This window comes from Microbulbifer maximicatervae (SeqCode), assembly GCF_052468155.1.
Genome location: NZ_CP174335.1, coordinates 1,579,216 through 1,694,558, shown reverse-complemented (window position 1 = coordinate 1,694,558; position 115,343 = coordinate 1,579,216). Strand labels below are relative to the sequence as shown.

The window sequence follows — 115,343 nt, the reverse complement described above, 5'->3', positions numbered from 1 at the left end:
TGGCTAATGTCATCAGCAAATTGCAATCCGCTAAGGGTATGGTGCGAACAAGTCATCCCCAAGGCTATCCCAAGCGGTAACTAGAGCGCCATTAAATTGCTCCAATTACCACTGGTCTAACCAATAGAATTATACAGCTGTACTCGGCAAGGGAGACCTGCTATCCATCCGACTACTGACTGCCACACGACGTTTACGTAACCAGATTAAAACTCCAGTCACACTCAACATCGCAATCACCACCCCCATAATTGAAATCAGTATGCGACCAGGGAGACCGAGGATCCTACCGGAATGCACTGGGAATTGCGCCTGTACAAATAAGTCTGCTGCCGTCCCTTCCCAGGGGATAAAGTCTCCGAGATATTCGCCGCTGTGGCCATCAAAAAATAGAGCCTTGTGACCAACCCCCCCGGCACCATGCCCTGCGCTGGCATCAAAAAATTCAGCTCGATATATCCCCCACTCCCGGGCATACCACAGGGAATTCAACGGTTGCTGCCAGCCAATCTGCGCAGCTTGGTTTTCTCCAATCGCGGCTATATCCCGAAAAGACAACGCCGGGGTAATTGGATTGCTGTGATCGTTAGGTGTGCGCTCTTCCAAGGGCGACGGAGTCACATCTGATACCAGCGACATCAGGGGAAAAAACACTTCTCGATAGAGATTCAGTGAGAAGGCCGTAAATGCAATTGTCAGCAGCAGCGCCCAGGTCCACAGACTGAACGCACGATGTAAATCAAATGTGAGCCTGGCACGCCCAGCGCCGGCCTTAATCATCCATGCGGGCTTCCAGCGCTGCCACCAAGTCCGAGATGGCTTTCGAGTGGATTTCTTGCGGCGAGGTAAAGTCACCGCTAGCCCCACAAAGCAATCGACTGTCCATACCAGTGCAATAACGCCCAGCAGCCAAATTCCCCAGTGGTCAGTGCCCCAAAATTCAGGAATATGAAAACTGTAATGCAGCTTGTACAAAAACGACATCAGTGTTTCAGTTGTTATCGGCCAGACACGTCCCCATTCGCGCTTACCAACAATTTCCCCACTGGTCGGATCGACAAATACCTGGTTGTAATCCACCGCAAAGAATTGACCGGTAGCGGGGTCAATTCGAGGCTCTACCCAGAAATACTGGGTATGCCCAGGCTCCTGTACTAATTCAAAATAGGATATTTGGACTTGCGGCAAGGACTCTTCAAGCCGTTCTGCCAACTCGATAGAGGCTAAGGGTTCGCCACTGGAAGTAGTTTTATATAAGTGGGGATTGAGCCACTCATCCAGTTCGTGATCCCAGGAGATAATAGCGCCGGTTAGCCCGGTGACTATCAGGAAGACCGCAGTAGCAAGCCCCAGGTAACGATGTAAAAGAACCAGGGTTTGACGCATAACATTTACCTAAAACTAAAAAACAGAAAACCCGGCACAAGTACCGGGTTAAACTGCAACGGAGTTAACTAGGCGCCTTAGTAGCGCCAGCTCACACTCAACTGTGCCTGACGCGGAGCGCCGTAATAGCCCTGGGTCCAATAGAGGCTGTTGATATATTTCTCGTTGGTCAGGTTATCAATATTGAGGCCAACCGTTAAAGCATCAGAAATATCGTACTTGGCAAAGGCGCTAAGCAACGCATAGCTATCCTGCTCTACACGAACACCCTCGACAGGCTCAATGTAAATATCATCCTGCCAATTGATACCGCCGCCGAACTTCAAGCCTTGAACTTGAGGTAAATCGTAAGCCACGGCCACCTTCAGGGTGTTGCGCGGAATATAAGTGCGGACATCCTCACCGTCATCACCCACCACTTCACTTAAATGAGTGAAACCAAAGCTGATATTGAAGTTCTCAGTAATAGAACCGATTAATTCCAGCTCAGCACCTTTAGTGGAGTAATCGAGCCCATTATAGGTATTTACACCATCAACAGTCCCAGCATACTCGCCAAGATTATTCAGGTTGGATTCGAACAGTCCAAAGCTGCCTGTTGCCTGTCCGCCTGCAAGTGAATATTTAACCCCGACTTCGGAACTATCTCCCTCTGCGACACCTAGCGGTGTAAATTCAGGGCTAACCCAAGACTGCGGAGTAAAGACTTCGGTAAAGCTACCATAGAGGGAGAAACTATCGTTCAGGTCAAAAGTGGCCCCCACATAAGGAACAGTTTCATCCGCCGAAGTGTCAGCATCAACGCCATAACTGTAGCCGGATTGTTCCACTTCCATTTTGCGCGCACCGGCCAACAGGGACAGGCTATCAGTAACGTTCAGGCGAGTAGCAAAGTATAAAGACTTGTGCTCTTGATCGTCGTAGTGGCCAGTGTAATAAGCATCGGTATCGACAAAGTCAGGCCGCGCCGTTGTGCCATTAGCCCAGTCACTGCCAAGAACCGGATAGCCGTCGGAGTAGCTGTAGAAAGATTGGCCGGTTAGTTCGATATCTGCATAGTTGGCACCCACCACCAATTCGTGATCGCGGCCAAACAAATTGTAGGTTCCTGACAGGAATACATCCGCAATCTTCTGCTTTTCATCCAACTTGTAGCCAAATGCATATCCATATAAACCCAGTTCAGTCTCTCTGTCTGGAGTACCGTAGACATACATCTCCTCGACATCCATATCGATTTCATTCTGGGTCAGTAATGCAGTGACGGACCAGTTTGCGGAAAGATCCTGCTTCAGTTCAACAAAAGTCTGGGTTCTGTCTACATTGCGGAAAGCCCAGTCTGGTGCCGTACTTGTGGAAACATCGTAATCGGTAGCGCTGCCATCGGTGTAGTAAAGTGGCAGGGCACCGGACATGCTGCCATCGGTTTCACTGCGATTTTGGCTGCGGCCTAAGGTCAGGGTGGTGGAGTCAGTCAAATCTGCTTCCACAATACCGTAGTAGACACTGCCGTCAGTTTCGTAGCGGTCAAGATAAGAGTCAGCCTGATCCTCTGCAACCACCAACCGGCCTCGGACGTTATCGCTGATAGAACCTGAGATATCTCCCTGGGTGCGCAAACGTCCCTCTTCACCGACAACCAGATCTACACCCGCCTTGAACTCTTCTGTTGGACGCTTGCGGATAAAGTTAACCGTCGCGGAGGGGTTAGCCAGACCTGTGGTCAGAGCTGCTGCGCCCTTCACCACTTCAACCTGATCAAATATCGCTGTGTCTTGATGCCCATGGGATAAACCAGAGGAAAAGGGAACACCGATACCATCGTATTGGAAGTTCACAATATCAAAGCCACGAGCGGTGTAATAAGTACGATCCGTCTCTACGTTCTCTACGGTTACCCCAGGGGTATATTTCAGCAGCTCATTAATATCCTGTAGGGCAAAGTCCTGGATTTGAGCTTGGGATATAGTTGTTACCGTTTGCGGAGTATCGTAAACAGAAAGGCTTAGGCGAGAGGCGGTACTGGTCTCCTCCTGCTCTCCGTAGACACTGACTTCTTCCATGGTTTCAGCAGTTTCGCTTTCAGCAGACCAAGCAGAACTTCCCAGCGGGGCGAGCACGGCGGCAGCAATCCAGGCTGACAGCGCTTTTTTCTTCATTAAGCCGTTAATTTTCATCGGCTAAAACCTCATTCCAAATCAGTGAACGGTGCAGGGGCACCATAAACGGAGCGGATGATATTTGAAGAAATATACGCCAGTCAATGAGAATGATTATTATTTAGTCAATATACCCACAAATAGTTTGGATGGGGAGGGAACATCATTGCTTGGCGAAAGATTAGGAGGGCCAGGGCGATCACAAGCAGCGAGTCACCCTGTATTTGATCAGAAGGCCTTCAGGGAAAATCAGGAATTAGCCACTGCCCGCCTGTAATGGCTCTTTATCTCGCACCACTTCCGACAGCACTTTAACTTCCTGTCCAGGCTGCAAGCGCTCAGCACCACGCACTATCACACGATCGCCCTTGGTGAGATCACCGCTTACCGACACCCATTCACCATCGCCACTGCCGATACGCACAGATAATCGCTCAGCCTTATCCTCCTCGCCCACTCGATATACGAAGGTATCGCCATTTCTTAAAACCAAGGCATCCCTTGGCACAGACATGGTGGCCTGCGCCTGCGCAATGGGCACAGAGACCTGTACCGGCATACCGACAATCCAGTCCCACTGCTCCGGCGCACTCTGTGGCAAAGTTACCATCAGCTTAACTCGCCGGGAGCGATCGCTTGCCACAGGCACAAATTGACGTACCCGGCCGCTAAATAATTGATCATCCACCCGTGCCTCTCCCGGCAGAGAGACAGAATCACTGCGTAGCGCCACTGTGTCACCGATGCGAATCAGCGGCAGAGCCGTCAAGGGAATATCCGCCTCCACTTCCATCTGTGACATATCCAGGGCTCGCAGTAATTCCGAACCGGTGCGCACATATTCTCCCGCCTGTAATTCGCGGCTCACCACTAAAGTATCAAAGGGTGCATCAATGGCTGTTTTAGATAATTCATAGGCCCGTCGGTCGCGCTCAATTTGAGCTGCAATCAGGTCCTGAGCCATTGCCTCGCGCTCAGCCTGCTGCTCTTCCAGTGCAGCTCGGGAGGTACTATTGGTTGCCGCCAACTTACTCAGTCGATTTAACTGAGCATCCATATAAGTCAACCGCGCACGCAATTGTGCGATACGACTGTCACTGTTGCGCAGCTGTAATCGCCAATGAGTACTGTCCAACTCGGCCAGGCGCTCACCCTTTTTAATAAAGCTGCCGGGTTCAGCGACAAATTCCAACACACCATCCAGTTCAGAAGAAACCAGGATATCTCGTCGGCTAACCACCTCACCGGCAGACCACTGGCTCGGAGCAATTTCCCGAACTTGGGCCCGATCCACCAATACCGCAATAGGATCGCCCTGCGCCCATACGCCATTGGCACCCAGAGATAAAACGATTCCTGCGAGCAATTTCTTCATTGTGAACTCCTCAGGGCAAACCTTTCGCGCATAGCCGTAAATTTGGGTAGTGGCAGGCTGCCGGTTTGCAGTAATGCCGGCAATAAAACCAGGGTAAAGAGCGTGCTCACTGCCATGCCGCCCACAATCACTGCGGCCAGGCCGCGGTAAATAACACTGCCCTCACCGGGAGCAACCAACAGTGGCAACATGCCAAATACACTGGTCAGGGTACTCATAAAAATAGGGCGCAAACGCAGGCGCAAGGCCTGCTCTACAGCGTCGACCCGAGTGCTACCCGCCATTTCTGCCGCTCGCGTCTGGTGTACCAGCAAAATAGCATTATTCACCACCAGTCCTAGCAGTATCACAAAGCCAATCATGGTGAGCAGATCCAGTGGTTGGAAATCGATCAAGTTTAAAATTTGTAGCGCCAACACGCCGCCCACTGTCGCCAAGGGCACGGTGAGCAGTACCAGAGAGGCATCCCGCAAGGAGCGGAACAGTGCGCTCATCAGCAGGAATAAAATTAGCAGCGCTAACAGGAAATTCTTGGAAAGCGAGGCCAACGCCTTATCCAGGTCACTGGCATTTCCTCCCACCAAAATACTCCCGTCAGCGGGCAGAGCTTCGCGAATCTTCGGCAATACATCCGCCTCCAGCTGTGCGCGCACCTCTTCGAGGGACACATCTTCCGGCGGTACTATATTCAGTGTAATGGTGCGCCGACCATCGACCCGGCGCAAACTGCCCGGCCCCACAGTCCGCTCCACACTGGCCAGCTGACTGAGCGGCACCACTTCCCCACGGGGCGTTACCAACGGCGTATTTTGCAGTTGTTCGGGAGTACTCCAGGGCTGCGCTTTAAAAATAATATCCAGGCGCTTTTCACCGTCAAAATACTCGCCGACATAGAGACCATTGCCCAGCGTTCGAACCAGTCCGCCCATATCCTGGCGATTCCAACCCTGCTCCAGCATTGCGCGATCATTGGGGCGCACTGTCAATTCAGGTTCTGATAAAGATAAGCCTGGGTTGGTCTGCACCGGCGTTCCCGGCATCACCTCTTCAACAACCTCAACCCCAAGGGCAGCCGCACGCATCAATGCTTCGGCATCACGGGATTGCAGATGTAAAGCAATGTTTCGGTCACCACCGAATTGGCCAAACAGATTACCCCGCGCAGCGAATCCCTGGAAATCAGGAATATCCACCAGGATTTCTTCCCGCAGGATTCTCTCCATCTCCTTGGCTTGATCCATATCCTTAACCCGCACTCCCATAGTGCCGCCATTGGGCCAAGTGATCACGTAGTAGTTCTTCAGGGCTGGTTCGCGCTCACCACTCATGTAGGGTGCCATGCGCTTATCCAACTCGTTGACGATTTCTGTTTCTAAAGTTTTGGTATTAGTGGATGCGGGGAAATTCATCCACACATCAACTGCATCTCTTTTTACCGGCGGTAAATAATCCAGGTTTGGTAAGAATAAATAAGTCGCAACCATGGGCATTAATAAAAGCCCCCCGATCACCTGCCAACGGCGGGTCCTGGTACTCGTCAAAGCCATTACCCGCGAAGTTATTTTTTCCCACACTCGGGAGAGACGGTCTTCAGTAGAGATAGTGGGTAGCCACAGACGCGCAGCCAGGGGAACCACAGCCACCGCAACCAACAGGGAAAACACCACAGCCACAGCAATAGTCAGTGCCAGGTCACCGAAGACCTGCCCTTCGACACTGTTAAGGAAAAATACAGGAAGGAATATCGCAACGGTTGTCGCAGTACTGGCCAACAGTGCACCCCACACCTGGCCTGCACCCTGCTCCGCAGCCTCCTCTGCCCCCCGACCTTTCTCTCTCAGGCGCACAATATTTTCCAACACTACTATCGCAGCATCGAGCACCATACCGGTAGCAAAGGCCAGTCCCGCCAGAGAAATTACATTCACACTGCGGCCTGCGGCCGACAGCACCACAAAGGTCGAAAGTAATGAAATTGGAATCGCTGCGGCAACGATCAAGGTCGCACGCATGCGTCGCATAAACCACCAGAGCACTCCGACAGCTAATACGATACCTAAAATCATATTACCGCCGAGCAGATTTAAAGCCCGATAAACAAATACTGATGCATCAAATGATTGCACCAGTACAAGCTGCTCAGCTTTCAATTTAGTTTCATTCAGCTCAGCGACTTTTTGCTTAACCCGCTCCAAAGTAGCCAGCATATTGGCATTGTTGGTGCGGTTAATACGGAGGGAAACTGCTGAGTTGCCATTTTGCGTAGTGACACCGCGGGATTCGGAAGGCCCCACCTTGACCTCAGCAATATCGCCCAGGCGCACCGGCTGTCCATTGCGCCATTCCAACACTAATTCGGATAAGTCTTTGGGTTCATACTCGCCGACAAAGCGCAGGGTATAGCGACGCCGCCCCACGTCGGTAAATCCGCCGGAGACATCCCTGGCCGACGCCAGCTGCCGACTCACTGTAGGCAGCTCTACTCCCAGTTCAGCTGCTTTCCAGGGATCAAAAATAATCTGCAACTCTTCCTGTGCCGCACTCCCAGACTGGGCCTGGACACTGGCAACCCCGGGCACCGACTCCAACTCCGGGCGCAGTACATCTTCGATCAGGCCAGCGTAGTCATCCAGGTTATTCTGGTTATCAGGTAATTTTTGCAGAAAGAAATAGGTCAGCGCTGTGGCATCGCCACCCCAGCCACCCAGCATTACTCGGGGTGGCTCCGCATCCCGGGGCAATGGCGGCAGACTGCTCATACGACTGATAACATCAATCAGCACCTTGTTCATATCGGTGCCCATGGCAAATTCCAGATTTGCCCAGGCGCCACCGCGACCGGCGTTGACTTGCATCATTTCCAGACCGGTGAGGCCCTGTAATACGGATTCGATCGGCTCGACAATTTCCGCCTCCACCTCTTTCGGTGCGGCCGCTCTCCAGCCCGCCTGGATAGCAATGCGAGGATTGTCGATATCGGGGAAAAGTTGAACCGGCAGCTGGCTGGCGAGGAAAGCTCCAAGCAGAACAGCCATAACCACAGCGACCCCCGCAGCAGCGGGATTTTTTAACGCGGCGCGTGTTAATGCCATTACTTCAGCCCCAGTTTTTTATTGGGATTGAAGGCTAGCGGAATATGAATTCCTTACAAGGCAGTTGCGACTAGTTGCCAGGAAAATTCGATCAGGCCATGAAGAGCCCGTTTATTCGCCGGAAAGAAAATAAAAATTCACAAAATGAAATCCATGCCTTAAGAGGCAGCGTTACAGTGGAAAACCCATCTGCTTTGCTGCCTCACCTGAGAGCCATAAAAAATTTATAGATCAGAGGAAGTGCTGGACTTTATTTTTATAGCTGCGGCTCATTTTTAAACACTCGCCGCTATCTAATACCAGATGGTATTCGCCATTAATATGGGCACGTATTTCCCTTACCCGGCTTAAATTGACGATAGTCGAACGATGTATGCGCTGGAAAAGTTTCGGGTCCAACTGCTGCTCCAGTTCTTTCATGGTGATACGCATCACATGGGTCTCACCCCGAGCGTGCACACACATATAATCACCGGCAGCATCGATCCAGTCGATTTCACTGGAGGGCACCAAAGTTATTTTGCCCGCATCTTTCACTGCAATTTTGTCCGGATAGGCACTGCCGGCAAATTGCCCGCTAACCAGCTTCTGCTCCAGCACATCAGGGGATTCCTTGGTCAAATCGGCAACAGCTTCGAGTAATTGCTCTCGTTGGTTAGCGATATCAGCGTTGGCTCTCTGTTCCCTGACTCGGGTAAGAGCCAACTCCAAGCGCTCTTCTTCGATGGGTTTTAATACGTAGTCCACCGCATTGATTTCAAAAGCCTCTACCGCATACTGGTCGTAGGCCGTGACAAAAACTACATGAGGTAGAGAGTCCACCGGAATCAACTGAACCAGTTGCAAACCGTTTACGCCGGGCATCTGGATATCCACAAATGCTACATCGGGCTTCAGCTCCAGTATTTTCTCCAGCGCATCGCGACCATTGCCGCTCTCTGCAACTACCTCGATATCAGCCATCTGCTCCAGGCGCAGCCGCAATCCGCGACGAGCCAGGGGTTCATCATCGACAACGATCGCCCTCAGGGTCTCTACTCCACTCATCTCTTTATTCCTGTTCAAAGGGAATACGAATATTTACCGACAAGCCCCCTTCTGGGCGGTTGCGGAAACGCACTCTCTGGTCATCGCCATAAAGGGCCTTAAGGCGCTCACAGGTATTGCGAATACCCACTCCGTAGCCTTTGCCAATCAGGCGCAGCTCCTCTTCCGACATGCCGGGACCGTTATCGCTGACCTCCAACAACAATTCGCCGGCGAAAACCCGTGACTTGATGCCAATCTCACCGCCCCACTCCAGCTGTGAAATCCCATATTTGATCGCGTTTTCAACCAGCGGTTGCAACAGAAGGCTCGGCACCAAGGCCTGGGGGGACTCTCCCTGCAAATCCAAATTCACCCCTAAGCGATCGGCGAAGCGCACCTTTTCAATGTCCAGGTACAACATCAGCGCCTCAACTTCCTTCGCCAGGGTGACCTTCTGCATAGGATCATTATCCAGGGAGTGGCGCAAGAATTGGGACAGGCGCGTCACCATATTGTTGGCCGTGCGCCCGTCATTATCGAGGATCAAAGTAGAAATTGCGTTGAGCGTATTAAACAGGAAGTGCGGGTTTAACTGGTAGCGCAGCATTTTTAATTGAGCCTGGTGCGCCATTGATTCCGCCCGCAGCGCCTTCTCCTGCTGGGCCTGAGAGGAGCGGTAATACTTGATGCCGTAATAGAGCGCCGCCCAGGTCATCAGAATCAGAAATGAATAGGTGAACCAGTAGATAGCCAGGAGTGCCGGGTGCTCATCACCATCGTGACCATAAAGCCACAGGGAGCCGGTGAATTTTATTGCTGCCCAAATCACCGCCGCCATGACCACCAGCAGTAAAGAGCCTAGCAATCGCATTGCTGGAGGCTTGCTCCACAGGCGGTGAAAACCCAAACGCATGCTCTCGCTGAGAATAACCCCCGCAGTAGTGGCAACTATGATGTAGCCAGAGTGAACCCAGTGGTCATTCACCCAGAAAAAACTGCCTACAAAGGTCAACAGCGTATATCCCCCCCAACCAGAGAGCTGCAGGGCCCAGTACTGTGAACGACGACTGGCCAGCTTCTGTGAGAGCCACTGAAGTGTTTTGCTTCCCATAATCTCCCGCTTATTGGGTAAAAATCTATGCGCCGATTTGACACTAATCGGCAGCTTCATACTAAATGGCGTCGAAAGCCGGCGAAACACCAACCGGCGCAGCAAAGAGACAAACTGCCGCATGACCTACTGGTTATTTAAATCTGAGCCCGATGAATACAGCCTCCAGGACCTCGCTGCCGAATCCAGCGGTTGCGGTCGCTGGGATGGTATCCGCAATTACCAGGCACGCAATTTTTTGCGCGATAAGGTGAAGGAAGGAGATGGCGTGCTGTTTTATCACAGTGCCTGTAAGGTGCCGGCAGTTGTGGGCACCGCTGAAGTGGTTCGCTCTGCCTACCCCGATCCGGCCCAGTTCGACTCGGAAAGCAAGTACTTTGACCCCAAGGCCAGCGAGGATAAACCGCGCTGGTACTGCGTCGATATTCGCTGGCGAAGTGAGTTCCAACGGCCGGTGCCCCTCGCAGAAATCAAAGGCATCCCCCAATTGGCTGAGATGGTGCTGGTAAAACAGGGGCGCCTGTCTATCCAGCCAGTTTCCGGTGATGAATGGCAGCTACTCCAGCACTTGGGAAGCTCCACGCCGCGCTAAACGATACCTTTTGTCTGGGCGATATACAGGCTCAGCAACGATAGCAAGGTCAATAACGCTAACAAGCCGAGTAACAGTACCCAGGGGCGGAAAGGCTTGCGTTCGACACTGTTGATGCCGGACTGCAGGTATTTATCGACCTTGGCTTGGTCTTCATCGGAGAGTTTCTTTTCGGAGGGATCTAACATGGGCACTTTCGCTCGTTATTTTTGTGCCCTGAGTTTAGGAGAAAGCTTTCTACAGCTCCACAAAAAAGCCCCGCGATGCGGGGCTTTTTAACACTTTCTTTGGGGGCTGTTAGAACAGCTCTTCCTCCAAGTCCATCAAGCTAGCGCTGCCTGCATTGACACTGCCGGCCAATGCCTGGGTGCGCGGCAACAGGCGAGCGAAGTAGAAGCGCGCTGTCTTTATCTGGCCGTTGTAGAAGCTATCCGCTTCCGCTTTCGGCAGCGCCGCAGACACAATTTTCGCCCACATAAAGGCGTAAGCGACGTAGCCGAACAGGTGCAGGTACTCTACAGAAGCCGCACCCGGTGCGTGGGGGTCTTGCTGAGTGGCGGCAACCATATTCTCAGTTGCTTCACGCAGGCGTTGCATCTCAGCGATAAGCGGCTGGATAAACTCGGCCATTTCCTCGCGATCAATCTGGGCATCGATAAAGCCCTGTACATCTGCAGCAAACAACTCGAACAGAGCACCGCCGGTAGCTACAGTCTTGCGACCCACCAGATCCAGAGCCTGGATACCATTGGTTCCTTCATAGATCTGGGTAATACGCACATCGCGCACCAACTGTTCCTGGCCCCATTCGCGGATATAACCGTGGCCACCGAAGACCTGCTGACCGAGGATGGTGCAATCCAATCCCATATCGGTAGTAAAGGCTTTGGCTACCGGGGTCAGCAAGGCAACCATATTCTCCGCGTTCTTTTTCTCTTCACCCTCGCCGAACTTGGAAATATCCAACCACTTGGCCACGTATGTGGACAGAGCGCGGCCGCCGTTCACCAAAGCTTTTTGGGTGAGCAGCATACGGCGCACATCCGGGTGCACAATGATGGGGTCTGCGGCTTTCTCCGGCTGCTTGGCGCCCGCTGGAGAACGGCTTTGGATACGGTCGCGAGCGTATTCAACAGCATTTTGATAGGAGCGATCTGAGGCGCCGAGGCCCTGGATACCAACACCCAGGCGCTCGTAGTTCATCATGGTAAACATGGCCGCGAGTCCTTTGTTCTCCTCGCCGACCAGCCAGCCTTGGGCGCCGTCGAAGTTCATCGCACAGGTAGCGGAGGCCTTGATACCCATTTTGTGCTCGATCGAGCCACAGTTCACATCGTTGTGCTCGCCGATGCTGTTGTCTTCGTTCACCTTGTATTTGGGCACCAGGAACAGCGAAATGCCTCTCGGCCCCTTGGGCGCGTCCGGCAATTTTGCCAATACCAGGTGGATAATATTTTCGGATAGATCCTGGTCACCGCCGGTAATAAAGATCTTGCTGCCGCTGATGCTAAAGCTGCCATCGCCACGGGGCTCAGCCTTGGTGCGGATAATACCCAGGTCTGTACCGGCGTGAGGCTCGGTAAGGCCCATGGCACCAGCCCAGGTGCCTTCATACATCTTGGGCAGGTATTTTTCTTTCAGCTCATCACTGGCGTGGGCATCAATTGCCAAGCAGGCGCCGTTAGTCAGAACCGGGTAGAGTGCAAAAGAGATATTTGAAGCATTGATCATCTCCTCAACCTGAGCGCCCAGCATTTTCGGCATACCCATGCCGCCGTATTCCGGATTGCCCAGCAGTCCACCCCAACCACCTTCACAGAAGGTGGCATAGGCTTCTTTAAAGCCTTTCGGCGTGGTCACCACACCATCATTCCACTGGCAGCCCTCTTCGTCGCCAGTGCGATTGATCGGATCCAGGGTGTTGGCAGCCAGCTTGGCCATCTCTTCGAGAATCGCATCTGCGGTCTCACGATCTACCGCTCCAGCCAACCCGGGCAATTCCGCCCAGAGTTTTTCCGCAGCAAATACCTCGTGAAGTAGGAAGTTCATCTCCCTTAGTGGCGCCTTATAGTCGGCCATGCTCCCGGTCCTCATTCAAGTGTTTCAAACGCTCGTTTGAATCTAGGGCCGAAGCGTCCCAATGTCAACAGTCTCGGGCCTCGAGGAACCTGACAAGCACTCAGTTCTAAAGAGTGGGAACAATCTGTTAAATGGGTGCAGTACCGCTCACTGGAGCCGGCTGAAAAAACTGCTGCTAGTCTACATTGGCGCTCCTTCGCAGTAGAACGCTGACGAGTTCGGCTAACTTATCCTCAGCTAATAGTGGAATCTCATCACTGGGTACAAATGAATAGGGCTCATCTGCATATCGCGGGATGATTTGCACATGCATGTGATCTTCAGACTGGCCTGCGGACACTCCGGAATTGCAGAATGTATGAATACCATCTGGCTGAAATGCCTCTCGCAGAATATCAACACCCGTTAGGATCAAATTGCTGACATCTGATAAAACTACCGAGTCACAAGCGGTAAAATGATTCGTGTGCAAAGAAGGGATTACTAACAATGCGCCTTTACTGCGCTGCCTCGGATTTACCGCCAGGCAAGCGTGCTTCATCTCCTTTACCAGCGGAACACTCGAATGCATCAGTGTACATAGCGGGCACGGCCTTCGAACTCGAAACGTATAAGGCACAGCAAACTCAATACAAGTTATGATCGTTTTATAATAGGGGTTATTTCGAGAAATTGAGAGCACCGCGTAGACGTGCAGCTTCCTTCGCCCTCTCCGGCGAACTCCATTGCGGACACGAAAAAATATCCGTATAGCGATATTTTCTACCCGCTTTCCTGTCACTCCTGGGGACAATCTCCCAAACTAAGTGAAGATAGGATCGCCCCGTAATTCCCCCCCAATCACACCAGACATTGGTACCATCCGGATCATAGAGGTTTTCTACTGCAAAAGTAGACTCCCTGACACACTTAAATAGATCGCGGAACTCACTCTGATTGAATGTGGAAAAATCCGTATGATAGGCGTGAGGCACCACCACCACATTCCCCCTAATTCTCGGACGTATCGGTATTAGTGCGGTCGCAACATCATTTTGACAGACAATAAATTGCGACCTCTCCCCCGGGGTACTCAAGCAATAACCGCATGGGCATCCCTGTTTTGACAAAAGTAAGTTAGACAATTGTGATACGAGCCTCACTACCTTTCATTACACAAACATTAGCCAAAACGCCGATTGGTAAAGTCAACATGGGATCTGTATGCCCAAAGCTTAGATTCGCCACTATTGGAAAGTCGAAATCTGCACAAGCCTCAAGAACCGTATCTTTTAGCGTGACGCCGGCAATATCAGTGCAATATGGAGATCGTCCAATAAGCATACCTCTAACGTGAGAGAGTATCCCTGATTGACGCAGATGGGTAAGAGCACGACGAACCCTCTCTAGTCGCGCTTCTTCAGCATGGGCCTCCCAGAAAAAAATAATATCTGAGGGGATATTAAGATATGGCGTACCCACAAGCATATTTAGCGTCTCTATATTCCCTCCAAACAATATCCCCTCACCCAGCCCTTCTCGATAAACTATTCGGTGACTGTCTTTTCCCATCAAACGGCGCCGTCGCGGACTTTCACCCCAGTCCGTAAATTCACGAGTCCATGCAGCAGGATCTCTTAGCTCTGTCAAGGTCTCATTATTACCAATGGCAGAAAAAAGGTTCTCGATCGTAAAAGCAAAAGGCTGAGGGTATTCGCCAAACTGAGGTAACAGCGTGGGGCCAAAATAAGTAGTCCATCCACTCAAACTAAAAATACCTAAAATCAAGGCTGTCGCATCGCTGTTGCCAATTAACACTTTGGGGTATCGGCAAACAATATCTCGATTCAAGTGTTCTAATATTTCAGCTGAGTTGAATCCTCCAATTGAACACATGATTCCCGCAATCGATTGATCAAGTAATAAACTCTCAAACGCCTGAGCCCGCTCCAATGCAGCCCCTGCCGTAAACCCTCTTGAAAAGCACACCTGCTCCGGCAGTACAACCTTTGTATTCAAGGTTCGCTCCAAGGCTTTGACGCTCCGAATTAATCGGTCAGGATATTTACTTGCTACATTTGAAGAGGGTGAATATATTGCTATCGCCTTTCCCGGTATTAACTTAGGATAAAACCTGTTATTCATATTGATAGCGTGAACTTTTCATTTCGAACATTGTTTCTCTGGGCTTATGCCCAGAGCGCCCAAAGTTTACCGACATTGCATCATTATTCAGGCCAGTCAATGGTTAGCCCCTGCCGTCGTAACACATCAATAAGCTGATTATATTTTTGCTCCTCTAGTAACAAATCAGACTTTCCTATTTCATTAACCGCCCGCAGGAAAATTTGATGAAGGCTAGCTTGACTCAAATAAAGATCCTCAGGCTTCAAAGTACGAGGGTGAGTGTTATGAAGTTGTTCTACCCAGTCGGTCGGCAATCGCTGCTCTAATCGCCGATCCCCCTGTAATTTAACACCTGTAGCCTGTTGAATAAGTGGGATAATGGCATGTTTACGTGTAAAGGCGAGAGAGTCACAAGCAGCCAAACTCTCACCTCTTTTAATTTTTGCAAATGTATACCAAAGCCATCCACAATAACGAGGAATAATCTCCTGCACTGACATTGGTTTCGTATCAGGCATGGTGTTTTGGTTGATAGGAATATCTTTACGCAAGACGATGAATGGTTCTTGGATACAGCAGGGAGGATCTGCACAATACAAAAAACTTATATCTAACTTTACAATCCAGTCATCTTGTCGAGTATAGAAAACAAGTAAATTTGGGATTCCCGCATGCACAGCAGAGAATGTCACGCAAATATTAAAATACCGGGTGAACATCTGCTCAAATTCAGCTCTGGCCCTATTGAGTGGATTAGTCGACTCATAGACTGCCGTGATATCCAAATCACTAAAAGCATCGGCTTCACCAGATGCGATGCTTCCACCTATAGTTATAGTCACTGGTGCATCTTGTTGATTTGCCCATGAATTGATAAATGAAAGTATGGGGTGTAAGTGCTGAGGTACTCTATCTTCAGCTAATCCCAGTGAGCTAATTCTTACCTGATTAGAAATATTGTAACTTGAAGGGTCCCTATCGAAAGAACTCATGGTGACAATTCAAATCCATTTCTACGAGGTAATATCTGGAGATCCCGAATATCATCGTGTTGGAGCACCCACATCAAAAATCGCTCAACACCCATGCCAAATCCAGCCGTTCTCAATGGGTAAACCCGCTTCATATTCGTATACCACTTATAGGATTCTGGATTTACCCCATGTACCTTCATAGCTGTGAGAACGGCCAGATCGTCAACATGTCTCTCACCACAACCAACCACTTCGCCACATCCAAATAAGAGATCACTATTTAATGCGCTATAGCCGTTTTTATCCATGGCTTGATAAAAAGGAACAATTCCATGGTCCCACTTGGTAACCCAAACAAAGGGGCCAATAGTTCTGATAAGCTCTCGCTCTCCCGCTCTAGTAAGATTTCGCCCGTAATCCGTTTTATCGATAAACTCCGGCTTGTCCTGAAGAAGCTTGGCGGCTTCATCAAAAGTAACAGAATTAAAAGTTAAATCTCCGTTTGCCACTGACTCTAAGTGACTTAAGCTGCCGATTGCTCGTGTAATTGACTCAGCTTGCTCCCTAAGTATCGCTTCGCAAAGCACACGGATATATCCTTCAGCCAAAGACATAGCCTCATCCAAGTCGCCACTAATTTCTACCTCGCTGTGCATAAACTGACAGAGATGTGTAGCGTCCCAGTCCTCCCCACGAAATGACGGCATTAGATAATAAGCGCCCCGAGGCTTCATTCGACAACACAACTCAAGCTGAAACTGCATGGAGTCGGCTAGATATGTTTCCTGACCATTTAATTGAATACTCACAGGAATTGAATCACTGCCCAGCCCAACTGGGCTCGAAATACTACCAGTCGTAACAGGTAAGTGAACGGTTCCAATTCCCTGGCCTCGCCAGAACATTGCTGTCTCTCGAGTAAGTATGTCTTGCAAATCTACCAGCAAGTTAAACCAAGAATTATTTGCTAGTTTCAAGTATCTGCTGGGATCTTCAAGAATCGGTGGTTGCCAGCCATTTGTATGCTCATTCGTAGTCAATTTCCCAACCCCAATCAAAGAGATATCCCCATAAGAATATATCCATCTACTTTTTACTGCTGGACGATACAAATTTTTGGTGCGCGTTTTGTTTCCCCCTTTAATAAATCAATAACGCAAATCCAATAACTGCAATAACCGAGTTAGGAAATAATGAAAAATTAGAGAAAATCACGCCAGCTTTATCCGAATAACTACATAGACTATAAATTAAACATTGTCATGAATATTCTTGCAAAAAGCTTCTCAATTAACGATGAAGAATCAAACCTGTATCCTTTTGGTTGATCTCGAATGTACTTGTGATAACGAGCCGCCCCTCCCTCCAGAAGAAGCCGAAACCATAGAGTTGGGTGCGATAGTGGGAAGTTTGACACAAAAAGCTTTTGTTCAATTAGATGAAAGGCAGCTATACGTAAAACCCTTTCTTCACAGGAAATTGACACTATTTTGTACCGAATTAACGGGTATTACTCAGGAGCAGGTTGATAAGGCCTCGTTGTTACCCGGGGTACTGGATAAATTCAAAGATTGGCTTTCCAACTATGAATTAGCCGCATGGGGCAGCTGGGGAAATTTTGATGCATGGCAATTGCGCATGGAAACAGGCAGAAAGGAAATAGCAAACCCCTTACAGTACCTGCCTCACATTAATGTGAAGCAAATATTCGCTGACAATAAAGGACACCGCGTCAACCTAGCCAAGGCTATTAAACTATCGGGGCTTACATTTAGTGGGCGACTGCATTCCGGTATCGATGACACACGAAATATCGCCCAACTTCTGGAAAATGATATCGCCCTACGAACTAGCTTTTTAAATCAGATATAATCAGGCCTAGTAATATCACCTTGTAAGGACAGCATTTTGCGCCTTCTCCTTATCCTACCGCCCCATCAGTGATCGGCTTGGGCAATTAACCCATCGATATCCAGGTACTGGGCAGCATTGCGATAGTTCGCGGCGCTATCGAATGGAAGAGAGCCTAGAAGAGGAGCCGGCAGTAGAGCCTTAAGGGTATGCAGATTCTCCTCTGCGCGAGCCATACCCTCACCACGTACAAAGTTGGCTACCCAACCCACTAACGGAAGCCCATCACGGCGGATTGCCTCTACTGAGAGTAATGCATGGTTGATACAGCCAAGTTGCATGCCCACCACGAGTATGACCGGTAGGTTTAGTTCCCGGGGCAACTGGGACAGAAAGCTTCTTGGGCCCAACGGGGTGCGCCAGCCACCAGCACCTTCGATCAAAACCAGGTCGGCCCCTGCAGACATCACTCCCCGACAGACGCCAGCCATCCGCGCAACATTTAACTGCTTACCCACCTCTGCGGCCGCTATATGCGGAGCAATAGCGGGCTCCAGGGCAAAGGGGTTTACTTGCTGGTAAGGCAGCTTCAGAGTCATCGCTTCCTGGAGCAAAAGGGCATCTTCATTGCGCAGGCCATCATCCGTGTGCTCACATCCAGATGCCACAGGCTTCACTGCCGCCGTTTGCAAGCCTGCCTCCGCCGCTGCCGATAGCAGTGCGGCGCTCACATATGTCTTGCCGACCTCGGTGTCAGTACCGGCGATAAAATAGGTTTTTGCCAAGGCCTAACCCCCTCCTCCAATAAAAGTTAACTTTTTTCATAACGTGACTTTTCACGCCACTCAGATGGTGATAAATTAACCCGGTAGCGCAAATTTTGAACAAATCAGGCCGTACATCGATAAGAAGGCACGGGGTTGCGCTCACACAATAACCCCCTTTTAAAGGGGACAGACAGCAGGGATGCGGTGTCATTGCGAAATAACCGACAACTACCCGAACTGCTTAAAGACCATGCGATACCTGACCTTTGCCCTGCTCCTGCTGGTGCCAATCTTTGCTTCAGCGAAAGTTGATCCCGTTGACCACGTCGTAGTTTATAAGTCCAAGAAACTCATGCAGCTGATACGGGACGGCCGTGTCGTGAAAAGCTATACCGTGTCTTTTGGCGATAACCCCAGGGGACACAAGGTTCGCCAGGGGGACGAGCGCACCCCTGAAGGCCGCTACACACTGGACTGGAAGAATCCCAACAGCCGTTTTTACCGTTCAATCCACGTGTCCTATCCCAACAAGCAGGACCGTGCACGGGCAGCCAAAATGGGGGTCAGTCCCGGCGGTGACATTATGATCCACGGTATCAAGCCCCAGTGGTCCTATATGGAAAAACACCTGCGCCGCACCAACTGGACCGATGGCTGTATCGCCGTGGCCTCCAATCGCGAAATGGACGAAATCTGGGCTCTGGTGAAGACGCCAATCCCTATCGACATCTACCCCTGATCTCTTCAATCTTGCACCCGGCTCCCTGCGTTGCGATAGGCGCAGGTCAGCCGGATTTTTTTGCCCTGCAAGCGGTGAGATTCATATAGATCACCTCGTAAGTTACCGGCAATCCACGCTCTTCCCGCTTATTCTCATAGGCCACGGACAAGTGCTGCAGTTTGCGGCGACCTGTCATACCTTTATCCGCCGCCCGGTTAATATTGTGTGCACCCACTCCCTTAAGCTCCCGCATCAACTGGCGCAGGCTATCAAAGTGCAGTAGGCGCAATTCATCCGTAACCAATCCGCTGAGGTCACTGTGCAGTGCCGCTTCACGCCATTGCTCGGCGGGCAGAAACTGATTGACATGTACCCCCCCATCCACTTGAGCCCAACTCTGTTTCAATTCCACCAGGGTTTTAGGGCCAAGGGTGGCAACCAGGCACCGCCCTTCAGGGGCCAGTATTCGCTGCAACTCAGCAAATAATTGTGGCAGGCGGTAGCACCATTGCAGCGCCATACTTGAAAACACTAAATCAATACTACTCGCCGCCAGGGGTAACTGTTCGGCATCGGCCGCAATGTAACCATCAGCTTCGGGTCTTTGCGTCCGGGCAAATTTCAGCATCCCCTCCGCCAGATCCAGGGCAATAATTTGCGCCTTAGGAAAATGCCGCCGTAACAGTTCAGTACCGAATCCGGTGCCACTGCCCAAATCGAGGATCGTACGGGGTGCCCAGCTGTCATCGGCTTGGGCCAACAGTTGCCGGCAGACTGCCCGCTGCAGATGGGCGCAATCATCGTAGCCCTGTGCTGCCCGGGTAAAAGAGCGAGCTACCGCAGCCTTATCAAACGGCTCAGCCGGGGGATTTCCAATAGACTCGAGAAGCTCGAATAGATATTCAGCGACGATGTCAGCTTTGGTGCAATGGGGTAAATGGCCCGTCTCGGGTATGACTTTGACGGTGCCCCCACACGCCTCAATGGACCGAGCAGCTTCAATGGGAACCAGGGCATCCCTGCTGCCAAACAGGTGCTGTGCCGGCACGGACAGATTTTCCAGGTATTGGCGGTTATCCAACTCTGCCAGACAGCACAATGCTTCCCGCCAGGCATCACTATTTATTTGAGGTTTTTGTGCCTTAAGGTCTTTAAGCAAAGAGCGCATGGCGCTATCACCCCGTGCCTGCAGCGAGCAAAATCGCTCCCAGGTACTCTCCGGAGATGATGTAAAAGCATCGAAAAATGCCTTGAAAGTGCTCTCGGCCATGCCCGGCCAGCCATCTCGTTCCACAAAGCGGGCATTGGCAGCTATGGTCACTAACCCCAGAACTTTGTCCTGCTTCGCTATAGAAGCCAGGCGAACGGCAAGCATACCGCCGAGGGAGTGTCCAACCAGGATACAGCGAGGGGGAAGTTGCTGGTAAAGCTTCTGCAGCAAAGCTTCTAGTGGAGGCCAGTCTTCAGCACCTTGTGTAGCAAATCCAGGTAACTCAATACAGTGGAGTTGCACTTCTGTACGACGCGCCAGGGATTCTATAAGCGGCCGCCAAAGGTCTGCACTCCCGCCCCACCCGTGCAGGAAAACCAAGTGTTCAACCCGTGTCACTTATCCAGTACCCCTGCATCCTGCAAAATCTGCTGCAGCGCGCCTAGTAGCTCATCAATATCCTCGGCCCGGTGAGCCGCGCTCAGGGTAATGCGCAAGCGTGCAGTGCCCAGCGGCACTGTAGGCGGGCGAATGGCACCCACCAGGAACCCGCGCTCCTGCAATTCTCTGGCAACCGCCATCACAGTGTTTTCACAGCCCAACACCAGCGGCTGTATCGCACTGGCTGACGCCTGAAGAGGTAGACCGAGCTGTAGTGCCCCCCGGCGGAAATAAGCGATATTTACCCGCAAGCGCCCTTGTAACTGAGGCTCATCGCGAATCAATTCGATAGCAGCCAAGGCGCCGGCAGCCACTGCTGGCGTCATTCCGGTGGTATAGATATAGGGCCGCGCAAACTGGGTGAGAAAATTTATCAGTGACCGGGAGCCCGCAATAAAGGCACCGGCATTGCCAACCGCTTTACCCAAGGTACCCATCACAACCGGGGCTTGTTCCTGGGACAGCCCCGCCAGGGCACAGCTGCCCGCCAGTGGGTATGCTTCGCTACCCATTACGCCAAAGCCGTGGGCCTCATCAACCATTAACCAGGCGTTGTATTGCTTACACAAAGTGGCAATCTCAGCCAGAGGGGCCAAATCACCATCCATGCTATAAACGCCATCCACCGCTACTAAAGTAGCGCCACCCCGGCTAGTAGCGCGCTGCAATTGGCGTTCAAGGCCAGCGAGATCGTTATGGGCAAAGCGCAGACTGTTGGCGCCACTCAAACGGGCACCGTCAATCAGTGAAGCATGATTAAGCCTGTCCGAAACAATATTGTCGGCTCGCCCCAACAGAGCACAAATAGTGCCGATATTCGCCATGTAGCCACTCGAGAATATCAGCGCCGCTTCTCGCCCGGTTACCTCGGCGATGCACTGCTGCAAGCGGTGATGAATATCCAGGTGACCATTAACCAGGTGAGAGGCTGTGGCGCCTGCACCACAATCTGCTCCCGCCTTCTGTGCTGCGATGACTTCCTCGCGGCTGGCAAGCCCCAAGTAGTCGTTACTGCTAAATACCAGTAGCTCCCGCCCATCGACCCGGGCTCGCGGCCCGGGTGCACGATCGAGGGTTTTTAGCTCCCGATACAGATTCTGCTGGCGGCGCTCGGCGAGGCGCTGTTGCAGGACTTCATTCAGGGTCATTTGGCCGCGTCGTAGAAGAAGGCATCATTTTGCTGTTCGGTAATCTGCGCGTTCAATTCCGCTTCCACCTCAGCCTCATCGGCGTACTGCTGATACTCTTCTGGCTTAATACCCAGACGACTGAACAACTGCATATCTTCGTTAGCTTCCGGATTCGCGGTCGTCAGCAATTTTTCACCGTAGAAAATAGAGTTGGCGCCGGCAAGGAAAGCCATTGCCTGCATCTCATCGCTCATCTGCTCGCGACCGGCGGACAGACGCACATGGGATTTCGGCATCATGATACGGGCCACAGCAATGCAGCGAATAAATTCGAAGGGATCCAGGTCCTTTTGTTCTTCCAGCGGGGTACCTGCGACTTTTACCAGCATATTGATGGGCACTGATTCGGGGTGCTCCGGCAGGTTCGCCAATTGCATCAATAACCCGGCGCGATCTTTGTCGCCTTCACCCATTCCCACAATGCCACCAGCACAGACCTTCATTCCCGCTGAGCGCACTCGCCCCAAGGTTTCCAGGCGATCCTGGTAAGTGCGAGTGGTAATAATCTCACCGTAATATTCCGGCGAAGTATCCAAATTGTGATTGTAGTAATCGAGGCCTGCATCCGCCAACTCCTGGGCCTGATCATCATTTAGCATACCCAGGGTCATACAGGTTTCCATCCCCAACGCCTTTACTTCTCGTACCATCTGGGTCACGTAAGGCATGTCTTTTTTCTTGGGGGAGCGCCAAGCGGCCCCCATGCAGAAGCGGGTAGCACCGCCGGCCTTAGCTGCCCTTGCCTCCTGCAATACCTTTTCAACCTTCATTAGTTTTTCCCGCTCCAGCCCGGTGTCATAGCGGGCACTTTGGGGACAGTAGGCACAGTCCTCAGGGCAAGCGCCGGTCTTGATAGAGCAAAGGGTACTGACCTGTACCCGATTGGCATCAAAATAAGCTCTGTGCACTTGCTGCGCGGTAAACATCAAGTCGCTAAACGGCATGGCGAAGAGGTCCAGTACCTGCTGGCGGGTCCAGTCGTGGCGGATCTCTGCGGCGGGCATTTGCTGGGCGGCAGTCACAGGGCGTACTCTCTCTGTTGCTTATTAAAATCGGATACTCACAGCCTGTTAGCAGGCTCTAGCGGCATCGATCAGCGAGCTCTAATTCAGCGTCTGCCGTTCAATCCACCAGACTGGCCAGTTTAGCCACGGCCAAACCGCTGTCAACTCGGAAGAGACGATATGGTTTACAAGCTATTCAGTAGAAAACTTGCCCAAAGTCTGGCCCGCTGCCTGCTGTGCGGCGGAGCATCGGGAGAGGTTGGAATCTGTTCTGCCTGTACTCAGGAACTACCGGCGCTAGGCCGTAGCTGCCGCTACTGCGCCCTACCCTTGGCGGCGGCAAAAGATAATATTTGCGCGGCCTGTTTACAGAGGCCACCCACCTTAAAGAAGATCAGTGCTGCCTGGCAATACGCTTACCCAATCAACCACTTAATCCAACATTTCAAATACCACCGGGACCTGGCCGCCGGGCACAGCCTTATACAGCTAGCGGCCCGCCAATTGGGGCTTCCAGAGGATATGCCTGACATACTTACCCCGGTTCCTCTGCACTGGCGCCGCTATTGGCAACGCGGTTACAACCAGGCTCAACTTATTGCCAGTGGTATGGGCCAAAACTGGTGCCTGCCAGTAGATCTGCAACTACTGCGCAAAACAACACCCACCAAAACCCAGTCTCAACTCAGCCGCAACCAACGGCTGAAAAACCTGTCTGACAGCTTTGCCGTGCGCGGAGAAATATCGGGTGCCCATATCGGCCTGGTAGACGATGTTGTAACCACGGGAGCGACTCTTGAAATCATCACTCGCAAGCTACTCACAGCCGGGGCAAAACAGGTCAGCGCCTTCGTTTTGGCCAGAACGCCATGACTGTTCGGCGCGACTACAAATAGACCCATAGTCACCCCAACGTCACAATAGCTTACCTTGCCGTTCTGGCGCCTCAGTCCCTCATCTGCCAGCACTGCTAAGGTTCTAACAGCGACTAAATTGCCCGCATTTCTGTTGTCGCGGGCCAGGAATTCAGCGATGAGTGAATACAAGTTGCCACGGGGCATTGTCATCAGCGGCACAGGCCTGTGGACCCCACCGGAATCTATTAGCAATGAAGAGTTGGTAGATGCCTATAACACCCATGCCGAGCAGTACAATCTTGAGCATGCTCAAGAGATCGAGGCCGGTGAGCGCGCGGCAAAACCTTTCTCTTCTGCAGAATTTATCGAGAAGGCCTCAGGCATCAGGAGCCGCTATGTGGTGACCCGCGATGGCATCCTTGATCCGAAGCGCATGCGCCCCCTTATTCCCGAGCGCGCAGATGAAGAGCTAAGTGTACAAGCCGAAATGGGCTTAAAGGCCGCCAGACTAGCCCTAGAGAAAGCCGATAAGCAGGCCTCTGACATTGATTTGGTCATTGTCGGTGCCTCCTATATGCAGCGCGCCTACCCCGCTATTGCTATTGAAATCCAAGGTGCACTGGGTATCGATGGGTTTGCCTTTGATATGGAAGTGGCCTGCTCCTCAGCCACCTTCTCACTTCAGCGTGCGGTGGATGCGATCTGCTCAGGCTCAGCCAAAACTGTACTGGTCATCAATGCCGAGCTGGCCTCACCACAAGTGGATTACACCGACCGAGACAGCCACTTTATCTTTGGCGATGTAGCCGTAGCCAGCATTATCGAGCGCAGAGAAACCTGTACTGTCGAAAGCGCCTGGGAAATTCTCGGCACCAAAGCGAAAACCGTTTTCTCCAACAATATCCGTTCGAACTTTGGCTACACCGCTCGCGCCGCCGATGTGGACCCTTTTGGCCCCGGTAAGCTGTTCCGCCAGAATGGCCGGAAGGTATTTAAAGAAGTTTGCCCCATGGCGGCGTCTCATATTGAGGCCCACCTGCAAGAGACAGACACCGATCCTCACAGCGTTCGCCGCTACTGGCTCCATCAGGCCAATATCAATATGAACAACCTGATCGCCAAGAAGCTAATGGGTGACAATGCAAGCGTTGAACGCGCGCCCATCGTTCTGGACCGCTACGCCAACACGGCAAGTGCCGGCTCAGTTATCGCATTTAATTTGCACAGCGATGACTTGCAGGTCGGTGACCGGGGAATTATCTGTTCCTTTGGTGCAGGCTATTCTATTGGCAGCTTGGTATTGGAAAAAGTCTCCATTTAATTTTGAAATATTTTCGGAGTTCGGGAATAAATACTGAACTCCGAAACAACCACCAAAAAGACCGGTGGTTCTCACTACCACTGACACCAGGATTTTATTAACCGGCGACCTGGCCTTCACAAATATCTATTAAAACTATGCGCGATCCAGCCGCAGCGCATAGCAACCGTAAGCAGCGAAGCGCAGCAGAGCGTAATCAATCTCATCCTGCATAAAATATTCACTCACTTCTGTTTTTATTTGTTCAGGGTCCACCAATTTCGCAGACACGATGTGCTCTTCAGCGCTATAGGCGCGAAGCACTAGTGGCACACCACTCTTGAAATAATCTTCCGCATTATTATTTAGCGGGGGGAAGCTATTCTGTGCTCTGAAGTCTTGTTCCGGCTGCGGCTGCGCCAGTACAAATACAGGCCCGTATTCCCGGTAAGGACCGGCAAAAGAGAAAGGGCAGTAGCTCGCCAAGAGGATTTTCTCCCCCGGCCGTGCGCGCCGTCGCACATCACGACATGGCTCACCGCCCTGGGCGCTCAGCTGCCGTACCGGCTGCCCTAGATCATCTAGACCTGCTTGACGAACCTTTTCTAAAAAATCTTCGCGGATAGGTGTTACGGTAAAAGTCATGGCTAAGGTCACCCCACTTGCTAAAAGAGCGAGGTTACTGAACACCAAACGGCATCGCTGGCCAGATTCGGGCGCGTCATTCCAAGCGAGTAGCGGTTATTTTTTTACGGACTCTTCAAGCTCACTCAGCAGACCTTCCGCCCAACTAATCCAGGTCTTTTCCGCCTCAATCCCCAAAAGCAGGGTTTGATGTGCCAACCAGTAGCGCTCCTGGAGCGCTGTATCACTCTTTAATACCCGCTCATTTTGCTCCTGGTAACTTTCCAGAGAGCTGCGATGTTGGCGCAGTTGGGCCTCCAGAGCATCTCGCATTTCATCCTTGCTCAGGTTGTGACCGGCGAACATACGCACCAGGAAAGGCTCGCGAATCTTCTGCGGCGCACTGGGCTGAGTGACCCAGTCACGCAGCTCGGCGCGACCTAGATCCGTGAGGCTATAGACCTTCTTGTCCGGCTTGCCTTCTTGGGCTTGCTCCTCACAGTCCAGCAGGCCCTCCTCATGTAACTTGTGCAGCTCGCGATACATTTGTTGATGGCTGGCACTCCAGAAGTGGGAGACGCTGCGCTCAAAGCGCCGCTTAAGGTCATAACCACTGCCGGGCTCAATATCCAGCAAGGTGAGAACGGCAAAGCGCAGGGACATGAAAACTCCAACTCATCTTATGCAAAGAGTTGCATATTAACCGGTGCCAGCCATTCGTGACCAGCTGCCAGATTTTCACAACAAGATAATTAGATTAATAAATAATTAAAAAATAGGACAAATGTATCGTTAGAAACTATCAGTCGAGATGTAAGGCTAGCTTTTATGCAAATTGTAGATATAATCGCCGGTCTGTCGCCAAAGTCGTTTAGGCGGCCACTGTCTACGAGGTTGTTTGCCCAATGTCCGCGCCCGCACTATCCCCATCCAGTCCAGATGCCCCAGATGAAAAGGCATCTGGGGCGCGCCGCTGGGACTTTATGCTGGACATCTTCGCCATGAATAGCTTCTCTTGGGCTGTAGCGATCCCCATCGAGCTGATTCTGGCGGGTATGAGTTGGAACGAACACCTGAAAGTTCGCCTGATGGCCCTGGTATTCAATACCCTTATCGCCCGTCCATTCAGTATGTATCGCAACTGGATTGTGAACCGTTTTGGGGGTGGCGGCTTTATCAATGCCTATCTGGTAGACACCTTTGTATTCCTCAGCTTCCAGTTCCCGCTATATATGGCCAATATGCGCCTCGGTGGGGCCAGCTGGGACGAAATTGCCACCGCCAGTATTACTTTTATGCTCATCGCGGGAGCTCTTGGCCGCCCCTACGGAATTTATCTCGACTGGGTGCGCCGAGTGTGGATTAATACGCTTGTCCCCCTGTGGAGCAAACGCGCTGCCTGAGGGGTCACCGATACTCGATTAGGCATTACGAGAGAGGAACATGACTGTGTTGACCGATAACGCCATTGAAAACAGTTCCATGACCGTTGGCGTGGTCGCCGGCACCCCCACAGATACCCGCTTCGGGTTGGACTTCCTCGCCGCGCGCCAACTTCGTGGCGTGGGCCTGTCCCTATCTTCCTCTCCCCAGGCCCAGACTCAATTGCAGGCGCTGGAGCGCGACGCCCTTACCCAACAATTGATCGAAGCCATTGAGCAGCTGTACCAGGCCGGTGCAGAAGCGGCCATGATCTATTGCAACTCACTTTCCGGTGCTGTGGATATGACGGCGGTAAAAGCTGCCTCCCCCATTGAGGTGGTATCCCCTCTCGAGGTCTACGCTGAGCTTACCCAGCGCTATCGCAACTTTGGACTGCTGGCCGCCAACTGCCAGAGCTGCGCCAATATCGAGCGGGAAATACTCGAGCGCAATACAACCGCCAAAGTCATCGGTATTGGCAACTTGCAAATTGTGGAAGATATCGAGGACGGCCTCGCCGCAGAAATGATCGTTCGCCAACACGCCCTTGATGACTTGGTCGCGGCATTGGTGAAAAGTGGCGTACAGATCCTGATTTTGGGCTGCACCCATTTCGATTATTTTTATCGGGAACTGCTCGCACACTGCGATGGCATTCGCCTTTTCCTTCCCTCAGAGCGTATGTTGCAATTGCTGCAAGAGCGCATTCCCCAGGCTGCCTGAATACTATTTCCTCACGACAGCTCCGGCGTAATTTGTTCAGGAGCTGTCGCTAATCTACCCATATAATCTAGTAAATTGCTGCTAGATCCCTCTATGTAATCAGATGCAATCTGCTGATTAACTTCACACCCAACAACCCGGCCGCTCAACCTCAAGGCAGAACAGACGGGGCCAGCCGGCAACTCTTCTATCGGCAAGTTAACTGAAGCGCCTCTGCTCCCCCCACAGCAGAAGCAAAATTTTTCTTGTACCAAAAGCGGGCTTATTGCAGTATCAAAAATCTCCGGTGTGCCTGGGTATTCATTACAACAAGTCGTATAAACCCTTTTTGGACTGCAGGATTTAGTCCAATTTAAATAACGTTGGTTACAAGGATGATAGAAACCACTTTGTCTGGGGGAATTCCCTCTCGTCACGTATTCTTGCGTGCCATATGCCTCGGCCTATTGGTCTCGGGTTCGGTATTTTTATCGAGTACTGCACAGGCCGATGTTATTACCACACTAAAAAGTCAGGTCCCGCTCTTTTGGATGGGAATACCTGCTGTGCTTCTACTGCTAATTTGTGCGTTTGCAATAAATAGGCAAGTTAAATTACGCCAATTAACTCTCGATACCAATGCTCGGCTTAAAAATTTGAGCAAGGAAAATAGCAATCTTTTCCAACAGGTACACAGTCGTAACAGCGAATTTATCGCACTGGAAAAACAACTTGCCGATGCTCTCAGTGAGCTGGAACAATTGCGCCAGGAGAAATCTGATCTCCTCACCATAACCCGGCACCACTTACAGCATCCCCTGGATACACTTCTCGGCACTTTGAATTTATTGGCTCGCAGCGAAGACAACAATACGCGCGCCCTGGTAGAAATCGGGAAAAGACAATTAAACAGCGCCCTTAAATCCCTGGAGAACTTACATCAGTGCGGTAATGTTGAAACAGTAGAATTAAAACTCCCCACTGAAAGCCATCGTGCACCCGGCAAACAGCTCTCTGTATTACTCGTTGAAAACAGTAAGCATGACTCCCTTCAGCCCACCCTGGAGACCATGGGCCATAACGTGCAACGGGAGTGCAATGGGATCGATGGGAGCAGCGCGGCACTGCAAAAAAATTTCGATCTTATTTTGGCAGATACCCATCTTCCGTTGATGGATGGTGTTGAAGCAGTGCGGGAAATCCGCAGGGAGAGAGGTGCAGAACTACCTATTTTTGCCCTTTTACAAAATGCCAGCTCTGGCGATAAGGAGCGCTACCAAGCCAGAGGCTTTACCGGGGTATTGACCCACCCGATCGGCGACCGACAGCTGATGCAATTATTGAGTTGGGCTGTTCGCCGAAGCCAGGGCATTGCAGGCCCCCAGGGAGCAAAGCCCACTCGACTCCTTAATACCAATACCCTATTTCGCCTGCGGGATACATTGGATCACCATACGTTTGCCGAATTACTCAGCGAGCGCACCGCCACCCTGCCAAAACAAATAACGTCATTAACCAGCGCTATTACTGGACGCCACTGGCTTGATGCAGAACAGCAGGCACAAAGACTGGCTCGCTCAGCTATTGAGGTCGGCCTCGAAACAATAGCTTCTCGCTTGCGTACCCTGGCCGCAAACCTCTCTATCGATAGTGAAAGAGAACATTGTCGCCAACAGCGCACAGAGCTTTTACAGCTTATGCGCGAATCTGTACGCCAGCTAAAGGCCTGGCGCGAACGCAATGTTCACACCGAGTGGGCATTAAAATGAACTACCCTACTGTGACCCAATTTCGAGCCACAGTACTCTTACTGGGAAACAATAGGGCGGAAAAAGCGTCTGCAATCCACCGCGCAAATAACACATCCCAGCGCAGCTAAGTTGAAATGCACTATTTGCACCACACTATATTGGAGTGAATAGTAAAGAGAACAAGTTATGTCAGAGCAGTATCCCGAACGCAGTCAGGAAGCCCGAGAACAAAGCGGGCGCGACCTGGCCATCATGGTTTACCTGATCCAGGCGATCAGCTTATTTACTGCAGTACCATTTTTTATCGGGGTATTAATCAACTATTTTAAGCGCAGCGATGTTCGCGGCACCCTGGCCGAATCCCATTTCCGCTGGCAGATTCGCACCTTCTGGTTCTGGCTGCTGTGGACCATTGTTGGCTCATTAACCATCTGGGTACTGGGGCTAGGCTACCTAATCCTTGCGATTAACTGGATATGGGTAATTTATCGGGTTATTCGCGGCTGGCTGACACTGGTCGACCGGCGCCCAGCTTATTAATGGCAAATATTTCATTTTATGGGCCCAGTATCTTGGGCCCATTTACTTCTCAGTAAGAAATGAACCCAAGATTCCCTGACTGAAATTACCGACTTTCACACCTCGTAAAAGACAAAAGCAGATTGACTAGCCAAAAGGCTGTACCAACTTTTCCTCATTTACTTTCTCAAGCCCTTATTCGCCAAAAGTTGCAGCTGCAACATTGCATGCTTCATCACAAAGTGTGCGAATATGCCTATCCGATTGACTTTCACCGCGTTGTTAACAGGGAGAAATAGATTCGTGAACCAGGACCAGAATGCCCCCTTGCGGGAAGATGTACGCCTGCTGGGTGAAGAGCTCGGCGCAGTATTGCGAAACCAAGTTGGCGAGCCACTATTTGATACCGTTGAGAATATTCGTCAGGCGGCCGTTGAAAGCCGCAGCAAAGGGGCGATGCAGGCCGATCACTTGCGAGAGCTACTCGACCCCCTGGATGATGCGACCCTATTGGAAGTTGCCCGGGCATTCAGCCAGTTTCTAAACCTGGCCAATATTGCCGAACAGCGCCATCGCGAGAGACTGCACCGCCAGCACCAGCGCTTTCCCGGAGATCCCGATACAGACCGCGGCCTGCGACAGGTACTGGCAGAGTTAAGCAAAGCGGGGAAGTCTCCCGAGGAAATCCACGGGACACTAAAAGAGTTATCCGTAGAACTGGTCCTAACCGCTCATCCCACCGAAGTGACACGCCGTACCCTAATTCGCAAATACGATCGAGTTGCAGACCTGCTCAACACACTGGACAGGCCCGACCTGACCCTAGAAGAATCCCAGGATTTACGTCGCCACCTACAAGAGCAGATCCTTTCCGCTTGGAGCACAGACGAGATCCGTCGCTCCAGGCCCACTCCGGTTGATGAAGCCAGATGGGGCTTTGCCACTATCGAACAGTCCCTGTGGCAGGCGGTTCCCAGAAGCATGCGGGAAATAGACAGTGAATTGGCCCTGGCCAAGCTTCCCCCTCTGCCGGTGGACTGGGTTCCCATCCACTTTGCCTCTTGGATGGGGGGAGACCGGGACGGCAACCCCAATGTCACCGCCAGCGTCACCCGGGAAGTTCTGCACCTAGCCCGCTGGATGGCCGCCGACCTCTATCTGCGCGATGTGGAAAACCTGCTCGCAGATTTGTCCATGCATCGCGCCAGCGAAGAACTTTTACAGCGCACTGGCCCCAGCCACGAGCCCTATCGCCTGGTGCTGCGCCAGGTTCGCGACCGTCTCAAAATAACCCGGGAAAAAATGGAGGCCCGCATTGGTCGACGCGCAGAGCCTTCCGGCCTCGCGTTTACCAGCAGCGAGCAGCTGGCCGACGAGCTGCGCCTGATCGACCGCTCCCTACGCGATGTGGGCCTCTCAGCCATCGCCGATGGCCAACTTAAAGATACCCTGAGGCGACTCAACTGCTTCGGCATCACTCTATTGCGTTTGGATATACGACAGGAATCCACCCGCCACGCTGACACCCTGGATGCCATTACCCGCTATCTGGGTATGGGCAATTACAGTAGTTGGAGTGAAGAGGAGAAACAGGAGTTCCTGGTGTCCGAGCTGGACAGCCGCCGCCCACTGGTGGACGAGAGCTTTTACCGCAGTGATTTTTGTGACGAAGAGGTAAGCGAAGTCTTACAGACCTGCAAGGTCATTGCCGAACAGGGTCCCGAAGGATTAGGTGCCTACGTTATCTCAATGGCGACCACACCTTCCGATGTTCTCGCTGTAATGCTGCTGCAAAAAATTGCCGGGGTGCAGGTGCCAATGCGAGTGGTTCCCCTGTTTGAAACCCTCGACGATCTCGATGGTGCAGCTACCACTATGAGTACCCTGCTGAATATCCCCCTCTACAAGCAGCGTGTGCTCGATGGCCAGGAAGTGATGATCGGCTACTCGGACTCCGCCAAGGACGCCGGCTTCCTGGGCGCCGCCTGGGCCCAGTACCGCACACAGGAAGCTCTCACCGGAATATTCCGCAACCACGGTATCCCCCTAACTCTGTTTCACGGCCGGGGCGGCTCCATATCCCGAGGCGGCTCGCCGACTCGTATGGCCCTGCTGTCGCAGCCACCGGGATCAATAGCCGGGCGCATTCGCGTTACCGAACAGGGAGAAATGATTCGCTTCAAATACGGCCGCCCCTCTGTAGCTGCTTACAACCTGGAGCAGTATGTCGCCGCAACTCTGGAGGCGACACTGATGCCCCCGGCAGAGCCGCGTTCGGAGTGGCGCGCGGAGATGGACCGGCTCACGGAAGTCTCTGTCGGCAATTATCGGGAAGTCGTGCAGGATGATCCGGCCCTGGTGGCTTACTTGCGCACTGTCACCCCGGAAACCGAGCTGAGCCGCCTGGCCCTGGGCAGCCGCCCGGCAAGGCGTAAACCCGGTGGCGGTGTCGAATCACTGCGGGCGATCCCGTGGGTGTTTGCCTGGACCCAGATACGACTGATGTTACCGGCCTGGCTGGGCACTGGCGCCGCCTTGGAGAATGCCCTTAAGCACGCAGATGAAACCGATATTCTGCGGGATATGAGCCGTCAGTGGCCCTTCTTCCAAGGCGTTGTGGATATGCTCGAAATGGTGCTGGCTAAAGCTGATCCCCGCGTTGCCTCCTGGTATGAAGAGCGACTCACCAAAGATGCTGACCTTATCCATCTGGGCGTTAGTTTGCGAGAGCGACTTGCTCACACTGTAGAGGCCCTAAAACAGCTTACTGGGCGGGAGAGCTTGTTGGATAACAATCCCGTGATGCGCTGGTCCATCCGCGTGCGCGATCCCTACACTGACCCTTTGCACCTATTGCAGGCCGAGCTGATGGCACGTTTGCGCGAACGGGAAAGTGATGGGGTATTGGAAAGCGCGCTGATGGTCACTATCGCAGGGATTGCAGCGGGCATGCGCAATACGGGTTAGAGGCCTTAGCGGCTGCCCTGCAGCTGCGCTCTGGGACCAGCTGCCAGGACAGCAGCTGGCCCTGGGCAATCAGAATTTACCGGTAAGGGCCATTACAAACAGGTCTGCCGGCAACTGCTCTCCATTCACCTCCAACTGGCCACGATTGACCTTGAGGTACATTTGCAGCTCACCCTTGTCTTCGATCAGCAGGCCATAATCTCGCAGAAGCATTGCCTGACCTACCAGGGGGGACTGCAAGAGCGCCTGCTCTGCAGCGCTAACGGTCATACTACCTACCAGCGGTTTGAGCCACTGATCGATCTCACTGGCACCTCGGCGGGAGGATTTGCGCATACCCCGCCAATCGATATCAGCATCTACTAACACCGGGCCATTGCGAGATTGAATCGCCAGCTGTTGCTCCAGGCGCAGCGGGCGACTCATTTCACGAGCCCAATTCCGCTCAGGGGCCGGCAACAATACACGCAGGTAGTGCCCCAGATCCGCAGTCTTAATTCTCGGCAAGGTCATCTGCTGGCGCACAGAGGTAATCGGTGTTGCCGAGTCCACGGTGGGGAGCTTCAGGTCACTGATAATTTTCAGGGTCTGTGCCGCCAATTCTTCCAAGGTCAGGTCCAGGGTAACATCGCGCAATTGAACCGGCCCGGAATCTGATTCTGCCCTCAGCAACGACAATCGCAGCTCCGCATTACCGCCCTCGCCGGGCATATATTCAAACTCGCCTTCAAGGGGCTCGGTAAACAGTACTTCGATACCTTCGCGAATATGGCGCAAGCTTCCCAGCTCCACGACACCGTTCAGCACAGCACCGGTGTAATCCGTAGATACGGCAACCTCCCCACCGTCAAACTCCAGCTCCCCGAGTGGGCCAGTATTTTTGAAAGGGTCTAAGCGCAGGGTATTCAGCACCCGGTTGTCGGCGGTAACCAGGGTTTCCAGAACTACCGGACTCGCCTGTAAAGCGCCATAAATGGACTCCAATTGAGCGCGCAATTCAGGCTGTAGTTGATCCAGCTCCAGCCGGGTCTCGGTATAAACCACACCCAGGCGCGGCCCCTTGGAGGTAAGCAACACCGGCCCATGATGGATCTCGGTATTGAGCTGGGTAGTGCCATCCGGCAATGCCACTTCAGTATTGGTTTCAGCACCAAACCATCCGCGTTCGTAACCCGTGGAATTCCCCCCCTGCAAGCGGCCCAATTGCTGCTTCCAAATTTCCTCTACTTTGGGGCCGATAAAACCCGGCGCAGCCAGGGCAGATATCACCATTAGGGCAAGCACAATAAATAGAAGTGAACGCAGTAGTTTCATAAAAAATCATCTAGCGAAGGGGTTTGCGCCGATGGTATCAGATTATGAGGCTATTAGTGCGACAAGAGCCTCGTTACTTGGTACGAGTGCTGAACATTCATCAACCAGGGCATAAGGACCTACGACCCATTTCTAAAGAGCAGAATCTCGGCTTGTAAATTAGTAAATCTATATTTCAAAAGCTCTGATCAAGCCTAAGAAGAGGGGGTTGTAAGCGGCCATAAATTGAAATTGACCATTATCGCTAGAGATCAGCTCACAAGTCTCTTGATCTCCTGTGGCACGCCTGAGTAATTTTATGGCTCGATGACAGTTTTAAACAACAATGTAATTTTTTAAACCACCCTTTAACTTCCCCTTAATCAGAGCAATTTAAAATGGTAGGTAACAATCTATTTTTCTTGTATTTCAATCTAACCCAGATTCTTATCTCCACGATTTAGCTTTCTTACAAATACCTCCGCAAAATAAAGGTCCTGATTACTATAAGAAAACCGCTATCTAGGAAATTTTTTTGTTTTCTACCTATTCATGTAAAAAATAATTATTGAATTCATAACCGTTATCTCGATCGGATCTTAAAAGATACCTTTACAACAACCGAAACTTCCATTACCGCACGTTGGGACACTCCCCCAGTTTGAGTAGACTTGTGGCCAAACTAGGAGAAGGAGAAGACGTTATGCGATATCTTGTTTCAATGGTGCTCTTGTGTTCTCTCGCAGGTTTCAGTTATGCAGATGACCGCATGACGCGCCTCCCATCCAACGCTGAACCCGTGCAAATTCTCGGCAAGACTTATTATCAAAGTGGTAATACTTTCTATGCCTTTAATGAGCAGGGCCGTTATTTCTACAGAGTACAGCCCCCCACCTCTATTCGTAGTTATGAGAATCCCCGGGATATGTATATCCGCGGCTCACAACCTCGCCCCCAAACTTGGGGTCTGACTAGAGACCAGGTAGAAGGCTGTATGAATGCCGCTGCAGATATGGCAAATGCTAACCCTGCGGTAGGTGGTAAGATTTATATTCGCGAATATAACCGCTGTATCAGTAACTTGCGCTAGCCATTGTGGCTATATTTACTGCTACAAGGGGCCTTCGGGCCCCTTTTTTCAATCGTTATTTTTTTACAGTTACTAAACTAGCAAGTCTTTCAACACACTAAAGCTATCAATCCTCTAATTTTAGAGCTGTGAAATATGCAAGCCGCTATTATCAGGTCTTATGGCAGCCCCATCGAAATTGCACAGATGCCTAAACCTTCACCGGATAAAAATAGTATTTTAGTAAAGGTACAATCGGCCAGTATCAACCCCCTCGATAACTGGGCAATATCGGGGGCTTTACAAAACGTAATGCCTGTAAAAATGCCGCATATTGTCGGGTACGATGTTACTGGGAAAGTAGTAGAAATTGGCAGCGCTGTCAGAAATTTTAAAATTGGCGATCTGATATTTGCACGCCCCGATACAAATCAAGCGGGTACGATTGCCGAATACACTTCAATCAAAGCAATGGACGCAGCTATCCGCCCCTGCAATCTTTCCAACAATGAGTGTGCCGCTTTCCCTCTCGTGGGTTTAACAGCCTGGCAATCTCTCATTGAAGTGGGAAAATTACAGAAAGGGCAAAGAGTTCTTATCCACGCTGGCTCCGGCGGAGTCGGTACTATCGCTATACAAATAGCGAAATATATTGGCGCCTTCGTTGCCACAACCACCAGTGATGCCAACTTTACATTAGTCAAACGACTCGGTGCCGACACTGTTATCAATTATAAAACCGAAAAATTTGAGGAATTACTCGAGGATTATGACCTTGTACTCGACTCTTTAGGCGGAGAAGTATTAGAAAGGTCTGCCAAAGTTCTTAACAAACATGGTCTATTAGTATCAGTCTCCGTCAAAGCTAAAGGGGCAGATACCTTAATTGAAAAGATGAGGCAGCGTCTCCAACTAGTCTATTCATGGCCAAGTGGCACTACTCTCGCAGAACTTGCTTCATTACTTGAGAAAGAATTTTTGAAACCGGTTATTGATAGAGTCTACCCCATACATGAAACTCAAGCCGCACTCGACTACCTAAATAAGGGAAGAGCCAAAGGTAAAATAGTTATTGATGTGTTGCAGGGTAAATAAACGATAGTATAGGATTTCAACCTAGACTCAAAAAAACTGGAGCCCTAGTGAAACGGATATTTCTATTTTTGGGTACCCTGATTTCTGCCGCCAGTTATGCACAAAATATAACTTTGGCCGAAGCTGCTCTGGAGCGAACCTATCATAAGGTACGCTACGATCCTGCTTATGTGTCTATTCCCTATCCAAATGGAGATGTGCCGGCTGATACCGGTGTTTGTACCGACGTAGTGATTCGATCATATAGGAAGCTGGGGATCGATTTGCAAAAAGAAGTTCACGAGGACATATCGGGTCATTTTCAAGCCTACCCATCTAAACGCATTTGGGGACTTTCCAGGCCAGATAAAAATATTGATCACCGGCGAGTACCCAATCTACAGGCTTTTTTTACTCGCAAAGGACAATCACTCTCAATAAGTGACAAGGCAGAGGATTATCTACCAGGGGACATCGTTACCTGGATGCTGCCCGGTAATTTACCACATATCGGTATTGTGACTGCGAAACGCTCTCTAAAGACCAACCGGTACTTGGTCGCACACAATATCGGGGCTGGATCCGTGCTGGAAGACATGCTGTTTTCCTTTAAAATTACCGGGCATTACCGATACAACGCAGGTCAGGCAACCGAAAAGATTGAGTAGCGAAAAAACTACGCTATTGCCAAGCGATTACGGCCTTTCTTTGACCGGGATATGGAGAAACATTTCTGCTGTCGGGCTGGTAACCTGATATCTGGGTGGGTACAGCTCAAAGTCTGGCCTCTCAATATAGTCGTAATTGGACTTTGGCAACCAGCTTCCCCAAATATACTTCAATGTCTGTTCCAGGGTGGTAATAGATCCGCGGTGAACAAATTTTGCATATAGCTGCTCCGGTAGTTCCCGCGCCACCATACCCTCGGGTACCTGAGTCAGGTCGGCAACCGGCGCACAGCAGACATACTTAAACTGAATTTCATCATCCGCTTCCTCATAACATTCATAGATACCAAAAGATTCATCGCTGATACGATTGGGGATTTTATCCCTGTAGGGCCGAAATGCAGACCAGAGCTTTGGCAAGCTGAGATTTTCATGGTCGTATTCCTGCGCTACCCCCACCAATTGCATCGCTGGCCGCGAAATAATTTGTGGCTCCATGGACAACTCATTTTGCAAGAAGTGCAGCATATGAGGGCTAAATTGATCCTTATACAACAACCGAAAAGGATCCTGCTGCTTTCGATACTGTGCCGGGGTTACGTTAAATAAAGCTTTAAACGCGCGAGTAAACGCTTCTTGGGAGTCAAATTGGCACTCCATGGCAAGCTCAAGAATACCAATATCTTCACTCAACAACCTCTTTGCGGCGACGGTCAATCGGCGCTTACGCAAATACTCTTTCGGTGAGTCCCCCACTAATGCCTTAAAAATACGGCTGAAGTGGTAGGTGGAGTAATGAGAGGCAGCAGCAATTTCGTGAACAGAAATTTTGTCATATAGATGCTGCTCTACGAAGTTAATACTTTTAAAAAATCGCTGCATGAGAGGCTCCTTCACTGCCAGTCTACGTTGGGACGGTGAAATTTTCGAACAATACCTTCCCGGTTTAGTATGCCTTTAAATTAAATTCGCTCACTAGTGATAAAAAAGCGTAAATGGGCAAATGCTTTGTCCCTCAAAGGAATAATCGCCTGGTAGGCTGGATCATTAAAGAATGCATAGATCGCCTCCCGATCCGGAAAAGATACCACAACAAATGCCCTTGGTGACCGCCCCCCGTACAGGGCCTCTTCCACATCATAAGAAGCAATAGGCACCCCCCCATACTGTTGCATTAATTGCGGTGCCAGACCACTATACTGCTGAAGAGCCTGCAATTCCTGTAAGTTTGGTGAAGACTCTATATGTAAAAATACTGGTAACAAAGTAATAACCTCTTAAGTGTAAATAAATTTTAGTTGCTTAACTAAGAGCTTCTAATGACTAACTTTGAGAGGCTACTCGCCTATGCCAAAAAACCAGAAGTGGAACTATCGCAAGCTCAATAATCGTAGGGGGTAAGACCTGATCATCCACCAATCCAAATTCCAGAATATTGCTTAAGCGGCCCAGACCGCCAATAAAGAGGGATAAAGCCACGAAGTAAAACAATGCTTTATGTTTTTCGATATTGCTCAGGAAATACAGTAGAACCAATCCCTGGGCAAAGAAAACACCAAAGGCAAATCGATATTGATTATCCCCAAATCCTCTCAAGGGGCTATCCGGGCCAAAAATCATAGCACCACCACTCAGGGCAGCACTGCCATTCAGCCCTCCAAATGCACTGATACCACCGGGTACAAAACAGATCACCGCTAGCGCTACCACTAACAATTGGAAAATTTTTCTTTCTATAGAACTCACCTGATTCATAGTGTCACCTTAGTTTTCCGTATTTGGAGTGATGACCTAATCATATTGGCCAGTAAGGCCCTATTTTTGATATTTCTTGCGGTCTTGGTATCCCACTAAGACAGCAAGAAATGTCAAAAGACGAGGCGCTTAACCGCTTATCTTTCTCTCCAACAGCCGGGCATATCCATATCCGGGCACCAGTTCCCAATATCCACAGAGACAGAAAGATGATTAAGAGTGTTTTGATTACCGGAGCGAATGCAGGCTTAGGCAGGGAATGCGCCAAGCAACTGGCGGAATACCAGCAGATTAACAAGATCTATCTCGGCTGCCGCAATCTGCACAAAGCCAAGGAAGCCCAAGCCGATCTGGTGTCGGTAACAGGCAGGAATATCTTCGAAGTATTGCTGATCGATGTCGCGGATCAACAATCTGTGAAAGAGGCAGTTAAGAACCTGGACTCCCCAGTTGATGCGCTGGTTATGAATGCTGGCGGTACCGGGGGGAAAGAGTTTTACGACAAGACCCCCGAAGGAGTCACACAAATTTTCGCCGTCAACCTGCTTGGGCATGCTCTACTGACTAACGAGTTACTGAAAGCCAATAAATTAACCCAGACTGCTATCTATGCCGGCTCCGAGGCCGCTCGCGGCGTAAAAGAGATGGGTATGAAGCGACCAGACCTGAAAAGCGCCTCTGTGGAGGAATTTATGCAGATCTGTGAAGGAAAGCTCTATGCCAGTACCAAAGACGCTACGGTACCCTATGGTCCGATAAAGTATATGGGCGCCCTATGGATGTCTTCCATGGCACGGGAATTCCCCCATATCCGCTTCGTAACCATGAGTCCCGGGGCTACGGTAGGCACAGAGGGCTTCAATACACTGTCGTTATTCAAGCAATATATGATGAAGGGCATGATGCAGATTATGCTGCTACTTGGCAAAGTCCACAAAGTAGAAATAGGCGCCAAGCGCTATATCGATGCCCTACTGGATACAAGATCCTTCCGCACAGGTATTTTTTACGGCAGTGAACGCGGATTGACTGGACCTCTTGGTGAACAGCGGAAGCTTTTCCCTGACCTGGACAACCCTACCTATCAGGACAATGCCAAAACGGCGATCAATCGCTTTATCTAATGAAAGTTCGCATCAGGGAAGGGCCCTGTACACCCTTCCCTGCCCCCAAGTTAACTCCACCGATACCGCTTGTTTACCTATACTTGACTGTTAAATACTTACTGCTAAAAACAGCCAATGTTTCGGGTAATCTTTTCCCTGCTGTTGTTAATTCCCCTTGCCCTGACTGCTGCTGAAGATGTGGCTAAAGCAACTCCCCTGCGGCTGCTGGATCCAGCAACTGTGGATAAGTTCGTCAATGAACTGCCAATACCCGCAGAAATCCGCCCTCAGGGCTCAGCCTCGATTAAACTACCCGCCCGCCCCACTGAAGTTTGGATGGGGCTACGGGATAAGGAAGGCAAACGTTTAATGACAAAAGCCTGGGGTTTTGAATATGCAGGTCGCATCCACTCTCCTGGCCCTACTATTCGCGCCCGAGAAGGCCAACCGGTATTTGTACACTGGGCCAATGAGCTACCGGGTCCGCATCTATTTCCTGTGGATCGATCCATTCACCTCGCCGACGTAAAAGATCCAAAAGCTGTACCTATGGTTACCCACCTTCACGGCGGGCATACAGAGTGGAAAAGTGACGGCAACCCCCTCGCTTGGTACACCCGTAATTATCGTGAGACGGGACCATTATTTGAGAAAAAGATTTACGAATACGACAACTCCCAGGATGCCGCCACTATCTGGTATCACGACCACACCCTGGGCATGACGCGCCTTAATGTTTACGCAGGTCTATTCGGTTTTTACCTGGTTGGCGATGACAATGAAGACCGTCTGATACAGGAGAAGCTGCTCCCCGCAGAAGAGCGCACTTTTGTAGCCGCTATCACAGACAGCTTATTTAGCTCGGATGGGCAGCTGTATTTTCCTGGCTGGAGGGACCAGCCTCCATCACCGGTTTCCCATGAGGTGGTTAAGACCAATTGGCCCAATCCGTCCCATCTCGACGAATTTTTTGGCAATTTTATTCTGGTAAACGGTATGACCTGGCCCAAAGTCAGTGTCACTCCACACGTCTATCGACTGCGATTACTCAACGCATCCGATACCCGCACACTGATACTCAGGATCGACGAAAATACACCCTTTGTACAAGTCGGCGGTGACGGCGGATTTCTCGATTACCCTGTAAAATTGAACGAGTTGATATTGGCACCCGCAGAGCGAGCAGATGTTTTAGTAGATTTCAGTGGTTATGAAGAGCGTGAACTGACACTGCGGAACTTTGGGCCGGATGTCCCTTTTAAAGGATTTGTAGAGGCCAATGATCCAAAGAGTTCAATTCCACTTGTCTATAACCCGGATGGTAAACGCGTATTAAGCGATGGGCGCGGCGGCATCATACCAGCTACCGATCCAAATACTACAGGCCAGATCCTACAATTCCATATTGCTTCAACATCGACAAAGACCCCTTCTAATAAACAGGAATCAGAGATTAAAAATACCATTGGAGATTTAAAACTCAGCCTAAATACTCCCTTACGCACCCCACTTAATAGGCTTAACCAAGCCAGTCGCACACGACAACTTGCCACCTACCGGTTAGACGATCCTTACGGCCGTAACTTGCTGATGCTAGGTCCAGTAAAGGAGGGCTCCCTATTTTTTGAAGATCCTACTACAGAAATAATCCAACACAACGCCGTTGAGATCTGGGAAATATACAACCCTACAGTATCGGCTCATCCAATCCATATTCATCTGGTGGAATTCCAGGTACTGGATCGCCAGCCTTTTAAAGGAAAACTTATTGCCAAGCAGCAGAAATTTATGCATACAGATAAGATATTTCAGGGTGCACGCCTGGAAATAGAATCTCTACAGGGAAAACCCCTTCCACCACAACCAGAAGAAAGCGGCCCCAAAGATACGGTCATCGCCCTTCCTGGCCAAGTAACACGGGTAATAGCCCGCTTCGACCGCGAAGGCCTTTATGTATGGCACTGCCATCTACTCTCCCATGAGGATTACGATATGATGAGGCCGTTTAGGGTGTTGGCACCAAAACATTCTGCCAACGATTAATCTTCTTCACGAACGAAGGACACTATCTCGAAATATAAACTACGTAACAGAGGAGCTCCTTGCCATGCTAATTGGGCTCTTCTAAAGACTTAATCTTTATTAGAAGAACATCTAGAGAAGGTTGCTCGGATATTGATCATAGACAAAATCTGGATAGCTTAAGGCTCTACTGCATAAGCAATACAGCGATATATCTATACCAAGTTTGAACCGGCCACAAATTTCACGTTAATAGATTACAACAACCTAAATGTGAAGAGATAGTAAAGCTAGCCACAGCAAAGCCCAACACCGGGGCATACCTTTGTACATGCAGGCGATACGGAAAATCGAATAACCTGATGATCACTTTTATTTACCTAATCGGCAAAATTTAATAACCGTGGGGGTTTCATAATTTTGCGACTACAACGAAAATACCGTCACATAAAGTATGCTAGTAACAACCACAGATAAGCCACCCTGTCACCTTTGGCCAAAAATGACCCACCTGTTGTTTAATAGCCTTGAGGAAGGGTTCTTTTGAAAAAGAAAAAATCATACCTGGCAGATTTTGTAAAGTTTAGTATTTTCGATTTGTACATGAGGGAAGTTAAATGAAAGGTTGCAAGAAACCTTCAAGGAGCATATTTAGCAGCGGAATTTTCTGCATTGCATTAGCACTATCCGCATGTAGCGGCGGCGGGGGATCTGGAAGTAACGACACAACAAATCAAACCACTACGGAATATAACATAACCACGAGCCTTGGCGATGGAGGGGACATTGAGCCGAAGTCTGTAAAAGTGGGGCCAGGCCGCAATGCTCAATTCAATATTACATTAGATGAAGGATATGTAATCGAGTCTGCAGCTGGCTGTGGTGGGAACTTGGTTGGAACAACTTATACCACAAGTGTTATCGCCGACGATTGTGAGATCTCTGTTATTTTTAAACAAGAGTTTTTTAGGGTGACGACCGTCGCAGGGCCTGGAGGAAAGTTTCAATCTGATTCTCTGATCGGTAAAGGATCTATATCACTACACCTAATCCCAGACTCTGGATATGTAATTGACCAAGTTAGCGGCTGCTCCGGTACACTAGATGGCAATATTTATAAGACAGGTCAATTAATAAAAAATTGTGAAGTCTCAGCCACATTTAAACGAGGAACAACTTTAGATGTATCTGTTGAGCCAACGAAATCATTATATTTCACTTGGGTCGATACTCCTGGCGCCTCTCACTATAAATTACATGAAAATGTAGATGGACAAACAGGGTTTGTTCAAGTTGGCGAAGATATTACTCAGGGAACACAAAACTACAAGCATATTGTTCCTCTCTTCGCACGTGTTAACGCCTCATATTTCTTAGAAATTTGTTTTGGGCAGGTTTGTGAAAGTAGTAATACCGTATACGTAAGAGACTTATTAGCTAATGGTATTGGAGAAATATATCCAGAGAATTATGACCCTGTAGATGGCTACCTTTGTGACATGCAAATAAGCTCAGATCACTCAACCTTGGCAATTAGCCCATGCACCGAGAGTAGTTCTGCTGCAGGTATCAACAGTGATAGTAGTGATGAATCTTTTTCGCAAGCCGGAGCCGTGTATATCTTTTCTCTTAAAGACGGAGAATGGTTACAAGAAGCATATATAAAGCCAACTCACCCAGGTAATTATGATCACTTTGGTTACTCCATCGACCTTAGTGCAAATGGTTCTAGGTTAGTTGTTGGAGCTCCTGGTGAAAATAGCTTATCAACAGGCATCAATGGCGACAGCAGTGACGATTCAGGTTCAAGCGTAGGAGCAGTATATATATTCGAGAGGGAGCATTCAATCTGGTCACAGGTCGCATATCTTAAGCCCGATATAGCACCACCAAGTAATGAAAGAAGGTATTTTGGTAGATCAGTTTCAATCAATGATACTGGAACCCGAATTGCCGTCGGCTCTCCTTTTTCTGAAGGGCATGAAAGTGCAACAGGTAATGTTTATATTTTTGAACTAGTGAGCAAAGCTTGGGTGCAGTCTACTAAGATTTGGGCTAAAAAGAGTGACTCGCTGGACCAATTTGGTGAAAGCTTAGAGTTTGACTCATCTGGTAACATCCTGCTGATTGGTGCAATAGGAGAAGACAGCGCATCAGGTGGGGTAAACGGTGATGAGAGCAACAATTCAGAAAATAGCTCAGGAGCTGCGTATATCTTTAAATACGACGGAATAGAATGGTTGCAAAGAGCATATTTAAAACCAACTAGAGCCCGTGAATATGAGCATTTTGGAGAATACCTAACTATAAGTGGCAACGGGAAGTATATCGCCATTGGCTCTAAGGAAGAGAGCAGCCGGTATCAAAGCGCCGGAGCAACATATGTATACCATTTTGATGGAGAGACTGCTTCACAAGCTGGGCTTTTACGAGCATCCAATCCCGATGAATATGATAAATTTGGAAGCAGTGTAAGCCTGAATTACGATGGTTCAAAATTGCTTGTGAGTGCTCCCGGTGAGGATAGCTATAGCAGTGCATTTTCAGGGAATCAAAATCACAATTACTATAAACTTGATGCTGGTGCACTCTATCTCTTTTCGCGGGAGGGCAATAGTTTTACTCAATCATCCTATATAAAATCTAAAAATGTCGATGAGTTTAAGATTATAAACTCCATTATTAGCCAACATAATGAGTCGATATTTACAGATGCATATAAACTAAACCAGGAAGATAGAGGGCGGCCTCTGATCTTAGTCTATTGATTTCCCACTAGTGGCAAAAAGCTCATGAAGAGTATAGAAACGATAAACTTTAATTATCAATGATAGAACTTGATACTTATTATGTAACTGGCGTCCAGTATTTCAGCCGGTTATCCTCAGTGTTCTGTCATTACTTAATCTCTTGCCAGAAAAGAAGTACTAGATACTATCTTCAACTGGCAGTTCTTTTCTAAGTGATTGATTAAGGTAATTCAAAACTAAATGCAGGAATTCACATCAGGACCATATATAGTCCTGATGTGAATAAATCAAAACCGCACTCAGCAGGGCACCAAAGCCTTAGCCACACGGGAGTTAGTCTCCCGCCCCAGCTGTTCAGAAATAAAGTTCCCAGCCTCTGCCAGCAACTGTAAATCCACGCCGGTTTCAATACCCATGCCATTGAGCATATAAAGTACATCCTCACTGGCAACATTACCGGAAGCGCCGCGGGCATAGGGACAGCCCCCCAGGCCGGCTACGGCGGAATCTACTACTGCGACACCCATTTGTAAGGCCGCGTAGATATTGGCCAGTGCCTGGCCGTAGGTATCGTGGAAATGCACCGCAAGTTTTTCCACAGGCACGCGGGTCATTACCTGCTCCAGCATACGCTTGGCGGATTCCGGGGTGCCGACACCGATGGTGTCGCCGAGGGAAATTTCGTAGCAACCCATTTCCAATAGAGCGGCACTAACTTCTGCCACTTTGGCCGGATCAATATCGCCTTCATAGGGGCAACCAAGTACGCAGGATACGTATCCGCGCACGGGTATACCGTCTTGCTTCGCTTTTTCCACCAGTGGACGGAAGCGCTCAAGACTCTCAGCAATACTGCAATTAATATTTTTCTGGGTGAAGGCTTCTGAGGCTGCGCCGAATACGGCGACCTCATCCGCTTTGGCTTCCACTGCACGCTCATAGCCTTTTAAGTTTGGCGTGAGCGCGCTGTAGATAACTCCGTCTTTGCGCTGGATACCCGCCAGCACTTCCTCGCTGGCGGCCATTTGCGGTACCCACTTGGGGCTGACAAAACTGCCGGCTTCAATAACCAACAGCCCACTGGCACTGAGCTTGTCCACCAGAGCGATACGGGTCTCCACAGAGATAGGCTGCTTTTCATTTTGCAGCCCATCGCGGGGGCCCACTTCGACGATTTTGACCTGTTTGGGCAAAGTCATTATTGCTCCTCCCCGGCAAAATCCACCAGCAGACTACCGCCATCCACTAATTCACCTTCGGCACAGAAGAACTGCTGCACGGTGCCGGCGGCTGGAGCCCGCAGGGTGTGTTCCATTTTCATGGCTTCCATTACCAGTAGCGGCTGGTCTTTTTCCACCGTAGAGCCGGGCTCAACCAGCAGCGAAATTATGGTGCCGTTCATGGGGGCATCGAGGCCGTGGGCCTGGTCATTGCTCTCACCGATATCCGGTGGCAACAGCTTGAATTCCACCTGGGTGCCATCGATAAATACAGCACCGCCATCGCGGGTATCCACGGCGGAGAAACTCATGCGGCGGCCATCCACCAACATCAAGTCACGTCCCGGGAGCAGGCGAATCTCACCGCTGTTTTGTTCCTCAGGCAAGGCATCGCAAGTCCAGCGCAGACTATCGCCCTCCGCAACAAAGCGAATTTGAGCGTGCTGGCCACGGTAGTCCACCGTCTGGGTGCGACTGCCAGCCAGAGCATTGCGCCAGTTATCACCATTGTGCCAAGGAGAGAAAGGATCCCGCTGAGGTGCGCTATTGCGCAGATCGCGCTCTTCACGCTGCTGCAAATAACCGGCAATAGCAGCACATTTCAGCGGCGTCAGTGTCTGCTCCTGGTGCAGTACTTCCGCCTCGTAGTCCTCGATAAAGTGCGTCGAAATACAACCGCTGGCAAATGCCTGGTGATTGATCACTCGGCGCAGGAATTCGATATTGTGGCGCACACCGGCAATTTGATAATCACGCAGTGCGCGATCCAATTTGGCCAGGGCTTCTTTGCGGGTGCGGCCGTGGCAGATTAATTTGGCGATCATCGGGTCGTAATGCACGCTGATTTCATCGCCGGTCTGCACACCGGTATCCACTCGCACCCCCTCGCCTTCCGCCGGGGGCTGGTGGCGCACCAACACGCCCGTTGCCGGCAGGAAATCATTGTCCGGGTCTTCGGCGTAGATCCGCACTTCCATGGCGTGGCCGTTGATCTGCAGCTCATCCTGGCTCATGGGCAGGGTATCACCAGCGGCAACTGACAGCTGCCAGGCCACCAGGTCCTGGTCGGTGATCATTTCCGTCACCGGGTGCTCCACCTGCAGGCGGGTATTCATTTCCATAAAGTAGAAGGCACCGCTGGCATCCAGCAGAAATTCCACCGTGCCGGCCCCCACGTAACCAATCGCGTGGGCCGCGCGCAGGGCCGCTTCACCCATGCGGGCGCGCAGCTCCGGAGTCATGCCCGGTGCGGGAGCTTCTTCCACTACTTTTTGGTGGCGGCGCTGCACCGAGCAATCCCGTTCAAACAGGTAGACGCCATTGCCCTGCTGATCACAGAACACCTGGATTTCCACATGGCGGGGACTCACCACATAGCGCTCTAGCAACATAATGTCGTCGCCAAAGGCATTCATGGCCTCACGCTTGGCAGCGGCCAGAGCTTCGTGGAATTCATCGGCACTGTCGACACGGCGCATGCCCTTACCACCGCCGCCGGCAGCAGCTTTCAGCAATACCGGGTAACCGATGCGATTGGCATGGCCTTCCAACAGCTCTTCATTTTGATTGGTGCCGTGGTAACCGGGCACCAGGGGCACATTGGCCTCTTCCATAATACGCTTGGCTGCGGACTTGGAGCCCATCGCCTCAATCGCGCCGGTGGGTGGGCCGACAAAAATAATGCCGTTGCTATCGCAGGCGCGGCAAAACTCGGCGTTTTCCGACAGGAAGCCATAACCCGGATGGATGGCATCGGCACCAGTCTGCTTGGCAGCACCCAATACTTTGTCGATATCCAGATACGAATCCCTGGCCGGGGCCGGACCCAGGTGCACCGCTTCGTCCGCCATCTGCACATGCAGAGCGTCGGCATCCGCATCGGAATAAACGGCGACAGTGGCCACCCCCAGGCGGCGCGCGGTCTTGATAATGCGACAGGCAATTTCGCCGCGATTAGCTATTAACAGTTTGCGAATCATAAAAATTACCCTTCGCTACCATTCATCCAACTGGGTGCACGCTTTTCCAAAAACGCACTCAACCCTTCCTGTCCTTCCGGCGACACACGCACGGCAGCGATCAGCGCGCTGGTCTGGCCCTGCAATTCATCGTTGATAACCCGGTTGGACATGGACATAGCCAGTTGCTTGGCCATGGCGACTGCCTTGGGGCCATTGTCGGCAATGGCATTCACTAATTTCTGCACATGCAGGTCCAGATCAGCCTCGGCACAGACTTCGGATACCAAACCGATCTGTTCCGCGCGCTCGGCGGGGAAACGTTCCGCTGTGACAAAGTAACGACGCGCATGGCGAGTGCCGATAGCATTGATGACATAGGGACTGATGGTGGCGGGCAGCAACCCGATTTTGACTTCGGACAAACAGAAGCTGGCGCGCTCAGAGGCCACGGCCATATCGCAGCAGCTCACCAGGCCCACGGCCCCGCCAAAAGCGGCGCCCTGTACTCGCGCAATAGTGGGCGCAGGAAAAGTGTCGAGCTTGTACAGCATGGCGGCGAGCGCAGCTGCGTCGCGGCGGTTTTCCTCTTCTGAATAAGTCGCCATGCGCTTCATCCAGTTGAGGTCGGCTCCGGCAGAAAAGCTCTTGCCATTGGAGGCCAGTACCAACACACGTACAGCGGGGTTTTGCGCCAGGGTGTCAAAGGTGGTGGCCAGCTCGTGGATCAGTTCATCATCAAAAGCGTTGTGGATTTCCGGCCGGTTCAGGGTGACCGTGGCCACGCCCTCGCTATCCACTTCGCACAGCAATTTATCGCTCATTGTAATTCCTCGATTGGGGCGTCTATCAAAAGCGGCACCGGAACATTTCGCTGGCGCCGCAACCACGGTTCCTTACATGCGGAACACGCCGAACTTGGTCTCTTCCGGTTCCTTGTGGCTGGCCGCCGCCAGGCACAGACCGAGCACGCGGCGGGTATCCGCCGGATCGATAACGCCGTCATCCCACAAGCGCGCGGAGGCGTAGTATGGGTGCCCCTGGTGTTCGTAGTTATCCACAATCGGCTGCTTAAACTGGCGCTCTTCCTCTTCGCTCCAGGATTCACCCCGGGCGGCCATCTGGTCGCGCTTCACCTGGGCCAATACGCCAGCAGCTTGTTCACCCCCCATAACCGAAATGCGCGCATTGGGCCACATAAACAGGAAGTTGGGATCGTAGGCGCGGCCACACATACCGTAGTTACCGGCGCCGAAAGAGCCGCCGATAAGGATGGTAATTTTGGGCACCTTGGCGGTAGCGACAGCGGTCACCATCTTGGCGCCGTGTTTGGCGATACCGCCCGCCTCGTACTGCTTGCCCACCATGAAACCAGTGATATTTTGCAGGAAAACCAATGGAATCTTGCGCTGCGCGCACAACTCAATAAAGTGCGCGCCCTTCTGCGCACTCTCCGCAAACAGGATGCCGTTGTTGGCAACAATTCCCACCGGGTAGCCCTGGATACGGGCAAAACCGGTTACCAGGGTGGTGCCGTACAACGCTTTAAATTCATCGAACTCAGATCCGTCCACAACCCGCGCGATAATCTCGCGCACGTCAAACGGCTGGCGCGAATCTTTGGGCACCACGCCGTAAATGTCTTCCGGTGGATAAATCGGCTCCACAGGCTTTTGGATATCCAGGCCAGGATTTTTGATACGGTTCAGGCGAGCTACAGAGCGGCGCGCTAACTGCAGGGCGTGTACATCATTATTGGCGTAGTGATCGGAAACCCCGGAAGTGCGACAGTGCACCTCGGCACCGCCAAGTTCCTCAGCGGAAACTTCTTCACCGGTGGCCGCTTTCACCAGGGGCGGGCCCGCCAGGAAGATGGTGGCCTGCTCTTTCACCATAATGGATTCGTCTGCCATAGCCGGCACATAGGCACCACCGGCGGTGCAGCTACCCATAACCACCGCGATCTGCGGAATATTCTGTGCAGAGAGATTGGCTTGGTTAAAGAAGATGCGACCGAAGTGCTCACGGTCTGGGAAAACGTCGTCCTGGCGCGGCAAATTAGCACCACCGGAATCCACCAGGTAAATGCACGGCAGATTGTTCTGCTCGGCGATGGTCTGCGCGCGCAGGTGTTTTTTTACTGTGAGGGGATAATAGGTTCCACCTTTTACAGTGGCATCGTTAGCCACTATCACACAGGGCTGACCGGAGACGGTGCCGATGCCGGTAATAATACCCGCGGCCGGAACATCCTCACCGTAAACCTCGTGAGCGGCCAGCTGGGAAAATTCCATAAAAGGGCTACCCGGATCGAGCAGTGCATCGATACGGTCCCGTGGCAATAATTTTCCTCGCGCCAGGTGTTTTTCCCTTGCGCGCTCGCCGCCGCCCTGGGCGATGGCTTCCACTTTCTCACGCAGGTCTGCCACCAGCGCCTGCATCTGCTCGCGGTTTTCGCCAAAGGCGGCATCGCGCGTGTTTATTTTGCTCTGCAACTGATTCATAAAGTCCGATTCACTTTCCCGGAGAAAAGACCTCCACAGGGCGCAGCTTATTGCCGCAGTGCCCGGCTGGAGACAGCTGCCGCCGGCAGGCGCCGGCGGCGAGAAGAAATGCCCAGCCTTAGCGGGTCTCTTTAAACAGCTCGCGACCAATCAGCATACGGCGCACTTCAGAAGTACCCGCGCCGATTTCGTAGAGCTTGGCATCGCGCAGCAGACGACCAGTGGCGTACTCGTTGATGTAGCCATTGCCTCCCAGTGTCTGGATAGCCTGCAGGGCCATCTGTGTTGCGCGCTCCGCAGTAAACAGGATTACAGCGGCGGCGTCCTTGCGCGAGTCCTCACCGCGATCACAAGCCCGGGCCACAGCGTACAGGTAAGAGCGGCTGGCATTCAGGTCAGCGTACATATCGGCGATCTTGCCCTGCATCAGCTGGAACTCACCGATGGCCTTGCCGAACTGCTTGCGCTCGTGAATATAGGGAACCACCACATCCAGGCAGGCCTGCATAATTCCGACAGGGCCTCCAGAGAGAATCGTGCGCTCGTAGTCGAGACCGCTCATCAATACGCGTACACCGCCGTTCAGTTCACCGAGGATATTTTCTTCCGGCACTTCACAGTCTTCGAACACCAGCTCACAGGTGTTGGAACCGCGCATGCCCAGCTTGTCGAGTTTCTGCGCCTGGGAGAAACCGGCAAAGCCGCGCTCAACAATAAACGCAGTGATACCACCGGAGCTGATGCCCGGCTCAGTGCGAGCGTAGATCACATAGGTATCGGCATCGGGACCGTTGGTGATCCACATTTTATTGCCGTTCAAAACAAAGCGATCACCGCGCTTCTCGGCGCGCAGTTGCAGACTTACCACGTCGGAACCGGAGTTGGGCTCACTCATGGCCAAGGCGCCTACATGTTCACCGGAACAGAGCTTGGGCAGGTACTTGAGCTTCTGCTCGCGGGTACCATTTTTACGGATCTGGTTTACGCACAGGTTGGAGTGGGCACCATAGGACAAGCCCACAGAAGCAGAGGCGCGGGAAATCTCTTCCATGGCCACAGCGTGTGCCAGGTAACCCATATTGGAACCGCCGAACTCCTCCTCCACGGTCATGCCCAGCAGACCCAGCTCGCCAAACTTTTTCCACATATCCGCTGGGAACAGGTTGTCTTCATCGATCTGCGCCGCGCGTGGGGCCAGCTCCGCCTGGCAGAACTTGTAAACCATGTCACGGAGCATATCGATGTCTTCACCGAGACCGAAATTCAGGGTTGGGTAGGAGGTGTTCATAACGGCTCCATTGATATTTAAAAATGTCTTTAATTCAAATAACCGCCTTGGCGGCTGTTCAATACCACATGAGGCAACTGCGTCACTCTTGGCACAGTGCCGAAATCTGTTTAGGAAACGCTGCTGTCATCGCTTTGCGCCAGGGACTCACGGGCCCTGGATTCAGCTTCATCCAACTCTTCCATCAGGCTTTCGATATCCCGCAGTTGCTGTTGTAACTGCAGACGCTTTTGCGCGATGCGCTCCAATAGACGGTGCAACTGCTCCACATTGCCGTGGGCCGGGTCGTACATATCGATAATTTCACGGCTCTCATCCAGGGAGAATCCCAGCCGCTTTCCGCGCAGGATCAGCTTTAGGCGCACACGCTCTTCGGGACTATAGACGCGGGTCTGGCCGCGACGCTCCGGATTGAGCAGGCCCTTGTCCTCATAGAAGCGGATGGCGCGAGTAGTGATATCGAACTCCCGCGCCAGCTCGGAAATGCTGTAATTATGGGGCTCCATTTGGCTTGCTTCTGCTTTCATAACGACTTCCTCAAGATGCCATCAAGCCTAGCAAGAGTTTACGTTAACGTAAACGTAAAGCACGCGCCAAAAAAGAACCCTAAGGCACTTCCAGTCACTTAGCCCACGGGGGTCCTGTGGGGAGTAGACTCAGCGCCGAGCAGCTGTTGTAGCTGATTGTTGAGAAGTTTTTGATAGGAAGGGGTTAGGCCAGTCACCTCCAATGCCCAACCGGCACCGTGGTGCTCAATTCGCCCCACCAGGGAACTGTCTTCAAGAAGTTCCGGGTGCAAAAACAAGCCGCGGGACTGGTTGAGTAGCTGATCGGCACAGAAATCCGGACTCTGTGGCTGGGATGGGACTACCGCCAGAGCCAGCTTCAAACCGGTCGCACGGCTAACGCTCTGCATCTCCCGCAGCAATAAACCACAGCAGACTGCGCGGAAGGCCGCATCAGTTCCAGAGAAATCCAGGCCGATCTGTGGCCCGGCGCAACTCAGGGGGGTGGCACCGTATATGCGTTGCAGCAAACGCATACGTCCATCTAGCTCCCGCTGCAAACCCTCCAGGGCGCTGCGACTTAACTGGTTGCCCAACTGCGCCCAGTTAAGGGGGCGAAGATAAAGCCCAACGCTGGGCTCGGTAACTTCAGCTACAGCTTGAGCAGACTCAGTAATTTGTGCGGGCAATTTGCGCTCCCGGGACAAACTACCGGTAAGCAGGGCCGCAGCTGCACTAAATGGCAGGGCAAAAACGAGGGTCAGCAACAAGCTGGCCCAAGGGAAGGTAACGGAATTACCAGGCTCAAACGCCACAGTAATATTGCCGGCAATACTATCGTGCAGGACCACTGGCTCGGTGATCGTCTCCCCCTCTTTCAGGTCACCCACTTCGGCCAGGGAATTCGATTCCACATCCTCAATTAAAATGCCGGAAACCATTGGAAGCTCCAGCAGCTGGCGAGCGATCAGCTGTAGGCTGATACGATCCCCGGCCACAATACTCTCCAGGCTCTGCCCCGCGAGAATAGTCGCTGCCGCCTTCACGGTAACTCTGTCCCGCTCTATCTGGCCGGTGCGCTGCTGACCATAAAAATGTCCCAGTGCCGCCGCACAGAATATTGCCAGTGTTAGCCAGATAACCAGTGCCAATAAACGCTGGCGGGCGCGTTTGGACAACTGTGCTAATTGAGCCGGTATTTTGCGAAGAATAGATACAATGGAAACTGACATAAACGGCGGCAGACATCTTGCGTATTGTTTTTTTACTATTGCCCCAGCTGTTTTGGAGCAGCGAGCATTTTAACGGTAGGCACCAAAATTGTGCATACCCAATTAATTCCTGAGCGATTGGTAAAGCAGACGACGAAATAGTTCAATTCAACTCGCACAATTCGAAAAGGAATTTTACTCCCCATTCGAACTGAGCCCATTAAAAACCCTGCTGACCGGCAATCAATGAAATTAAAGCCCGGCAATTTTAGCGAAGAATCTCATAAGAGCTATAATGCGCCGGACATTTAATTCAATCGGGACAGAGCTTATGGGTGATCAAATAAATTCACAGGAATTCCACCTCTCCCTGAAACAGATTTCCCAGGCTTCAGGAAGTGGCACCCTGCGCTACCTGAGCTTCCGAGATCAAGTCGCCAAGCTCGGCCTGGAGTATTCCGGTGCAGCCCCTTTTCCCGGTGAGGCTACGGACTTTACCCCGCCCCCCGAAGAACCGAGTGCACTTGAAGCCATTTGGTGTGTCACCCTGTTGAGCCCCTCTGTCTCCCTGGCCCAACTCCAATACCTTCTGCGATTTTTTGATGAACAACAGTGGAGCCTATTCGCCGCTGATACTTTGGCACAAAGACGCGATCGCACCGTTATCCGCTTCCAAATTGATGGCGACCTCGATTTTGACAGCGCGCGTCTGGCCTGCCTTGGAGTGGCCGATGAGTTGGGAGTAGACCTAACAATCCAGGCTTCTGTTACCCAGAGGGTGCCAAAGCTGGCGGGCTTTGATATGGATTCAACCCTGATTGATGCTGAAGTCATTGACGAGCTGGCAAAAATTACTGGTATCGGTGATCAGGTTGCCGCCATCACCCAATCGGCCATGGCCGGGGACATAGATTTCTGCGAAAGTTTTAAGCGGCGTATGGCCCTGCTAAAAGGTTTTTCCGAGCAGCGTTTGGCAGAAATTGCCCGGGAATTGCCGTTAAAAGAAGGGGCCTATGAATTGCTGGCGGCCTTGCGCGCGCTGGGCTGTAAAACGGCGCTACTTTCTGGCGGCTTCACCTACTTCGCGAAATTCCTGCAGCGAGAGCGCCTGCCCCTGGATTATATCCACGCCAATGAACTGACATTTGCCGAAGGGGCCCTCACCGGCGAAGTAGTGGAACCCATTATTGATGGCGATCGCAAACGCAAATTACTGCAGGAAATTGCCGGAAGCTTAGATTTGGCACTGGAAACTGTGGTCGCTATGGGTGACGGCGCCAACGATATTCCTATGTTGAATTTAGGGGAACTGGGTATCGCCATTCACCCCAAGCCCAAGGTGAGGCTACAGGCCCCCCAGGCCATCAATCTGTTTGGCCTGGATGCCGCCCTCTACTTATTTGGTCTCAATGACCAACAAATTGCCAAGCTCGGGGTATAACCCGGCTTAGCTCTTAAAGCATCGCGTGAGGAAAAGGGAAACTCGGCCGCTTATTGTGATCCGTGCAAGCACTGGGCCCGGGTTTCTGCCCACAACTGGCAAGAAAAAGCCCCAGGACGACTATTAGTAAAGCCCGTTTATACATAGGTGCCTCCCTTCCTGAGTAAAATCTCTGGGCAGCAGAGTACGCAAAGGCAATCCATTTGAACAGCCGTTTAATGATTTTTATGCCAGAAATCTGGCGTATTAATCACGCTATCGTACCAGTTCACTTAGCTATAAAAACAAACTGAAAGAATGCCCATAAAAAATATTTTGTGGAGCAAACTTTAGCATTAGCCAAAGTGGAAGGGAAAAAGAAAAGGGAGAGTTGCCGCAACTCTCATATTGATCTATGGGAATTGCGACAACTGGGAAAAGAGAGCGATTAACTCTCTTTTTTACCGTAAATAACCAGGCTATTTACTTTTACCGTCAGCGGGTGATAACCCACCTTGGCGCGCTCAAAAATGCGTGCAGCCACGTCTTTTTTACCAGTCTCAACCATATTGCGATATAGCGGGCGCAGGAACTTATTGCGGCCGATACTGGTGAGGAAATTCTCAAGGCGCTCGAAGGCCGGCTCGTAGTCGTTGCGCACTGCGATCATCAGCCAGCTGAAAGCCACCTCGTTATTGCGGGATTCGGTCAGGCCAAAGGCGCCGTCCAATTCCTTCAACTGAGCTTCCGTCAGTTTTTCCGGCATACCATCGAGGAAGTACTTCCACTGGTGGAAAGTCCAGCCTTTGGTATCGATATCCTTCGCCGCCAGTTTGCCGTCCAACCACTGTTGACGCACTGGATCCAATTTAGTGAAGGCATCGGACTTCGGATGCGGCGCACCTTCGGGAATACCCGGATCGAAGATCCACTGAAGGATGCGGTCGCGGTCCAGCTTATCGGCGTGCTCAACCAACAGAGTCTTGTCTAGATACTTAACGAAGTCCTCGGTGGTGATGCTCTGGAAGGAGAAGTGGTTGAAGTACTCCATCAGGAAGCGGTCAAACGCTTCGCGACCTACTTTCTGCTCCAGCTCATACAGGAATAGGGAGCCTTTCTCGTAGGGAATATTGGAGAAGACTTCATCGGGGTCACGTCCGCGCAGGTCGATCGCCATAATCTCATCGCGGGGCTCTTTATCAGCCAGATCCGCTTGCAGATCGTCATAGCCCAGGGCCATTTCCATCTGGTAGCGCTCATCACCGTAGACGAACTGCATAATGCGGTTAGTCAGGTAGGTGGTGAAACCTTCATTCAGCCAAAGGTCGCGCCAGCTGGCATTGGTCACCAGGTTGCCGGACCAGGAGTGGGCCAGTTCGTGGGCAATCAGGGCTACCAGGCTCTTATCACCGGCGATCACCGTCGGAGTGATAAAGCTAAGACGCGGGTTTTCCATACCACCGAAGGGGAAGCTGGGTGGCAGAATCAGCAGGTCGTAACGATCCCAGTGGTAGGGGCCATAAGCCTTTTCAGTCACTTCCAGCATGGATTCGGTATCGGCAAACTCCGCCGCTGCAGATTCCAGCATGGAAGGCTCGGCATAGACACCAGTGCGCTCGCCCATGGGCTTGAACTGCAGGTCGCCAACCGCCAGGGCAATCAGGTAGGAGGGAATGCGCTGGGGCATTTCAAACTCGTAGACGCCATCTTTGGCCGCCTGCGGGTCATTGTTCGCACTCATAACTGCGCGCAGTTCTTTCGGAGTGCGTACAGTGGCGTTGTAAGTGATGCGAACTTTCGGGGAGTCCTGCAGCGGAATAAAGCTGCGCGCGTGAATCGCCTGGGCCTGGGTAAACAGGAACGGATGCTTTTTACCCGCAGTCTGCTGGGGCTCCAGCCACTGAACGCCGGAGGCGCCCGGCGCTGTACGGTAGCGGATAGTAATGCTGTCGGCATCTTCCGGCAGCTCAATATTCAGCGGAGTGCCCAGGTGACTGTCTTTCTCGCCCATGGAGAATTTTACTGACGCGCCATTGGCGGATACAGAAACCACTTCCAGCTCTCGGGTATCCAGTACCATCGGCAGGTTCTTGTCGTTGAGACGCTTGAAGTCCAACTTGGCTTCACCTTCAAGAACCTTGCGGGAGAAGTCGACAGTCAGGTCCAGATCCAGGTGTTGCACCTGGTAATCATTGCTGTTGGCAAAAGAGTGGTAATCCACTCCGGACTGGGGCGCTTTTTCAACACCCGGCTTCTTCTCGATCACAGCGGACGCCTTTATCGGCGCGCTCGCACTGTCTACTTCGGCCTTAGAAGGCTCCGACTTGGAACAGCCACCGGCAACGGCAAGGCCGCCAACGATCAGACTGGTACACAGTAAACGGGGCAACATGGGTCTACTCCCTGAGTTCAGCTTTTCAATTTGCGCCACAGGATACCTGACAGAGCGCAGATGAGAAACGACAGGGGACTCTGCACCCGCCGTAAGGGGGCTCACTGATCACCCGCTCGAGCCACGGGTACCGACGGTCATGCCGCGTTTTGCCAATAAACCAGATTAATGTCTCAGTTTCGTCGCCTTAGGACGAATTTCATGACTAATAGCAGCGAGGGAAGAAAAATACTGACCGGGAATTAATACATCGTTCACTTTCCAGATTCAGACTGCGGCTCTTTTATAACAAGCACTATAAGGAGAACCCCATGTCTCTGTCCCGGAGGCGGTTTCTACAATTTTCCGGCGCAAGCCTGGCGGCCCTGCCCCTACTGAAAGCCTACGGTTCCGGCCAGGAGCCCTTCCAGCACGGCGTAGCCAGCGGTGACCCCCTGGCAGATCGCGTAATTCTCTGGACCCGTATCACTCCGTCCGCCGATCCAGAATTCCAGTCCATGGTGCCCTACACCTGGCAGGTCGCTCTGGACCCGGAAATGGCCATGGTGGTCAATAGCGGCAGCGGTATTACCGGGCCTAATGTGGACTACACCATCAAAGTGGATGCCAGCGGTCTGCAACCCGGCACCAGTTACTACTACCGCTTCTACTCTAACGGTATCGACTCGCCCATAGGCCGCACTCGCACACTGCCCATCGGCCATGTGGATAAGCTGCGCTTTGCGGTGACCAGCTGCTCCAACTATCCCATGGGTTATTTCAATGTTTACCGGGAAATTGCCCTGCGTGCAGACCTGGATGTGGTACTGCACCTGGGGGATTACATTTACGAGTACGGACCCGGTGGCTACGGTACCGGTACGGGCCTGGGGCGAGAGCCAATCCCCGCCAAGGAAATGGTGGATATCCAGGATTACCGCCTGCGCTACGCCCAGTACCGCGCCGACCCCGATTTGCAGGAAGTACATCGCCAACACCCGTTTATCTGCGTCTGGGACGACCATGAAACCACTAACAACGCATGGGCTGGCGGTGCCGAGAACCACAATGTCCAAGATGGCGAGGGCGACTGGTTTGTACGCCGCTCGGTGGCCAACCAGGCTTACTTCGAGTGGATGCCCATCCGCGATAACGGCATCTTTGATCTATTTGGTGACAGGGCCATCTACCGCAGCTTCCGCTTCGGCAACCTCATGGACCTGATGATGCTGGATACCCGCATCGCCGCACGCTCCGAGCAGGCCAACTGGTTCGATCAGCAGACCGCCGACGACCCGGAGCGCAGCATCCTCGGTACCCAGCAGGAACAATGGCTGCACAGTAGCCTGACCCAGTCCCAGTCGGATGGCGTGCGCTGGCGGGTATTGGGGCAACAGGTAATGATGGCGCAACTCACCCTGGCCAGGGATTTGTCTGTGAATATGGACCAGTGGGATGGTTACACCGCATCCCGCGAGCGCCTGTTCAACCACATTGCCGACAATAATATCGACAATTTTGTCGTCCTCACTGGAGATATCCACAGCTCCTGGGCCTGGGACCTGGCCAGCAATCCTTTCAGTATTTTGAAATACGGGCGCCTGACCGGACGCGGCGCCCTCGGCGGAGAATTTGTCACCCCCGGAGTAACCTCCAGCTTCCTGGACAAATCCCACCTGACGGATGTTGCAGCGATTGCTATGGACGGGTTAATACCGCACCTCAAGTGGGTGGAGATAACCCAGCGCGGTTACCTGCTGATGGATGTTTCCCACTCCCGCGCCAAGGCCCACTGGTATCACGTGGATACAGTCACCAGCCAGAATTACAACGCCAGCCTGGCAAGGATTTATAAGCAGGAAGCGGGGCAGAACCATATCCAGCGTGCCTGGAGTGAAAGCACAGCTGATGAGTTGGTACCGGCACCGGCACCGCAGTACGGCGCCCTGGCGCGCAATACCATCGCCGCCCTACGCAGCCGCTACAACGCCTGATTTGCAGGCAATAAAAAACCGCACCCCTGTTAAGGCGGTGCGGTTTTTTAAAAAGCTTTCAGAGAGAAATTATTCGAGACTGAAATCGAAGTTCATATCCTCCGCCGGCGCCTGCACATAGTACCCCTGAATATAATCAGTACCGGTCTGCCACAAAGTCGGCAGCATACTGGCCTGCTCAATATGGGGCACTATCACCTTGGTATCCGCCTCACCCAAGCGCTGTACCAATCCTGCCAGGGAGTCACTGCTCTCGCCTTCATCCTGGACCTCGCGCACGAAGGAGGGATCGATCTTGGCGATATCCACTTTCACATGCTCAAGAGCCTTGAACGGATTGAGTCCGGTGCCGAAATGACAGACCGAAACGCGACAACCCAATTGCTGGACCTGAGTGGTAAAGTCCCGGGCCGCGTGCAGGTTGCTGTTGATATCCTCCTGACGCAACTGGAAGATCACCGTTCCCGGCGCCACCTTGGCAGCTTTGAAGGCAACCCCCAGCCAGCCGGGTAAGCTGCTGTCCACCAGTGAAGCAGTGGTGATATGCAGCATCAAAGAAATATTCTTGCCCTCAGCCCTGGCGGCTGCGGCGGCCTTGATCGCGGTAATAATTACCCAGCGATCCATTTTCGCCGACAGACCCGCATCGCCGAGTTCCTGCAGGAAGGCCAGCGGCGCCAGCTCTTCCTTGTCATCGAGCATACGCACCAATACTTCATACAGTTGCTCGCCAGTTCCCTGCAAACTGAGAATTGGCTGGTAGAGTAACTTCAGACTGCCAGCTTCCAGCGCTTGTACCACCCTTGCGCGGTGATAGGTATCGGCGTCGGCACCACCTTCAGTATCCGGCTCGTAGAGCGCAAACTTCCCACCTTTCTTCTCTTCACCCAGAGCCTGTTTGTGAGCAGATAGCGCTTGGTCCAGCACCTGCTGCGAACCACTGGAGGCCTCACTCATCAGGGAAATACCGATAGAAGATGTAATTTGCAGGGTTTTGCCATCTGCATCGAAGATGGTATCGGAAATCTTCTTCAATATATCCTGCGCGCGTTGCTCGATGCTGTCCGGAGTTGTATTCGGGCTGAGCAGGCAGAAGGCATCTTCACTATACCGGGCCAGGGTATCGCCACTGCGCTGGCAGGATTTGAGTAATTCCGCCATGCCTTTTTGCAGGGCGTCAGCACCGGCCACTCCTACAACTTTCAACACTTCATCTTCAAAGCGATCCACTTCTATCAGCATCAGACCGCCGGTATTGTGGGAGTCCGCTGCAGATTTGATGCTGGAATCCAGTACCTGTAGGAAGTGCTGACGATTGAAAAGCCCGGTCAACGGATCGCGGTTCTTGATGTCACTGAGCTGCGCTTCCAATTGCTCCGTATCACCCCGGCGCGAGGCAATACGCACCTGCAGACAGCGCTCATCGTCGTAGGTGGTACTGAGTACCTCTGCGCGAGTGGGCAGGGATTCGCCAGAGGCGGTCTTGGCGGTAAATTTCCACTCTTTCGCCTCCAGCTCATTGTTGTCGATAGCGCAGCTTTTGAGGAATTCACGCCCCTCTTCCTGCTCATTTTCAGCCAGCATATCAATCAGTGGCTGGTATTCGATGTCCTCGCCAGAGTCGTAACCAAAGCGCTCTGCAAGGGAGTCATTGGCGTAGACGATCAAGCCATCAGATATATAAGCGATGGCATCTTTGGAGCTATCGAGTAGCTCCTTGGCACGGTTAAGGGTCGCGTGATAGCGGCGGTCGTGTAGGCGAGCCTGACGGCGATTGGCGAGCGCCCCCAGCTCCCGCTGTATTACAAAAAGAAGGTGTTGGTCTTCATCCACCACTACGACATCGCGGGCTCCGAGCTTCAAACCTTCCACCACGGGTTGGGCACCGGTGCGCTCGGTCAGCATAATTACCGGGACATCTTTCTGCAGTTTGCTGATGGTGCGCAACGCCACTGAGGGGGGCACCTGAGTACTGCTTTCAGCCGCGATCACTAAATCCCAGGTTTTATCCTGGAGCAGGCGGTTAAACACAGCCTCGCTGGCCACATGCTGTGCTCGGTTGGGACGGCCTGCGTTGTGCAGCATACTCACAAGGCGCTGGGCTTCCGACGGGGTATCGTGAATCAGGAGAAGTCGTATTGTGTCGTTGCTACTCATTATTTGCTCTATTTTTTTAATGGCGGCACACAGCTACCGCTAGCGGTAATTTTAGGGGGCGTAGAGGATCGCGCACAAGAGCAGATAAAACTGGTACTTGTGACCTAAATCACACAACACTCTCCACTAAAAGCTTCCACCTTTTTTTATTTGCGAAGCCAAAGCCACCAATCAAACTATCCAAACCTAAAGAGCCCCTAACTTCAACGCTATAAAGTGAAATAGCAGCTGCTGAATGGGGCGATCCGCCAACTATATCTGCCACCGATATCACACAATTAGCCTAGATCAATTTGGCGATATTTACCCACCCGACAATCCCCTCGTAAAGGCCTCTACCAAATAGGTAAATGGAGCTAGTAATTTTGCACTGTTTCAACAACTCTCAGCAAAGATCGGGGATTTTGATGGGACGCCGGGGATTTCACGCACCAGTTTTGGTACCAGATAACCGGGTAGCTGCTGGCGGAGATGTTCGATTAGCTCCAGCGCTTTCGCATCAGAGGCTTCAAAATGTGCGGCACCATTTACTCGATCCAGCTGATGCAAATAGTACGGAAGTACTCCTGCTGCAAAGAGGGATTCGCTCAACGCACCCAGCGCCTCGCGACTATCATTGACGCCTTTTAATAGCACCGCCTGGTTGAGCAGGGTTACCCCTGCGCTTCGCAACTTTTGCAGAGACTCCCGCACCTCACTATCAATTTCATTGGCGTGGTTGCAGTGCAACACCAGCACGGGCTTCAAGCGGGAACCGGTAAACCAATTCAACATTTTCTGGTTTACCCGGCTGGGAGCAACTATCGGGAGGCGGCTGTGAATTCGCAGCTTATCTACATGGGGAATCTCGGCCAGCTCATAGGTGAGCCAGGCCAGTTGACGGTCACTCATTACCAAAGGATCACCGCCGCTCAGAATCACTTCGCGCAGCTCAGTGCGCGCGCGAATGTAGTCTAGAGCTGCCAGGCTCTGTCTGCGAGTTAGGTGGTTGTCGCCGTAGGGGAATTCACGTCGGAAACAGTAACGACAATTGACCGCACACTGGCCCGCAGTGATCAGCAGTAGGCGCCCGTGGTATTTGTGAACAACTCCAGGTAGAGGGTTAGCTTCTGCCTCTTCAAGGGGGTCTGCACTAAATCCCGGCACTTTCTCCAACTCATCCGCACCGGGTAAAACCTGTAACAACAATGGGTCTTCGGGATCGCCGCAACGCATGCGCCGGACAAAGGGGCGCGGCACGCGCAGGGAAAAGCCAGAAGCCGCTTGCAAGGCCTTGGGGAGCTTACGCGGGTCTAGCTGTAGTAATTGAATCAACTCTGCCGGATCAGTGACCAGATCAGACAACTCATCCTGCCAGCAGCGGGATTCCTGTGTGTCGATAAGCTCTATACCGGGGGCCGATGATGACGCCATCATGGAGATACACTACAAAATAAGAGATTGTATCAGATCCCCCACTGCAATCTCCCGCCACCACTGACAGTGATGCCCCACAAAGGGTGCCGTGACCAGGTAGACATGGGAATTCGCACAAACCCATCAGAGAAATGGCATTTGTTTCAGACCCTATCTAGTGAGTGAGTTGAACCCTCAAATCGATTCCCTCGGGTAATTACATAAACTGAATTTATTTTTGCAGAAACCCTATAAACATAATCAAAAAATCTTCATCAGCCTTCTGTGGAAAAATATCGGATAGTTGGATTGTATCTTTAAGCAACCAGAGCCTTGAGGAGCCTCTGAATAACTCCGTAATGCCTCTGCGGGTCTTGAAGGCTGCAGATGTTAGGCGCAGCTCGCCGCGAATGGCCGTAGCCCTTTGCAAGAGCTGCAACGCAGCAGCTGTGGCCTTCAAGGCCCGCCCTTCAGGGCTTGCAGAGCGATTCACACTCCGCGTTGCGACTTCTTGAAAGGTCTAGACATTCCTGCGAAGCCGCGCCTTGATTGTGAACCGCTCTGCATGCCAGAGGTATCATGGAGTTATTCAGAGGCTCCTTAACTCTTCTTTACCTGAATTTAGGAGTAGACTCATTATCGGCGAAGCAAGTATTCACTCTACCTACCAATAAAAACCCTTACCCCACAAAACACTCCACTGCAACAAAGAAAATCTACACAGTCGACATTTCCACAGTTAATTCAGGGAGCAAAAAACATTTTCTTTGATAAATCCAACAAGGATAAAGCAAAGCAAAAATTATTTATTAATAAAATTTTTATCACTAGAAAAAACATCTTCCAAAAACCATCAACAAATATCAAAAAATTCATAATTCCCTTATTCACAATAGGGATAATTCGGTGTTAATTTAAACGCCGGCAAAGAAAACCATTTTGTCGCCCCCGCCAAAGGCGGGCACTATCAAGAAATAAATAAAACACCTAAAAGGTGTTTAACCAGTAAGTTTAGAATTACAAAAAGGAATTACCCAATGGAAATGCAGCTTGAATTGCTTGAAGCCAATAAAGACCTACTGATTGAGCAAACTCGCGCACATCCTTTCTTGAAGCGTTGCCGTGAAGGCTCCATTACGCTGGACGAATTAAAAATATTTTTGGTTCAACAAGGTATTTACAGTGGATTCTTTGTTAGATATCTCTGTGCAATGATGGCAAACCTCCCGAGTAACCACGAAGTCCTGGAGCTTGCCGAGAATCTAATGGAAGAGCTGGGCCTGGAACCAGACAGCCCCAAACCCCACGCAGAAATCTATCGCGAAACCCTCGAGCATTTTGGTTTGACCCTGGAAAACGCAGAAGTTTTACCAGGCACTCAGCACCTGATCGATACCATGTTCAAAAACTGTCGGGACCTCAGGGCCAGTGCAGGATTGGGAGCCCTATGCCTGGGAGCCGAAGCCCTGGTACCCGATTTATATACAGATATTGTTGCCGGATTCCGCTCTTGCGGCGTAACCGATGCAGAAATGCAATTTTTCCTGCTGCATATTGAATGTGATGACGGCCATGCAGAAACCATTCGCGATATTATGGTAGATATCGGCTCCAAGGATCCCAGCCAACTGGACATAATGCTTGAAGCCGGGCGCCACCTTGTAGAGGCCCGCTTACAATTCTTCGATTCTATTGAAACCGCCTACCACTCCACTAAACATAAAAAAGTTGAAGCTGTTACAGCTTAATTAGCAAGCACTTATCAACCCACTCACAGGTGTTGTTGGAGAAAGCATGGGCATAGGGAAATGCCACCAACATAAATTCGACAGAGATCGAATCATTTTGAGTTAGGTTTTTAAAAATTATTCTGCGATAAGAAAATAAAAAAGGAAAATTTATTAAATATCGCAGAATTAATATGACTTGCTGTGAGAATTGGAGATAACAATGGCTGAAACACTATCACTGGCAAAAAACGAACTGGTTGAACGAGCCAGTGAAGCAATGAAACAGCACCTCAGCACCCCCGAGTGGTCCCTGAGAGAAAAGCTTGCGCTGACTTGCCGAATTTTATTTAACGATGGTCACGACTCCGGCCTGGCTGGGCAAATTACCGCCCGTGCGGAAAAGCCCGGTACTTATTACACCCAACGCCTGGGCCTCGGCTTCGATGAAATTACCTCATCCAACTTATTGGAGGTCAACGAAGACCTCGAAGTACTGTCTGGAGAGGGCATGGCCAATCCGGCCAACCGCTTTCATTCCTGGATCTACCGGGCGCGCCCCGATGTGAACTGCATCGTGCATACCCACCCCATGCACGTATGTGCACTTTCCATGCTGGAGCGCCCGCTAAAGATTTCCCATATGGACGCCTGCATGTTGTATGAGGATATTGCCTTCCTCAAAGACTGGCCGGGTGTACCCGTGGGTAACAGCGAGGGCGAGCTGATTTCCGCCGCTATTGGGGACAAGCGCGCAATCCTACTGGGACACCACGGCCTGATTATGGCCTGTCGCTCTGTTGAGGAAGCCTGTGTAATGGCGGTTCAGTGTGAGCGCGCTGCCAAACTGCAAATACTGGCTGAATCCGCCGGCACCATCCAGGATATTGATCCCGAACTGGGCCGCGAAGCCCACGACTGGATTCTCCAGGAAAAACGCACGCAAGCGACTTTTGCTTACTTTGTGCGCCGCATGCAGAGAAAAGGTTATGGCGGCGGGGACGACCCATTAAGTTAAGTGCTTTTGTGCAATGGGCTAAAGCCCATTGCATTGTTGGCTGCCCCAATAATTGCAGCTTGGCTATAACAACCGGAACGCCTCCCCTCCATTTCTCTCTGGTATTCGTTCAAGCTCCCACCCTCCTGTATAATCCCGCTCCATCATGCAGGGCTGGCGGTGAAGTCTCTTTTCCCCAGCCAGACGAGTTACCTGCGGCTACCATTTGTGGCGGAAGCGGAGGGCGTTAGCCCAGCCTTGGCCGGAATCGGCTAGAAACAAAAAACTCGTTAAAAATCATATAGATAAATGACTTAAAGGGCTCTATTTGCTATGGCTAGTTACTCCACTAACGAATTCAAGGGCGGCCTCAAGGTGATGCTGGACGGCGACCCCTGCTCAATCGTGGAAAACGAATTCGTCAAACCTGGTAAGGGCCAGGCGTTCAACCGCGTGAAGCTTCGCAACCTGAAAACCGGTCGCGTATGGGAACGCACCTTCCGCTCCGGTGAAAGCCTGGAAGCGGCGGATGTGATGGATCGCGAAATGGAATACTTGTACAACGATGGCGAGTTTTACCATTTCATGGAGCCCGAGACTTTTGAACAGCACCAAGCCAGCAGCGATGCTGTGGGCGATGCTTCAAAATGGCTCAAAGAGCAGGATATCTGTACTGTAACCCTGTACAACGGCTCTCCGCTGGCAGTTACTCCACCCAACCACGTAATCCTGGAAATTACCGATACCGATCCGGGCCTGCGCGGAGACACCGCCCAGGGCGGCACCAAGCCGGCCACTTTGGCTACCGGCGCCGTTGTGAAGGTTCCTCTGTTCCTGGAAATCGGTGAAACCATCAAGGTAGACACCCGCACCGCCGAATACCTGGGCCGTGCCAAGGAAGACTAAGTACCTCCTCCCCTCGAGCGGCCTACGGCCGCTCGTCTCCAGAGCTACCCCACATGAGTACAGATACCTGGCGCCCCACCGCCACTATTGCAGCCCTGCGCCAACGCGCTGCGCTACTCGCTGAAATACGCACATTTTTTGCTGAGCGAAATGTTGTGGAAGCCGAAGTTCCGGTGCTATCCCAGCGCGCCACCAGCGACCCCCATATCGAGTCAATCACCACAGAGTGCCGGGGCAAAAACGCCTACCTGGCCACCAGCCCGGAATTTGGTTTAAAGCGTTTACTCGCCGCAGGACTCGGAGATTGCTACTACTTGGGCAAGGCTTTTCGCCAGGGCGAATCCGGCGGTCGACACAACCCCGAGTTCACCATGTTGGAGTGGTACCGCTGCGGTTGGGACGATCACCAACTGATGGAGGAGGTCGCCGAGCTGCTCTGCGGTATTTTGGCGACGGACCAGGTTCAGTCCCTCAGTTACCGGGAATTGTTTTTAAGGGAGCTGCAACTGGACCCCCACAGTGCCAGCGAAGCCGAGCTGATTTCCTACGTTAAGCGGGAAATGGAATTGTCTTTTGTACCCCGTGAACGCAGTGAGTGCCTGGACCTGCTCATGAGCCACCGCCTGGAACCCACCATGAGGGAGGGCATCACCCTGCTGTACGACTTCCCCGCAGAGCAAGCGGCACTGGCAAAAGTGGTGGAAGATGAACAGGGGACGCCCGTCGCCAGGCGCTTCGAGGCCTATGTGGGTGGATTGGAACTGGCCAATGGCTATTGGGAGCTGACCGACAGCGCGGAACAGCAACGCCGCTTTGAAAAAGATCTGGAATACCGCCGCAATAACCAGCGCCCTGTACACCCCTTTGAAGAGCGTCTGGTTGCGGCCCTGGATCAAGGCATGCCCGAGTGCGCCGGGGTCGCGCTGGGAGTCGACCGATTGCTGATGTTAAAAGACGGTTACCGATCGATTGAGGAAGTTATCGCCTTCCCTTTCAGTCGGGCTTAGCGGCCGCCGGCGCCGGAGTGTATTGATAGCGGGCAACCTCGCCAACTGCAAAAAAGCCACTATCGAGCAGTAGCTGCTGGCGATCCGCCGGCACCAAAGCCACCAGATTTTTATGGTGGCTGCCCTGGGCAGCGGTTAGCAAATGCTTGAACAGAGCTCGGCCAATCCCGCGACCCCGGTAGTCCGGAAGCGTCACCAGGTCATAGAGTCCCAATGCATCCGCTGCCGCAAACAGGCAACCGGCGGCCACCGGCACACCATCCAGCTTAGCGAGGAATAATTTCAGCCGCCCGCGTCGCTGCTCGGGAATTTCCTGCAGTCCCTGATAAAAGTGCGCCAACTGCGCCCCCTCCTGCTCCCCCGCCGCCGCAGCCTGCACCGCGCCGTAATCAGGCAAGGCCTCTTTTTTCACCGCACTAATGGCCAACTGTTCCACTACCGGAACCTCGGCAGCGCTGAGTCGGGGTATCTCAGCGGCCATAGCTACCTGGGACTGGCGCCGCTTTAGCCCAAGCTCATCCAAAGCGTCATTGTCCAGGGGTTTGGAGGCACTGTGCCAAAGGGTGAAGGGGCTGTGCCGCTCGGCAAAATAATCCAGCGCAAAACGCTGAATAATGCGCGGCGGCATTACCATATTGGAAATCACCTGATTGAGCCCAATGGAAGGCAGGCCGCTATCACTGCGGACAATACCTGTAATTTCCTTGGTGCAATCCGGAGTTACCAGGCTCGCGCGGTAATCCGCATAAGCCTCCAAATTTCGGCAGGTAAGATTTTTAGCGCTGAGACTATATTTCATGGGTCAAAGGATAGTGCCAAGAACAGTGCCGTTGCATCATTTCCCCAGTGATCCCAGCCCCGTAGCCTGTGTTCGCCACGGAGCGACAAGCCTTACTTCTGTACTTGCGACAGGGCACACTGGTCCATGGATAATGCCGGTTCAGCACAGGTGGCTGCCCCGACAACTTTTGCCGGCACTCCGGCCACTAACACCTTTGCCGGTACCGTTTTAAGAACCACACTTCCCGAAGCAATCTGGGCGCACTCGCCAATTTCAATATTACCCAGCACCTTGCTGCCCGCACCGATTAAAACCCCGTGGCGGATTTTCGGATGGCGGTCCCCGCTCTCTTTACCAGTGCCGCCCAGTGTAACGGACTGCATGATGGAAACATTGTTTTCCACTACAGCCGTTTCACCTATAACGATACCGGTCGCGTGATCCAGCAATATACCGTCACCCATACGCGCAGCCGGGTGGATATCCACACTGAATACGACAGAGACACGGTGCTGTAAGAACATAGCCAGGGAGCGGCGCTGCTGCTGCCACAGCCAGTGGGCCACACGGTGAACCTGCAAGGCGTGAAAGCCCTTAAAGTACAGGAAGGGCTCGTGCAGGGAGTGGCAGGCGGAATCCCGCAGGTAAATTGCGTTCAAATCCGCTCGCGCCGCATGCCCTATGGAAGGGTCAGCTTGTAGTGCTTCATCGATAACCTCGCGAATTAACAGCGCCGGTGCCACCGCATTGTCCAGCTTGTTGGCTAGGTGAAAGCTAAGCGCCGCCTCCAGGGAGTTGTGATTCAGGATGGTCGCGTGTAGAAAGCTGGCCAGGATCGGCTCCCGCTCTACTTGTTGCGCCACCTCTATACGAATCTTCTCCCAAATCAGATCCGCCTCAGCCTCGGTGCATGTCGCATCCATTATTGCTTTCTCCATGTTACACAGCCCCCAGGGTCAACGGGGGCTCCAGCAGCGCCGACTGCTGTTCGCGCAATGCCAGTATATGCTCTGCCCAGTAACGGGCAGTATTAAACCAGGGGAACGCCTGGGGAAAAGCCGGGTCCTGCCAGCGCCGCGCCAACCAGGCAGCGTGATGCATCTGCCGCAGGCAGCGCAGAGGTTCCACCAGCTGCAACTGCTGGGGATCAAAACTATAGAAGGTTTCATAGCCTTCCAACACTGCATCCAGGTAGGCGGTTTGCTCTGCGCGATTGCCGGAAATCAACATCCAGATATCCTGGATCGCCGGCCCCATCAGGCAGTCGTCCAAGTCCACAAACCAGGGAGTCTCATCCCGCCACAGGAAGTTGCCACTGTGACAATCACCGTGCAGACGCAGCACATCCCAGTCCCGCTCAAACAGCGGGGCTATCTGTTCGATAATGTGGCCCGTGACGGAAGCGTAGGCCTCCTGGTTCTCACGTGGCAGGAAGTCTCCATTCAGGATAAATTCCCGGCTATCGATTGCGAATCGCTGCAAAGTGAGGGATGGGCGATAGCTGAAAGGTTTGGCGCTGCCGGCTGCATGAATGCGACCCAACATGGTCCCCACCTGCTCCAGGTGATCAAAGTTATCCAGCTCCAACTGGCGACCGCCCCGTCGGGGGAAAAGCGCAAAACGGAATCCAGCGGACTCCATCAGGGTGCGCCCATCAAACTGTATCGGTGCCACCACAGGAATTTCGGCCTCTGCCAGCTCCAGGGTGAACTGGTGCTCCTCCATTATCTGCTCATCACTCCAGCGCCCTGGGCGATAGAACTTGGCAATTAACGGCTCGGCATCCTCAATACCCACCTGATAGACGCGGTTTTCATAACTGTTTAGAGGGAAAATGCGCGCATCGGAAATCAGCCCGGTAGTCTCGACACAGTCGATCACCACGTCCGGCGTGAGGGCTTCATAGGGATGATGATTCGAGGTCATAGTGGGTACCAACTGGATTGCAGCTGGCTATGCTAACGCGGTCGCGGGGGCGGGGACAAACTGAGAAATGTGCCGCAAGCTAAAGCGGCCAACTCAAGAGGATTTCACGCAGGACAGGAGCGGTGACACCATCCAATGCCAACCGCACAAAAAACTGTCTTAGTCGCCATTTGCCCGCTGTTGCTGCAATAGTCGAACTATCTGGTCACGACCAAAGACTTCGGCAAAATCCTCGGCGGAATGGCCGGCCTTATTCACCTGCTGCGAATCGCAATCCTGCTTTAGCAGGGTTCGTGCAAGGGCAAACTCACCGCGAAAAATCGCTGCCATCAGGGCAGTATTGCCACGGCGATCCTGGGCACAGGCATCTGCACCTCTCTGCAACAGGTAGTCCACAGCCTCCCCGTTGCCGTTGTAAGTGGCAATCATCAGTGCCGTATAACCTTTCGGGCTGCGTACATCCAGGGGGAAACCCGCTTGCGAAAATTCACGCAGCACCTCGGTATCACCAATCCTGGCTGCGGCAAAATAATACTGGGAGAGCTCGGTAAAATCAGATTCCGTTTTTTCCGGCTCCCCTGCCTGAACCCCCAAGGTGAGAAAGAGTAGTGCGAATAAAAATGATCTCATAATTTCACCTGTATAAATTTAGCGGGCGACAGAGGTCCCCCGCACTTGGGTAAAAATTACCGGGCCAGTTTTTTCACGCGATCCAGATCTCCACCAACTGCTTTGGTTAAGCGCTGTCCGTAGTCCTTGTCCGCTCGGTAGAAGTGACTCAGCATAATGTGCTTAGTGTTTTCATCACTCACTTTACCCAGATCACCAGCGAGGTTTTCAATCAGATTCTGGCGCTCTTCAGGGCTCAGGCTGCGGTAGAAAGCACCCGCCTGGGCAAACGGCAGTTTCTTTTCAATCGCTTTCTGCTGGGTACTGCCATTCAGCACCTTGTTGCTATAAAGACCTTTAGGGTCCTCGTTGCGCGCATCGATGCGGCTCGGCTGATAGTTCACATCTGAAGTCTGCTGGCCGTAGTTACTCGCTCCATCCTGGTTCCAGTTATTTACGGCAACACGGGGACGGTTGATAGGCAATTGCTGGTGATTGGCCCCCAGGCGATACATTTGCGTATCGGAGTATGAGAACACGCGACCCTGCAGCAGGCGGTCTTCCGAAGGCTCAATACCCGGCACAATATTGGCTGGCGCAAATGCGGACTGCTCAGTTTCCCGAAAGAAATTTTTGGGCACACGATTGAGTGTCATGGTGCCCACTTTGGTTTCCTTCACGTCCAACCACATTTTGGTGGCGTCCAGGGGGTTGTAATTGAAGCTGCTCAGCTGTGAGGGTTTCAGTACTTTAATAAACAGATCCCACTGCGGATATTCGCCTTTTTCAATCGCGGCATACATATCGCGAGTTGCGTGGCTGAAGTCCTTGCTCTGAATTTCTGCTGCCTCTTCCGCAGTCAGGTTTTTAATGCCCTGACGGGTTTTCCAGTGGAATTTCACATAGTTCACTTCACCCTTGTCATTGATAAATTTATAGGCGTGAACACCCCAGCCATCCATCTGGCGCAAGTTAGCCGGTGTTCCGTAATCGGAATAGACCCAGCTCAGCATATGGGTGGATTCCGGCACATGGCTAAAGAAATCAAAGAAACGGTTGGGGTCCTGTTGATTAGTCACCGGGGAGGGCTTCAGGGAGTGAACCATATCCGGGAATTTAATCGCGTCGCGGATAAAAAATACCGGCAGGTTGTTACCCACCAAATCCCAGTTACCTTCTTCCGTATAAAACTTGGTGGCAAATCCACGGGGATCGCGCAGGGTTTCCGGGGAACCTTTTGAGTGGATTACTGTTGAAAAGCGCACAAACACTGACGTTTTACTACCGCGCTCAAACACCGCTGCGCGGGTTAAATCACTGAGGTCAGCTGTCGCAACAAATTCACCGTGAACACCAGTTCCACGAGCATGAACTACACGCTCGGGAATACGTTCACGGGCAAAACGCTGCAATTTCTGAATCAGTTGAACATCTTGCAGCAAATTACCGCCATTTTCTCCAGCAGTTTGTGCGTTCTGGTTGTCTCCGACAGGTGCGCCATTATCGCGAGTCAATGTCTCTGCATTGGCACCGCCTATCAGACCGATAGTTAATGCAAATAAGGGTAAGTATTTCATGGGATTATTTATCTCTACTGCCATCTCTATTACAGGAGTAGAGCTTATAAGGGGGATCAATAAGCGGGAAATTAGACCTTGTTATCGCTCTTATAGCAGAGATCAATAATGATGAGTCAGGAGGAGCAATTCAGAATTTCTGAGAAATCGGAAAAGGAAAAAAGTTTAATCAGATTTTTTTTGCCTGGGCATAAGATACCAAAGCACAGCAGCAATCAAAAAAAGTGCGGGAATATCTCCCATCAAATTGATTCGCTCGGTTTTATCCACCAATGCCTGCACCAACATAATGACGGCATGTACAAGGCTGGACCATATGGTGAACCAAATTAAACTGGCATTTGCGGCGGGATTTTTTGCAGCGCGTATTAAAAACACCCCCAAGGTGACATAAATACCGATAATCATTTGCTCGTATTCCGGCTGCCGCGGGGTCCAGCCCCACCCTTCCGGCCAAATCCACATCATCATCGGGTAAATCGCCAGAATAAAAAGCGCTCCTACAACGACCAGCGCTATTGGCAGGTATTTTGCTCGGGTTGCCTCGTTCATAAATTACTCCCAAATCTCGATCGACTTATTCCTGTAAGTCCCCCGGTAAATGACACACCACTTCCAGGTTATGCCCATCGGGATCAAGCACGTAGGCGGCATAATAATCCGGGTGATGTTGTTCGTAGACAGCCGGTGCGCCATTGTCTTTACCCCCGGCCTCCAGGGCCAAGCGATAGAACTCCCTGACCACCTGCCGCTCTTCAGCGCGAAAGGCGATATGCAATTGTGGAGTGGTGCTGGTCCCCCCACGAATCCAGAGTTCCGCTTTATCTGCCCAACCAAAGCCCGCCCAATCATCAAACTCCATCACCAACTGGTATCCCAGTGGCATCAGCGCCTGCTGATAGAAGTCCTTACTGCGTTCATAGCTGTGCACATAAAGGCGGATATGATCAAGCATCGTATAAACCTTGGGAGGGAAGCGGATACTTCTGCAAGATAGCCTAGCGAGGGGAGTCACGCCGACTTTTAGACGTGCGAGACAAAGAGGAGGTTGTGGCAGGTAGTTCACTTCATGCAGTCATACCCGCCACTGTAAGGTTGGGATTAAGGGGCGATATACCAGTGATAAATACCGTAAGAAGCGACGCCCAGACCAAAGAACAGCTGCCCCACCAACAAAACCCTGAAAGCGAAAGTGTATCGGGCCAAGTCACCTCGGCGAATGGCATCGTTGGAAAAAATTCTCGCTTCCTCAGGGAATCCCATTTCCAGGGTTTTCAGTGCCGGAACAGCAAGCTTGATAAGCTGGCGGCTGCGAATGTCCATCAGCCAAAATACGGTTACCAGTATGACCACAGACCCTCCCAGCAACGCCAGGATTAGAGGGTGGAAGTCTTTCTCCATGGCAGTGAAAATTCCTCCCTCAACAAACATGGTTAACACAACAAAAAAATTAAAAACCTTGAGGCGCTGATCGGCGGCGAAGCGGTAGTGATCGCAGAGGTACTGTCCCTGTTCCAAACGGAATCTCCTTAACTGTAAATACCCTGAAAACAATATCCGGAGTTAGAGGGTTACTAACTGTGCAAAGCAGCAGGCATTTACTTGTCTATTTAACTGAAAATGGCGCAAAAATCGGGGAGGAATTTAACCTCTGCCCCAATGAAAAGGCCGGGCTATGCCCGGCCAATAAAACCTTCACGCGCCACACCTATGGTCAGCGATTTTCGCGGTGATCAATCAATGCGTCAACCACAGTGGGATCGGCAAGAGTGGAAACGTCTCCCAGATTGTCCAACTCATTGCAGGCAATCTTCCTCAGGATACGCCGCATGATTTTGCCGGAACGGGTTTTTGGCAGTGCTGGCGCCCATTGGATAAAGTCAGGCTTGGCAATTGGCCCTATCTCCTTGCGACAGAGTTCAATTAATTCTGCCTTCAGCTCATCGCTGGGTTCATGGCCGGATTTAAGCATTACAAAGGCATAGATTCCCTGCCCTTTGATATCGTGGGGATAACCTACCACCGCTGCCTCCGCCGTATCATTGTGCAGTACCAGGGCGCTCTCAATCTCCGCTGTTCCCAGGCGGTGTCCAGAGACATTTAACACATCATCAATGCGCCCTGTAATCCAGTAATAACCATCACTATCGCGGCGGGCACCATCGCCAGTAAAGTAATAACCGGGGAATGCGGAAAAATAAGTATCCAGCATTCGCTGGCGATTGCCGTACACATCCCGAATCATGGAGGGCCAGCTCTTTTTAATCACCAGAGAGCCCTCGCCCTCCCCTTCAATCTCCCGGCCTTCACTATCCAGCAGCGCGGGCTGTACCCCAAAGAAGGGCCGAGTGGCTGACCCGGGTTTCAATGCCATGGCACCGGGCAATGGGGTGATCATCTGCGCACCGGTTTCAGTTTGCCACCAAGTGTCCACAATCGGGCAGCGCTCATCGCCCACCACACTGTAATACCACTCCCAGGCTTCCGGGTTTATCGGCTCACCCACGGTGCCTAAGAGTCGCAGGGAGCTGCGCTCGGCGGCTTTTACAAACTCGTCACCCGCTCCCATCAACGCCCGAATCGCTGTCGGCGCGGTGTAGAAAATATTGACCTGGTGCTTATCCACAACCTGCCAAAAGCGTGAAGCATCCGGGTAAGTGGGCACTCCCTCAAACATCAGGCTGGTGGCCCCGGCACACAATGGTCCATAGACGATATAGCTGTGCCCAGTGATCCAGCCCACATCGGCAGTACACCAAAAAATCTCTCCCTCGCGATAATCAAAGGTATATTTGAAAGTCATGGTGGCCATCAGCAGATAGCCGGCAGTAGTATGCAGGACCCCTTTGGGTTTACCGGTAGAGCCCGAGGTATAAAGGATAAACAGCGGGTCTTCCGCTCTCATTACTTCAGGCGCGCAGTCCGGCTCCATCTCACCTATGGATTCGCCATACCAGATATCCCGCTTGCTATCCCAGTCTACCGGTGTGCCCGTGTGTTTAACCACAATTGTCGTATGCACATTAGGGCAGTCCACCAGCGCTTTATCCACATTGGCTTTAAGCGGTACTCGCTTACCGCCGCGAACCGCTTCATCAGCAGTGATCACCAGACGACAATCGGAATCGAGAATACGGTCTTTCAGGGACACCGGGGAGAAACCACCAAATACTACCGAGTGCACAGCACCGATACGGGCACAGGCGAGCATCGCATAAGCCGCCTCGGGGATCATCGGCATATAAATACACACCCGATCCCCCTTTTTAACTCCCCGGGATTTCAGCAGGTTGGCCAAGCGACACACATTTTCGTACAGGCTCTGATAGCTGATTACCTTGCTGTCAGCGGGATCATCTCCTTCCCACAGAATTGCGGTCTGCTCGCCACGGCTGGCCAGGTGCCGATCGATGCAGTTTACGGTTACGTTCAACTGGCCATCGGAGAACCAGGCGGTATGGCCTTTGTGCAGATCCTCCTCAAGAACCTGGGTGAACGGCTTGTCCCATTGCAAAAAGTCCTTGGCCTGTTGTGCCCAAAACGCCTCTGGGCTTTCCACCGACTGGCGGTACATTGTCTCGTAGTCTTCGGCGCTAATAAGCGCATTGGCAGCAAAACCGGGGGAGACTGGGCGGGTATGCACTTCAGACATCATCTTCTCCTTTATTATTAGCGTGGCATGGCTAGCCTAGAGAAATCTGAGTTTATTAGAGCTTTATTCTTGTCACTTTATAACATAGCCGCTGCGAAACAGTCCCCTCATCTCAAAATTTGGCATGGGGCGAAGACAATCCAACGCAGGCCCTGAAAGGTGCAAGTTAATCAGACAAGCAAACAGTAAAAGAAAGTTGATTAACAGCTCAATCACTTAGATCCAGACATCATTTTTCGCAGTTAGATCTCCACCGGCATCGCCCGTATTAACGACCCCTTTAGGCTCAATCAATAGTACTTCACATTCCTGTTCAGCTCTGGGTTTATGCTCCACACCCTTTGGTACTACCGTCATCTCACCAGGTCCAAGGGATATGACACTATCGCGAAACTCGATCTGCATATGCCCGGAAACTACAACAAACACCTCATCGGTATCGGGATGATCATGCCAGGTAAATTCACCCTGGATCTTAACCAATTTAAACTGGTAATCGTTCATCTCGGCAATCACTTTAGGGGACCAGTGCTCCGAGAACAGGTTCAATTTTTCTTTAAAATTGATAACTTTAGAATTCACTTTTATACCTACCTTTAATATGACTATATATCTGGAAAGCTTAGTTATCTCTGGATACTTCCAAAAGTTTCCTAAGCCTGCCCACAATATTCTGGTTAAATACCTGTATACCCTCCCTCCTCCGTAGTGCAGACACAACGCCAGAACCAACTATTTTCGCACCAGAAAAAATACCATCGTAAATATAATCACTACCACATGATGGGCTATTTTCCGTAAGTACTGCGTATTTAATATTGTGCTGCAGACATAGCTGTAATGCCCGTTTAGCTCCCCGTATAAATTGCTCAGTTAAGTCTTCTTTATTTATCCCTAAAACTTTGGCTGAGCCCGCTAAAACCTCTGCACCTCTACCGCCGCTAATCTCAGCCGGAACCCTGGGAACAGGCAGTCCGACTGCAACCTCAGAAAACAAATCAACTTAAGTTTGCCTGTACCGGGTTATCAGCCCGGTACATTTAACAGAGAAAACTAACGAGATTGGAAAATAAGAAAGCGGTTATTACCCGAGTCGTTGATAATCAACTTATCTTCATAAACGGTAATACCGTCGGGCCATTTCAGCGTAGCTGCACTTGGCAACTCCCCCTCGTCAGCAACCCCATTTTGGTTGCTATCGTTGAAGGCACTGCGATCAAAATCTTCCTGCCCCAAGACAATATCTGCCGGAGCGAAATTTTCCTGTGGCCACTGGTTCCAGATCAACACTCGGTTATTTTCGCCGTCCACCACAAAAAGCTGAATGCCGTTAGACCAGATACCCCGCTCTAACAAACTCAGGGTTTGTCGACTCGGGGGCTGACTTTCATCACTGACAAAATCTGCTTGCCCCAAAACTATATCCGCCGGAGCAAAGCTACTAGTAGGCATTGAGTTCCACAGAAGTACCCGGTTATTTTCCGAGTCGGTGATGGCTAACTTTTCTCCATCGCTCCACACATCTCCGGGCGTAGCCAATGTGCGAGCACTGGGCTGCTGCATAACCGAGCCATCTTGCTCACGGTCGTTAGGGGTGCAGTTTTCCAGTGTGGATTGGCCCAGCAGCCAATCCGGTGCCGCATCTTCCATTGAGGGCAAGTCATCCCACACCACCATTCGAGCTTTAGACCACGAGGCCGCGAATACGCGTCCCTCGGCAATCATTGCACTGGAATATACGGAGCCGTTACCCTGGCAGCTGTCCTGCGGCAGTTTGGCACTAGGCAGTGCCCGACCATCTTCGGGAATAGTATCGTAAACAAAAATACTGTGGCCCCGAGTACCAAACAAGTAATTTATTAAAAGTTTTCCACTATCAAAACTTATGCTTGTGGGCCCGCGACCAAACTCTCCCCCGCTGCTATCGTCAAGACTATCTTTATTAAGCGCCGCATTGGCCGGCGCTCCATTGCTTGTGGGGACCGAATTAAAAATTAACACCCGATTATTTGTATAATCGGGTACGAACAACTTCCCCTCATCAGTAACGGCAGCGGAACCCAGGGGGCCCTCGCCAAGATTCTTTGCATTGATGGCGGTCAAAGTACTGGAAAAATCATCCTGGCCGATGACGACCTGCGCACTGTCAAAATTCTCAAAGTACAATGGCACAGTAAAATTGTGCTGTTCAGCGGGGAGATCCAGGCCAGCGGGGTCTTTGGCTTCAAGGTGCAGGCTGCGATTCTCCCCGGACAGCCAGCGGCTCTTGGGAGCTATCACCAAGGTGTCGTCATTAAAGCGCGACTGGGACCAGGTCAGAGTGTATTCATCATTCAGCAACAAACCGCTAATTTGCAGGCTGTCGCGATCCATCGACTCAGAAAACTGTACCGTGATTGCGCCATCCTTCTCCAAACGCTCCTGTGCTGGGGATACACTGACTACGGAAGGGGCAATTTCATCCACGGTATAGTGAACATCAACCTCTGCCATCTGGTTGCCAGCCGCATCCTGCGCGGCAATTGTCAGGGAGAGTTCTAGTCCCTTTGCCCACTCCGCTATCGGGGTTAAGATCAGGGTGTCCTGATCGACTTGAGAGAGCTTCTCCCATTTCCTGCATGGCGCCACTTAGAGACACATCCTCCAATGCCACCGCTTCGCTAAAATCCAGCAGTAGGGTGCCGGTTGCTGCAATAGAGGCCCCGCTGGCGGGAGTCAGTGTCAGGCTCGGCGGAGTGGTATCCACAGGCGCAGGATCTTCACCACCACCACCGCTGCCACCGCTGCAGCCATAAAACGCGGAACTGATCGCCAGTACCAATGCGGCTTTGATAAACTTGCTATCGGCTTTAAAAAACTTGCCTTCCACCACTGCCTCCTGCAGCCATTTAAATAGCCAACAGGGTATTCAGTCTTACCTGTTTATTGCCACAGCAGTCACTGCCAATCTGGACCCTAAAAATGACAAAACCTAACAGGCTGGGTGCTGTGTCACAAAAGGATAATTTTCAGGGACACTGCGCTAATCGTACCGACATCTGGCAGCCACCGGCTTCGCCGGTATTAATCAACCTACAGGGCCTAACTATGACCAATGCCCTTTTTGCCGATCTAATTTTATTAATACTAACAACTTAGTTAGCTCTGGATGCACTTATCAATTCTCTAAGTTGCCCAACAGTATGTTGACTAAAAACTATTATTCCCATCCTTTGAAGAAGCGCAGACACAACACCAGAACCCATTATTTTTGTCCCTGAAAAACTGCCATCGTAAATATAGTTACTTCCGCAAGAGGGACTATTTTCCGTAAGCACTGCATACTGGATATTGTGTTTCCTGCATAATTCCAGAGCCAGTTTGGCCCCCAGCATAAATTGCTCAGTTAGATCTGTTCTATCACTACCTATAACCCCGGCAGTTCCATCTAACACCTCTGTTCCATTTGCGCCACAGATCTCAGCCGGCACCCTCGGAATAGGCAATCCTGCCGCCACTTCCGGACACAAGGAAACAATTTCCTGAGTATCCACAAGCCACTCAAAATCATCGCTATTGGCCTCAACACTACTACCGTCATAGCGCACGGCGCAGTTCAAAAGGCAGGAACTAACAAGTATTTTGGCCATATACATCTGAAGCTATAGTGGACACAATAGGAAGCCGAACTCTACCGCAACTGAGCCTAGGCTACTGGACAACGCAGGTTTTCTGACCAGTAAATTAAGACAGAAAACCTGAATAGAAGGACAACTAAATCCTAGCCTGGCGAACAGCTCGTAAATAAACTCATTAGAGTAATAAACCATGCAGCGTTCAGTCATATTATTGATAATTTACTTGTTGGCAATCCCAGTCACTAGCGCCAAACAACTGGCAATTACTTTCGATGATGCCCCACGTAAAGCCGATGGTTATTTTGATGGACCAACGCGGGCTAAAACGTTAATTGAAAACTTAGAAGAATATAAAGTTGGCAAAGTAGCCTTCTTTTCCAATACTCAATCCTTCGATAAGGAAGGGTTGGAGCGGATGAACCGCTACGATAAGGCTAGGCATATTATTGGCAATCACACCCATAGCCATCCCAATTTTCTGGAAACAGGGCTATCCACTTATCAAGCGGATTTTTTGCAGGCCCACCAGCTGCTTCAACAATTTGACAACTTTAAACCCTATTTTCGCTTTCCCTATCTGCGCGAGGGAGAAACTGTCGAAAAACGCGATGGTATCCGGAATCTACTACAGAAAAATAACTATCAAAACGCCTATATCACCTTAAATAACTACGACTGGTATATCGAAGAACTTTTCCAAACGGCAGTAAAAGATGGGAAAGCAGTTGATATGGAAAGACTCTCCAACTTTTATGTCGACGTTCTTATGGCGAGCATTAAGTACTACGACGATATGGCAATTAAATATCTCGGGCGCTCCCCAAAGCACGTCATACTGTTGCATGAAATGGATATTTCAGCCCTGTTTATTGGTGATCTGGCTGAACGACTGAGGAAGGAAGGCTGGGAGATAATTCCTTTAGAGGAGGCCTATCGGGACCCCATCGCCAAATACCAACTCGCCCAACCGATCAAATATAACCCTGGCAGAATCGGCGAAATCGCTTTAGCTAAAGGACAAAAGAAAAACCTCTGGCACTACACCCTGGACGAGTCCTACCTGGAAAAGAGGTTTAATCAGGAAGTGTTATTAATGTCTGGTCAATAAGTGGCGGGAGTGCTACAGGGCACAACGCCCTGTAGCGAGAAGAGTCAGGCTTCGGCTAGCTGAACCGGAATCGTATTAGTGCTGCGCTCTACCTTGTTGTTCTCATCCAGGTAGACCAGCTTGGGCTTGTGGTTATCGGCTTCGCCCTCTGTCATCTGCGCATAGGAAGCGATAATAATGCGGTCACCCACCTGTACTCTGCGTGCAGCGGCGCCGTTCATGGAGATAATACCGGAACCGCGCTCGGCGAGGATCACATAGGTGTGGAAGCGCTCACCATTGCTCACATTGTAAATATCGATTTTCTCGAATTCGCGCAGGCCAGCCAGCTCTACCAGGTCCTCATCAATTGCACAGGAACCGTCATACCAGAGTTCGGCCTGAGTCACTGCGGCCATGTGCAACTTGCACTTCAACATTTCAATTTGCATAGTTGGATGCCCCTCAGAGTTCCAGGGAAACATTGTCGATCAGGCGCGCTGCACTAGTGTACATAGCTCCCAGGATCGTGATTTCTTTATCGTCATCTGCCGCTGGCTGTAAATCCTTGCTGTAACAGATGGAGAAGTAGTCAACTCGAAAGCCACTCTCTTCAATTCGCTTGCGCGCCTCTGTTTCGAGGTCGGCGAAATCCCGGCGTCCAGCCACAATTTCATCCTTGGCCCAGTTAAGTAACTGATTGAGCACAGCAACCTTCGGTCGCTCTTCCGCAGTGATATAACCATTGCGAGAGCTCATTGCCAAGCCATCTTCCTCACGGTGCACCGGCGCCGCCACAATTTCCACCGGCATACACAGGTCTTCCACCATACGGCGGATCACTGCTAACTGCTGGAAATCCTTAATCCCGAAAATAGCCTTATCCGGCTGCACAATGTTGAAAAGCTTCGAAACTACAGTGGTGACCCCTTCAAAGTGACCCGGTCGGCTGGCGCCGCACAGGACATCGGTCATCGCCGGACAAACCACGCGGGTCTGCTGATCCATGCCGTTGGGGTAAATCTCACTCTCATCCGGGTGGAACAGGAAGTCACAGTCCGCTTCCCGCAGGCTGGCCATATCCCGCTCCATAGTGCGCGGATACTTATCCCAATCCTCATTCAAACCGAATTGCAGTCGGTTGACGAAGATGGATACCACAACCAGATCGCAGTGTTGCTGGGCGATTTTGACCAGCTCTATATGGGCATCGTGCAGATTGCCCATGGTTGGCACAAAGCCGACGGTCTTGCCGTCTTTGCGGGCCTGGGCCAGCGCCTCGCGCAGACTTGTTACGTGGTGGAAGACTTGCATCTTGCTACCGCTCACTATGAATCAGCGCGGCATCATACTCGCTGAGACCAGGTGTCTCAACATAGCAAAATTGCCGCTCTCAATAAGATTTCGCCGCAGAATCCAGCCTGTGGCCCCGCCAGACAATCTCTGCCCATACCTGAACTGCTAGTCACTATCGACGCCGTCGATTGCCGCCGAATTTTACCCCATTCAGTTCAGGAAGTGTTCAGACCCGCCAGGGCAAACTTCACGCCAAGATACACAAAAGACCTGATCTGAAAGAAAAGAGCCCCACGCTCGGGAGAGATGTTATGAAACACCTCACTACTGCCATCGCCACCCTAAGCCTGCTGCTGATCGCAGCACCTGCCCTGTCCGAGTCACATCGCGGACACCAGCGCGCCATGGACGACCACCACAAATATGGAAGAGCCGAACGCGAGCAGCGCCACTTAAAGAAACAGCACGACAAGCATCACGACCGCCAGCAGGAAAAGAAACGCCGCAGGCAAGAGCGCAAGAAAGAAGAGCGCAGACGTGAACGCAGAGAGGAGCGCCAGCACCGCCGCGAAGTTCGCCACGCCTATAAAGAGGGCTACAACAAAGGCTATAACAAAGGGCATAGGAAAGGCCACAAGCAGGGCCACCGCCACGAATATCGCGCGGCACACAGACCGGTTTACCGCCACGGTTATCGCGGCCACCGCCCCCACTACCGTCCCTCGCACTACGGTTATGGCTACCGCTGGCGCCACCTGCCGCGTAATTTCGTCAGTATCAGTATCGGAACAGCGGGCTTCTACTATAGCGATGGAATTTTTTATCGCCCGGCTTCTCACGGCTACGTAGTAGCCCAGGCCCCCCACGGTGCTATCGTGCACAGCCTGCCAGCATCAGCACTGACCGTGGCAGCCGGTGGACACAATTACTACGTGGCTTATGACACCTACTACCTTTGGGACCACAGCCACCGCGGCTACCGGGTTGTCCCCAAGCCGACCTATTACTGATTACTCAATCCCCCCTCCCTGCGGCCCTCGGGCCGCCTTTTTTTACTCAAATTTGCGCAGATCAATCACCTTCTTCAGCCCCCTGTCGCAGAGTGCAAAAGAGTTGGCCACCCACTCACTTCCCATTTACTTTTCAGTGCGCAAAAATTAGCGTTTTTTTATCTATAGTTATTGCTTTCCGGCCCTGCTGGGCCCAAGATTCGCGCCCGCCAAATATCAACAGAAAGGCGCCATGAAGAAGCAACAAGTAAAAGATTGGACTTGCGAAGATTCGGCCGAACTCTACGGCATCCGCAATTGGGGCGCCGGATATTTCGATTTGAACGAAAATGGTGAAATTTCACTGCAAGTCGACGGCCCCAACGGGGTAACACACAGTGTTTCGCTGATGGACATTGCCCGAGGCGCCACCGAGCGCGGCCTGGGTATGCCCCTGCTATTGCGTATTGAGAATTTACTCGAAGCGCAGATCGCCCGGATTAACGAATCTTTTGCCCGCGCTATCGACGATTGCGGCTACGGCAATGTTTTTCGCGGCGTGTTCCCCATTAAGGTGAACCAGCAGTGTCAGGTCATTGAAGAAATTGCCAATGCCGGACGCCGCTTTAACCACGGCCTGGAGGCGGGCAGTAAAGCAGAACTTATCGCTGCCCTGTCCATTCTGGATAACACCGAATCCCTGATCGTTTGCAACGGCTATAAGGACGAGGAATTTATCAACCTCGGACTGCAGGCCCAACGCCTGGGCGTACAGGTTTTCTTCGTTGTGGAAACGCCCTCGGAAGTGGAGACCATTATCCGCTGCGCCGAGCGCGAGCAGGTGCGCCCCAATATCGGCGCACGGGTAAAACTCGCCTCCAAGGTGGGCGGCTACTGGAATGCGACCAGTGGCGACCGCAGTATTTTCGGCCTGGGCAGTAACGACCTGATCGCCATGGTCGATCAACTGCGCAACCACGATATGCTCGACTGTCTCAAGTTGTTGCACTATCACCTGGGCTCGCAGGTACCGAATATCCGCGACATCCGCACCGGAGTTTTGGAAGCCTGCCGCTACTACGCCGATCTGGTGGAAGAAGGCGCACCCATGGGCTACCTGGATCTGGGCGGTGGCCTGGCGGTGGATTACGATGGCAGCAAGACCAATTACACCCACTCAAAGAATTACTCCCTGGACGAGTACTGTGTCGATGTAGTGGAAGCCATTATGGGCACCCTCGATAGCGAGGGAGTCGAACATCCGGTGATTATCACCGAATCCGGCCGCGCCACTGTAGCCTACTCCTCTGTACTGCTATTCGATATTCTCGACACTACCCGTTTCGAGCCGGTGGAGCTGGAGCACACCAAGATCAGCGAAGGCGACCACCAGATGCTGCTCAACCTGCAGGACGCAGTGCGCAGTATCACCCCCAAAAACCTGCAGGAGAGCTACAACGACGCCCTCTACTACCGCGATGAAGTGCGCTCTCTGTATCTGCACGGCCAGGTGAGCCTGCGCGAACGCGCCAATGCGGAAAACCTGTTCCTGCAGGGCGCCCAGGATATTCGCAAATTACTCGATGAGGCCGAAGAGATTCCCGCAGATCTGCAAGCTCTGCCGGAGGTACTGTCGGATATCTACTACGCCAATGTGAGCGTATTCCAATCGGTGCCGGATATCTGGGCTATCGACCAGGTATTTCCATTGTTGCCGATCCACCGCCTCGACGAAGCGCCGACGCGCTCCGCCATCATCGCCGACATCACCTGTGACTGTGACGGCAAGATCGACCGCTTTATCGGCCGGGAAAAAGAGCAGAAAACCCTGCCCTTGCACGAACTAAAAGATGGCGAGGACTATATCCTCGGCACCTTCCTGATCGGCGCCTACCAGGAAACCCTGGGCGACCTGCACAACCTGTTTGGGGACACCAATGTCGTGAGCGTACGCATTCAGGAAGACGGCAGCATCGACTTCAGCCACGAGATTCACGGCGACAGTATTTCCGATGTACTGAGTTACGTAGAATATCAACCCAAGGCGCTGTTCGAGCGCTTCCGCCGCCTGGCGGAACGCGCCGTGAAACAGGGGCTGATTACCGCTGCCCAGCGCAAGCAGATTCTGCAGACTTATACCGCCAGCATGAGCGGTTACACCTATTTCGAAAAGTAAGTTTGAATAATAAGGCGCCAGCGCCTTTGAAAAGATAGCGGCAATAAAAGCCGCAGATTAAGGAGATCTTTATGGCCAACGTACTGATCATCGGCGCCGGCGGTGTCGGCCAGGTGGTTGCGCACAAGTGCGCACAGGTTGCTGAGGTATTTGAGAATATCACCCTGGCAAGCCGCACCAAAAGCAAGTGCGACAAGATTGCCGCTATGCTGCCGCGCAAAATCGACACCGCTGAAGTAGATGCGGACAATGTGCCTGAACTGGTGAAGCTGATCGAAAAAGTGAAGCCGGACCTGGTCATCAACGTGGCCCTGCCCTACCAGGATCTGCACATTATGGATGCCTGCCTGGAAACCGGCGTGCACTACCTGGATACCGCCAATTACGAGCCGCCGGAAGAGGCCAAGTTCGAGTACAAGTGGCAGTGGGCCTACCAGGAGAAATTTGAGAAAGCCGGCCTGATGGCACTGCTGGGCAGCGGCTTCGATCCCGGCGTCACCAGCGTATTTACCGCCTACGCCAAGAAGCACCACTTCGATCGTATCCACACCCTGGATATTCTCGACTGTAATGCCGGCGACCACGGCCTGCCGTTCGCCACCAACTTCAACCCGGAAATTAATATCCGCGAGATCACCGCCAACGGTCGCTACTGGGAAAATGGCCAGTGGGTTACCACCAAGCCGATGGAAGAGAAACGCGTATTCAACTTCCCCGAAGGCATTGGCGATAAGGATATCTACCTGCTCTACCACGAAGAGCTGGAATCCCTGTCCAAGCACTTCCCGGAAATTGAGCGCGCGCGTTTCTGGATGACCTTTGGCGAGAGCTACCTGAAACACCTGGAAGTTCTGCAAAACGTCGGAATGACTAGCATTGAGCCGGTGGAATTCCAGGGCCAGCAAATTGTACCTATCCAGTTCCTTAAAGAGCTGCTGCCAGACCCCGCCAGCCTCGGCCCGCTGACCAAAGGCAAGACCTGCATCGGCAACATTATCCGTGGCACCAAAGACGGCGAAGAGAAAATCTACTACGTCTACAACACCTGCGACCACCAGGACTGCTACCAGGAAGTTCAATCCCAGGCGATCTCCTACACCACCGGCGTACCGGCCATGATCGGTGCCAAGATGATGCTGGAAGGCAAGTGGATGAAGCCCGGCGTGTGGAATATGGAGCAGATGGATCCAGACCCCTTTATGGATGACCTGAACAAGTACGGCCTGCCCTGGCAGGAAACCTGGTTGGATAAGCCCTTCCAGTAAATCGCTTCTTTCCCGACCTAGCGGGGCGGACTCCAGTGCCCGCCCCGCCGCACCAGGATATAACGCACCATGGACCTCACTCCCCCCGTTGACTATTTCGGCAGCTTCGATCCCTACCGCGTTCCCTCTCCCTGTTTTGTGATCGATGAAATTGCCCTGCGCAATAATTTGGCATTGCTCGCCGATGTACAGGAACGCAGCGGTGCCAAGGTACTGGCAGCGCTCAAGGCCTTTTCCATGTTCAGCACCGGGCCCATCGTGGCTGAATATCTATCCGGGACCTGTGCCAGTGGCCTGCACGAAGCCAAACTGGGGTTCGAAGAGTACGGCGGTCGCGACAAAGGCAAGGAAGTTCATGTCTTCAGTGCGGCTTACAAGAATGAGGAACTGCGGGAAATACTGCAATTTGCCCACCATGTAATTTTCAATTCCTTCTCCCAGTGGAAGCGTTTTCGGGAGTTGTGCCTGGATATGCAACAGCAGCGGCCAGAGCTGCGTTTTGGCCTGCGTATCAACCCTGAGCACTCCGAGGGCCACACCGATCTCTACGACCCCTGCGCCCCTTGTTCGCGCCTGGGCATCGTGCGCTCGCTGTTTGAAGGGGAGTCCCTCGAAGGCATCAGCGGCCTGCACTTCCACACGTTATGTGAACAGGATTTCAAACCTCTGCAGCGCACGATCGCTGCCGTGGAGGAGAAGTTTGGCGATCTGATACCACAAATGGAGTGGATTAATTTCGGCGGCGGCCACCATATTACTCGCCGGGATTACCAGGTGGATGAGCTGGTCGAAGCAGTGCGTAGCTTTTCCGACAAGCACAATGTACAGGTCTACCTGGAACCCGGTGAGGCCATCTCCCTGTTCGCCGGAGTCCTTGTGGCTGAGGTAGTGGATATCGCCTGGAACGGTGAAAACCAAGCCATCCTAGACGCCTCTGCCACCTGCCATATGCCTGATGTGCTGGAAATGCCCTACCGACCGGAAATTACCGGTGCCGCTCGCCCCGGTGACTTACCCCACACCTATCGCCTGGGCGGACAGAGTTGCCTGGCCGGCGACAGCATCGGCGAATACAGCTTCAGTCAACCACTGCGGATTGGCGAGCGACTGGTGTTCGAGGAAATGGCCTACTACACCATGGTGAAAACCAATACTTTTAACGGTATCCCCCTACCGGCTATCGCCCTGTGGAATTCGGATACCGACGACCTGAAGATGATCAAAACTTTCGGCTACGAAGATTTTAAGGAACGCCTCTCCTAAACAGTGCCGATAGAGATAGATGCGGCAGGCAATGAGTTATTGCCTCCGCCAGAGGACCAGTAGATGTTGTCAGAAAACGAATACCCCATTTTTCTCGGCTCCGAAATCGAGCAGCCGAAGCCGGAAGACGCCCTCTTTCACATTATCCCCATCCCCTATGAGGAAACCGTCTCCTACGGTGGCGGCACCGGCAAGGGCCCGGCCTCCATCCTGGAGGCATCCTGGCAACTGGAAACTTTTGACAACTTCTCCAACCCCTGTGACCTGGGCATCTACACCCGCTCGCCGGTCTCGGTTTCCGGCCCTGCAGAACAGGTGATGGAGAATATCGCCGCTGCCACCAAAGATGTGTTGGCGCTTGGCAAGATGCCGGTGGGTATCGGCGGTGAGCATTCGGTGACCTGGGGTATTATCAAGGGGCTACTGGACGCCGGCGAAACCGATTTTGGCGTGGTGCAGATCGATGCCCACGCCGACCTTCGCGATCGCTATGAGGGCCACAAACACAGCCACGCCAGCGTGATGCGTCTAGTGGTAGAAGCCGGTGTCCCCTTGTTCCAGCTGGGTATCCGCGCCTATTGCGAAGAGGAAGTGCAGGCCCGCAAGGACCACAACGTGGGCTATCTGGATGCCCACCAACTGGTGCCCAACAATGTGCAGGAATTCCAGTTACCGGAGAATTTCCCCAAGAAAGTCTTCTTTACACTGGATGTGGACGGTATGGACCCATCGGTCTTCCCTTCCACCGGCACCCCGGTACCCGGTGGTCTCGGCTGGTACCAGACCCTCAACTTATTCGAATCCGTTGCGCGACAAAGAGAGATTATCGGCTTCGATCTGCTGGAATTTGCACCGATCGAGGGCTTTCACGCCTATGATTTTGCCGCCGCACAGCTGATGTATAAGCTGATGGGAATCATTCAGCGCAACCGCTGACCACTGATCCAGCCTCCGGCACTTTGACAATTCTTAACCAATTAACCTGTCTTTAATGTCAGGATAAGGGTTAGTATGTCAAATGTGAGTAATCACTTCGCTGGAGAGACTGTGAATAAACTGAATGTCGTAATTGGCGCCAGTGCGTTCCTGGCGCTGGCCGCTTTTGCCTTTAGCCCACCGGCCGATGCGCGCGGTTATGAGCGCGGGGGAGATCATCGCCACCACCACCGTGGCGGTGTTTATCGCGGACCACGTGTTTCGATCGGATTTGTTGCGCCCGTACTACCCGTTGGCCATGTGCGTGTCGCAGTTGGCGGACGTCCTTTTTACTACCATGGCGGGCACTTCTACCGCCACGGTCCCCGTGGTTACGTCGTTGTCGCTGCCCCTCTGGGCGCCTCGGTAGTCACCCTGCCAACTAGTGCTGTCAGAGTCCATGTAGGCGGAATTACTTATTACCAGTACGCCGATGCCTACTATCAGTGGCACCCGGCTACTCGAACTTATGTCGTAGTAGCACCACCTGCAGTGGCTGTAGCTCCAGCACCCGTAGCCGTTGTTCCAGCGCCTGCGCCGGCTGTCGCCGTTCCTGTTGCAACGGCAGCAGCTCCCGCTACTGTGCCTGCAACCCCGAACCCGGGCCCTGAGGGTTTCCAGCCCGGACAAGTGGTGGAAACCCTACCCAATGGCTACGCCGCTGAAATTATCAATGGCATCCAGTACTACCGCTATGGCGGCAATTACTTTATGCCGACCCAGCGCGATGGCCAGGAAGTCTACGTAGTCGTCAAGCTGTAAGCGCGGCTTCGCTTTCCAGCCCGTGAAAACGGGCAAACTGCCCCAGAGCCCGGTGGTAACTCGCCTCCAGCGAGACACCGGGTTTCTTGTCCCAGTGCAGGGCCTCTACCCGCAATACACCCGCATCCCGATCAGCCTTCAAATCCACCTGCCCCACGAATTGATCGCCGTATAAAATCGGCAGGCAAAAATAGCCATAGCGGCGCTTGGCCGCCGGTACATAGCACTCCAATTGATATTCAAAATCAAACAGCCGGCGCAGGCGTTTGCGCTGCAATATCACTGGGTCGAATGGGGATAACAGGCGCACTTTGCGCGATGGTCGTACCGGCCCCCAATCCAGATGCTCGGTGAGCATCAGCTCTTTCCCCCACTGAGTGAGTTCACCGGTTGCCAACATGCGCTTAATTGCCAGCTGGATAAGGGGTTTGTCGTCCCTGCGCAGGTAAGCAATTTCCTCCACTCGGCCAATCCCCTGGCACCCCAGAAAAGTTCGCACCAGATGGCTGCCGTACTCAATTTCCGAGGCGGCATTGGTCGAGATTCTTGCTGGCAGTATCCGCTCCGGGAGATCGAAGACTTTTTGAAAGCCCTCCCGGTGGCTGACCATCAGCTCACCTTCATGAAACAACTGCTCCAGGGCTTTCTTTTCATCGGACCACTCCCACCATCCACTCTTGGTGCGCACAAAATCACTGGCCCGCAGAGCGCCCTCCTCTCGCACACGATCAAGAACATAGCGACACAGCTTGGCATTCTTCTCAAACCAGTGGCGCTGACCGGCGCGGATACGATCCATACGCACCCGCGCATAGGGGTAGTGGGCCATTGGCAGGTAGGCAGCGGCGTGGGACCAGTACTCGAAAATTTCGCGGTGCTCTTCAGCTTCAGCCAGGTGTGACTCGCGGTAACGGGGCAGGCGATTGTAGAGCTGGTGGTGGTGGGCCCGGGTAATTCGCTGGATAGCATCCAACTGTAGGGCGCCAAGATGTTGCAACAACCCCGACAATCCTTCAGTCCAAGAGCTGTGGATAAATTGGCGTTGCAGCACCAGTGCGCGGATCTTTTGCTCGGATAACAAGAAGTGGCTCCCCTAGGCTCGGATATTCGACAGCCGCGAACCTAGCAGAAAGGCTTATTCGCCCTGGTAGTATTCTGGCGCCAGATTGTCGAAGCGAGTGTATTTGCCCACAAAGGCTGCGCGGCAGGTGCCGATCTCACCGTTACGCTGCTTGCCGATAATCAACTCGGCCATCCCTTTATCCGGGCTGTCCTCGTTGTAGTATTCATCGCGGTAGATAAACAGGATCACGTCAGCGTCCTGCTCGATCGCCCCGGATTCCCGCAGGTCCGAGTTCATCGGCCGTTTGTTGGGGCGCTGCTCTACTCCCCGGTTGAGCTGCGACAGGGCAATCACCGGGCACTCGTATTCTTTCGCCAGCGCCTTGAGAGAGCGGGAGATCTCGGAGATCTCCTGGGTGCGGCCCTCAGTAGACCCCTTCACCTGCATCAGCTGCAGGTAGTCCACCATAATCATGGCGGGCATACTCTTGGCCTCGGCGTCTTCGCGGCTTAACTTGGGGTTCTCGCGCATCAATTTGTTGATGTGATCGCGCACCGTGCGCTTGGTACGGGCGCGCACCTCGCTGGGACTCAGTGCCGGCGTATCGTCGATATACAGGGACTTGCCTTTCATCTTCTGCACGGCGCTGGATAGCTTGGGCCAATCCTCTTCCTGCAGCTTGCCGTTCCTGATGCGCCCCTGGTCGATACGACCAATAGAGGACAACATCCGCATCACCAGGCTGTCCGAGGGCATCTCCATACTGAAGACCAGAGTCGGGCTCTCCTGGCAGAGCATGGCGCTCTCGATAAAATTCAATGCCAGTGCGGTCTTACCCATGGAGGGACGTGCGGCGAGAATAACCAGTTCGCCCGGCTGCCAGCCGGAGGTGCGCTGGTCCAGTTCGCTCAGACCGGTGCTGATACCGGTGATATCACCCTCGGTCTTGAACAGCTCATCGATGCGCTCGACGGTCTTTTTCAGCAGGGTATCCACGCCGACAAAGCCGCCCTCTTTGGCGCGCCCCTCGGCAATTTCCGCCACGCGGCGCTCGGCCATCTGCAGCAGATCGGCGGAAGCGAGGCCACCGGGATTAAAACTGGTGCGGCTGATCTCACCGGCGGCGGCGATCAACTGGCGCAGCATGGAGCGCTCACGCACGATCTTGGCGTAGGCGACGATATTCGCTGCGGAGGGGGTATTTTCGGCCAATTCCGCCAGGTAGGCAGGGCCACCCACTTCACCGAGCAAGTCGCGGCTGGCGAGGCCTTCGGCGAGAGTAACGATATCCAGGGGCTGTTCGCCATTGCTCAGCTCGCCCATAACCGCAAAGATCTTGCGGTGGCTGGCACTGAAGAAGTCCTCTTCACTCAGCTGTTCGGCAACGGCATCAATACGGCCCGGGTCCAGCATCAGGCCGCCGAGCACAGACTGCTCCGCCTCTACCGAATGCGGCAGGGGTGAACTCTCTTCGCTGTGGATCTCTTCTTCAGGGGCGGCGTATTCGTCGATCATGGGACTTTACTGGATAGTAAAAACAAAACAGGCGCTGGACCCGATAGGGTGCAGCGCCCGATTGTAGCGCGGCTGGCGCCCGAAGCACCAACCGTTCGTCAACAAAACCTTACTCGGCTTCGATAACGACTTTAACTGCAGCAATTACGTCGGAGTGCAGCTGTACGTCTACGTCGTACTCGCCCACTTCGCGCAGCGCGCCTTCCGGCAGCTTAACTTCAGCTTTAGCTACTTCAACGCCACCAGCGGAGATCGCTTCAGCGATGTCGCGAGTGCCGATAGAACCGAACAGCTTGCCTTCGTCGCCAGCGTTAGCAGCGATGGTAACAACCAGATCGGCCAGCTTGGTAGCGCGGCTCTCAGCTTCAGCCAGCTTAGCGGCAGCAGCGGCTTCCAGTTCAGCGCGCTTAGCTTCGAACTCAGCAATGTTTGCGGCGGTAGCAGCAATTGCCTTACCAGTCGGCAGCAGGAAATTGCGGCCAAAACCGGCTTTAACATCAACGCGGTCACCCACGTTGCCCAGTTTGCCTACTTTATCGAGCAGAATAACTTCCATCTCGGTTTCCTCAATTTCTGTATTGTGCGGGCGCGCTTATTTGGAAGAGCGTCCGCGAATATCTATCCAGCTATCTACCAGGGCCAGGCCGCAGAGGAAGCCCGCCAGGGGCAGCCCTCCAATCACCAGCATGATGTACATCGCCACCAGGGGACCTACTCCCCAACCGCGACTGGCAACCAGCCAGTGGACCAGGGCAATACCAGCTACCACCATCGGGAACGCAATCACAGCTCCCCAAAATGCGTAGCCTGGGGTTACCAAGCTGACTACCCACAACAACATGCTTGTCGCTGATAGCCACAGGGGCAGGCGCAGCTGGTGGAACTCCTGGCGGAAACCGCCGGGGTTGTACAGCAGGGCCTGCCAGTAACGCCCCAGTACCAGAGCCAATGTGGCGCTCATCGCCGATATCAGGCCCAGGTAACCGGTAATTTGCAATTCACCCGAAAATATCTGCTTCAGTTCATCCATTGGAACAGTATTGGGCTGTTCCGCTGCATTCTCGACTGCCTGCAAGAACCCTTGCATCAGTCCTCCACTGAAGAGAGAGGTCAGCAATATGCCTGCTGCCGATGCCGCCGTTACAGCCACCAGGCCAGCGGCCCAGGAGCGACTGCTGCGCAATGCCATGGCGCCGCAAAAAACTGCAACAAAATGGCCTGCGGATATACCAGTCACCAGTGGTGGTACATGACCACTCATACCCATAACGACAATCGGCAACAGAGCCCAGGCCAAAACCATCAGGCCGTCACTGCTGCCTCGGCGCAAACTCACCAGAGCGAGAATTGCCGGGCTTATCAGCGGAATCCCCAACATGGTGAGGATTACCGCCCTGACGCGTCCGCGCATAATAAATTCAGCTACGGCGCGCATATCTAGATAGCTTCTCTATTAATGAGTCTAAGCAAACTGCGGCTTAGGCTTCGTGGCTGTCCGTGTACGGCAGCAGGGCCAGGTAGCGAGCGCGCTTGACCGCAGAGGCCAGCTGACGCTGATACTTGGCTTTGGTACCGGTAATACGGCTAGGAACAATTTTGCCAGTCTCGGAGATGTAGGCTTTCAGGGTATCGAGATCTTTGTAGTCGATACGCTTAACACCTTCAGCGGTGAAACGGCAGAACTTGCGACGACGGAAAAAACGTGCCATCTGATAATCCCCTTACTCTTCGCTTTCAGCGTTATCGGAAGAAGCTTCTGCAGCGTCGGAAGAAGCTTTCTCTTCTCCGGCGCGCTCGCGACGCTCGGTGCGCTCTGCACGGGCAGCTTTGCGCTCACGGCTTTCTTTTTCCGCTTTCATGATCGGGCTCTCTTCAGTGATCGCCTCGTCTTCACGAATTACCAGATTACGGATAACCGCATCGTTGTAACGGAAGTTGGTAGTCAGTTCCTCAAGGGCTTCTTCAGAACATTCTACGTTCATCAGAATGTAGTGAGCCTTGTGGATCTTGTTGATCGGGTAAGCCAGACGGCGACGGCCCCAGTCTTCCAGACGGTGAACCTGTCCACCGCTCTCCTTGATGGACGCAGTGTAGCGCTCCACCATGCCAGGTACCTGCTCGCTCTGGTCCGGGTGAACCAGGAATACAATTTCGTAATGACGCATTTTAGCTCCTTACGGGTTAATCAGCCTCTCGGACAGTCCGATGAGGCAAGGAGTACAACGGGCACGGATAAACCGGGCCCATTGCGGGCGGCGTATTCTAGGCAGTTGTGGGGTTGGTTGCAAGTTAACCAGTTGCATCAGGCCCTGTGCCTTCGCCCACCCGGTTGCAAGCTGATCAAAATGACTACCCTGCCACTCGCCTTGTCTCTGAGATTTGGCGGATTGGGACACAGCACTGCTCGGTCTGGTCATGGGTTTGGCAAGCTGGCTTCGCCTATGATGCCGGACTGTTAAAGGGAGAAGTACCATGCCCCAACAAACCCACCAATTAGAATTTGGCGCCTTCCAGGTACCAGTAACCACAGTACACAACGGCGAAGGCCCCCTGGTATTGGTACTTCCCGCGATGGGCGTACCGGCCAACCGCTACCGCCTGCTTCTGGAAGAGCTGCAAAAGCTCGGTTACAACACCGCCATCAGCGAATTGCCCGGCACCGGGGAGAGCCTGCCGCGCCCCCACCGAAATGCCGACTACGGTTACAACGATCTGGTGTTTTCGTTTATCCCACAGTTAATCCAACTGCTGGAACAGCAATTCCCTCAGGGGCCAGCACTGATTCTCGGCCACAGTATCGGCGGTCAAACCAGCACCCTGGCAGCCCGCGCCGGCCTCACTGGCAACGCCAAGGTTGTCAGCATCGCCTCCGGCCATGTGGACCATCGCAGCTGGAGTGGTCTGCACAAATACGCCATCCTGCTCTTCGCCTCAATTGCCAGTGTGACCTCAAGCCTGCTGGGTTATTTCCCCGGTGCGCGCATGGGATTCGGCTGGCGCGAAGCGCGCAGGCTAATGAAAGACTGGGCCCGATCCATATTTAGCGGCCGCTTTGCTCCAGAGGATCGCTTTGGGCAAATGGAAAAGACAAGCCAGCCCACCCTGCATATTGCGCTGGACGGCGACCCCTTCGCCCCTATTCAGGCCGCCCGTAAATTAGCGGCGATCGTCGGCGGCGAAACCCGGGAGATGAAACCCACTTATCCCAAGGGCAACCCTCACCTCAGCTGGATCAAGAATCCCGCCCCCGTAGTTGAGGCAGTACAGCAGTGGCTACACAAAGATCCCGCTCTCAACTGATTCCTTTTTTCTGTCTTTCCTGCATGGCCAAGAAAGCAATTCACAGCTTTCTTAGCCATGTATTAATAAAAACTGCCCGCTCCACCTCCCTCCCACATCGCAGCCAACAATCTTATTTGTCTTTCCGGTTTTCATGGTTCAGTTCCGATTGTGGCCAGTGAACCAATCTCTTGAGCGGTAAATTCACCACTCAAACGACATCGCTAAAGTAGGTTATCCCGATGAACAACAGCCCATTCAATACCTTCACCCAATTGCATCGTGCCGCAGCCCCATTGATCCTGCCAAATGCGTGGGATGCTGCCAGCGCTTTAATCTGCCAAAACACAGGCGCCCAAGCGGTAGGTACCAGCAGTGCCGCCGTCGCCTGGTCACTGAGTTATGCCGATGGCGGCGCGCTACCCGTTGAGGAACACTTGAACGCTATCGCACGGATTTCCCGGGTGACCTCATTACCTCTGAGTGTGGATATTGAAGATGGATATTCCCAAAACCCCAAACAGGTAGCTGAGCTGGCCTGTAAAATGGTGGAGCTGGGCGTAGTGGGTATCAATATTGAAGATGGTAACGGCACGCCCGAATCTCTCAGTGAAAAGCTCGGCGCTATTCGTAATGCACTGAACGGCCGCCCGCTTTTTATTAATGCCCGTAGCGATGTTTATCTCAATGCACTCGCAAGCGGTGATAAAGCGGTAAATATGTGCATAGAGAGGTTAGAGCTTTATAAGAGTTCCGGTGCTGACTGCGGCTTTGTGCCTGGGCTCTCTTCAGTTGAGGAGGCAAGGAGTTTGGCAGCGGGTATCGACCTGCCAATCAATATTATGCTGCTTCCGGGAATTGCTCCTATATCAGAGTTTTTTGCCGCAGGCATAAAGCGCTTTAGTACCGGGCCAGCTTTATTCCAATCTGTCTATGGCCATTTAAGCGAATCATTAAAACAGCTGGCAGCGGTTAAAAGTGACACTAATTTGTTTAGTAAGGCGTTGGACTACGGCACTATGAACTCTGCATTTACTTAAAGGATGTGGAAAGAAGTTTTATGTCCGAGTATTTCTATACCCGGCTTGTAAGGACTTGCAGTAACCCCGTGGATCAAAGTTTCGAAAGAACTAAATAAATCTCCGCTCACCAACCTAATATGGGAACACCGCAAGTTTAAATATTGAGCAATTCTCTAAATCTTAAATTGGGAAAAATTAGCTGTAGATATTTATACGACCCAACTGATGAGTTTAAAGAAACCATTACTCTATTAGGTAAGAGCCAGTTACCATTATTTATTTCGATTGCCAACCTGCCCACTTAGCAACATCTACCAGAACAACAAATGGTACTACTATCAGCCACCCACAAATACTTTTCATTCTCAGAAATATATTATTTTCCTAGTATCATTCTATGCCTCTGATATAAGTGCCATGACACTTTAACTTTTAGAGCAGTGTCAAATTGCTGCTTTTTATCTCAGCAAATATTAATAAGAAAGCCCTAAGGGGCTCCGAATAACTAAGCGATTCGAGAATCCAATTAACAATAAAAGTCATGGTAGATACTTTCATCACCATCCAGAGGTTATTTGGAAAGCTTTATAGAGGCCAGATTTGTTATAACCACTAGATTGCACGGCCAGTGAAGATCATCCCTAGCACGCGCAGAATAGATCAACTATTAGCCGTTGCGCTGACGCACGGCCTCAAACAAGCAAACACCTGTGGCAACAGAAACATTTAAGCTACTTACCTCTCCCGCCATAGGAATTTTGATCAGATGATCGCAATGTTCCCTAGTCAGACGCCGCAAGCCGCTGCCCTCGGCCCCCATGACTAGTGCCAAGGGGCCGGTTAATTGGCTTTGGTATACATCCTGTTTCGCCTCACCGGCTGCACCATAAATCCACACTCCCGCCTGCTGCAGCTGCTGTAACGCGCGAGCCAGGTTAGTCACGGTGACAAAGGGCAATACTTCGGCAGCGCCGCAGGCCACTTTGCGGGCTGTTGGCGTCAGCCCGGCAGATTTATCTTTCGGCGCAATCACCGCATGTACTCCGGCAGCCTCTGCCGAGCGCAGGCAGGCACCCAGGTTGTGGGGATCAGTCACTCCATCCAGCACTAATAAGAAAGGTGCTTCCCCGCGCTGATCCAGTTTTTTCAGCAGGTCGAACAGGAATTTCTCATCGTGGACTTTTGTTTTGCCAGAACAGATGGCAACGACACCCTGGTGATTAGCGCCATCCTCTACTTTCTCATCCAGCGCTCGCCGGTCGATAAAGCGCACGGCAATATCATTTTTTTCCGCCTGCTGGATTATTTTTTGCAGGCGCTGATCCTTGCGGCCACGCAGTAACAGAAGCTCCGATACATTCTGCGGAGAACCTTTTAGGAGGGCCTGCACCGCGTGCAGGCCATAGATAACTTCCTGACTCAATTTATTCCTCGATCACTTTTTCTTTTTACTGCTAGAAGAAATCTTTTTCTTCTTTTTTAGTTTACCCGAACGGGTTTTGGCGTTTTCAGCCTTTTGCGCGGCTTTACGGGCAGCCACTGCAGGCCGCTTTCCGCCCTTGCGTGTCGGGGTACGCTTTTTAATCTTGCGTTTGGGCTGGGCATCTTCGCCTTGCCTGCCTTCACCTCGCCTATTGAGCGGCTCTTTTTCCGGTTTTGCTACAGGGGCTTCAACACTGGCCTCCACTGGCACAGCCTCATCTGATCCCACCTTGCGCTTGCGGAAAGGCGAGGACTTGGCTGTGGTCTCGGTATGCTTGGCCCAGGGGTTAGCACTGGTATTGCTGGTTTTTTCTTTTTTATCGCGGCCCCGGCGCTCGCGTTCCAACTGATGTTCTACTGCCATTTCCATAGCGCGGGCACTCACCCGCGTACTCTCTTTCTTTTTCTTCGACTCACGCTTTGCGCGTGGGACCAGTTCATTCAAGGTGAAATCCACCTTGCGCTCTTCGAGATCCACCCGTGCAACCTGCACGGTGACAGAGTCACCCAAATGATAACGCTTGCCACTGCGCTCCCCGATAAGACGCTGGTGCGCCTGCTCAAAGCGGTAATAGTCTTTGGGTAGGGCGGTGACATGAATCAGCCCCTCCACGTAGAGATCATCCAACTCCACAAATAATCCAAAGCCGGTTACCGCACTGATAACACCGGAATAGGTTTCGCCCACATGATCCTGCAGGTATTCACATTTTAGCCAGCTGAGCACATCCCGGGTCGCATCATCGGCACGCCGCTCGGTCAGGGAACACTGCTCCCCAAGTTGCAACATGGCCGGCATGTCGTAGGGCAAAATCTGCTCGCGAGCTATCGGTTTGGCACCGGGCACAGAGTGAACTTTTTTTGCCACCGCAGCTTGGTTGGCGCTGCCGTTGCGTATCAACCAGCGCAGCGCTCGATGCAGGAGCAAATCCGGATAGCGGCGAATCGGGGAGGTGAAATGGGCATAGGCTGGGTAATCCAAACCGAAGTGTCCGCGATTCTCCGGCTGGTAAACCGCTTGGTTCATAGAGCGCAGCAGCATCACCTGAATAATATGCGCATCTGCACGGCCCTCGATCTGCTCCATCAGGTCCTGGAAGTCTTTGGGCTGGGGCTCACCACCACCGGGAAGGCGCAATCCCAATTCACCCAGGTATTCGCGCAAATTACTGAGTTTTTCCTCTTTGGGCGCATCGTGTACCCGGTAGAGTGCGGGCAGTTCCGATAGCTCCATCAGACTCGCCGCGCAGACATTGGCCGCGAGCATACACTCTTCGATCAGCTTGTGAGCATCGTTGCGCACCACCGGGATAATCCGCTCAATTTTTCGCTGGGCGTCAAATATTATCCTCGTCTCAGTCGTTTCAAAATCAATGGCCCCACGGCGCTCCCGCGCTCCTCGCAATGCCAGGTAGAGATCGTGCAGGTTATCCAAGTGTGGAATCAGGGTCGCAAATTGCTTGCGGGCACCACTGTCGCGGTTATCCCGCTCATCGAGTATTTGCCCTACCTGGGTATAAGTCAGGCGCGCGTGGCTGCGCATAACCGCCTCAAAGAAACGATAATCCTGAATTTCACCGCTTCGGTTGATGTGCATTTCGCACACCATACACAACCGATCGACATCGGGGTTCAGGGAGCAAAGGCCGTTGGACAATTTCTCCGGCAGCATGGGTACAACGAAATCCGGAAAATAAACCGAGTTTCCACGGCCGTGCGCTTCCTCATCCAACGCACTACCCGGACGTACATAGTGGGAAACATCGGCAATGGCTACCAGCAATTTCCAATTGCCATCGAGTAAAAGTTCGCAATAGACCGCATCATCAAAATCCCGCGCGTCTTCACCATCAATAGTAATCAGCGGCAGCTGGCGCAGATCCACCCGGGATTTTTTGTGATCCTCAAGCACTTCATCGGCGATTTCATTGACCTCCGCCGTCAGTGCACTGGGCCAGGTGTGGGGAATTCCGTAATTGCGAATCGCAACGTCAATCTCCATACCCGGGGCAAGGTGGTCACCGAGAACTTCGCTAACCTCACCTTGCGGCACTTTATCCCGGCCCGGTTGGGTAACAATTTTTACTACGACATACTGGCCGTGATTGGCTCCGGCGGTATCCTCAGAGGCCACCATAATATCCAGGTTAATACGAGGATTGTCCGGGCGCACAAAACAAATACCGTTTTCCCGGTACAGGCGCCCAGCCAGCTGGTCGGTATTGTGCTTGATCACCCGAACAACAGCGCCCTCGCGTTTACCGCGAAAACCTCCGGGCGTTTCCCGCACTAATACTTCGTCACCATCAAAGACTTTGCGCATCTGTCGGTGGGATAAAAAAAGATCGGTGCCGCCATCGCTGGGGATAACAAAACCAAAACCGTCCCGGTGCCCCATAACCCGGCCGCGTATCAGGCTCATTTTATCCAGAACACCAAAATCACCGGCGCGGTTGCTGGCAATCTGCCCATCCCGGGACATGGCGATCAAGCGGCGGCGCACCCCTTCGCGGCGATCCTCATCGGTTATTTCCAGTAAATCGGCCACCGCTTCCCAGGGCACAGGTTCCGCCTGCTTCTCAAGGACTTGTAACAAGTACTCCCGACTGGGCACGGGCTTTTCATATTTCTCCGCCTCGCGCTGGGCATGAGGGTCAACATTGAAGGGGTCTGAGGTATTTTTTTGAGTCAAAACAGCATCCGTTGTTGGGCAGTTGCCAGGGTTGGCAACCTCCGGAGATTATCCGGCCATAAAGAAAGGCGGCGCCGATGGTGGATTCCTGGTCAATAATTCGCCGCTATTGCACGCATTATAAGCGATTTCGCCGATTTTCCCGACCCAAGAAAGAAATGTTGAAAAAAGCGCAACGCAGCCGTTGACACAGGGGGGGCAGATCTCTATAGTTCGCGTCCTCAACGGAGCACACGTTGAATTGCCCAGGTGGCGGAATTGGTAGACGCGCTAGCTTCAGGTGCTAGTGACCTTACGGTCGTGGAGGTTCAAGTCCTCTCCTGGGCACCAATTCCAAAAAGGCTGACTCGCAAGAGTCGGCCTTTTTTGTTTGTGGATTTTACAGTTGCCAAGATCACTCCGCTTCTTTTCGATTACTTCAAAAGATAAAACACCCGATGTAAAAAAGCCGGCCCCGTGGGCCGGCTTTTTCTAAATAAAGTTAAACTCAATTAACCTTATTACATGCCCGCATTGCCCGAAAGCCCTATGTGATCAGATTGATCTGCTGTTGAGTCTGAAGCTCCTTCATCTAGCACCGCATCAAAATCAGAGTTCGCTTCAGGTACACCCTCTACTGCTGCCGCCGCCGGTTGCAGCTCCCCAGATTTCAATCGCATCTCCGGGGAATTTACCGCATCCACGCCACTCGTATATGGGTTAACAGCACTGAAAATTGCAGGATCTAATTGCGTGAAGTCCTCCACACTATTTTGCACCGCAGACCTGAGGCCTTGAGCCGCTTGGGCGCCAGCGATAGATTGGAGTTCATCACCCTTACTCGTAAAGCTAGGCACCTGGCTTATAAATTCCGGTTCGTAATAAGAAATAGAAACGATTTCAACGTTCTGAGTTGCATCCATACGCAGAGGTATCAACTCACTACCAATCACACTCCAAAGTTCTGTATCCGTTCCCAGAGTGACATTGGCTGCCGTAATATGTGTATCTCCGTAGGTTTCAGCAGTAAGTGCCCCAAAGCCTAAGCTCGCCAGCTGTACGTTACCTCGCCCAGCATCGATTTCATCAATTACCAGGTCCTCTTGAGCCAGTACAGTTATATCAACATCAGGACCAGAGGTCGCTATCCCAAGAACACCAACATCAGATTCAATATCTACATCTCCAGCAACGGTAAGCTCTGCACGATTTGCTTTCAGCACACCTCCGATAGTGCCGCTCGAACTGCTCACCACACTAATATCTCCAGTGCCATCGTAGCCCAATCGTATGCCACTAGAATGGAAAGATAATCCCGCCCCGTCACTATTAAATGGACCAGAGTAATCGCCACCATCGACAAAATCAAAACTCAAGTCTGTTTCCAGAGATAAATTACTCGCGGTGTTATCAAGCAGCTCAAATTCAGAGAAATCGTAATTACCTACACTATTTCCTGTAGAGAAAATCTGCCAAACATCGTCCGACATATTGTACTGGAAGGAATCGTTTCCAGAGCCACCGGAAAGTGCAACAGCACGATCTCCCGCAGTATCCACCTGTAAATAGTCGTCACCGTCACCTAGCGAAATACTATCGATAGTAGTGCCAGAAAGCGTTACTGCATCGTCGCCTTCTCCACTGTCTATACCGTTAAGCTGCCCCCCAGACAAATTGAAGATATCCACTCCAGTACCAGCATAAATAAATTCTATACCGCTAAATGAAAGTGACTTCTCGCTTGTCGACACACTATTTTGCGAGGCCGTTATATCCCAGTTTGCATCCACATTAGCGCCATAAAGCGAATCTTCAGCACTACCAGCAGATAAACTCTCCAAACCAGCAAAGGTTACCCCGCCTACAGTCATCGTATCCAAGCTGCTAAATACGTACTCACTAGCAACATCTTGGCCAACATAAACACCGGCGCCCTCAACAAGTTCTAGATTATCAAACTCGACAGAAATACTATTAACCGTAGCCACAGCGCCGCCGCTTACTAGCGAATTATCATTGACGCTAGAAGTCCAGGTTGCTCCATCCGCGATTACCGTGTCATCTCCAGTCCCGGCATCAAGTATTTCCAGGCCTGTAAAATTGATACCTGCAACGCTGATATCCCCCTCAGAAGAGAGGGTAAATTGATCATTACCTGAAGTACCAATTAACTTATCCGCACCATCATAACTTGTAACTAAATTAATTCCGGTAAAAGAAATACCCGCTGACTCAAGCCCATTATCAGTTAGCTCAAAAGTGTCATCAGCCCCAGTACCAAGTAATTGAGCATTATTAGTTGCAACTGCATCTATACCACTAAACTCAACATCGTTAACTGTGACTTCGCCATTCACACCGCTGAGTTGCCAACTAGTTGCATCACTTGAAATTTGGTCGCCAACACTTGTGCCAGCAGCTACTTGGGAAACCGAGCTGAAAGTAATTCCGCGAACCTTCAGTTCTTGCCCTAACTTACTTAGCTCAAATACATCCGACTGGTCATAGGTTGCTGCATCAACAATTGCGTTGTCAGCATCCACCATTTCAATGCCGCTGAAGTCGATACCCGTGATAGCGATATCGCCCTGATTTTGACCTAAGGTCCAACTCTCACTACTAATACTTTCTGTGCCAATAATCGAGTCTGAGGTTCCCGATGCTGCAATGCTAAACAGCGCAGAAAACTCCATATTGTCGACTGTAACCAAAGCAGCGCCACCCTCACTACTAATAGTGAAGTCGTCACTATTACTGCTGCTCAGGCTGCCGTCGCCACCGCTCAGGGCTTCGGCGCCGGTGATGGTGACGCCGTTGTGCACCACTTGGTTGTCGGTGGCGGTCAGGCTCCAGCCGTAGTTGGCGCCGCCGCTGACACTGTCGGCACTGCCGCTGGCGGCGATGCTGCTGAGGTCGGCGAAGACCATGCTGTCGACGGTCACTTCGTCGGCGTCATCATTAAAGCTGTAGCTGTCGGTTTCACTGCTGCTCAGGCTGCCGTCGCCACCGCTCAGGGCTTCGGCGCCGGTGATGGTGACGCCGTTGTGCACCACTTGGTTGTCGGTGGCAGTCAGGCTCCAGCCGTAGTTGGCGCCGCCGCTGACACTGTCGGCACTGCCGCTGGCGGCGATGCTGCTGAGGTCGGCGAAGACCATGCTGTCGACGGTCACTTCGTCGGCGTCATCATTAAAGCTGTAGCTGTCGGTTTCGCTGCTGCTCAGGCTGCCGTCGCCACCGCTCAGGGCTTCGGCGCCGGTGATGGTGACGCCGTTGTGCACCACTTGGTTGTCGGTGGCGGTCAGGCTCCAGCCGTAGTTGGCGCCGCCGCTGACACTGTCGGCACTGCCGCTGGCGGCGATGCTGCTGAGGTCGGCGAAGACCATGCTGTCGACGGTCACTTCGTCGGCGTCATCATTAAAGCTGTAGCTGTCGGTTTCACTGCTGCTCAGGCTGCCGTCGCCACCGCTCAGGGCTTCGGCGCCGGTGATGGTGACGCCGTTGTGCACCACTTGGTTGTCGGTGGCGGTCAGGCTCCAGCCGTAGTTGGCGCCGCCGCTGACACTGTCGGCACTGCCGCTGGCGGCGATGCTGCTGAGGCCGGCGAAGACCATGCTGTCGACGGTCACTTCGTCGGCGTCATCATTAAAGCTGTAGCTGTCGGTTTCACTGCTGCTCAGGCTGCCGTCGCCACCGCTCAGGGCTTCGGCGCCGGTGATGGTGACGCCGTTGTGCACCACTTGGTTGTCGGTGGCGGTCAGGCTCCAGCCGTAGTTGGCGCCGCCGCTGACACTGTCGGCACTGCCGCTGGCGGCGATGCTGCTGAGGTCGGCGAAGACCATGCTGTCGACGGTCACTTCGTCGGCGTCATCATTAAAGCTGTAGCTGTCGGTTTCACTGCTGCTCAGGCTGCCGTCGCCACCGCTCAGGGCTTCGGCGCCGGTGATGGTGACGCCGTTGTGCACCACTTGGTTGTCGGTGGCAGTCAGGCTCCAGCCGTAGTTGGCGCCGCCGCTGACACTGTCGGCACTGCCGCTGGCGGCGATGCTGCTGAGGTCGGCGAAGACCATGCTGTCGACGGTCACTTCGTCGGCGTCATCATTAAAGCTGTAGCTGTCGGTTTCGCTGCTGCTCAGGCTGCCGTCGCCACCGCTCAGGGCTTCGGCGCCGGTGATGGTGACGCCGTTGTGCACCACTTGGTTGTCGGTGGCGGTCAGGCTCCAGCCGTAGTTGGCGCCGCCGCTGACACTGTCGGCACTGCCGCTGGCGGCGATGCTGCTGAGGTCGGCGAAGACCATGCTGTCGACGGTCACTTCGTCGGCGTCATCATTAAAGCTGTAGCTGTCGGTTTCACTGCTGCTCAGGCTGCCGTCGCCACCGCTCAGGGCTTCGGCGCCGGTGATGGTGACGCCGTTGTGCACCACTTGGTTGTCGGTGGCAGTCAGGCTCCAGCCGTAGTTGGCGCCGCCGCTGACACTGTCGGCACTGCCGCTGGCGGCGATGCTGCTGAGGTCGGCGAAGACCATGCTGTCGACGGTCACTTCGTCGGCGTCATCATTAAAGCTGTAGCTGTCGGTTTCACTGCTGCTCAGGCTGCCGTCGCCACCGCTCAGGGCTTCGGCGCCGGTGATGGTGACGCCGTTGTGCACCACTTGGTTGTCGGTGGCGGTCAGGCTCCAGCCGTAGTTGGCGCCGCCGCTGACACTGTCGGCACTGCCGCTGGCGGCGATGCTGCTGAGGTCGGCGAAGACCATGCTGTCGACGGTCACTTCGTCGGCGTCATCATTAAAGCTGTAGCTGTCGGTTTCACTGCTGCTCAGGCTGCCGTCGCCACCGCTCAGGGCTTCGGCGCCGGTGATGGTGACGCCGTTGTGCACCACTTGGTTGTCGGTGGCGGTCAGGCTCCAGCCGTAGTTGGCGCCGCCGCTGACACTGTCGGCACTGCCGCTGGCGGCGATGCTGCTGAGGTCGGCGAAGACCATGCTGTCGACGGTCACTTCGTCGGCGTCATCATTAAAGCTGTAGCTGTCGGTTTCGCTGCTGCTCAGGCTGCCGTCGCCACCGCTCAGGGCTTCGGCGCCGGTGATGGTGACGCCGTTGTGCACCACTTGGTTGTCGGTGGCGGTCAGGCTCCAGCCGTAGTTGGCGCCGCCGCTGACACTGTCGGCACTGCCGCTGGCGGCGATGCTGCTGAGGTCGGCGAAGACCATGCTGTCGACGGTCACTTCGTCGGCGTCATCATTAAAGCTGTAGCTGTCGGTTTCGCTGCTGCTCAGGCTGCCGTCGCCACCGCTCAGGGCTTCGGCGCCGGTGATGGTGACGCCGTTGTGCACCACTTGGTTGTCGGTGGCGGTCAGGCTCCAGCCGTAGTTGGCGCCGCCGCTGACACTGTCGGCACTGCCGCTGGCGGCGATGCTGCTGAGGCCGGCGAAGACCATGCTGTCGACGGTCACTTCGTCGGCGTCATCATTAAAGCTGTAGCTGTCGGTTTCGCTGCTGCTCAGGCTGCCGTCGCCACCGCTCAGGGCTTCGGCGCCGGTGATGGTGACGCCGTTGTGCACCACTTGGTTGTCGGTGGCGGTCAGGCTCCAGCCGTAGTTGGCGCCGCCGCTGACACTGTCGGCACTGCCGCTGGCGGCGATGCTGCTGAGGTCGGCGAAGACCATGCTGTCGACGGTCACTTCGTCGGCGTCATCATTAAAGCTGTAGCTGTCGGTTTCGCTGCTGCTCAGGCTGCCGTCGCCACCGCTCAGGGCTTCGGCGCCGGTGATGGTGACGCCGTTGTGCACCACTTGGTTGTCGGTGGCGGTCAGGCTCCAGCCGTAGTTGGCGCCGCCGCTGACACTGTCGGCACTGCCGCTGGCGGCGATGCTGCTGAGGTCGGCGAAGACCATGCTGTCGACGGTCACTTCGTCGGCGTCATCATTAAAGCTGTAGCTGTCGGTTTCACTGCTGCTCAGGCTGCCGTCGCCACCGCTCAGGGCTTCGGCGCCGGTGATGGTGACGCCGTTGTGCACCACTTGGTTGTCGGTGGCAGTCAGGCTCCAGCCGTAGTTGGCGCCGCCGCTGACACTGTCGGCACTGCCGCTGGCGGCGATGCTGCTGAGGTCGGCGAAGACCATGCTGTCGACGGTCACTTCGTCGGCGTCATCATTAAAGCTGTAGCTGTCGGTTTCACTGCTGCTCAGGCTGCCGTCGCCACCGCTCAGGGCTTCGGCGCCGGTGATGGTGACGCCGTTGTGCACCACTTGGTTGTCGGTGGCAGTCAGGCTCCAGCCGTAGTTGGCGCCGCCGCTGACACTGTCGGCACTGCCGCTGGCGGCGATGCTGCTGAGGTCGGCGAAGACCATGCTGTCGACGGTCACTTCGTCGGCGTCATCATTAAAGCTGTAGCTGTCGGTTTCACTGCTGCTCAGGCTGCCGTCGCCACCGCTCAGGGCTTCGGCGCCGGTGATGGTGACGCCGTTGTGCACCACTTGGTTGTCGGTGGCGGTCAGGCTCCAGCCGTAGTTGGCGCCGCCGCTGACACTGTCGGCACTGCCGCTGGCGGCGATGCTGCTGAGGCCGGCGAAGACCATGCTGTCGACGGTCACTTCGTCGGCGTCATCATTAAAGCTGTAGCTGTCGGTTTCGCTGCTGCTCAGGCTGCCGTCGCCACCGCTCAGGGCTTCGGCGCCGGTGATGGTGACGCCGTTGTGCACCACTTGGTTGTCGGTGGCGGTCAGGCTCCAGCCGTAGTTGGCGCCGCCGCTGACACTGTCGGCACTGCCGCTGGCGGCGATGCTGCTGAGGTCGGCGAAGACCATGCTGTCGACGGTCACTTCGTCGGCGTCATCATTAAAGCTGTAGCTGTCGGTTTCGCTGCTGCTCAGGCTGCCGTCGCCACCGCTCAGGGCTTCGGCGCCGGTGATGGTGACGCCGTTGTGCACCACTTGGTTGTCGGTGGCAGTCAGGCTCCAGCCGTAGTTGGCGCCGCCGCTGACACTGTCGGCACTGCCGCTGGCGGCGATGCTGCTGAGGTCGGCGAAGACCATGCTGTCGACGGTCACTTCGTCGGCGTCATCATTAAAGCTGTAGCTGTCGGTTTCGCTGCTGCTCAGGCTGCCGTCGCCACCGCTCAGGGCTTCGGCGCCGGTGATGGTGACGCCGTTGTGCACCACTTGGTTGTCGGTGGCGGTCAGGCTCCAGCCGTAGTTGGCGCCGCCGCTGACACTGTCGGCACTGCCGCTGGCGGCGATGCTGCTGAGGTCGGCGAAGACCATGCTGTCGACGGTCACTTCGTCGGCGTCATCATTAAAGCTGTAGCTGTCGGTTTCACTGCTGCTCAGGCTGCCGTCGCCACCGCTCAGGGCTTCGGCGCCGGTGATGGTGACGCCGTTGTGCACCACTTGGTTGTCGGTGGCGGTCAGGCTCCAGCCGTAGTTGGCGCCGCCGCTGACACTGTCGGCACTGCCGCTGGCGGCGATGCTGCTGAGGCCGGCGAAGACCATGCTGTCGACGGTCACTTCGTCGGCGTCATCATTAAAGCTGTAGCTGTCGGTTTCGCTGCTGCTCAGGCTGCCGTCGCCACCGCTCAGGGCTTCGGCGCCGGTGATGGTGACGCCGTTGTGCACCACTTGGTTGTCGGTGGCGGTCAGGCTCCAGCCGTAGTTGGCGCCGCCGCTGACACTGTCGGCACTGCCGCTGGCGGCGATGCTGCTGAGGTCGGCGAAGACCATGCTGTCGACGGTCACTTCGTCGGCGTCATCATTAAAGCTGTAGCTGTCGGTTTCACTGCTGCTCAGGCTGCCGTCGCCACCGCTCAGGGCTTCGGCGCCGGTGATGGTGACGCCGTTGTGCACCACTTGGTTGTCGGTGGCAGTCAGGCTCCAGCCGTAGTTGGCGCCGCCGCTGACACTGTCGGCACTGCCGCTGGCGGCGATGCTGCTGAGGTCGGCGAAGACCATGCTGTCGACGGTCACTTCGTCGGCGTCATCATTAAAGCTGTAGCTGTCGGTTTCGCTGCTGCTCAGGCTGCCGTCGCCACCGCTCAGGGCTTCGGCGCCGGTGATGGTGACGCCGTTGTGCACCACTTGGTTGTCGGTGGCGGTCAGGCTCCAGCCGTAGTTGGCGCCGCCGCTGACACTGTCGGCACTGCCGCTGGCGGCGATGCTGCTGAGGCCGGCGAAGACCATGCTGTCGACGGTCACTTCGTCGGCGTCATCATTAAAGCTGTAGCTGTCGGTTTCGCTGCTGCTCAGGCTGCCGTCGCCACCGCTCAGGGCTTCGGCGCCGGTGATGGTGACGCCGTTGTGCACCACTTGGTTGTCGGTGGCGGTCAGGCTCCAGCCGTAGTTGGCGCCGCCGCTGACACTGTCGGCACTGCCGCTGGCGGCGATGCTGCTGAGGTCGGCGAAGACCATGCTGTCGACGGTCACTTCGTCGGCGTCATCATTAAAGCTGTAGCTGTCGGTTTCGCTGCTGCTCAGGCTGCCGTCGCCACCGCTCAGGGCTTCGGCGCCGGTGATGGTGACGCCGTTGTGCACCACTTGGTTGTCGGTGGCGGTCAGGCTCCAGCCGTAGTTGGCGCCGCCGCTGACACTGTCGGCACTGCCGCTGGCGGCGATGCTGCTGAGGTCGGCGAAGACCATGCTGTCGACGGTCACTTCGTCGGCGTCATCATTAAAGCTGTAGCTGTCGGTTTCGCTGCTGCTCAGGCTGCCGTCGCCACCGCTCAGGGCTTCGGCGCCGGTGATGGTGACGCCGTTGTGCACCACTTGGTTGTCGGTGGCGGTCAGGCTCCAGCCGTAGTTGGCGCCGCCGCTGACACTGTCGGCACTGCCGCTGGCGGCGATGCTGCTGAGGTCGGCGAAGACCATGCTGTCGACGGTCACTTCGTCGGCGTCATCATTAAAGCTGTAGCTGTCGGTTTCACTGCTGCTCAGGCTGCCGTCGCCACCGCTCAGGGCTTCGGCGCCGGTGATGGTGACGCCGTTGTGCACCACTTGGTTGTCGGTGGCGGTCAGGCTCCAGCCGTAGTTGGCGCCGCCGCTGACACTGTCGGCACTGCCGCTGGCGGCGATGCTGCTGAGGCCGGCGAAGACCATGCTGTCGACGGTCACTTCGTCGGCGTCATCATTAAAGCTGTAGCTGTCGGTTTCACTGCTGCTCAGGCTGCCGTCGCCACCGCTCAGGGCTTCGGCGCCGGTGATGGTGACGCCGTTGTGCACCACTTGGTTGTCGGTGGCGGTCAGGCTCCAGCCGTAGTTGGCGCCGCCGCTGACACTGTCGGCACTGCCGCTGGCGGCGATGCTGCTGAGGCCGGCGAAGACCATGCTGTCGACGGTCACTTCGTCGGCGTCATCATTAAAGCTGTAGCTGTCGGTTTCGCTGCTGCTCAGGCTGCCGTCGCCACCGCTCAGGGCTTCGGCGCCGGTGATGGTGACGCCGTTGTGCACCACTTGGTTGTCGGTGGCGGTCAGGCTCCAGCCGTAGTTGGCGCCGCCGCTGACACTGTCGGCACTGCCGCTGGCGGCGATGCTGCTGAGGTCGGCGAAGACCATGCTGTCGACGGTCACTTCGTCGGCGTCATCATTAAAGCTGTAGCTGTCGGTTTCACTGCTGCTCAGGCTGCCGTCGCCACCGCTCAGGGCTTCGGCGCCGGTGATGGTGACGCCGTTGTGCACCACTTGGTTGTCGGTGGCAGTCAGGCTCCAGCCGTAGTTGGCGCCGCCGCTGACACTGTCGGCACTGCCGCTGGCGGCGATGCTGCTGAGGTCGGCGAAGACCATGCTGTCGACGGTCACTTCGTCGGCGTCATCATTAAAGCTGTAGCTGTCGGTTTCGCTGCTGCTCAGGCTGCCGTCGCCACCGCTCAGGGCTTCGGCGCCGGTGATGGTGACGCCGTTGTGCACCACTTGGTTGTCGGTGGCGGTCAGGCTCCAGCCGTAGTTGGCGCCGCCGCTGACACTGTCGGCACTGCCGCTGGCGGCGATGCTGCTGAGGTCGGCGAAGACCATGCTGTCGACGGTCACTTCGTCGGCGTCATCATTAAAGCTGTAGCTGTCGGTTTCACTGCTGCTCAGGCTGCCGTCGCCACCGCTCAGGGCTTCGGCGCCGGTGATGGTGACGCCGTTGTGCACCACTTGGTTGTCGGTGGCGGTCAGGCTCCAGCCGTAGTTGGCGCCGCCGCTGACACTGTCGGCACTGCCGCTGGCGGCGATGCTGCTGAGGCCGGCGAAGACCATGCTGTCGACGGTCACTTCGTCGGCGTCATCATTAAAGCTGTAGCTGTCGGTTTCGCTGCTGCTCAGGCTGCCGTCGCCACCGCTCAGGGCTTCGGCGCCGGTGATGGTGACGCCGTTGTGCACCACTTGGTTGTCGGTGGCGGTCAGGCTCCAGCCGTAGTTGGCGCCGCCGCTGACACTGTCGGCACTGCCGCTGGCGGCGATGCTGCTGAGGTCGGCGAAGACCATGCTGTCGACGGTCACTTCGTCGGCGTCATCATTAAAGCTGTAGCTGTCGGTTTCACTGCTGCTCAGGCTGCCGTCGCCACCGCTCAGGGCTTCGGCGCCGGTGATGGTGACGCCGTTGTGCACCACTTGGTTGTCGGTGGCAGTCAGGCTCCAGCCGTAGTTGGCGCCGCCGCTGACACTGTCGGCACTGCCGCTGGCGGCGATGCTGCTGAGGTCGGCGAAGACCATGCTGTCGACGGTCACTTCGTCGGCGTCATCATTAAAGCTGTAGCTGTCGGTTTCGCTGCTGCTCAGGCTGCCGTCGCCACCGCTCAGGGCTTCGGCGCCGGTGATGGTGACGCCGTTGTGCACCACTTGGTTGTCGGTGGCGGTCAGGCTCCAGCCGTAGTTGGCGCCGCCGCTGACACTGTCGGCACTGCCGCTGGCGGCGATGCTGCTGAGGTCGGCGAAGACCATGCTGTCGACGGTCACTTCGTCGGCGTCATCATTAAAGCTGTAGCTGTCGGTTTCACTGCTGCTCAGGCTGCCGTCGCCACCGCTCAGGGCTTCGGCGCCGGTGATGGTGACGCCGTTGTGCACCACTTGGTTGTCGGTGGCGGTCAGGCTCCAGCCGTAGTTGGCGCCGCCGCTGACACTGTCGGCACTGCCGCTGGCGGCGATGCTGCTGAGGTCGGCGAAGACCATGCTGTCGACGGTCACTTCGTCGGCGTCATCATTAAAGCTGTAGCTGTCGGTTTCGCTGCTGCTCAGGCTGCCGTCGCCACCGCTCAGGGCTTCGGCGCCGGTGATGGTGACGCCGTTGTGCACCACTTGGTTGTCGGTGGCGGTCAGGCTCCAGCCGTAGTTGGCGCCGCCGCTGACACTGTCGGCACTGCCGCTGGCGGCGATGCTGCTGAGGTCGGCGAAGACCATGCTGTCGACGGTCACTTCGTCGGCGTCATCATTAAAGATGTAGTGGTCATCATAGATACTGCTGAGGGCACCATTGCCGCCACTCACAGTGCCGGCATCAGCAATAGTAATTCCAGCATGGACCACCTGATTATCACTACTTGCCAGCGCCCAGCCATAACCATCTAAGCCTATTACTCCAGCATCGTCAGCAATTAGAAGGGTTACACCTTCAAAATTTATCTCGTAATTGGTTGCTGCATTTTCTGCTGTAACAATCCAATCCTCACCTGTATAGCCTGTAACACTATTTGCAAACCCATTAGTTATTACATTTTCCACACTCGTGAAGTTGTATTCATATCCATTGCTCAGATCACCATCGGTATCTGATGCGATATGACCACTCCCAAGAACATGAAAGTCACCTGACTGATCTGCTCCAATCGACAGGTAGCTCGCAGCGATGTCACTTAAATTAAGGAATAGAATGCCATTAATTTCACCGTCGTCTATATAAGCTTCATCGACTTCGAGCGTATCTGCTCCGCCAAGCGCATCAACAGTTTCCAGGTTGCTAAAGACAAGGCTGCCACCAACTTCTAGATCACCGCTATCAGTAAGAACAAACTCATCTACTCCATCGGTGCCCAGTAGGATATCGGTATCTGAACCATCCCCTTTGCTATTAGCATCAATAGTGCGATTAAAGCCGGTAAATGCAATCTCATTCGCAGTGATTTCACTGTCACTCATCAGAGCAAAGGTATCACTCTCCTCAGAACCAACGATTACCCCTGTTGTGCTATCAGTAAACGCCACACTGTCCATATTCTGGAAAGTGATGCCGGTATTAATTAGTTCTTTGGCAGTACCGGTGAGATCTACTTGTGTTGCGGTAATCAGGGTATCCGCATCACTGGCATCCGACTCGATACCCGCGTCGATGGTGCTGTTAAAGCCCGTAAAGCTAATCTCGTTTGCGGTAATTTCCGAGCTGCTGACGATCTCGAAAGTATCACTGTTACTGGAGCCCGCAATTATGCCGGTTGTGGCATCGCTAAACGCCACACTGTCCATATTTTGGAAAGTGATGCCGGTATTAATTAGCTCTTTGGCAGTACCGGTGAGATCTACTTGTGTTGCGGTAATCAGGGTATCCGCATCACTGGCATCGGACTCGACGCCCGCGTCGATGGTGCTGTTAAAGCCCGTAAAGCTAATCTCGTTTGCAGTGATTTCCGAGCTGCTGACGATCTCGAAAGTATCACTGTTACTGGAGCCCGCAATAATGCCGGTTGTGGCATCACTAAACGCCACACTGTCCATATTCTGGAAAGTGATGCCGGTATTAATTAGCTCTTTGGCAGTACCGGTGAGATCTACTTGTGTTGCGGTAATCAGGGTATCCGCATCACTGGCATCGGACTCGACGCCCGCGTCGATGGTGCTGTTAAAGCCCGTAAAGCTAATCTCGTTTGCAGTGATTTCCGAGCTACTGACGATCTCGAAAATATCACTGTTACTGGAGCCCGCAATTATGCCGGTTGTGGCATCGCTAAACGCCACACTGTCCATATTTTGGAAAGTGATGCCGGTATTAATTAGCTCTTTGGCAGTACCGGTGAGATCTACTTGTGTTGCGGTAATCAGGGTATCCGCATCACTGGCATCGGACTCGACGCCCGCGTCGATGGTGCTGTTAAAGCCCGTAAAGCTAATCTCGTTTGCAGTGATTTCCGAGCTGCTGACGATCTCGAAAGTATCACTGTTACTGGAGCCCGCAATAATGCCGGTTGTGGCATCACTAAACGCCACACTGTCCATATTCTGGAAAGTGATGCCGGTATTAATTAGTTCTTTGGCAGTACCGGTGAGATCTACTTGTGTTGCGGTAATCAGGGTATCCGCATCACTGGCATCCGACTCGACGCCCGCGTCGATGGTGCTGTTAAAGCCCGTAAAGCTAATCTCGTTTGCGGTAATTTCCGAGCTACTGACGATCTCGAAAGTATCACTGTTACTGGAGCCCGCAATAATGCCGGTTGTGGCATCACTAAACGCCACACTGTCCATATTCTGGAAAGTGATGCCGGTATTAATTAGTTCTTTGGCAGTACCGGTGAGATCTACTTGTGTTGCGGTAATCAGGGTATCCGCATCACTGGCATCCGACTCGATACCCGCGTCGATGGTGCTGTTAAAGCCCGTAAAGCTAATCTCGTTTGCGGTAATTTCCGAGCTGCTGACGATCTCGAAAGTATCACTGTTACTGGAGCCCGCAATTATGCCGGTTGTGGCATCGCTAAACGCCACACTGTCCATATTTTGGAAAGTGATGCCGGTATTAATTAGCTCTTTGGCAGTACCGGTGAGATCTACTTGTGTTGCGGTAATCAGGGTATCCGCATCACTGGCATCGGACTCGACGCCCGCGTCGATGGTGCTGTTAAAGCCCGTAAAGCTAATCTCGTTTGCAGTGATTTCCGAGCTGCTGACGATCTCGAAAGTATCACTGTTACTGGAGCCCGCAATAATGCCGGTTGTGGCATCACTAAACGCCACACTGTCCATATTCTGGAAAGTGATGCCGGTATTAATTAGTTCTTTGGCAGTACCGGTGAGATCTACTTGTGTTGCGGTAATCAGGGTATCCGCATCACTGGCATCGGACTCGATACCCGCGTCGATGGTGCTGTTAAAGCCCGTAAAGCTAATCTCGTTTGCAGTGATTTCCGAGCTACTGACGATCTCGAAAGTATCACTGTTACTGGAGCCCGCAATTATGCCGGTTGTGGCATCGCTAAACGCCACACTGTCCATATTTTGGAAAGTGATGCCGGTATTAATTAGCTCTTTGGCAGTACCGGTGAGATCTACTTGTGTTGCGGTAATCAGGGTATCCGCATCACTGGCATCGGACTCGACGCCCGCGTCGATGGTGCTGTTAAAGCCCGTAAAGCTAATCTCGTTTGCAGTGATTTCCGAGCTGCTGACGATCTCGAAAGTATCACTGTTACTGGAGCCCGCAATAATGCCGGTTGTGGCATCACTAAACGCCACACTGTCCATATTCTGGAAAGTGATGCCGGTATTAATTAGTTCTTTGGCAGTACCGGTGAGATCTACTTGTGTTGCGGTAATCAGGGTATCCGCATCACTGGCATCGGACTCGATACCCGCGTCGATGGTGCTGTTAAAGCCCGTAAAGCTAATCTCGTTTGCAGTGATTTCCGAGCTGCTGACGATCTCGAAAGTATCACTGTTACTGGAGCCCGCAATAATGCCGGTTGTGGCATCGCTAAACGCCACACTGTCCATATTTTGGAAAGTGATGCCGGTATTAATTAGCTCTTTGGCAGTACCG

The 115,343-nt window shown here is 53.0% G+C and carries 91 protein-coding genes and 1 tRNA gene (2 of these 92 only partly in view); 32 read left to right on the top strand and 60 right to left on the bottom strand.

Annotation, left to right across the window (positions count from 1 at the left end; genetic code table 11):
- From ACJJIY_RS07190 to ACJJIY_RS07160, 7 genes are all read right to left on the bottom strand, one after another.
- Position 1: a 1-nt sliver of a DUF6515 family protein gene (locus ACJJIY_RS07190; RefSeq protein WP_445359654.1), read on the bottom strand. It extends 572 nt beyond the left edge of the window; just 1 of its 573 coding nucleotides falls inside the window; its start codon straddles the left edge of the window (only 1 of its three bases is visible, at position 1); its stop codon lies beyond the left edge, outside the window.
- Between the two features lie 128 nt (positions 2-129).
- Complete coding sequence (locus tag ACJJIY_RS07185; protein WP_445359364.1) at positions 130-1,386, bottom strand: PepSY-associated TM helix domain-containing protein; 1,257 nt, start codon at positions 1,384-1,386, stop codon at positions 130-132.
- A 77-nt stretch (positions 1,387-1,463) separates the two neighbouring features.
- Positions 1,464-3,563, bottom strand: coding sequence for a TonB-dependent siderophore receptor (locus ACJJIY_RS07180; RefSeq protein WP_445359363.1), 2,100 nt, complete (start codon positions 3,561-3,563; stop codon positions 1,464-1,466).
- A 238-nt stretch (positions 3,564-3,801) separates the two neighbouring features.
- Positions 3,802-4,920, bottom strand: coding sequence for an efflux RND transporter periplasmic adaptor subunit (locus ACJJIY_RS07175; RefSeq protein ID WP_445359362.1), 1,119 nt, complete (start codon positions 4,918-4,920; stop codon positions 3,802-3,804).
- Complete coding sequence (locus tag ACJJIY_RS07170; RefSeq protein ID WP_445359361.1) at positions 4,917-8,012, bottom strand: efflux RND transporter permease subunit; 3,096 nt, start codon at positions 8,010-8,012, stop codon at positions 4,917-4,919. The genes ACJJIY_RS07175 and ACJJIY_RS07170 overlap by 4 nt, the downstream gene beginning before the upstream one ends.
- A gap of 231 nt (positions 8,013-8,243) precedes the next feature.
- Positions 8,244-9,059, bottom strand: coding sequence for a LytR/AlgR family response regulator transcription factor (locus tag ACJJIY_RS07165; RefSeq protein ID WP_444895353.1), 816 nt, complete (start codon positions 9,057-9,059; stop codon positions 8,244-8,246).
- 4 nt (positions 9,060-9,063) lie between these two features.
- Positions 9,064-10,152: a sensor histidine kinase gene (locus ACJJIY_RS07160; RefSeq protein WP_444895354.1), complete on the bottom strand. Its 1,089-nt coding sequence runs from the start codon at positions 10,150-10,152 to the stop codon at positions 9,064-9,066.
- 121 nt (positions 10,153-10,273) lie between these two features.
- Here ACJJIY_RS07160 and ACJJIY_RS07155 point away from each other — a divergent pair, with 121 nt between their 5' ends.
- Entirely contained in the window at positions 10,274-10,744 is a 471-nt protein-coding gene (locus ACJJIY_RS07155; protein ID WP_444895355.1) for an EVE domain-containing protein, read from the top strand.
- On the opposite strand, the gene ACJJIY_RS07150 is transcribed toward ACJJIY_RS07155, so the two are convergent.
- From ACJJIY_RS07150 to ACJJIY_RS07120, 7 genes are all read right to left on the bottom strand, one after another.
- Complete coding sequence (locus ACJJIY_RS07150) at positions 10,741-10,932, bottom strand: DUF3094 family protein (RefSeq protein ID WP_413664201.1); 192 nt, start codon at positions 10,930-10,932, stop codon at positions 10,741-10,743. The two genes, ACJJIY_RS07155 and ACJJIY_RS07150, sit on opposite strands and share 4 nt — an antisense overlap.
- A gap of 109 nt (positions 10,933-11,041) precedes the next feature.
- Complete coding sequence (locus ACJJIY_RS07145; protein WP_444892657.1) at positions 11,042-12,823, bottom strand: acyl-CoA dehydrogenase C-terminal domain-containing protein; 1,782 nt, start codon at positions 12,821-12,823, stop codon at positions 11,042-11,044.
- 175 nt (positions 12,824-12,998) lie between these two features.
- Positions 12,999-13,364: an HIT family protein gene (locus ACJJIY_RS07140; RefSeq protein WP_444934754.1), complete on the bottom strand. Its 366-nt coding sequence runs from the start codon at positions 13,362-13,364 to the stop codon at positions 12,999-13,001.
- A gap of 118 nt (positions 13,365-13,482) precedes the next feature.
- Complete coding sequence (locus ACJJIY_RS07135) at positions 13,483-13,965, bottom strand: HIT domain-containing protein (protein ID WP_444934753.1); 483 nt, start codon at positions 13,963-13,965, stop codon at positions 13,483-13,485.
- Complete coding sequence (locus tag ACJJIY_RS07130) at positions 13,940-14,947, bottom strand: S66 family peptidase (protein WP_445359360.1); 1,008 nt, start codon at positions 14,945-14,947, stop codon at positions 13,940-13,942. Before ACJJIY_RS07130 ends, ACJJIY_RS07135 begins: the two co-directional genes overlap by 26 nt.
- Positions 14,948-15,030: 83 nt before the next feature.
- Positions 15,031-15,921 (bottom strand): hypothetical protein, encoded by an 891-nt coding sequence (locus ACJJIY_RS07125; protein WP_445359359.1) that lies wholly within the window; start codon positions 15,919-15,921, stop codon positions 15,031-15,033.
- Positions 15,918-16,838 carry an amino acid--tRNA ligase-related protein gene (locus tag ACJJIY_RS07120; RefSeq protein ID WP_445359653.1) on the bottom strand — a complete coding sequence of 307 codons (921 nt, stop codon included), beginning with the start codon at positions 16,836-16,838 and terminating at the stop codon, positions 15,918-15,920. Before ACJJIY_RS07120 ends, ACJJIY_RS07125 begins: the two co-directional genes overlap by 4 nt.
- Positions 16,839-17,175: 337 nt before the next feature.
- Here ACJJIY_RS07120 and ACJJIY_RS07115 point away from each other — a divergent pair, with 337 nt between their 5' ends.
- Positions 17,176-17,775 (top strand): 3'-5' exonuclease, encoded by a 600-nt coding sequence (locus tag ACJJIY_RS07115; RefSeq protein WP_445359358.1) that lies wholly within the window; start codon positions 17,176-17,178, stop codon positions 17,773-17,775.
- Between the two features lie 65 nt (positions 17,776-17,840).
- On the opposite strand, the gene bioD is transcribed toward ACJJIY_RS07115, so the two are convergent.
- Positions 17,841-18,539 carry a dethiobiotin synthase gene (gene bioD / locus ACJJIY_RS07110; protein WP_445359357.1) on the bottom strand — a complete coding sequence of 233 codons (699 nt, stop codon included), beginning with the start codon at positions 18,537-18,539 and terminating at the stop codon, positions 17,841-17,843.
- Between the two features lie 232 nt (positions 18,540-18,771).
- Here bioD and ACJJIY_RS07105 point away from each other — a divergent pair, with 232 nt between their 5' ends.
- Positions 18,772-19,260: a L,D-transpeptidase family protein gene (locus tag ACJJIY_RS07105; RefSeq protein WP_445359356.1), complete on the top strand. Its 489-nt coding sequence runs from the start codon at positions 18,772-18,774 to the stop codon at positions 19,258-19,260.
- Between the two features lie 46 nt (positions 19,261-19,306).
- Here the strand turns inward: ACJJIY_RS07105 and bioC are convergent, their stop codons facing one another.
- Genes bioC through bioB form a run of 3 tightly spaced genes read right to left on the bottom strand, consistent with a single transcriptional unit; the run spans position 19,307 to position 23,087 of the window.
- Complete coding sequence (gene bioC, locus ACJJIY_RS07100) at positions 19,307-20,851, bottom strand: malonyl-ACP O-methyltransferase BioC (protein WP_445359355.1); 1,545 nt, start codon at positions 20,849-20,851, stop codon at positions 19,307-19,309.
- Positions 20,848-22,041: an 8-amino-7-oxononanoate synthase gene (gene bioF / locus ACJJIY_RS07095; protein WP_445359354.1), complete on the bottom strand. Its 1,194-nt coding sequence runs from the start codon at positions 22,039-22,041 to the stop codon at positions 20,848-20,850. Before bioF ends, bioC begins: the two co-directional genes overlap by 4 nt.
- Positions 22,038-23,087 (bottom strand): biotin synthase BioB, encoded by a 1,050-nt coding sequence (gene bioB / locus ACJJIY_RS07090; protein WP_413665834.1) that lies wholly within the window; start codon positions 23,085-23,087, stop codon positions 22,038-22,040. The genes bioF and bioB overlap by 4 nt, the downstream gene beginning before the upstream one ends.
- Positions 23,088-23,267: 180 nt before the next feature.
- Between bioB and ACJJIY_RS07085 the strand changes: the two genes are divergently transcribed.
- Both ACJJIY_RS07085 and ACJJIY_RS07080 read left to right on the top strand, forming a co-directional pair.
- Entirely contained in the window at positions 23,268-23,960 is a 693-nt protein-coding gene (locus tag ACJJIY_RS07085) for a ComF family protein (protein ID WP_445359353.1), read from the top strand.
- A 159-nt stretch (positions 23,961-24,119) separates the two neighbouring features.
- Complete coding sequence (locus ACJJIY_RS07080) at positions 24,120-25,265, top strand: beta-ketoacyl-ACP synthase III (protein ID WP_445359352.1); 1,146 nt, start codon at positions 24,120-24,122, stop codon at positions 25,263-25,265.
- Between the two features lie 135 nt (positions 25,266-25,400).
- Here ACJJIY_RS07080 and ACJJIY_RS07075 read toward each other — a convergent pair whose 3' ends face one another.
- On the bottom strand, positions 25,401-25,889 hold the full coding sequence (locus ACJJIY_RS07075; RefSeq protein WP_445359351.1) for a DUF1203 domain-containing protein: 489 nt from the start codon (positions 25,887-25,889) through the stop codon (positions 25,401-25,403).
- Positions 25,890-25,985: 96 nt separating this feature from the next.
- The gene (locus tag ACJJIY_RS07070) at positions 25,986-26,531 is read right to left on the bottom strand and encodes a PadR family transcriptional regulator (protein WP_413664186.1); all 546 of its coding nucleotides are present in this window, start codon (positions 26,529-26,531) and stop codon (positions 25,986-25,988) included.
- 242 nt (positions 26,532-26,773) lie between these two features.
- Here ACJJIY_RS07070 and alaE point away from each other — a divergent pair, with 242 nt between their 5' ends.
- From alaE to ppc, 5 genes are all read left to right on the top strand, one after another.
- Positions 26,774-27,271: an L-alanine exporter AlaE gene (gene alaE, locus ACJJIY_RS07065; protein ID WP_444895361.1), complete on the top strand. Its 498-nt coding sequence runs from the start codon at positions 26,774-26,776 to the stop codon at positions 27,269-27,271.
- Positions 27,272-27,311: 40 nt separating this feature from the next.
- Positions 27,312-28,013: an aspartate/glutamate racemase family protein gene (locus ACJJIY_RS07060; RefSeq protein ID WP_444895362.1), complete on the top strand. Its 702-nt coding sequence runs from the start codon at positions 27,312-27,314 to the stop codon at positions 28,011-28,013.
- A gap of 374 nt (positions 28,014-28,387) precedes the next feature.
- Positions 28,388-29,761 (top strand): response regulator, encoded by a 1,374-nt coding sequence (locus tag ACJJIY_RS07055; RefSeq protein ID WP_444895363.1) that lies wholly within the window; start codon positions 28,388-28,390, stop codon positions 29,759-29,761.
- A 168-nt stretch (positions 29,762-29,929) separates the two neighbouring features.
- Complete coding sequence (locus ACJJIY_RS07050; protein WP_444895364.1) at positions 29,930-30,283, top strand: DUF4870 family protein; 354 nt, start codon at positions 29,930-29,932, stop codon at positions 30,281-30,283.
- Between the two features lie 282 nt (positions 30,284-30,565).
- Positions 30,566-33,229, top strand: a complete 2,664-nt coding sequence (ppc, locus tag ACJJIY_RS07045; protein WP_445359350.1) for a phosphoenolpyruvate carboxylase — start codon at positions 30,566-30,568, stop codon at positions 33,227-33,229.
- A gap of 69 nt (positions 33,230-33,298) precedes the next feature.
- Here the strand turns inward: ppc and ACJJIY_RS07040 are convergent, their stop codons facing one another.
- Positions 33,299-34,543 carry a DUF945 family protein gene (locus tag ACJJIY_RS07040; RefSeq protein WP_444895366.1) on the bottom strand — a complete coding sequence of 415 codons (1,245 nt, stop codon included), beginning with the start codon at positions 34,541-34,543 and terminating at the stop codon, positions 33,299-33,301.
- A gap of 682 nt (positions 34,544-35,225) precedes the next feature.
- Between ACJJIY_RS07040 and ACJJIY_RS07035 the strand changes: the two genes are divergently transcribed.
- The 3 genes from ACJJIY_RS07035 (at position 35,226) to ACJJIY_RS07025 (ending at position 37,333) form a co-directional block, all read left to right on the top strand.
- On the top strand, positions 35,226-35,612 hold the full coding sequence (locus tag ACJJIY_RS07035; protein ID WP_282934530.1) for a hypothetical protein: 387 nt from the start codon (positions 35,226-35,228) through the stop codon (positions 35,610-35,612).
- Between the two features lie 135 nt (positions 35,613-35,747).
- Positions 35,748-36,686, top strand: coding sequence for an NADP-dependent oxidoreductase (locus tag ACJJIY_RS07030; RefSeq protein WP_445359349.1), 939 nt, complete (start codon positions 35,748-35,750; stop codon positions 36,684-36,686).
- 47 nt (positions 36,687-36,733) lie between these two features.
- Positions 36,734-37,333, top strand: a complete 600-nt coding sequence (locus tag ACJJIY_RS07025; protein WP_445359348.1) for a DUF1287 domain-containing protein — start codon at positions 36,734-36,736, stop codon at positions 37,331-37,333.
- 27 nt (positions 37,334-37,360) lie between these two features.
- On the opposite strand, the gene ACJJIY_RS07020 is transcribed toward ACJJIY_RS07025, so the two are convergent.
- From ACJJIY_RS07020 to ACJJIY_RS07010, 3 genes are all read right to left on the bottom strand, one after another.
- Positions 37,361-38,215, bottom strand: a complete 855-nt coding sequence (locus ACJJIY_RS07020; protein WP_444895369.1) for an AraC family transcriptional regulator — start codon at positions 38,213-38,215, stop codon at positions 37,361-37,363.
- An 80-nt stretch (positions 38,216-38,295) separates the two neighbouring features.
- Positions 38,296-38,598, bottom strand: a complete 303-nt coding sequence (locus ACJJIY_RS07015) for a DUF1330 domain-containing protein (protein ID WP_444895370.1) — start codon at positions 38,596-38,598, stop codon at positions 38,296-38,298.
- A gap of 58 nt (positions 38,599-38,656) precedes the next feature.
- The gene (locus ACJJIY_RS07010; RefSeq protein ID WP_444895371.1) at positions 38,657-39,088 is read right to left on the bottom strand and encodes a DUF4345 domain-containing protein; all 432 of its coding nucleotides are present in this window, start codon (positions 39,086-39,088) and stop codon (positions 38,657-38,659) included.
- 110 nt (positions 39,089-39,198) lie between these two features.
- On the opposite strand from ACJJIY_RS07010, the gene ACJJIY_RS07005 reads away from it, so the two are divergent.
- The 3 genes from ACJJIY_RS07005 (at position 39,199) to ACJJIY_RS06995 (ending at position 44,984) form a co-directional block, all read left to right on the top strand.
- The gene (locus tag ACJJIY_RS07005) at positions 39,199-40,212 is read left to right on the top strand and encodes an SDR family NAD(P)-dependent oxidoreductase (protein WP_444895372.1); all 1,014 of its coding nucleotides are present in this window, start codon (positions 39,199-39,201) and stop codon (positions 40,210-40,212) included.
- A 117-nt stretch (positions 40,213-40,329) separates the two neighbouring features.
- A complete protein-coding gene (locus tag ACJJIY_RS07000; protein WP_445359347.1) occupies positions 40,330-42,237 on the top strand; it encodes a multicopper oxidase family protein in 1,908 nt (635 codons plus the stop codon).
- A gap of 596 nt (positions 42,238-42,833) precedes the next feature.
- Positions 42,834-44,984, top strand: coding sequence for a hypothetical protein (locus tag ACJJIY_RS06995; RefSeq protein ID WP_444895374.1), 2,151 nt, complete (start codon positions 42,834-42,836; stop codon positions 44,982-44,984).
- Positions 44,985-45,265: 281 nt separating this feature from the next.
- Here the strand turns inward: ACJJIY_RS06995 and ACJJIY_RS06990 are convergent, their stop codons facing one another.
- From ACJJIY_RS06990 to ACJJIY_RS06960, 7 genes are all read right to left on the bottom strand, one after another.
- Positions 45,266-46,165, bottom strand: coding sequence for a hydroxymethylglutaryl-CoA lyase (locus tag ACJJIY_RS06990; protein WP_444895375.1), 900 nt, complete (start codon positions 46,163-46,165; stop codon positions 45,266-45,268).
- On the bottom strand, positions 46,165-48,165 hold the full coding sequence (locus ACJJIY_RS06985; RefSeq protein WP_444895376.1) for an acetyl/propionyl/methylcrotonyl-CoA carboxylase subunit alpha: 2,001 nt from the start codon (positions 48,163-48,165) through the stop codon (positions 46,165-46,167). Before ACJJIY_RS06985 ends, ACJJIY_RS06990 begins: the two co-directional genes overlap by 1 nt.
- A gap of 5 nt (positions 48,166-48,170) precedes the next feature.
- Positions 48,171-48,968, bottom strand: coding sequence for an enoyl-CoA hydratase/isomerase family protein (locus ACJJIY_RS06980; RefSeq protein ID WP_282934596.1), 798 nt, complete (start codon positions 48,966-48,968; stop codon positions 48,171-48,173).
- Between the two features lie 72 nt (positions 48,969-49,040).
- Entirely contained in the window at positions 49,041-50,648 is a 1,608-nt protein-coding gene (locus ACJJIY_RS06975; protein ID WP_371838961.1) for a carboxyl transferase domain-containing protein, read from the bottom strand.
- Between the two features lie 118 nt (positions 50,649-50,766).
- Positions 50,767-51,936, bottom strand: coding sequence for an isovaleryl-CoA dehydrogenase (locus ACJJIY_RS06970; protein ID WP_444895377.1), 1,170 nt, complete (start codon positions 51,934-51,936; stop codon positions 50,767-50,769).
- A 110-nt stretch (positions 51,937-52,046) separates the two neighbouring features.
- Positions 52,047-52,463: a MerR family transcriptional regulator gene (locus ACJJIY_RS06965; protein ID WP_444895378.1), complete on the bottom strand. Its 417-nt coding sequence runs from the start codon at positions 52,461-52,463 to the stop codon at positions 52,047-52,049.
- 98 nt (positions 52,464-52,561) lie between these two features.
- Positions 52,562-53,674: a hypothetical protein gene (locus ACJJIY_RS06960; protein WP_444906570.1), complete on the bottom strand. Its 1,113-nt coding sequence runs from the start codon at positions 53,672-53,674 to the stop codon at positions 52,562-52,564.
- A 310-nt stretch (positions 53,675-53,984) separates the two neighbouring features.
- Between ACJJIY_RS06960 and serB the strand changes: the two genes are divergently transcribed.
- A complete protein-coding gene (serB, locus tag ACJJIY_RS06955; protein ID WP_445359346.1) occupies positions 53,985-55,094 on the top strand; it encodes a phosphoserine phosphatase SerB in 1,110 nt (369 codons plus the stop codon).
- Between the two features lie 427 nt (positions 55,095-55,521).
- On the opposite strand, the gene ACJJIY_RS06950 is transcribed toward serB, so the two are convergent.
- On the bottom strand, positions 55,522-57,465 hold the full coding sequence (locus ACJJIY_RS06950) for a M1 family metallopeptidase (protein WP_445359345.1): 1,944 nt from the start codon (positions 57,463-57,465) through the stop codon (positions 55,522-55,524).
- Positions 57,466-57,776: 311 nt separating this feature from the next.
- Here ACJJIY_RS06950 and ACJJIY_RS06945 point away from each other — a divergent pair, with 311 nt between their 5' ends.
- Positions 57,777-59,438: an alkaline phosphatase D family protein gene (locus tag ACJJIY_RS06945; RefSeq protein WP_445359344.1), complete on the top strand. Its 1,662-nt coding sequence runs from the start codon at positions 57,777-57,779 to the stop codon at positions 59,436-59,438.
- 69 nt (positions 59,439-59,507) lie between these two features.
- Here ACJJIY_RS06945 and ACJJIY_RS06940 read toward each other — a convergent pair whose 3' ends face one another.
- The 3 genes from ACJJIY_RS06940 to ACJJIY_RS06930 all read right to left on the bottom strand — a co-directional run bounded on the left by ACJJIY_RS06940 (position 59,508) and on the right by ACJJIY_RS06930 (position 63,483).
- Positions 59,508-61,595 (bottom strand): GGDEF/EAL domain-containing response regulator, encoded by a 2,088-nt coding sequence (locus tag ACJJIY_RS06940; RefSeq protein WP_445359343.1) that lies wholly within the window; start codon positions 61,593-61,595, stop codon positions 59,508-59,510.
- Between the two features lie 375 nt (positions 61,596-61,970).
- Positions 61,971-63,011: an EF-P beta-lysylation protein EpmB gene (epmB, locus tag ACJJIY_RS06935; protein ID WP_445359342.1), complete on the bottom strand. Its 1,041-nt coding sequence runs from the start codon at positions 63,009-63,011 to the stop codon at positions 61,971-61,973.
- 211 nt (positions 63,012-63,222) lie between these two features.
- A complete protein-coding gene (locus tag ACJJIY_RS06930; RefSeq protein WP_445359341.1) occupies positions 63,223-63,483 on the bottom strand; it encodes a hypothetical protein in 261 nt (86 codons plus the stop codon).
- A 544-nt stretch (positions 63,484-64,027) separates the two neighbouring features.
- Between ACJJIY_RS06930 and ACJJIY_RS06925 the strand changes: the two genes are divergently transcribed.
- The 4 genes from ACJJIY_RS06925 (at position 64,028) to epmA (ending at position 67,627) form a co-directional block, all read left to right on the top strand.
- Positions 64,028-64,738 carry an iron-containing redox enzyme family protein gene (locus ACJJIY_RS06925; protein WP_413664160.1) on the top strand — a complete coding sequence of 237 codons (711 nt, stop codon included), beginning with the start codon at positions 64,028-64,030 and terminating at the stop codon, positions 64,736-64,738.
- A 202-nt stretch (positions 64,739-64,940) separates the two neighbouring features.
- Complete coding sequence (locus ACJJIY_RS06920; RefSeq protein WP_444911975.1) at positions 64,941-65,735, top strand: aldolase; 795 nt, start codon at positions 64,941-64,943, stop codon at positions 65,733-65,735.
- Between the two features lie 312 nt (positions 65,736-66,047).
- Positions 66,048-66,620, top strand: a complete 573-nt coding sequence (gene efp, locus ACJJIY_RS06915) for an elongation factor P (RefSeq protein WP_108731510.1) — start codon at positions 66,048-66,050, stop codon at positions 66,618-66,620.
- Between the two features lie 53 nt (positions 66,621-66,673).
- Entirely contained in the window at positions 66,674-67,627 is a 954-nt protein-coding gene (gene epmA / locus ACJJIY_RS06910; RefSeq protein ID WP_445359340.1) for an EF-P lysine aminoacylase EpmA, read from the top strand.
- On the opposite strand, the gene ACJJIY_RS06905 is transcribed toward epmA, so the two are convergent.
- The 14 genes from ACJJIY_RS06905 to ACJJIY_RS06840 all read right to left on the bottom strand — a co-directional run bounded on the left by ACJJIY_RS06905 (position 67,614) and on the right by ACJJIY_RS06840 (position 79,801).
- Positions 67,614-68,426 carry a GNAT family N-acetyltransferase gene (locus ACJJIY_RS06905; RefSeq protein ID WP_445359339.1) on the bottom strand — a complete coding sequence of 271 codons (813 nt, stop codon included), beginning with the start codon at positions 68,424-68,426 and terminating at the stop codon, positions 67,614-67,616. The two genes, epmA and ACJJIY_RS06905, sit on opposite strands and share 14 nt — an antisense overlap.
- A 92-nt stretch (positions 68,427-68,518) precedes the next feature.
- Positions 68,519-69,346: a serine O-acetyltransferase gene (gene cysE, locus ACJJIY_RS06900; RefSeq protein WP_413664156.1), complete on the bottom strand. Its 828-nt coding sequence runs from the start codon at positions 69,344-69,346 to the stop codon at positions 68,519-68,521.
- A 1-nt stretch (position 69,347) separates the two neighbouring features.
- Positions 69,348-70,334, bottom strand: a complete 987-nt coding sequence (locus tag ACJJIY_RS06895; protein WP_444895389.1) for an SrkA family protein kinase — start codon at positions 70,332-70,334, stop codon at positions 69,348-69,350.
- A gap of 159 nt (positions 70,335-70,493) precedes the next feature.
- Positions 70,494-70,964 (bottom strand): ankyrin repeat domain-containing protein, encoded by a 471-nt coding sequence (locus ACJJIY_RS06890; protein ID WP_444895390.1) that lies wholly within the window; start codon positions 70,962-70,964, stop codon positions 70,494-70,496.
- Positions 70,965-71,020: 56 nt separating this feature from the next.
- The gene (locus ACJJIY_RS06885; RefSeq protein ID WP_444895391.1) at positions 71,021-72,520 is read right to left on the bottom strand and encodes a catalase; all 1,500 of its coding nucleotides are present in this window, start codon (positions 72,518-72,520) and stop codon (positions 71,021-71,023) included.
- A gap of 165 nt (positions 72,521-72,685) precedes the next feature.
- A complete protein-coding gene (locus tag ACJJIY_RS06880) occupies positions 72,686-73,072 on the bottom strand; it encodes a DUF6632 domain-containing protein (protein WP_444895392.1) in 387 nt (128 codons plus the stop codon).
- Positions 73,073-73,097: 25 nt separating this feature from the next.
- On the bottom strand, positions 73,098-73,475 hold the full coding sequence (locus tag ACJJIY_RS06875) for a VOC family protein (RefSeq protein ID WP_444895393.1): 378 nt from the start codon (positions 73,473-73,475) through the stop codon (positions 73,098-73,100).
- Positions 73,476-73,621: 146 nt separating this feature from the next.
- A complete protein-coding gene (locus ACJJIY_RS06870) occupies positions 73,622-74,038 on the bottom strand; it encodes a hypothetical protein (protein WP_282930221.1) in 417 nt (138 codons plus the stop codon).
- A gap of 196 nt (positions 74,039-74,234) precedes the next feature.
- Positions 74,235-76,172: an acetate--CoA ligase gene (acs, locus tag ACJJIY_RS06865; RefSeq protein WP_445359338.1), complete on the bottom strand. Its 1,938-nt coding sequence runs from the start codon at positions 76,170-76,172 to the stop codon at positions 74,235-74,237.
- A gap of 216 nt (positions 76,173-76,388) precedes the next feature.
- Positions 76,389-76,754, bottom strand: coding sequence for a cupin domain-containing protein (locus tag ACJJIY_RS06860; RefSeq protein ID WP_413664150.1), 366 nt, complete (start codon positions 76,752-76,754; stop codon positions 76,389-76,391).
- Positions 76,755-76,794: 40 nt separating this feature from the next.
- Positions 76,795-77,169 carry a 2-thiouracil desulfurase family protein gene (locus ACJJIY_RS06855; protein ID WP_445359337.1) on the bottom strand — a complete coding sequence of 125 codons (375 nt, stop codon included), beginning with the start codon at positions 77,167-77,169 and terminating at the stop codon, positions 76,795-76,797.
- Positions 77,170-77,225: 56 nt separating this feature from the next.
- On the bottom strand, positions 77,226-78,665 hold the full coding sequence (locus tag ACJJIY_RS06850) for an Ig-like domain-containing protein (protein WP_445359336.1): 1,440 nt from the start codon (positions 78,663-78,665) through the stop codon (positions 77,226-77,228).
- A complete protein-coding gene (locus tag ACJJIY_RS06845) occupies positions 78,652-79,041 on the bottom strand; it encodes an Ig-like domain-containing domain (RefSeq protein WP_445359335.1) in 390 nt (129 codons plus the stop codon). Before ACJJIY_RS06845 ends, ACJJIY_RS06850 begins: the two co-directional genes overlap by 14 nt.
- A 265-nt stretch (positions 79,042-79,306) precedes the next feature.
- On the bottom strand, positions 79,307-79,801 hold the full coding sequence (locus tag ACJJIY_RS06840; RefSeq protein WP_445359334.1) for a 2-thiouracil desulfurase family protein: 495 nt from the start codon (positions 79,799-79,801) through the stop codon (positions 79,307-79,309).
- A 178-nt stretch (positions 79,802-79,979) separates the two neighbouring features.
- Between ACJJIY_RS06840 and ACJJIY_RS06835 the strand changes: the two genes are divergently transcribed.
- Complete coding sequence (locus tag ACJJIY_RS06835; protein WP_445359333.1) at positions 79,980-80,897, top strand: polysaccharide deacetylase family protein; 918 nt, start codon at positions 79,980-79,982, stop codon at positions 80,895-80,897.
- A 44-nt stretch (positions 80,898-80,941) separates the two neighbouring features.
- Here ACJJIY_RS06835 and panD read toward each other — a convergent pair whose 3' ends face one another.
- Complete coding sequence (panD, locus tag ACJJIY_RS06830; RefSeq protein WP_413664143.1) at positions 80,942-81,328, bottom strand: aspartate 1-decarboxylase; 387 nt, start codon at positions 81,326-81,328, stop codon at positions 80,942-80,944.
- Positions 81,329-81,341: 13 nt separating this feature from the next.
- Positions 81,342-82,190, bottom strand: coding sequence for a pantoate--beta-alanine ligase (panC, locus tag ACJJIY_RS06825; protein ID WP_445359652.1), 849 nt, complete (start codon positions 82,188-82,190; stop codon positions 81,342-81,344).
- A 293-nt stretch (positions 82,191-82,483) separates the two neighbouring features.
- Between panC and ACJJIY_RS06820 the strand changes: the two genes are divergently transcribed.
- The 6 genes from ACJJIY_RS06820 (at position 82,484) to ACJJIY_RS06795 (ending at position 89,602) form a co-directional block, all read left to right on the top strand.
- The gene (locus ACJJIY_RS06820; RefSeq protein WP_444895401.1) at positions 82,484-83,182 is read left to right on the top strand and encodes a DUF6515 family protein; all 699 of its coding nucleotides are present in this window, start codon (positions 82,484-82,486) and stop codon (positions 83,180-83,182) included.
- 232 nt (positions 83,183-83,414) lie between these two features.
- Complete coding sequence (gene speA, locus ACJJIY_RS06815) at positions 83,415-85,337, top strand: biosynthetic arginine decarboxylase (RefSeq protein WP_445359332.1); 1,923 nt, start codon at positions 83,415-83,417, stop codon at positions 85,335-85,337.
- 71 nt (positions 85,338-85,408) lie between these two features.
- Positions 85,409-86,602: a saccharopine dehydrogenase family protein gene (locus ACJJIY_RS06810; RefSeq protein WP_444895403.1), complete on the top strand. Its 1,194-nt coding sequence runs from the start codon at positions 85,409-85,411 to the stop codon at positions 86,600-86,602.
- 69 nt (positions 86,603-86,671) lie between these two features.
- Positions 86,672-87,865: a carboxynorspermidine decarboxylase gene (gene nspC, locus ACJJIY_RS06805; RefSeq protein WP_444895404.1), complete on the top strand. Its 1,194-nt coding sequence runs from the start codon at positions 86,672-86,674 to the stop codon at positions 87,863-87,865.
- Between the two features lie 63 nt (positions 87,866-87,928).
- Entirely contained in the window at positions 87,929-88,801 is an 873-nt protein-coding gene (gene speB / locus ACJJIY_RS06800; protein WP_444895405.1) for an agmatinase, read from the top strand.
- Between the two features lie 111 nt (positions 88,802-88,912).
- On the top strand, positions 88,913-89,602 hold the full coding sequence (locus tag ACJJIY_RS06795; RefSeq protein ID WP_444895406.1) for a DUF6515 family protein: 690 nt from the start codon (positions 88,913-88,915) through the stop codon (positions 89,600-89,602).
- On the opposite strand, the gene ACJJIY_RS06790 is transcribed toward ACJJIY_RS06795, so the two are convergent.
- The 6 genes from ACJJIY_RS06790 to rpsF all read right to left on the bottom strand — a co-directional run bounded on the left by ACJJIY_RS06790 (position 89,592) and on the right by rpsF (position 94,345).
- Complete coding sequence (locus tag ACJJIY_RS06790) at positions 89,592-90,683, bottom strand: winged helix-turn-helix domain-containing protein (RefSeq protein ID WP_444895407.1); 1,092 nt, start codon at positions 90,681-90,683, stop codon at positions 89,592-89,594. The genes ACJJIY_RS06795 and ACJJIY_RS06790 overlap by 11 nt on opposite strands.
- Before the next feature lie 54 nt (positions 90,684-90,737).
- Positions 90,738-92,180, bottom strand: a complete 1,443-nt coding sequence (gene dnaB / locus ACJJIY_RS06785) for a replicative DNA helicase (RefSeq protein ID WP_444895408.1) — start codon at positions 92,178-92,180, stop codon at positions 90,738-90,740.
- 109 nt (positions 92,181-92,289) lie between these two features.
- Positions 92,290-92,736: a 50S ribosomal protein L9 gene (gene rplI / locus ACJJIY_RS06780; RefSeq protein ID WP_282930238.1), complete on the bottom strand. Its 447-nt coding sequence runs from the start codon at positions 92,734-92,736 to the stop codon at positions 92,290-92,292.
- Between the two features lie 36 nt (positions 92,737-92,772).
- On the bottom strand, positions 92,773-93,615 hold the full coding sequence (locus ACJJIY_RS06775) for a YybS family protein (protein ID WP_413664135.1): 843 nt from the start codon (positions 93,613-93,615) through the stop codon (positions 92,773-92,775).
- A 43-nt stretch (positions 93,616-93,658) separates the two neighbouring features.
- Positions 93,659-93,889 carry a 30S ribosomal protein S18 gene (gene rpsR, locus ACJJIY_RS06770; RefSeq protein WP_108731487.1) on the bottom strand — a complete coding sequence of 77 codons (231 nt, stop codon included), beginning with the start codon at positions 93,887-93,889 and terminating at the stop codon, positions 93,659-93,661.
- A gap of 12 nt (positions 93,890-93,901) precedes the next feature.
- Positions 93,902-94,345, bottom strand: a complete 444-nt coding sequence (gene rpsF / locus ACJJIY_RS06765; RefSeq protein WP_282930240.1) for a 30S ribosomal protein S6 — start codon at positions 94,343-94,345, stop codon at positions 93,902-93,904.
- 307 nt (positions 94,346-94,652) lie between these two features.
- Between rpsF and ACJJIY_RS06760 the strand changes: the two genes are divergently transcribed.
- Together ACJJIY_RS06760 and ACJJIY_RS06755 are read left to right on the top strand one after the other, a co-directional pair.
- Positions 94,653-95,480, top strand: a complete 828-nt coding sequence (locus ACJJIY_RS06760; protein WP_444895409.1) for an alpha/beta fold hydrolase — start codon at positions 94,653-94,655, stop codon at positions 95,478-95,480.
- 221 nt (positions 95,481-95,701) lie between these two features.
- Positions 95,702-96,499: an isocitrate lyase/PEP mutase family protein gene (locus ACJJIY_RS06755; RefSeq protein ID WP_445359331.1), complete on the top strand. Its 798-nt coding sequence runs from the start codon at positions 95,702-95,704 to the stop codon at positions 96,497-96,499.
- A 649-nt stretch (positions 96,500-97,148) separates the two neighbouring features.
- Here the strand turns inward: ACJJIY_RS06755 and rlmB are convergent.
- Together rlmB and rnr are read right to left on the bottom strand one after the other, a co-directional pair.
- A complete protein-coding gene (gene rlmB / locus ACJJIY_RS06750) occupies positions 97,149-97,904 on the bottom strand; it encodes a 23S rRNA (guanosine(2251)-2'-O)-methyltransferase RlmB (protein ID WP_413664132.1) in 756 nt (251 codons plus the stop codon).
- Positions 97,905-97,916: 12 nt separating this feature from the next.
- The gene (rnr, locus tag ACJJIY_RS06745; RefSeq protein ID WP_445359330.1) at positions 97,917-100,655 is read right to left on the bottom strand and encodes a ribonuclease R; all 2,739 of its coding nucleotides are present in this window, start codon (positions 100,653-100,655) and stop codon (positions 97,917-97,919) included.
- A gap of 243 nt (positions 100,656-100,898) precedes the next feature.
- Between rnr and ACJJIY_RS06740 the strand changes: the two genes are divergently transcribed.
- Positions 100,899-100,985 (top strand) — tRNA-Leu (locus ACJJIY_RS06740).
- Positions 100,986-101,155: 170 nt separating this feature from the next.
- Here the strand turns inward: ACJJIY_RS06740 and ACJJIY_RS06735 are convergent.
- Positions 101,156-115,343: the 3' portion of a beta strand repeat-containing protein gene (locus tag ACJJIY_RS06735; protein WP_445359329.1), read on the bottom strand. Its footprint extends 8,642 nt past the window's final position; the window shows 14,188 of its 22,830 coding nt (coding positions 8,643-22,830); its start codon lies off the right edge, out of view — the gene reads right to left on this strand; its stop codon occupies positions 101,156-101,158.

Coding starts and splice junctions, on each gene's coding strand:
- ACJJIY_RS07175 (WP_445359362.1), bottom strand. CDS start 4,920: ATGAAGAAATTGCTCGCAGGAATCGTTTTATCTCTGGGTGCCAATGGC.
- ACJJIY_RS06970 (WP_444895377.1), bottom strand. CDS start 51,936: ATGAACACCTCCTACCCAACCCTGAATTTCGGTCTCGGTGAAGACATC.
- ACJJIY_RS06975 (WP_371838961.1), bottom strand. CDS start 50,648: ATGAATCAGTTGCAGAGCAAAATAAACACGCGCGATGCCGCCTTTGGC.
- alaE (WP_444895361.1), top strand. CDS start 26,774: ATGTCCGCGCCCGCACTATCCCCATCCAGTCCAGATGCCCCAGATGAA.
- efp (WP_108731510.1), top strand. CDS start 66,048: ATGGCTAGTTACTCCACTAACGAATTCAAGGGCGGCCTCAAGGTGATG.
- ACJJIY_RS07035 (WP_282934530.1), top strand. CDS start 35,226: ATGCGATATCTTGTTTCAATGGTGCTCTTGTGTTCTCTCGCAGGTTTC.
- epmB (WP_445359342.1), bottom strand. CDS start 63,011: ATGATGGCGTCATCATCGGCCCCCGGTATAGAGCTTATCGACACACAG.
- ACJJIY_RS07180 (WP_445359363.1), bottom strand. CDS start 3,563: ATGAAAATTAACGGCTTAATGAAGAAAAAAGCGCTGTCAGCCTGGATT.
- ACJJIY_RS07050 (WP_444895364.1), top strand. CDS start 29,930: ATGTCAGAGCAGTATCCCGAACGCAGTCAGGAAGCCCGAGAACAAAGC.
- bioB (WP_413665834.1), bottom strand. CDS start 23,087: ATGCCCGCCGCAGAGATCCGCCACGACTGGACCCGCCAGCAGGTACTG.
- ACJJIY_RS07085 (WP_445359353.1), top strand. CDS start 23,268: ATGGTTTACAAGCTATTCAGTAGAAAACTTGCCCAAAGTCTGGCCCGC.
- ACJJIY_RS06810 (WP_444895403.1), top strand. CDS start 85,409: ATGGCCAACGTACTGATCATCGGCGCCGGCGGTGTCGGCCAGGTGGTT.
- ACJJIY_RS07125 (WP_445359359.1), bottom strand. CDS start 15,921: ATGAGTTCTTTCGATAGGGACCCTTCAAGTTACAATATTTCTAATCAG.
- ACJJIY_RS06940 (WP_445359343.1), bottom strand. CDS start 61,595: ATGAGTAGCAACGACACAATACGACTTCTCCTGATTCACGATACCCCG.
- ACJJIY_RS07075 (WP_445359351.1), bottom strand. CDS start 25,889: ATGACTTTTACCGTAACACCTATCCGCGAAGATTTTTTAGAAAAGGTT.
- ACJJIY_RS06920 (WP_444911975.1), top strand. CDS start 64,941: ATGGCTGAAACACTATCACTGGCAAAAAACGAACTGGTTGAACGAGCC.
- rpsR (WP_108731487.1), bottom strand. CDS start 93,889: ATGGCACGTTTTTTCCGTCGTCGCAAGTTCTGCCGTTTCACCGCTGAA.
- ACJJIY_RS06755 (WP_445359331.1), top strand. CDS start 95,702: ATGAACAACAGCCCATTCAATACCTTCACCCAATTGCATCGTGCCGCA.
- ACJJIY_RS07155 (WP_444895355.1), top strand. CDS start 10,274: ATGACCTACTGGTTATTTAAATCTGAGCCCGATGAATACAGCCTCCAG.
- speB (WP_444895405.1), top strand. CDS start 87,929: ATGTTGTCAGAAAACGAATACCCCATTTTTCTCGGCTCCGAAATCGAG.
- ACJJIY_RS07030 (WP_445359349.1), top strand. CDS start 35,748: ATGCAAGCCGCTATTATCAGGTCTTATGGCAGCCCCATCGAAATTGCA.
- ACJJIY_RS06945 (WP_445359344.1), top strand. CDS start 57,777: ATGTCTCTGTCCCGGAGGCGGTTTCTACAATTTTCCGGCGCAAGCCTG.
- ACJJIY_RS07055 (WP_444895363.1), top strand. CDS start 28,388: ATGATAGAAACCACTTTGTCTGGGGGAATTCCCTCTCGTCACGTATTC.
- panC (WP_445359652.1), bottom strand. CDS start 82,190: ATGCAAGTCTTCCACCACGTAACAAGTCTGCGCGAGGCGCTGGCCCAG.
- rplI (WP_282930238.1), bottom strand. CDS start 92,736: ATGGAAGTTATTCTGCTCGATAAAGTAGGCAAACTGGGCAACGTGGGT.
- ACJJIY_RS07000 (WP_445359347.1), top strand. CDS start 40,330: ATGTTTCGGGTAATCTTTTCCCTGCTGTTGTTAATTCCCCTTGCCCTG.
- ACJJIY_RS06775 (WP_413664135.1), bottom strand. CDS start 93,615: ATGCGCGCCGTAGCTGAATTTATTATGCGCGGACGCGTCAGGGCGGTA.
- ACJJIY_RS06850 (WP_445359336.1), bottom strand. CDS start 78,665: ATGGCAGAGGTTGATGTTCACTATACCGTGGATGAAATTGCCCCTTCC.
- cysE (WP_413664156.1), bottom strand. CDS start 69,346: ATGGAGAAAGCAATAATGGATGCGACATGCACCGAGGCTGAGGCGGAT.
- ACJJIY_RS06990 (WP_444895375.1), bottom strand. CDS start 46,165: ATGACTTTGCCCAAACAGGTCAAAATCGTCGAAGTGGGCCCCCGCGAT.
- ACJJIY_RS07185 (WP_445359364.1), bottom strand. CDS start 1,386: ATGCGTCAAACCCTGGTTCTTTTACATCGTTACCTGGGGCTTGCTACT.
- bioF (WP_445359354.1), bottom strand. CDS start 22,041: ATGACCCTGAATGAAGTCCTGCAACAGCGCCTCGCCGAGCGCCGCCAG.
- ACJJIY_RS07170 (WP_445359361.1), bottom strand. CDS start 8,012: ATGGCATTAACACGCGCCGCGTTAAAAAATCCCGCTGCTGCGGGGGTC.
- ACJJIY_RS06840 (WP_445359334.1), bottom strand. CDS start 79,801: ATGGCCAAAATACTTGTTAGTTCCTGCCTTTTGAACTGCGCCGTGCGC.
- ACJJIY_RS07150 (WP_413664201.1), bottom strand. CDS start 10,932: ATGTTAGATCCCTCCGAAAAGAAACTCTCCGATGAAGACCAAGCCAAG.
- ACJJIY_RS06905 (WP_445359339.1), bottom strand. CDS start 68,426: ATGAAATATAGTCTCAGCGCTAAAAATCTTACCTGCCGAAATTTGGAG.
- ACJJIY_RS07140 (WP_444934754.1), bottom strand. CDS start 13,364: ATGAAGCACGCTTGCCTGGCGGTAAATCCGAGGCAGCGCAGTAAAGGC.
- ACJJIY_RS06950 (WP_445359345.1), bottom strand. CDS start 57,465: ATGTTGCCCCGTTTACTGTGTACCAGTCTGATCGTTGGCGGCCTTGCC.
- ACJJIY_RS06895 (WP_444895389.1), bottom strand. CDS start 70,334: ATGACCTCGAATCATCATCCCTATGAAGCCCTCACGCCGGACGTGGTG.
- ACJJIY_RS07070 (WP_413664186.1), bottom strand. CDS start 26,531: ATGTCCCTGCGCTTTGCCGTTCTCACCTTGCTGGATATTGAGCCCGGC.
- ACJJIY_RS06890 (WP_444895390.1), bottom strand. CDS start 70,964: ATGAGATCATTTTTATTCGCACTACTCTTTCTCACCTTGGGGGTTCAG.
- ACJJIY_RS07010 (WP_444895371.1), bottom strand. CDS start 39,088: ATGAATCAGGTGAGTTCTATAGAAAGAAAAATTTTCCAATTGTTAGTG.
- ACJJIY_RS07060 (WP_444895362.1), top strand. CDS start 27,312: ATGACTGTGTTGACCGATAACGCCATTGAAAACAGTTCCATGACCGTT.
- ACJJIY_RS07020 (WP_444895369.1), bottom strand. CDS start 38,215: ATGCAGCGATTTTTTAAAAGTATTAACTTCGTAGAGCAGCATCTATAT.
- ACJJIY_RS07105 (WP_445359356.1), top strand. CDS start 18,772: ATGCGATACCTGACCTTTGCCCTGCTCCTGCTGGTGCCAATCTTTGCT.
- ACJJIY_RS07040 (WP_444895366.1), bottom strand. CDS start 34,543: ATGAAACTACTGCGTTCACTTCTATTTATTGTGCTTGCCCTAATGGTG.
- ACJJIY_RS06880 (WP_444895392.1), bottom strand. CDS start 73,072: ATGAACGAGGCAACCCGAGCAAAATACCTGCCAATAGCGCTGGTCGTT.
- ACJJIY_RS07160 (WP_444895354.1), bottom strand. CDS start 10,152: ATGGGAAGCAAAACACTTCAGTGGCTCTCACAGAAGCTGGCCAGTCGT.
- ACJJIY_RS06980 (WP_282934596.1), bottom strand. CDS start 48,968: ATGAGCGATAAATTGCTGTGCGAAGTGGATAGCGAGGGCGTGGCCACG.
- ACJJIY_RS06885 (WP_444895391.1), bottom strand. CDS start 72,520: ATGAAATACTTACCCTTATTTGCATTAACTATCGGTCTGATAGGCGGT.
- speA (WP_445359332.1), top strand. CDS start 83,415: ATGAAGAAGCAACAAGTAAAAGATTGGACTTGCGAAGATTCGGCCGAA.
- ACJJIY_RS07130 (WP_445359360.1), bottom strand. CDS start 14,947: ATGAATAACAGGTTTTATCCTAAGTTAATACCGGGAAAGGCGATAGCA.
- ACJJIY_RS06995 (WP_444895374.1), top strand. CDS start 42,834: ATGAAAGGTTGCAAGAAACCTTCAAGGAGCATATTTAGCAGCGGAATT.
- ACJJIY_RS07165 (WP_444895353.1), bottom strand. CDS start 9,059: ATGAGTGGAGTAGAGACCCTGAGGGCGATCGTTGTCGATGATGAACCC.
- ACJJIY_RS07145 (WP_444892657.1), bottom strand. CDS start 12,823: ATGGCCGACTATAAGGCGCCACTAAGGGAGATGAACTTCCTACTTCAC.
- ACJJIY_RS06875 (WP_444895393.1), bottom strand. CDS start 73,475: ATGCTTGATCATATCCGCCTTTATGTGCACAGCTATGAACGCAGTAAG.
- ACJJIY_RS06835 (WP_445359333.1), top strand. CDS start 79,980: ATGCAGCGTTCAGTCATATTATTGATAATTTACTTGTTGGCAATCCCA.
- ACJJIY_RS07005 (WP_444895372.1), top strand. CDS start 39,199: ATGTCAAAAGACGAGGCGCTTAACCGCTTATCTTTCTCTCCAACAGCC.
- epmA (WP_445359340.1), top strand. CDS start 66,674: ATGAGTACAGATACCTGGCGCCCCACCGCCACTATTGCAGCCCTGCGC.
- serB (WP_445359346.1), top strand. CDS start 53,985: ATGGGTGATCAAATAAATTCACAGGAATTCCACCTCTCCCTGAAACAG.
- dnaB (WP_444895408.1), bottom strand. CDS start 92,180: ATGATCGACGAATACGCCGCCCCTGAAGAAGAGATCCACAGCGAAGAG.
- ACJJIY_RS06760 (WP_444895409.1), top strand. CDS start 94,653: ATGCCCCAACAAACCCACCAATTAGAATTTGGCGCCTTCCAGGTACCA.
- ACJJIY_RS06820 (WP_444895401.1), top strand. CDS start 82,484: ATGAAACACCTCACTACTGCCATCGCCACCCTAAGCCTGCTGCTGATC.
- nspC (WP_444895404.1), top strand. CDS start 86,672: ATGGACCTCACTCCCCCCGTTGACTATTTCGGCAGCTTCGATCCCTAC.
- ACJJIY_RS07080 (WP_445359352.1), top strand. CDS start 24,120: ATGAGTGAATACAAGTTGCCACGGGGCATTGTCATCAGCGGCACAGGC.
- panD (WP_413664143.1), bottom strand. CDS start 81,328: ATGCAAATTGAAATGTTGAAGTGCAAGTTGCACATGGCCGCAGTGACT.
- ACJJIY_RS06925 (WP_413664160.1), top strand. CDS start 64,028: ATGGAAATGCAGCTTGAATTGCTTGAAGCCAATAAAGACCTACTGATT.
- ACJJIY_RS06965 (WP_444895378.1), bottom strand. CDS start 52,463: ATGAAAGCAGAAGCAAGCCAAATGGAGCCCCATAATTACAGCATTTCC.
- ACJJIY_RS06985 (WP_444895376.1), bottom strand. CDS start 48,165: ATGATTCGCAAACTGTTAATAGCTAATCGCGGCGAAATTGCCTGTCGC.
- ACJJIY_RS06960 (WP_444906570.1), bottom strand. CDS start 53,674: ATGTCAGTTTCCATTGTATCTATTCTTCGCAAAATACCGGCTCAATTA.
- acs (WP_445359338.1), bottom strand. CDS start 76,172: ATGTCTGAAGTGCATACCCGCCCAGTCTCCCCCGGTTTTGCTGCCAAT.
- rpsF (WP_282930240.1), bottom strand. CDS start 94,345: ATGCGTCATTACGAAATTGTATTCCTGGTTCACCCGGACCAGAGCGAG.